Source organism: Pelagerythrobacter marinus, assembly GCF_034375205.1.
Taxonomy (GTDB): domain Bacteria; phylum Pseudomonadota; class Alphaproteobacteria; order Sphingomonadales; family Sphingomonadaceae; genus Pelagerythrobacter; species Pelagerythrobacter marinus.
Genome location: NZ_CP139719.1, coordinates 1,345,103 through 1,457,528, shown reverse-complemented (window position 1 = coordinate 1,457,528; position 112,426 = coordinate 1,345,103). Strand labels below are relative to the sequence as shown.

The following is a 112,426-nucleotide window of genomic DNA, read 5'->3' as shown; positions in this document are numbered from 1 at the left end:
TTCGGCGCAAGCCTACGCCGACGCTCGGCGGGCTCGGGCGCAAGGAGCGGAGCCGGGCGCTACGCGGCGCCATCGTGGCGGATCGCAGGCACCTGGCCGCGCTCGATGGCGCGCAGGTGATACTGGTGGACGACGTGCTGACGAGCGGAGCGACCAGCGATGCCTGCGTCGCCGCCCTCCGGCGCGCGGGGGCCGCCAAAGTGAAGATCGCCTGCTGCGCGCGGGTGATCGACGGACAATCGCCGGCCGCGACGGGAAGGGCAGTGCCGCATAACGAAACGCCCGAAGCCGAAGCTCCGGGCGCCACGTGACGAAAATCATTGGATCCGCCCTAAGGCTGGTGACCATACCCCCCAGTCGGCCACGCGGGATCCGATCCCTCAACGTTGATGGGGGCGCCATCGCCGACTGGCGGGCTGCGTCCCCTTTCCCCCTGAACCCGGCGCTCTTGCGGCACCGAAAGATCGGTGGGCATTCCTTGCGGAGTGCAAGTGTTTCTTCCCACCTCGCGCCCGTTCATCAAAGCGTCATGTGCCGGGCGTGTCGATTTTGAACAGTCGCTGTGGTTATCGTGCAACAAACCGGCTAACCGCGGCCGCGAAATTGTTCAGGTGATAATGTTATGAGCGACAAGTTCGAACCGAAGTTCGATGTGGCCGGCCTCCTGACGGCAGTCGTCGTCGACGTGTCCGACAACAGCGTGCGCATGGTCGCCTTCATGGATCGCGAGGCGCTGGAACGTACGCGGGAAACCGGGCTCGCCCATTTCCATTCGCGCTCGCGCGGGGCCCTGTGGCTGAAGGGCGAGACCTCGGGCAATACCCTGGCGGTGGAGGAGATCCTCGTCGATTGCGACCAAGACGCGGTGGTCCTGCGCTGCACGCCGCGCGGGCCGACTTGCCACACCGGTGCCGAAAGCTGTTTCTATCGCCGGCTCGAGGGCGACCGGCTCGTCGCGCAAGGCGATTGACGTTTACGTAAAGGGTATTATTCTGGCGGCATGTCAGATCCCGCTCGCAAGCTTCCCGAACAGCATTCCGGCGCCCACCTCGACCGGCCGGACAAGCATGCGCGCGAGCAGTACACGATCTCCGACCTGACGGCGGAGTTCGACTGCACGGCCCGCGCGCTCCGTTTCTACGAGGACGAGGGGTTGATCGCCCCGCGGCGCGTCGGCCTCTCGCGCGTCTATTCCAAGCGCGACCGCGCGCGGCTCGCCTGGATCATGCGCGCCAAGAACGTCGGTTTCTCGCTGTCCGAGATCCGCGAGATGATCGACCTCTACGACCTTGGCGACGGCCGTGTCGAACAGCGCCGCGTCACGATAGAGAAATGCCGCGCCCACGTGGCCAAGCTCAAGCGGCAGAAGGCCGACATCGATTCCTCGATCAAGGAACTGTCGGCTTTCATCAAGCTGGTCGAATCGATCGATTCCGACTGACCCGAATTCCTTCAGGATAGATTCCATGCCCGTTTACACCGCCCCCACCCGCGACACCCGCTTCGTGGTGAACGAAGTTCTCGACCTGGCAGGCTATGCCAAGCTGCCCGGGTTCGAAAGCGCCACGCCCGACATGATCGACACCGTCATCAACGAGGCGGGCAAGTTCTGTTCGGAAGTTCTCGCCCCCCTGAACCAGCCCGGTGACGAGCACGGTTGCACCCGGCACGACGACGGATCGGTCACGACCCCGCCGGGGTTCAAGCAAGCGTTCGAGCAGTTCCGCGAAGCGGGCTGGGGCACGATCTCCGCGCCGGAGGAATTCGGCGGGCAGGGCATGCCGCATGTCCTCGGCTTCGTGATCGAGGAGTTCATTTCTTCCGCCAACCAGGCTTTCGGCATGTATCCGGGCCTCACCAACGGCGCGGTCTCGGCCCTGCTGGCGAAGGGCTCGGCCGAGCAGAAGGCGAAATACGTTCCCAAGATGATCGCCAACGAGTGGCTCGGGACGATGAACCTTACCGAGCCGCAGTGCGGCACCGACCTGGGCCTGATCCGGACGAAGGCGGAACCGCAGGACGACGGCAGCTATGCCATCACCGGGACGAAGATCTTCATCTCGGCCGGCGAACACGACCTGACCGAACAGATCATCCACCTCGTGCTGGCCAAGACCCCCGGCGCGCCCGATTCGACCAAGGGCATCTCGCTCTTCGTGGTCCCCAAGGTGCTCGTCAACGAGGACGGATCGCTGGGCGAGCGCAACGGCGTGAGCTGCGGGTCGATCGAACACAAGATGGGCATCCACGGCAATTCCACCTGCGTGCTGAACTACGACGGCGCGAAAGGGTGGATGGTCGGCGAGGAGAACAAGGGCCTCGCCGCGATGTTCATCATGATGAACGCGGCCCGCCTCGGCGTCGGCATCCAGGGCTTCAGCCAGGCGGAGGCGGCCTACCAGAATGCCGTCGCCTATGCGCTCGACCGGCGGCAGGGCCGCGCGCTGACCGGCCCGGCAGAGCCGGAAGAAAAGGCCGATCCGATCATCGTTCATCCCGACGTGCGGCGAATGCTGATGGACGCCAAGGCCTTTACCGAGGGCTTCCGTGCGCTGGCCCTGTGGGGCGCGCTGCTGGTCGATCTCTCGCACAAGGCGGAGAGCGAGGCCGAGCGGGCCGAGGCGGACATGCTGCTGGGCCTGATGACCCCGGTGATCAAGGGCTACGGCACCGACAAGGGGTTCGAAACCGCCGTCAACATGCAGCAGGTCTTCGGCGGGCACGGCTACATCAAGGAATGGGGCATGGAGCAGTTCGTGCGCGATGCCCGCATCACCCAGATCTACGAGGGCACGAACGGCATCCAGGCGATGGACCTGTGCGGGCGCAAGCTGGCCCAGAACGGCGGGGCCGCGGTCCAGGCGTTCTTCAAGCTGGTGGGCGAAGAAGCCGCGGCGGCCCGGGAAGACGAGGCGCTGGCCCCGATCGCCCAGGCGCTGGAGAAGGCGCTGGGCGAGCAGCAGGCGGCGACGATGTGGTTCATGCAGAACGCGATGCAGAACCCCAACAACCTGGGCGCCGGGGCGCACCACTACATGCACATCATGGGCATCGTCACGCTCGGCCTGATGTGGCTGCGCATGGCGAAAGTGGCGCAGGCGAAGCTGGCCGAAGGGGCCGGCGACAAGGCGTTCTACGAGGCCAAGCTGGTCACCGCGCGTTACTATGCCGAGCGCTTCATGCCCGACGCGGGCGCCCTGCGGCGCAAGCTGGAAGCCGGCAGCGAGGCGATGATGGCCCTGGGCGAAGGCGCCTTCGAAACCGCCGCCTGAGCGGCACGATCGCAGGCTGGCGGCGCTATTCGAGCACTTCGTCGAGGAGGCTCTTCAGCGCCGCCCAGCTCTGCCGGTCTGCGCTGGCATCGTAGGCGACAACGGGGTTCCCGGGCGGCGGATCGGGATTGGTGAAGCCGTGGCTGACCCCGGCGTAGCTGTGGAAGTGCCAGTTGGCGCCGGCACGATCCATTTCCTCCCAGAAAGCGCGGACATGCGCGCGCGGCACGAGGCTGTCGGCATCGCCGTGGCAGACGAGGATGCGGGCCTTGATCGCGCCCGGCCGCGCCGGGGCATCGGTTTCGAGCAGGCCGTGGAAGCTCGCCGCCAGCACCAGGTCCGCCCCGTCGCGGGCGAGTTCGAGCACGGCCTGTCCGCCGAGGCAGAAGCCGATCGCGGCCATGGGAAGGCCGGGCGCCTCGGCGCGAAGTGCGCCAAGCGCGGCACGCAGCCGGCCGCGCCACTTCCCCGTGTCGGCGCGCAGCGCATCGGCCCATTCGAAGGCGACCGGCCCGTCGGGCATCCGGCCGTAGAAGTCGGCAACCAGAACGAGATAGCCCGACTCGGCCAGCAACCGCGCCTTGGCCATGACCGCGGGTGTGACGTTGGCGATCGTGGGGAACACGGCGATCGTGGCCCGGGGCTGCGCCACCGGCCGAAGGAGATGGCCGGTCAGGGCAAGCTCGCCGTCGCGATAATCCAGCTTATCCGGCTCGATCATCGTCAGGCCTCCGTCGCTGTCAGCGCGCTATGCCGGTCGGGATAGGCGCGCCGCAGGATTTCCAGCGCCCGCGCCGTTTCCGCCCGATCGGGCACTTCGCTGGCATCGCCATAGCCGAAATCCTCGTTCGGCCCGTAAGACTGGATGACCACCCCGTCGCGCCGCGAAATCGCGTTGGCGCCGCCGTGGTAGAGCGAATAGCGGGCATTGCGCTGGGGGACGAGCCACCCGATCTGCCCGCGCACCGGCACCATCGCAGCATCGTCCCAGATTGCCCTGGCGCCGTATCCCATGCAGTTGACGATCACCGGCTCGGCAAGAGAAAGCACTGCGGCACGGTCGGGAAACGACCGGCGGATCATCCGGCCGCCGCGCAGCAGGAACGTCTGCGCCAGGCGATCGGCATAGCCGGCGACGTTGAACACCATTCCCTGCCCGCCCGAGGCGGCGCGCGGCGCGAAAGGGTTTTCGGCACCGGTCAGCTTTCGCCACGGCAGGTCGAGATCGCGCACCCGGCGGTGGAGGTGCAGGAAATCGTGCTGCGCACGCGGCGATGGTCCGTCGCCTCCGCCGCCGGCCACGTCGAACTGCGGCATGTACTCGACCGGCTCGCCGGCGAGGCCGACGAAACGCTGGTGCGCGGCATGGGCCTGCCGGGCCCATTGCTCCCATCGTTCGGCGAAGCCGGCCGGCGCCGCGCCCTCCAGCGCGATCCGGCTGCTGGGCGACCAGACCCCCGTTGCCCGGGCGGAGCGGGTTTCGGCCGGAAACTCGTCGGCGTAGATCGTGACCCGGGCACCGGTTTCGACCAGGCGCAGGGCGCTGGTCAGCCCGATGACACCGGCGCCGATCACGGCGAACGACGCCGCGCCCGAAGCGCGGGCGAGGGCGGCCGCCTCGGCCGCGCAGCCCCAGCTCAGCGACCATCCCGCGCCGCCGTGGCCGTAATTGTGAACGACCAGCTTTTCGCCCAGACGCTCCGCCTCGAGGCGCGGCCCCGCGGGGCGGAAGGGGCGCAGGCAGACGGTGATCTTCATCAGCCGGTCGAGATCCAGCTTCAGCGCGGGCAGGCGCGTGGCGGCCGGCGGGGCAGCAGGCGCCAGGCCGGCCCCGGCGCACCCCGCGAGGAAAGCCGACCCGGCGCCGGCGAGCACGGTGCGCCGCTGGAATTCCATCCGGGTCCTCCCTCGATCTCGTGTCGGAAGGCGCGCTGCGCCGGGTACGATTATTCCTCCGGCAGGAAGTCGGGCACGGAGAGATAGCGCTCCCCCGTGTCGTAGTTGAAGCCGAGCACGCGCGCGCCGCTGTCGAGTTCGTCAAGCTTGCTGGCAATGGCGGCCAGCGTGGCACCACTGGAAATGCCGACCAGCAGCCCTTCCTCGCGCGCGCACCGGCGGGCCATGTCCTTGGCCTGTTCGGCGGTGACCTGGATCGCGCCGTCGATCGCCTGGGTGTGCAGGTTACCCGGGATGAAACCCGCGCCGATGCCCTGGATCGGGTGCGGACCCGGTTGGCCGCCGGAGATGACCGGCGAAAGCTCCGGTTCCACCGCGTAGGCCTTCATCGCGCTCCACTGGCGCTTCAGTTCCTCGGCACAACCGGTCAGGTGCCCGCCGGTGCCGACGCCGGTGATGAGGACATCGACCGGGCTGTCGTGGAAATCGTCGAGGATTTCCTTCGCCGTCGTGGCGACGTGGACTTTCCAGTTCGCCTCGTTGTCGAACTGGCTCGGGATCCAGGCCCCGTCGGTTTCGGCCGCGAGCTCGCTTGCGCGTTCGATTGCGCCCTTCATGCCCTTTTCCTTGGGCGTGAGATCGAAGGTCGCGCCATAGGCCAGCATCAGCCGGCGCCGTTCCACGCTCATGCTCTCGGGCATGACGAGGACCAGCTTGTAGCCCTTGACCGCGGCGACCATGGCCAGCCCGATGCCGGTGTTGCCGCTGGTCGGTTCGATGATCGTGCCGCCCGGTTTCAGCGCGCCCGACCTCTCCGCGTCCTCGACCATGGCGAGCGCGATGCGGTCCTTGATCGACCCGCCCGGGTTGGCACGCTCGCTCTTCACCCAGACCTCGTGATCGGGGAACAGGCGGGAGAGGCGGATATGCGGCGTTCCGCCGATCGTTTCGAGGACGTTTGCGGCTTTCATGGGACAGGCTCCTGCAGCTTCTGTTCGGGGATATGATCGTCCAATTCCCGAGGCGGGTCAAAGGTCCGCGTCGTGCGCAGCACCGGAAAGATGCGCGCCCACAAGGCGACGGTCGCGATGGCGCCGATCCCCCCGCTGACGACAGCCAGCACCGGGCCGATCAGCCAGGCGAGCGTGCCGGAGAAGAAATCGCCGAACTCGTTCGAGGCCGAAATCGTCAGCAGCGACACGGAAGAGACGCGGCCACGCTTGTCGTCGGGCGTGTGCAACTGGATCAGCGACTGGCGGATATAGACGGAGAACATGTCCGCCGCGCCGACGATGAACAGCATGGCGAGGCTGAGCGGCATCCACGTCGAGAGGCCGAAGACGACGGTGGCGAGGCCGAAGACCGCCACGGCCCAGAGCATCTTGGGCCCGACGTCGGTCTTCAGCGGTCGGAATGAGAACCACAGTGCGGTCAGCGCCGCCCCCGTCGCCGGGGCCATGGCCAGCTGGGCAAGCCCGGTTTCGCCGACCTGGAGGATGTCGCGGGCATAGACCGGGAAGAGCGCGGTCGCCCCGGCGAGGAAGACGGCGAACAGGTCCAGCGTGATCGCGCCCAGGACCATCTTGTTGCGCACGACGTAGCGCAGGCCGTCCACCATCTGCCCGATCGGCCGCGCCGCCCCCGGGATCGGCGGCTGCGGCACCTTTCCGATCAACGACAGCGCGCCGATGGACACCGCGAGCAGGGCGCTCGCCGCGAGGTACGGCAGGGCCGGCATGATGGCGTAGAAATAGCCCCCGATCGCGGGGCCGACGATCATCCCCGCCTGCCATGCGATCGAGCTCAGCGCGATCGCATTGGGCAGGATCGCCTTCGGGACGAGGTTCGGCGCCAGCGCCGAAAGGGCAGGGCCGTTGAACGCGCGCACGACCCCCAGCACGACGGCAACCGCATAGAGCCAGTGGAGCCGGATCGCATCGTGCCATGTCAGGAAGGCGAGCACGGCCGCGCAGCCGAACTGGAGCAGGATCGTCAGGCGGGCGAGGTCGCGGCGGTCGAAGCGGTCGGCGGCGAGGCCCGAAAACGGCGTCAGCAGGAACAACGGAACGAACTGGAGCAGGCCGATGAGAGCCAGCTGGCCGGAGGCGCCGGCCACGCTCATCCCCCCGTCGCGCGCGATATTGTAGGTCTGCCAGCCGATGATCAGCATCATCGCGTACTGGGCCAGCGTCATCGACAGGCGCGAAACCCAGTAGGCGCGGAAATTGGCAATGCGAAAGGGGGAGGATGGGATCGCTTCGGTCACCCGGGCGGCATGGCACCGGGCGCGCCGCAAGCCAAGCAATCAGATCGACCCGGTCGAAAAGCGATGCTTGAAGGCGCCCTCAGGGCCGCCGCAGGCGCGGGTTCTTCTGCATCTGTTCGACCAGGCGGGTGAAATCGTCCACCCGGATGATCCGTTCGAACTGGAAGCCCGCGCGCGTGTCCCGGGTCCAGATGACATAGGCCTCGATCAGGCCGATCACCGGCAGGCGAACCATCAGCCGGTCGCCCCGCGAAAGATCGCTGGCATTGTCCACCATGAAGCCATGGGCCGAGATATTGCTGATGTGCAGGGGCACGTCGCCGCGAACATGGTGTTCGGCGATAATGTCGTGATCGACGGGATGGCGCGCGGCGCGGCGCTGGTCGGTAACGCTCAGATTGGCTCCGGCTGACACGAACGGCAACTCTCTTCATCGGTGGAGGGGCATTCCTCCTACCGGTCAATGACTGACAATTGGTAAAATCGCGGCCTCGCGAAAATGCCCGAAAAGCCCGATTTTTCGCGGCTTCAGCGGGTTACCAAGCCGTGCTTCTTCTTGCCCAGGCTGAGGCGCATTTCCCGGCCCGCATCGGGCAGGAGCAGGTGCCCGGGGTCGCTCACGGCCTCGCCGTCGAGCCGCACCGCGCCCTCGGCGATCTTGCGCTTCGCCTCGCCGTTCGAAGCGGTGAAGCCGATGGCGGTCAGGGCGGCCGCGGCTCGCATTCCTTCCTCGCCGACCGACAGCGTGGGCAGGTCCTCGCCCGCTCCGCCGGCGAAGGTCGCCGCGGCGGTCGCCTCGGCCGCGCGGGCCGCATCTTCGCCGCGGACGAGCGCGGTCACGGCATTGGCCAGCACGACCTTGGCCGCGTTGATCTCGTTTCCTTCCAGCGCTTCGAGTCGGGAGATCTCGTCGAGCGGGAGATCGGTGAAGAGCCGCAGGAACCGGCCCACGTCGCGGTCGTCGACATTGCGCCAGTACTGCCAGAAATCGTAGGACGGCAGCTGCGCCTCGTTCAGCCAGACCGCGCCATTGGCGGTCTTGCCCATCTTCGCGCCGTCGGCGGTCGTCAGCAGCGGCGTGGTCACGCCGAACAGCTCGATGCCGTCCATCCGGCGGCCCAGTTCGACGCCGTTGACGATATTGCCCCACTGGTCGCTGCCGCCCATCTGCAGCCGCGCGCCCATTTCCTGCGCCAGGTGACGGAAATCGTACCCTTGCAGGATCATGTAGTTGAATTCGAGGAAGGTCATCGGCTGCTCGCGCTCGAGGCGCAGGCGAACCGAATCGAATGTCAGCATGCGGTTCACGGTGAAATGCGTGCCGACCTTCTGCAGCATCTCGATATAGCCGAGCTCGCCGAGCCAGTCCTGGTTGTCCACCAGGACCGCGTCGGTCGGGCCGTCGCCGAAAACCAGCAGCCGCTCGAACACCGAACGGATGCCGGCGATGTTGGCGGCGATCGTCTCGTCGTCCAGCATCTTGCGGCTCTCGTCCCGGCCGGTGGGATCGCCGATCCGGGTCGTCCCGCCGCCCATCAGCACGATCGGCTTGTGCCCGGTCTGCTGCAGGCGGCGCAGCATCATGATCTGGACCAGGCTGCCGACGTGGAGCGAAGGGGCGGTGGCATCGAAACCGATATAGCCGGGCACGACCTGTCGCGCCGCCAGGGCATCCAGCCCTGCCGCGTCGGTCATCTGGTGGACATATCCGCGCTCGTCGAGCAGGCGCAGCAGATCGGATTCGTATGTCGTCGTCATCAATGCCCTCGAATGCGGGGCGGCGCCTAGCACGAGGATTCCCGCTTGCAAACGCATCAACTGGTCGCCCATCCCGATCATCCGCCGCTGGGCGTCACACGGGTGGAGGCGCGGGTTCTCGGTTCCGACGCCGAATGGCTGCGGTTGCGCTGGCGGATCGAGGGGATCGGCAAGCTGGTGGTGCCGCCTTTCGCCGGCCGCGGACGGGCCGACGAGCTCTGGCGCACGACGTGCTTCGAGCTGTTCCTGAAGCCGGGTGACGGCCCCGCCTATTGCGAGATCAACCTCTCGCCCTCCGAACGCTGGGCCGCCTACGATTTCACCGATTATCGCGACGGCATGGTCGAGCGCCCGTTCCCGCGCGAGCCGGACTGCACGATGCGCATGGGCAGCGCGATGGCCATTTTCGATGCGACGGTGCCGCGGAACGGGTTGCCCGCGGGCGAATGCGCGATGGGGCTCAGCGCGGTTCTGGAGGAGGCAGGCGGGACGCGCAGCTACTGGGCGCTCGCCCATCCCGAACGGGGGCCGGACTTCCATCATCGGGCTTGCTTCGCCGCACGGCTTGAGGCACCCGCCGGGCCATGAAATTCGGCATCGATCGGCTGCTCGCCGACCCGGAACTGAGGAAACCGCTCGAAGGAAGGCGGGTCGCCCTCGTCGCGCACCCCGCGTCGGTCACGCGCGACCTCGGACACAGCCTCGACGCCCTGGCCGCGGCCGGCATCGGCCTGGCGAGCGCCTTCGGCCCCCAGCATGGCCTGAAGGGCGACAAGCAGGACAACATGGTCGAAACGGCCGACGAGGTGGATCCTCGCCTGCAAATTCCGGTCTTCAGCCTCTATGGAGAGGTCCGCCGGCCGACCGACGCGATGATGGCCAGCGCGGACGTGTTCCTGTTCGACCTCCAGGACCTGGGCTGCCGGATCTACACTTTCGTCACGACGCTGCTCTACCTGCTCGAGGAGGCGGCCCGGCACGGGAAGACGGTCTGGGTGCTCGATCGCCCCAACCCGGCGGGCCGGCCGGTCGAAGGGACCATGCTCGTCCCCGGGCAGGAAAGCTTCGTCGGGGCGGCACCGATGCCCATGCGGCACGGGTTGACGCTGGGCGAGATGGGGCACTGGTTCGTCCGCCACTTCGGCCTTGACGTCGATTACCGCGTCATCGGGATGGAAGGCTGGGAGCCGTCCGGGCCCGGACACGGGTGGCCGACGGACCGCATCTGGATCAACCCGAGCCCCAACGCCGCGAACGTCAACATGGCCCGCGCCTATGCCGGCACCGTCATGCTGGAAGGCACGACGCTGAGCGAGGGTCGCGGCACGACCCGGCCGCTGGAGGTGCTGTTCGGCGCGCCCGATCTCGACGCCGGCGCCGTGCGGGCTGAGATGGAGCGCCTCGCGCCGGAGTGGCTGGCCGGTTGCGGCTTGCGCGAATGCTGGTTCGAGCCGACGTTCCACAAGCACGCAGGCAAGCTCTGCAATGCCCTGATGATCCATGCCGAGGGCCCGTTCTACGGCCACGATCGCTTTCGGCCGTGGCGGCTCCAGGCGCTCGCCTTCAAGGCGATCCGCAATCTCGTGCCCGACTATCCGCTCTGGCGCGATTTCGCCTACGAGTATGAGCTCGACCGGCTTGCGATCGATGTCATCAACGGCGGCCCCAGCCTCCGCACCTGGGTCGACGACCCCGAAGCGACCCCCGGCGACCTCGACCAGCTCGCTTCCGCCGACGAGCAACGCTGGCGCGACCAATGCGCCGAGGTCCTGCTTTACCGATGAGCGCGATAGAGAAACCGAATCCGGCATTTGATGAAGCCGAAGCCGACCGGCGACTTTCGGTCGACCAGCGTGACATCGTCGCGACATTGGCCAAGGCCGATAATCGCATGCGGGCGCGGGATTATCGCGCCGCCAATGCCTATTACGGGCAGGTAGGACGCCTGGCGCAAGAGGGTGGAACGATCGCTCGAACGGAGCTTCTGCGCGCGCGAGATGCAACGATCTGGTTGGCGGACTATTTTCGGCAAGCGATCGTCGACGGATTGGCATCGCGTGGCATTACAGCGACCACGATGCACCCGCGGTTCGCGAAATCCCTTGCGATCATGTTCGGCGAGCAGGCGCGAGACCCGGTTTATCAGCGGTTTCCGCAGATGCCGAACTCTTATTTCTATCCGGATTTGCCGTATCTCTGCTTTTCGGATCCGTCGGCGCACGGATGGACCGCCCCGATTGAAGCGGGTTTCCCCGACATCCTGGAGGAGGCGGAGGAGCTTCTGAAGAATTCGGAGTTCGCCCCCCACGTTCGAGACGCAACCGATCGTCCCCAGGGCGACGTGCACGGCCTCGTGAACGATCCGAGGTGGAGCACATGGGATCTCACGGCAATGGGGGCCCCGGTGCCCGAGCGGACTGGCCTTTGTCCTCGCACGTTCGAACTGATAGATCGGAATGCGCCTTTATGCCGGATTCCGAGCCGGGCGCCGACAATCATGTTCTCGCTACTGCGTGGCGGCGCCCGAATCCCGCCGCATACCGGGATGATGAACGCACGGATCATCTGCCATCTGCCCCTTATCGTCCCAGGCAGCGGCGCGCTCCGCGTCGGCGACCACGTTCGGGAGTGGCAGCCCGGGCGTCTTCTGATGTTCGACGATACGGTGGAGCATGAAGCGTGGAATCACTCTTCGGATAACCGGCTGGTCCTGATTTTCGACGTTTGGCGTGACGAGATCGAGCAAGTTGAGCGCGAGCAGATCTGTGCACTGTTCGAGACGGTGGATGAAAGCCAGCCAGACAGCTGAATTCTGCGGAACCGATTTTTCGATTCCTCCCGCTACCACTTGACCTGAACCGCCGAGTAGGGGACCACTGCGCTCCGCGACGGGCATACCCGCGCTTTAGGAGAGGGGTCGATCACGATGGCGACGGCGGCGAGGGACGGCACGGCGCAGCGTTCGGTGCGGGCAACGCTCTGGATTCTGCTGGTCGTCTATATTTTCAATTTCATCGATCGCCAGATCGTGAACATCCTGGCCGAACCCATCGCCCTGGATCTGGACCTCAGCGACACGCAGATCGGGCTGATGACCGGGCTCGCCTTCGCGCTGTTCTACACCGCGCTAGGCCTGCCGATCGCGCGGTACGCCGATCGCCCCACTACCAACAGGCCGCGGCTGATCGCTGTCGCCCTGGCCACCTGGTCGGCAATGACGGCGCTGTGCGGACTGGCGCAGAACTTCGTCCAGCTGCTGCTCGCCCGGATCGGCGTCGGGGTGGGGGAGGCCGGGTGCACGCCGCCGGCCCATTCGCTGATCAGCGACATCGTGCCGCCCGAACGGCGCAGCTCGGCGCTGGCTTTCTACGCTCTGGGCATTCCGATCGGGACCCTGCTCGGCATGATGATCGGCGGGTTCCTGGCGGACTGGGTCGGCTGGCGGCGTGCCTTCCTGATCGTGGGCCTGCCGGGCATTGCGCTGGCACTGGTGGTTCACTTCGTTCTTCGCGATCCGCGGACCCGCCTTGCCGGCGCGTCCGATTCGGCGGCGCCGGCTGCACAGAACGAGATGTCGCTATGGAAGGCGGTCCGCTCGGTCATGGGCTCGCGCGCCTTCGTCCTGCTTCTTGCAGCCGGATCGACGGCATCGTTTCTCGCTTACGGCAAGGTCACCTGGACGACGATCTTCTTCCAGCGCACCCACGAGCTGACCCCGGGCGAGGTTGGCTTCTGGTTCGGCGTGGTCAACGGGGCGGCCGGTATCTTCGGCACCTGGCTGGGCGGATGGATTGCCGACCGGTTCGGGGCGAAGCGTCGCCGACACGTCCTGTCCGCGCCCGCCATCGGCATGGCCGTGGCCGCCCCGGTGGCGTTCCTCGCCTATCAGGCGACCAACTGGCAGGTGGCGCTGGCCCTGCTGATCGTGCCCACCGTGTGCAACTCGCTCTACTACGGCCCCACCTATTCGGCCGCGCAGGGGCTGGTGCCGCTGCGCGCGCGGGCGATCGCGGCGGCGCTGGTCCTGTTCTTCCAGAATCTGATCGGCCTGGGCCTGGGGCCCCTGTTCTTCGGCATGCTGTCGGACCTGCTTCAGCCCGGATTTGGGGAGGAAAGCGTGCGCTACGTGCTCTACGGCGCGGCCTTTCTCGGCCTTGTCCCGGCGTTCTTCTTCTGGCGCTGCAGCCTGAGGCTCGACGAAGAACTCGACCGGAAGGGCTAGCGCGGATCGGCCGGCCTGACCGGCTGCACCAGGCTGACGAGGACGAAGCTGATCAGCATCAGCAGGTACCAGCTGCCCAGCTTGGCCAGGCCGACCATCTCCCACCCGTCTTCCTGCCCGGGGTAGTGCCAGGCATTGGCGAACGTGGCGATGTTCTCCGCGAACCAGATGAACAGTGCGACCAGCGCGAATCCAACCAACAGCGGCATCCAGCGGTGGACCTGCCAGTTGCGGAAATGGACCCGGGTGCGCCAGAACAACACGCCGGTCATGGCGAAGAGCGCATAGCGCAGGTCCACCGTCCAGTGATGGGCAAAGAAATTGATGTATATGCCTGCGGCGAGCAGCCAGGTCGCCCAGCGCGGGGGATAGTGGCTGAACCGGAAATCGAAGATCCGCCAGACCCGGGCGATGTAGCTGCCGACTGCAGCGTACATGAAGCCGGAAAAGAGGGGCACGGCGCCGATGTGGAGCAGGCTTTCTTCCGGGTAGATCCACGATCCGGCGGCCGTCTTGAACAGTTCCATTACCGTGCCGACGACGTGGAAGATCAGGATCACGGAGGCTTCGCGCAGCGTCTCCAGCCGGAACGCGAGCAGCGCCAGCTGGATCGCCAGCGCGGCCAGCGTCAGGAAATCGTATCGATGAAGCGCGGCATCGGCGGGATAGAGGAAATGGGTCGCCAGAAGCAGGGCGAGGAGGAGCGCGCCGAACAGGCATGCCCAGGCCTGCTTGAAACCGAAAAGCAGGAACTCGTAGGCCCAGAGCTTCCACCCGGTGCCCGGATCGAAGCTCTCGAGACGGCGGCGGACCGCCTCGAACCGGGTGTGTTTCAAGCGCCTAGCCCTGCTTGCGGCTCAACTCGCGCATGGCATCGTCCAGCCCGTCGAGCGTGAGCGGGTACATGCGATCGTTGAGCAGTTGCCGCATGAGCTTGGTGGACTGCGAATAGCCCCACTGCTTCTCGGGAACGGGGTTGAGCCAGACGGTCGCGGGATAGGTGTTCGTCACCCGCTGCATCCAGGTGGCGCCCGATTCCTCGTTCATGTGCTCCACGCTGCCGCCGGGATGGGTGATCTCGTACGGGCTCATCGCGGCATCGCCGACGAAGATGACCTTGTAATCGTGGCCGTACTTGTGGAGCACGTCCCAGGTCTTCGTGCGCTCCTGCCAGCGCCGGCGGTTGTCCTTCCACACGCCTTCGTAAAGGCAGTTGTGGAAATAGAAGAACTCCAGGTTCTTGAATTCGGTCGTCGCGGCGCTGAACAGCTCCTCGCACAGCTTGATGAACGGGTCCATCGAGCCGCCGACGTCGAGAAACAGCAGCAGTTTCACCGCGTTGTGCCGTTCGGGCCGCATCTGGATGTCGAGCCAGCCCTGCTTGGCGGTGCCTTCGATCGTGGCGTCGAGATCGAGCTCGTCGGCGGCCCCTTCGCGCGCGAAGCGGCGCAGGCGGCGCAGCGCCATCTTGATGTTGCGCGTACCGAGTTCCCGGGTGTTGTCGAGGTTGCGGAACTCGCGCTTGTCCCACACCTTGATCGCGCGCTTGTGCCGGCTTTCGCCGCCGACCCGCACGCCTTCCGGGTTGTAGCCCGAATTGCCGAACGGCGACGTGCCGCCGGTGCCGATCCACTTGTTGCCGCCCTGGTGGCGTTTTTCCTGCTCCTCGAGCCGCTTCTTCAGCGTCTCCATGATCTCGTCCCAGTCGCCCAGCGACTTGATCTTTTCCATCTCCTCGGGCGTCAGGAACTTCTCGGCCACGGCCTTCAGCCATTCTTCGGGCACGTCCGCGGGGTTGGTTCCGTAGTCGGTGAGAATACCTTTGAAGACTTTCTGGAAGACCTGGTCGAAGCGATCGAGGAGGCCTTCGTCTTTTACGAAAGTCGCGCGTGTGAGGTAGTAGAACGCCTCGGGCGTCTGCTCGATCACGTCGCGGTCGAGCGCTTCGAGCAGGGTCAGGTGTTCCTTGAAGCTGGCGGGGATCCCCGCGGCCCGCAGTTCGTCGACGAAATTGAAGAACATGGCGCCGGTTCCTACCCCCTTCGCGGGCCGACCGCCAGCGTGACGTTACGGCAAGTTTCCCGCCCGGCTTAAACCTTCGCTAACCACGACCGTTTAGTTGCCCGATGATTATCCTTCGGGGGGAAGCGCATTGATGGAAAACGCCAGGTTCGACGCCGAGGAACGGGAGCCGATCGACCGGATCCCCGACAGCTGCGGCGAAGTGACCGTCGGCTGCACCGACGTCGCGGGGATCGTGCAGGCGGTGATCGAATCGTCCGAGACGCTGCGCGCCGAGCACACCGCCCTGCGCGGCACGGTGGAGGAGCTGGAGGCCGACCAGCGCAAGGTTTCCCAGGCCAGCGACGAGGCGCGGATGCTGTCCGAGCGGGCGATCGACCGCCTAGGGCAGGGGACCGACCTGATCCAGTCCTCGCTCGGCCAGATCAGCGACCTGCTCGAACTCGTCGCCACGCTGACCCAGCACGTCACCGGCTTCGCCGCGGCGATGGACCAGGTGCGCCGCTGTTCGCAGGACATCGAGCAGATCGCCGAGACGACCAATATCCTCGCCCTCAACGCCACGATCGAGGCCATGCGCGCCGGAGACGCGGGGCGGACCTTTGCCGTCGTCGCGAACGAGGTGAAGAGCCTGGCCGGCGACACGCGCCGCGCGACCGAGGAGATCGCCCGCACCGTCGATGCCCTGGGGGGCGAGGCCAATTCGGTCATCGCCCAGATCGAGAGCGGGGCCGAGGCGAGCAAGGAGGCCAAGGCGTCGGTCTTCCGGATCGAGCAGACCATCCAGGGCGTCGCCGAACTGGTCGAGGAGGTCGATCGCCACAACGACGAGATCGCCCGCGCGACCGGCACGATCAGCGGCCATGTCGGCCGGGTCCAGCAAGTGCTCGACAGCTTCGACGCCGCCGCGCTGGAGAACGAGAGCAAGCTGCAGAGCGCCCATTCGCGGATGGGCGAGCTGGAGATGACCGCGAGCGAGATGTTCGATTCGATCGTCAAGTCCGGGCTGTCGCCGCAGGACAGCGCGATGGTCGAGAAAGCGCAGGAGAACGCGCGCGAGGCCGAACGCCTGGTGGAACAGGCGATCGCCGCCGGCGAGATCACGCCGGACCAGGTGTTCGACCGCGACTACGTCGAGATCGAGGGCAGCAATCCGCCGCGGTTCCGCACCGCCCTGATGGACTGGGCCCATGCCCACTGGCGGCCGCTGCTCGACCGGGTGGCGGAAGCCGACCCGGCGGTCCTCGCCAGCGCCTGCACCGACATGAACGGCTATCTGCCCACCCACCTGACCAGGCATTCGCAGGAACCGACCGGCGATCTCGCGCACGATACCGATTCGTGCCGCAACGGGCGGATCATACTCGATCCGATCGACCGCAAGGCGAAGCGCAGCAGCGCGCCCTACATGATGGCCGTCTACCGCCAGGAAGGCGACGGGAAGACCTATCGCGTCGTGCGCAACGTCTACGTGCCGATCCACGTCGGCGGGCGCCGCTGGGGCGATTTCGAGCTGGCCTATACTTTCGGCTGACAGGCCCGCCGGGAAGGTTCCGGCGGGTCCGGGCGGCTACTGCTGACGCCGCGCCATGAAGGCGAGGCGTTCGAACAGCATCACGTCCTGTTCGTTCTTCAGCAGGGCGCCGTGCAGCGGCGGGATCGCGCTGTTGGGATTGGCATCCTGCAGCACCTCCAGCGGCATGTCCTCGTTGAGAAGGAGCTTGAGCCAGTCGAGCAGCTCGCTGGTCGAAGGCTTCTTCTTCAGGCCGGGGACCTCGCGGATCTCGTAGAAGACTTCCATCGCCTTGGTCACCAGGGCTTTCTGGATGCCGGGGAAGTGGACCTCGATGATCTCGCGCATCGTCTCGCGGTCGGGGAACTTGATGTAGTGGAAGAAACACCGGCGCAGGAACGCGTCGGGCAGTTCCTTTTCATTGTTCGAGGTGATGACCACGATCGGGCGTTCCTTCGCCTCGATCCGTTCCTGCGTCTCGTAGACGTCGAAGCTCATCCGGTCGAGTTCCTGCAGCAGGTCGTTCGGGAACTCGATATCGGCCTTGTCGATCTCGTCGATCAGCAGGACGGGAAGCTTCTCGGAGGTGAAGGCTTCCCACAGCTTGCCCTTCTTGATGTAGTTGCGGATGTCGTGGACCCGCTCGTCCCCCAGCTGCCCGTCGCGCAGGCGGGCGACGGCGTCGTATTCGTAAAGGCCCTGGTGCGCCTTGGTCGTCGATTTCACGTTCCATTCGATCAGCGGGGCGTCGATCGCCTTGGCGATCTCGTGCGCCAGGACGGTCTTGCCGGTCCCCGGCTCGCCCTTCACCAGAAGGGGGCGGCGCAGGGTGACCGCGGCGTCGACCGCGACCTTCAGGTCGTCCGTGGCGATATAGGAGCTGGTGCCTTCGAAGCGCTGTGTCATCCGGTTTCCTCGTGCAACTTTACGTGCGCGTTAAGCGGTGCGGCACGCGAGTGCAAGACCGGTCGGGCCGGAACCCGCGCGTTTCAGCCGGCCGGCGAAGCGGGTCCGGACGCGTCGCGGCCGAGCGAGAGGACCCGCTGCGCGATCAGTTCCAGCGCGCTCGTTTCCACCGGCGCGGCGGGATCGTTCCAGCCCAGCGTCAGGATGCGCCACTCCCCGTCATCGCCCTGGAGCAGCCAGGTGAGGTTGAGGACGCCCGGCTCCGACCCGCCCTTGTACCCGGCATAGCGCCAGTCCGCCCGGCGGATGTCGGGCATCGACGGGTTCACCGCCATGATCGCGCGCGCGGTCGGATCGTCGAGCGCGGCGATCCGGTCCAGCAGGCGGGCGAGGTCGCGCCCGCTGGCGAACCATTCGAGGCTGTCGATCGCGGTCGGCGCGGTGAAGGTCGGCTTCACGATCCGTTCGGGATCGCCGGCGATCTCGGTCGCGAAGGCATCGAGCATCCGTTCCTGTTCCTCCTCGCTCGCGCGGGCATAGGCGAGGCCGTGCTCGATATCGCCCTTGAGGCCGAACAGCTCGAGCGTGGTGAGGAAGGGCAGGGTGCGCTCCGGCGCCGCGTGGCCGCTGGCGCGCAGTTCCGCGGCGATGGCATCGCGCCCGACCACGGCGACCAGCTGGTCGGTCGCGGTATTGTCGCTGATCGAGATCATCAGAGTCGCCAGCGTGTGGATCGTCACCGGCGCGCCTTCGGGCCAGGCCTGCGCGATCCCGCTGGGCAGCGATCGCCGGTCGAGCCGGACGACCTCGTCCCACGCGCGCTCCCCGCGTTCGACCTGGCGCGCCAGCGCCGAAAGGACATAGAGCTTGAAGGTCGAACCGATCGCCATCTGCGTATCGGCATTGACCGCCATGATCGGTTCCGCCCCGTCGCCCAGCGGCGCGTAATAGAGGCTGGTCGTGCCCGGCAGCGCGGCGAGGTCGGCGACGATCCTGTCGGCGCCATCGTCGAGCGGGTCGAACTGGTTGAGCAGGAGGCCGGCGACCTTGCCCTGCGCGTCGATCTGCATCGGGCCGGAGCCGATCGCGCGTTCGAACCGCAGCGCGATCGTGGCCGAGGCGGGGCCGGTGGCGGTGACCGCTTCCACGCCTTGCAGCGCCCCGAACTGGGCGACGAGGCGCTGCATCAGCTGCGCCAGCTGTTCGTCGGGCACGGCGGCGCGGAAGGAAGGCGCGAAGACGTCCGCCGCGGGTCGTTCCTGCCGCAGGACCGCGACCACGCCTTCGGCCGCTGCCTCCAGCGGGCCGGCGGCCTGCGCCTCGGGCGGTGCGGGTTGCGTGGGCGGGGCGGAAGCCTGGGCAAGCAGCGGGGCGGGCAGGGCCGCGACGGCGACCAGGGGCGCAAGGGCCAGGGGCAAGAGCTTCATCGGTATCTCCTCAGTCGTGGGGCGGGCGGGGTGCCGCGCGATCGTTGCTGACTCCGGCGGCCGATCCGGCGGCCGAATCGAGTGCCTCGATCTCGCGTGCCAGTTCGCGCGCCGCGCGGCGGTTGAGCCAGGCGATCCCGGCAAAGACCCCGGCGATCAGCGCGAGCGGCCCGGCCGCCGCGAGCGACGCGACGATCCAGCCTTCGGCGCGCGCGATCGGCAGGACCGATCCCACCGTCACCAGGGCAAGGCCGGGGACGAGCGGGGCAAGGTACCAGCGGGGTACGCTGGCCAGGGCATCGCGCTGGTGGACCAGCTGCGCGCGCAAGTGGCTGCGACAATCGACCTCGGGCCGGTGGGGCAGGTTGCCGGCGCGGTAATAGAGGCCGCACAGCACCACGACCATGCCGACGATCCCGGCCAGCCAGCCCGCGGCGAGGACGATCTCGCCCGCGCGGGCGGTAAGCCACGCGGTCCAGGCGAAGACCGGGATCACCAGCGCGCCGGCGGCATATTCGGTCAGGTTGCGGCGGCGAACCCGGCGTTCGAAGCGCGTGCGCCGGTCGGCCAGCGCGTCGCCGGGGGTGAAGCGGGCCGACGCGCCTTCGGCGGCCCATTGATCGAAAAGGGTGCGGGTCATCGGCTCGGTTCCACTTCGGGGTGTTCGAATGCGGCCGCGATCAGGCTCTTCACCCGGTGCACGCGCACTTGCGCGGCGCCGACGCTCAGGCCGGTGATCTCGGCGATCTCGCTGCCGCTCTGGCCTTCCAGCCACAACACGATGACCTGGGCGTCGAGCGGGGGCAGGCGGCGGACCAGTTCGCGCACGCGTTCGATCGCGAGGTTCTCGGCCGCCTGACGCTCGGCGTCGCCGGCCTCGGGCAGGCTCTCGATCGCGTCGAGCGGCACCGGCTCCGGCCGGCGGCTCGCCGCCGCGACGTGGTCTGCCGCGACGTTGTGCGCGACGCGATACGTCCAGGTCTTGAGCGAACAGCGCCCGTCGAAACGCGCGAAGCTGTGCCACAGCTCGGCATGGATATCCTGCTCCAGGTCGCGCGCCTTCTCGCGATCGCGCTCGAACGCGCGGGCGAGGCGGGCGATCGCGGGTGCGAAAAGCTCGCCGGCCCGGGCGTAGAGAGTGTGCTGATCGCTGGACATGCCCCCTTAGTCCTGCCCCGGGCGAAAAGCTTACACGAAAGCGCGGAAAATTTCCCACCGCTCCGGCAAGCCGCTAGGTTGCCGGGCGGTAAAGCCGCTTGCCGTGTGACTGCTGTCGGGGCTGCAGGGGCCCCGTCATGCCGGCCGCATATCGAGGGCCGATTCAGGAAGGGAACGCCATGCCGACCGAAAAGATCGCCGTCACCACCGCCGCCGGGCACGAACTGTCGGGTTCGCTCGAGCTGCCGACCGGCCTCGTGCGGGGGGCGGCGCTGTTCGCGCACTGTTTCACCTGCACCAGCCAGAGCAAGGCGGCGATCGCGGTCGCCCGCGCCCTCGCGCGCGAGGGGATCGCCTGCCTGCGCTTCGACTTCACCGGGCTGGGCGGCAGCGGGGGCGAATTCGGCCGGGCGGGCTTTGCCACCGACGTGGAGGACCTCGTGGCTGCCGGGCAATACCTGGCGGACCGGTTCGGGGACAAGATCCTGCTGGTCGGGCACAGCCTGGGCGGGGCGGCGGTGCTGGCGGCGGCCGACGATCTCGGCTTCGACCGGGTGGCCGCGGTGGCGACGATCGGCGCCCCGTCGGACGTGCCGCACGTTCTGCGCCGGATCGAGGGCGACCTCGACGCGGTCCGCGCGGGGAAGACGGCAACCGTCTCGATCGGCGGGCGGCCGTTTGAACTGAGCCGCGAGTTCCTCGACCGGGTGGAGGCGATCGATCTCCTGGGCGAAGTCGCCCGGCTTCGCGTGCCGGTGCTGTTCCTCCATTCGCCGACCGACGACCTCGTCGGGGTGGAGAACGCCAGCGCCCTGTTCCAGGCCGCGCTCCATCCCAAGAGCTTCGTCAGCCTGGCGGGGGCCGATCACCTCCTGCTCGACGCCCGCGATGCGGAGTTCGCCGCGACCGTCATTGCCGGGTGGAGCACGCGATACCTCCCGCTGCGCGACGACTGGCCGATGCCCGAAGAAGGGGTCGTGGTGCGAAGCGGCCATGGCAAGTTCGGCACCGAAGTGCATACGCGCGCCCACCGCTTCGTGGCCGACGAACCGCGCAGCTACGGCGGCGACGACAGCGGCCCGACGCCCTACGACCTGCTCCTCGCCGCGCTCGGCACCTGCACCGCGATGACGATGCGCCTCTACGCCGATCGCAAGGGCTGGCCGCTGGAGGGGGCGACGATCCACCTCTCGCACGAGCGCGATCACGAGGAAGACTGCGAACACGCGCTCGATGGCGAGGACGGGCAGATCCAGGCGCTGCACCGCCGGATCGCGGTGCGCGGGCCGCTGGACGACGACCAGCGCCGCCGGATCGTGGCGATTGCCGACAAGTGCCCGGTCCACCGCACGCTGGAGGGGCACCTGCACATCCACACCCGGGCGGAGGACTGACCGGGACCCCTCGCGCACGGCCGCCGGTGCGCGCGATCAGGCGTCGATCATCTCGCGGTCGAACTCCCCGGCGCGGTTCTGGATGAAGTTGAACCGGTGTTCCGGGTTGCGCCCCATCAGCTGGTCCACCAGTTCCTTAACCGCGTGCCGCTGCTCGTGCTCGGCCGGCAGGGTGATGCGCACGAGGCTGCGGGTTTCGGGGTTCATCGTGGTTTCGCGCAGCTGCTGCGGGTTCATCTCGCCCAGGCCCTTGAAACGGGCGACATCGACCTTGCGGCCCTTGAACACCGTCGCCTCCAGCTCCGCCCGGTGCGCGTCGTCGCGGGCATAGGCGCTCTCCTTCCCGGCGGTCAGGCGGTAGAGCGGGGGCTGGGCGAGGAACAGGTGCCCGCGGCGCACGACCTCGGGCATTTCCTGGAAGAAGAACGTCATCAGCAGCGTCGCGATATGCGCGCCGTCGACGTCGGCGTCGGTCATGATCACGATCCGGTCGTAGCGCAGGCTTTCCGGGTCGCAGTCTTTCCGGGTGCCGCAGCCCAGCGCCAGGACGAGATCGGCGATCTCGCTGTTCGCGCGGATCTTGTCGGCGCTGGCGGAGGCGACGTTGAGGATCTTGCCGCGGATCGGCAGGATCGCCTGGGTCTTGCGGTCGCGCGCCTGCTTGGCGCTGCCGCCGGCGCTGTCGCCCTCGACGATGAACAGCTCGGTCTCGCCCGCGCCTTCGCCGCTGCAATCGGTCAGCTTGCCGGGCAGGCGCAGCTTCTTGGCGTTGGTCGCGGTCTTGCGCTTGACCTCTCGTTCCTGCTTGCGCCGCAGGCGCTCGTCCATCCGTTCCATGACCTGCCCGAGCAGGGCCTTGCCGCGTTCCATGTTGTCGGCGAGGAAATGGTCGAAGTGGTCGCGAACCGCGTTTTCCACCAGGCGCGCGGCCTCGGGCGAGGTCAGGCGGTCCTTGGTCTGGCTCTGGAACTGGGGATCGCGGATGAAGACGCTGAGCATGATCTCCGCCCCGGTGACCACGTCGTCGGCGGTGATGTCCTTCGCCTTCTTCTGGCCGGTGAGGTCGCCGAACGCGCGCAGCCCCTTGGTCAGCGCCGCGCGCAGGCCCTGTTCGTGCGTTCCGCCGTCGGGCGTGGGCACGGTGTTGCAGTACCAGCTGGTCGAGCCGTCGGACCACAGCGGCCAGGCGATCGCCCATTCGACCCGCCCCTGTTCATCGGGAAAGTCCTGCGTCCCCGAGAAAGGGCTGCTGGTCACGCACTCGCGGTCGCCGACCTGTTCGGCCAGGTGATCGGCGAGGCCGCCGGGGAACTTGAACACCGCCTCTGCCGGAACGTCCTCGCTCGCCAGGGCGGCCGCGCATTTCCAGCGGATTTCCACCCCGGCGTAGAGATAGGCCTTCGACCGGGCGAGCTTGAACAGGCGCCGCGGGCTGAACTGCCGCTCGCCGAAGATCTCGCTGTCGGGGGTGAAGGCGACGCTCGTGCCGCGCCGGTTGGGCGCCGCGCCCAGTTCCTCCAGCCCGCCGAGGGTCGCCCCGCGCGCGAATTCCTGGGCATAGAGCTTGCGCTCGCGCGCGACCTCGACCCGCGTGTGGCTGGAAAGCGCGTTGACCACCGAGACCCCGACGCCGTGCAGGCCGCCGCTGGTCGCATAGGCCTTGCCCGAGAACTTGCCGCCCGAATGGAGGGTGGAGAGGATCACCTCGAGCGTGGACTTGCCGGGGAACTTGGGATGTTCGGCCACCGGGATGCCGCGCCCGTTGTCGGTGATCGTCAGCCGGTTGCCTTCCTCCAGCGAAACCTCGATCCGCGAGGCATGGCCGGCCACGGCCTCGTCCATCGCGTTGTCGAGGACTTCGGCGGCCAGGTGGTGCAGCGCGCGATCGTCGGTGCCGCCGATATACATCCCGGGCCGCCGGCGCACCGGCTCCAGCCCCTCGAGCACCTCGATCGAGGAAGCGTCGTAATCGCCGCCCGTGGCGGCCGGGTTTTCGAACAGGTCTTCGGACATGGTCTGTCTATTGCGCCGGGCAGGGGCGCCGCTCAAGCCGTTCGGCGCGGTTATCCGACGCTCTCTTGCGGGTCAGCCGGCGGCACGAGGCCGCCGGTCGTTCGCGAATCACGCGGCGCGATGCCGCCCGCGCTTCAGAAACCACTCGGCGCGGGCGAGACGATGACGACCTGCCCGTCGCGGATCTCGCGCACTTCCATCGCGCGTTCGATCACCCCGTCGCGGCCGAACCGGAACGGCCCGTCGAGGCCGAGGAAGCCGCTGTCCTCGCGCAGTTGCGAGACCGGGAAGGGGCGTCCGACGCGCCAGTCCTGCGCGACCCGCAGCGCCAGCAGGACACTGTCGTAGCCGAGGGTGGAAATGCGATAGGGCTGCGCGCCGAAGCGGTTGCGATAGCTGTCGGAAAAACGCTTGAACCGCGCGTCCGACACGGCGGCGAACAGGGCCCCGCGCAGGGCCGCCGCACGGGTAACCGCGCTTTCGCCGCTCCACAGCTCGGTGCCGATGATCTGGGTCGCGCCGGTGCCGCGCGGCCGCAGCTCGCCCGCGGCCTGGGTCGCCAGGCGCGCGCCGTCGGCGATCAGCACCGTGTCGAACCCGCCTTCCTGCTTCAGCCGCTGGGCCGCGCTGACGATCGAGGTATTGCCGCGGGTATAGCGCTGCGTCGCCACCAGCTGCCCGCCCGAATCGCGCACCGCGCTGGAGAAGGCGAGTTCCGCGCGGCGGCCGTATTCGCCGTCGGGCACGATCGCGGCGAAGCGTTCGGAGCCGCGATCGCGGGCATAGCTGACGCTGCGCGCGATCGACTGGTCGGGGATGTGACCCATCAGGAACACGTCGGGCCCGGCCACGGCGGTATCGTTGGAGAAGGAGATCAGCGGCACGTCGGCGGGCCGCGCCTCCGCCAGGACGGTCGGCACGTTGTCGCCCATCAGCGGGCCCAGGATCAGCCGGTTGCCGTCGGCGATCGCGCGCCGGGCCGCCTCGCGCGCGCCGCGCGCGGTGTCGTAGGTCGTGATCCGCAGGTTGTCGGCACTGGTATCGAGCAGGGCCATCGTCGTCGCGTTGGCGATCGACTGGCCGACCGCGCCGTTATCGCCCGACATCGGCACCAGCAGGGCGACGCGGTGCCGCGTCTCGTCGCTGGGCAGGCCCGAGGGGCCGGGATCGGGGGCGGGGGCCGGTTCGGGCGCCGGGCGGCTTGCCGGCCCCTTGGGAATGATCTGGCACCCGGCCAGGACGGCACTCGCCCCGGCGACAACCAGCATTCGCCGTGTCAGTTTCCAACGCTTCATGCTTGCGGCTCCCCGTCGTCGTGTTCATGGATGCGGGAGTGGCCCACCAACCTCTCCGACCCGGTCTCTATATAGTCGCGACCCCGATTGGCAATCTCGGCGACATCACCGTGCGGGCAGCCGAGACGCTGGCGCGCTGCGACGCGGTCGCGTGCGAGGATACGCGGGTGACCGGCAAGCTGATGAAGCACCTCGGCCTGTCGAAACCGCTGCGGCGTTACGACGACCACGCCGGCGCGGCGGAGCGCGAGCGACTGGTGGCGGACATGCACGATCAGGCGATCGCGCTGGTCAGCGACGCGGGCACCCCGCTCGTCTCCGATCCCGGCTATCGCCTCGTGCGCGCGGCCCGGGCGGCGGGCATCGCGGTCACCGCCCTGCCGGGGGCCTGCGCGGCGATCGCGGGGCTGACCCTGTCGGGCCTGCCCAACGACCGGTTCCTGTTCGCCGGGTTCCTGCCCAACAAGGACAAGGCCCGGCGCGAGGCGCTGGAGGCCGTCGCCGGCATCGACGCGACGGCGATCTTCTACGAAACGGCGCCGCGCCTCGTGAAATCGCTCGACGCGATCGCTGCGATCCTGCCCGGGCGCGAAGTCTCGGTCGCGCGCGAGCTGACCAAGCTGCACGAGGAATGCCGCACGGGCAGCGCGCCGGATCTCGCCCGGCATTATGCCGCCCATCCGCCGAAGGGCGAGATCGTCCTGCTGATCGGCCCCGGCGCGGCCGGCCCGCCGCCGGGGCAGGACATCGACGCCCTGCTGCGCGAGGCGCTGGCTTCGGCCAAGCCTTCGCAGGCCGCGGCGCAAGTGGCGCGGGCGACCGGGCAGGACCGCAAGGCGCTTTACGCCCGGGCGCTGGAACTGCGCGGGACATGAAGCGCCAGCGCGCCGAACGGCAGGGCCGGGCGGGCGAAGGGCGGGCCGCGCTGTGGATGCAGTTGCAGGGCTGGCGCGTTCTCGACCGCCGGCGCCGGACCCCGCTGGGGGAAATCGACCTCGTCTGCCGGCGCGGCAATGTGATCGCCTTCGTCGAGGTCAAGTGGCGGGCGCGGGCGGCCGAGCTGGACCACGCGATCGACGAGTTCCGCCTGGCCCGCGTCGCCGCCGCGGCCGAGGCGGTCGCGCACGAATACGCGAACGGGGGCGAGGACCTGCGGATCGACGTGATCCTCCTTGCGCCCGGGGCGATCCCCCGCCACATCGTCAACGCCTGGCAGCCCTGACGCCGATACCGACCGAAAGAGAACCCCCAATGCCCTTACGCGTCGCCATCCAGATGGACCCGATCGAAAGCGTGCGGATCGCGGGCGATTCCTCGTTCGCGCTGATGCTTTCCGCCCAGGCGCGCGGCCATCGCCTGTGGCACTACGACGTCGCGACCCTGGCCTGGGAGGACGACCGGGTCACCGCCTGGGCGCGCGAGGTCTCGGTCCAGCGGGTGGAGGGCGACCATTTCCGCTGGCTGGGGGAGCGGGAGAGGATCGACCTCGGGCGCGACATCGACGTCGTCCTCATGCGGCAGGACCCGCCGTTCCACCTCGGCTATATCAGCGCCGCCCTGCTGCTCGACCGGCTGCGCGGCGAAACGCTGGTGGTCAACGACCCGCGCGAAGTGGTCAACGCGCCGGAAAAGATGTTCGTGCTCGATTACGCGCGGTTCATGCCGCCGACGCTGATCGCGCGCGAACTGGCCGACATTCGCGATTTCCACCGCCGCCACGGCGCGGTCGTGGTCAAGCCGCTGCACGGCAACGGCGGCAAAGCGATCTTCCGGATCGACGCCGACGGGACCAACCTTTCCGCGCTGGCGGAAGTGTTCAACCAGACCTGGCCCGAACCGCACATGGTGCAGCCCTTCCTGCCCGAGGTGGCAGAGGGCGACAAGCGGATCGTGCTGATCGACGGCGCGTTCGCCGGGGCGATCAACCGCTTCCCGGGCGAAGGCGAATTTCGTTCCAACCTCGCCCAGGGCGGCCATGCCGAAGCGGCCGAACTGACCGCGCGGGAAGAGGAGATCTGCGCCGCGATGGGGCCCGAGCTCAAGCGGCGGGGCCTCGTCTTCGTCGGGATCGACGTGATCGGCGGCAAGTGGCTGACAGAGATCAACGTCACCAGCCCCACGGGGATCGTCGCGATCGACGCGTTCAACGGCACCGACAGCGGCGCGCGGATCTGGGACGCGATCGAGGCGCGCCACGCGGCGCTCTGACCCCGGCAGCCCGCAGCCCCATGCACGAGATCATCATCGAGGCGATAGCGCGCGGCGGCTATCTCGGCATCGCGGTGCTGATGGCGCTGGAGAACATCTTTCCCCCGGTGCCATCCGAAGTGATCATGGGCATCGGCGGCGTGCTGGTGGAGCGCGGGGAAATGGCGTTCTGGCCGCTGATGCTGGCCGGAACGATCGGTTCGACCGCGGGCAACTACGCCTGGTTCTGGCTCGGCGATCGCTGGGGCTACCGGCGGCTGCGCCCGTTCATCGACCGCTGGGGGCGCTGGCTGACGCTCGACTGGGAACATGTCGAGGGGGCCTCGCGCTTCTTCCGCCGGCACGGGCAGTGGGTCGTGCTGATCCTGCGCTGCACGCCGGTGTTCCGCACGATGATCTCGCTGCCGGCGGGGCTGGCGCACATGAACGTCTGGCGCTTCCTCGCCTTCACTTTCGTCGGCGCGGGGGCGTGGAACGCGCTGCTCGTCATCGGCGGGGCGGCGCTTGCGCGCTACCTCGAAGGGTACGAGCATGTCTTCGGCTGGATCGTGCTCGGCCTCGTCGGGGTGACGCTGGCGGCTTATTTCTGGCGGGTCGCGACCTGGACCCCGCGCGAACGCGGCGAGGACTGACCCCGGCGGTCAGTCGCCCGGCTCCTCCCGCTCGCGCGGGTGGGCGGCGCGATAGGTGTCGAGCAGGGTCGCCGCATCGACCCTGGTGTAGATCTGGGTCGAGCCCAGGCTGGCATGGCCCAGAAGCTCCTGCAGCGAACGCAGGTCCGCCCCGGCGCCGAGCAGGTGGGTGGCGAAGGAATGGCGCAGGGCATGGGGGGTGGCGCTGGCCGGCAGCCCCAGCGCGGTGCGCGCGCGGGCGACCGCTTTCTGGACCATGCCCGGGTTGAGCGGGCCGCCGCGCGCCCCGCGGAACAGGGCCTGGTCTTCCGCCGCGGGCCAGGGGCACAGGCGCGCATATTCATCCACCGCCGCGCGCACGACCGGCAGGATCGGGACGACGCGCTGCTTGCCGCCCTTGCCGGTCACGGTCAGCGTGTCGCCCAGCGGCAGGTCGCCGCCCCGCAGCGAAAGCGCCTCCGCGATCCGCAGGCCCGCGCCGTAGAGGAGAAGGAGGACCGCGCGGTCGCGCGCGCCGATCCATTCCTCGGCCGCGTCGGCCGCGACCAGGTCGGCCAGCCCGCTCGCGTCGTCGGGCGTGACCGGGCGCGGCAGGCCCTTGCGCAGGCGCGGCCCGAGCAGGCGCGGCGCGGCGGCATCGGCCCGGCCCGCGCGCTCGCGGGCGAAGGCGACGAAGGCCTTGAGCGCGGACAGCTCGCGCGCGGTGGAGGCGTTCGAAAGCCCGTCTGCCCGGCGCCGGGCGAGCTGCTCGCGCAGGCCGGGCGCCTCGATCGCCGCGACGGCCGGCCACTGCGCGCAACCGGTGGCGGCGAGCAGGCGCTGCGCGGCGGCGAGGTAGGCGCGCACCGTGTGCGGCGAGCGGCGCCGGCCCTGCTCCAGGTGGTCGCGCCACTCTGCCAGCAGGTCGGGCGCGCTCATGCCGCGACCAGCCCGGGATGGACCAGTTCGCCCAGGATCGCGTCGAGCACCGGCATCCCGCGCGCGGTGACGCGCAGGCGATCTCCCTCGCGCCGCAGGAAGCCGAGCCGCGCAAGCATTTCCTGCCGCTCCGCGTCCACCAGGCGCCCGGGCGGAATGGCGAAGCGGCGGGCGAGGGCGGGCAGGTCCACCCCCTCGCTCAACCGCAGGCCCATCAGCAGCGCCTCGGCCGCGGCGGTCGGCGGGGACAGCGCGCTCTCTTCCGCGATCCCGTGCTCCTGGCGGGCGACCGCGGCGAGCCAGTTCTCGGGCTTGCGGTGCCGCTGGGTCGCGACGCCGCCGCGCCGCCCGTGCGCGCCGGGGCCGATCCCGCAGTAATCGCGATAGCGCCAGTAGGTCAGGTTATGCCGGCTTTCCTCCCCCGGCCGCGCGTGGTTGCTGATCTCGTAAGCCGGCAGCCCGGCGGCGGCGGTCATCGCGCGGGTCAGTTCGAACAGCTCGGCCGCCGGATCGTCTTCCAGCGGCGCGAAGCGGCCGAGCCTGACGTCGGTGGCGAAGCGCGTATTGGGCTCGATCGTCAGCTGGTACAGCGAGAGGTGCCCGGTCCCCAGCGCCAGCGCGCGGGCCAGCTCGCCCTCCCACGCCGAGGGCTGCTGGCCGGGGCGCGCATAGATCAGGTCGAAGCTGACGCGGGCGAACTGGCGCTGCGCCACTGCGAGCGCGCGCAGCCCCTCGTCGGCATCGTGCAGCCGCCCGAGGAACCGCAGCGCCGCGTCGTCGAGCGCCTGGAGACCGAGCGAGACGCGGTTGATCCCCGCTTGCGCGAGCCCGCCGAAAGCCGCCGCCTCGACCGAGGACGGATTGGCCTCCAGCGTGATCTCGATCCCCTCGGCAAAGCCCCAGAGGCGCTCCGCCTCCGCCAGCAGGGCCGCGACGAGGGCGGGCGGCATCAGCGAGGGGGTGCCGCCGCCGAAGAAGATCGAGCCCAGGGGCTCCCCGCCCGCGAGCGCGGCCTCGTGCCGCATGTCGGCGACCAGCGCCTCCTGCCAGGCGGCGTGATCGACCGCGTCGCGCACGTGGCTGTTGAAGTCGCAATAGGGGCACTTCTTCAGGCAGAAGGGCCAGTGGATGTAGAGTGCGCGTGCCACGAGGCATCCCTAGCATGGCCGGCCCGGCGGCGAAACGCGCCCCCGGGCGAGGGCGGCGCGCCCGTCAGCCGGCGCCGAACTGTTCCGCGACGAGTTTCGCGAAAGCATCGGCCCGGTGGCTGATCCGGTGCTTTTCCGCCGGGTCGAGCTCGGCGAAAGTCCGGTCGCGGCCCTCGGGCACGAAGACCGGGTCGTAGCCGAAGCCGCATTCGCCCCGCGGCGGCCAGGCGAGCGTGCCGGCGACGCTGCCTTCGTAAACCGCCTGTTCGCCGTCGGGCCAGGCGAGCGCGAGCACGCAGTGGAAGGCCGCCGCGCGCGAGACGTCGGGCCCCTCGGCCGCGAGCAGCCCCTCGACCTTGCCCATGGCCATGTACCAGTCGCGCCCCGGCTCGCCTTCGAACCACTGCCGTTCGGCCCAGTCCGCGGTATAGACCCCGGGCCGCCCGCCCAGCGCCGCGACGGCGAGGCCGCTGTCGTCCGCGAGCGCGACGATCCCCGATGCCTCGGCCGCGGCGCGCGCCTTGAGCAGGGCGTTCTCGACGAATGTCTGGCCGGTTTCCGCCGGCTCGGGCAGCCCCAGCGATCCCGCGCCGATGCAGGAAACGCCATGGGGTTCGAGCAGCGCGCCGATTTCCTTCAGCTTGCCGGCGTTGTGCGTGGCGATGACGAGCGAGCCGGCACCGATGCGGCGGGTCATTTCTTCACCGCCTCGCGCTGCGCCTCGAAGATCCGGTCGCAACCGATCCGCGCGAGGCGGAGCAGGCGCAGCAGGCCTTCCTCGTCGTAAGTCGCGCCTTCCGCGGTCGCCTGGACTTCGGCGATCTGCCCGCCGGAGATGAGCACGAAGTTGGCATCGGCATCGGCGGCGCTGTCCTCGTCGTAATCGAGATCGAGCACCGGCGTCTGCTGGTGGATGCCGCAGCTGATCGCCGCGACCTGGGCCTGGATCGGGTCTTCGGCCAGCTCGCCGCTTTCGATCAGGCCGTCGATCGCCAGGCGCAGCGCGACCCATGCGCCGGAGATCGCCGCGGTCCGCGTGCCGCCGTCGGCCTGGATGACGTCGCAATCGAGCGTGATCTGCCGCTCGCCCAGCTTGCCGAGATCGACCACCGCGCGCAGCGACCGGCCGATCAGCCGCTGGATTTCCTGGGTCCGGCCGCTCTGCTTGCCTTTCGCCGCCTCGCGCTGGCCGCGGGTATGCGTGGCGCGCGGCAGCATCGAGTATTCGCCGGTGACCCAGCCTTCGCCCTTGCCGCGCAGCCACGGCGGGATGCGTTCCTCGACGCTGGCGGTGCACAGCACGCGCGTGTCGCCGAAACCGATCAGGCACGAGCCTTCGGCATGGCGGGTGAACCCGGTTTCGATGGTGATGGCGCGCATTTCGTCGGGCGCGCGGCCAGAAGGACGCATGGGATTGTCTCCGTTCTCTCGGGGCCTTGCACCGGGGCATGTCCGGGTGCCGGGGGCCGTTCTTGCCGATCGCGCTAGATGAAAAGCCCATGCTTCGACAAGCGGCGCGCGATGGGAAATTGAGATTGCCCGGCGAATTGCCTAATTTCCCCGGCATGGCACCACCCGTCACCGAACTGACCGATCGCGCCCGGGCCATCTTCCGGCTGGTCGTGGAAGGCTATCTCGACAGCGGGCAGCCGGTGGGCTCCAAGACGCTCGCCGGGGAACAGGGCCTCAACCTGTCGCCTGCCTCGATCCGCTCGGTCCTGGCGGACCTCGAATCGCTGGGGCTGCTGGCCGCGCCGCATACGAGCGCCGGCCGGATGCCGACCGAGAGCGGGCTGCGCCTGTTCGTGGACGGCATGATGCAGGTGGCCGAGCCGAGCCGGGCCGAGCGCAAGGAGATCGAGCGGCGACTGTCCGAACCCGGCCCGATCGAGCAGGCGCTGGAACAGACCAGCGCGATCCTGTCCGACATCTCGGGCGCGGCGGGCATGGTCATGGTGCCCCGGCTCGAGCCGCGACTGGCGCAGTTCAACCTGGTCAACCTGGGGCAGGGCCGGGTCCTCGCGGTGCTGGTGGGCGAGGACGGCGCGATCGAGAACCGCGTGATCGAGCTGGGCGAAGGGGCCGCGCCGCAGATGCTCGAACAGGCCAGCAACTACATCACCGCGCGGCTGGCCGGGCGCACCCTGGCAGAGGCGGTCGCCGCGATGCGGGCCGAGATCGCCTCCGGCAAGTCGGAGCTGGACGAGGCCAGCAGCAGCCTGGTCGAACGCGGGCTGGCGGTGTGGAGCGAGGATGCCGCGCAGCGGCCGGTCCTGATCGTGCGCGGCCAGGCCCGGCTGCTGGACGAAGCGGCGCTATCCGATCTCGACCGCGTGCGCTCGCTGCTCGACGACCTGGAGAACAAGCAGTCGGTGGCCGACCTGCTCGAAAGCGCGCGCGAGGCGGAAGCGACGCGGATCTTCATCGGCAGCGAAAATCGCCTCTTCGCGCTCAGCGGCTCGTCGGTCATCGCCTCCCCCTATCGCGACCGCGAAGGGCGCGTGGTCGGCGTGCTGGGGGTGATCGGCCCCACTCGGTTGAATTACGCCCGGGTCGTCCCCATGGTGGACTTCACCGCCCGTTCCCTGGGCAAACTCATCGGGTAGATACGAGAAAACATGAGCGACAACGATACTCGCAAGAACGGCGAGCCGGCCCGCGACGAGGCCGTGGAAAAGGAACTGGAAGGCGTTCCCGAGGAATTTCTGAACGACGCCGGCGAGGCAGAAGGCGACGGCGACGACAAGGGCGATGCCGGCGATGCCGGTGATGCCGGCGACCTGAACGAAGCGCTCGCCGCGCTGCGGGCCGACCTCGATGCCGCTAAGCAGGATGTTCTCTACGCCCGGGCCGATACGCAGAACGTGCGCCGCCGGCTGGAAAAGGACGTGCAGGACGCGCGCAATTACGCCGCGACCGGCTTTGCGCGCGATATCCTCTCGGTCGCGGACAACCTTTCCCGCGCGCTCGACCACGTCCCGGCCGGCCTGCGCGAGGACGAGCAGGCCCGCCGCTTCGTCGAGGGGATCGAGGCGACGATGCGCGAGATCGAGAAAGTCTTCGCCCAGCACGGGATTACCCGGATCGCCGCGACCGGGATGCCGCTGGACCCCAATGTCCACCAGGCGATGATGGAAGTCCCGGCCGAAGACGGGCAGGAGCCGGGGACGATCGTGCAGGAGCTGCAATCGGGCTACATGATCAAGGATCGCCTGCTGCGCCCCGCCATGGTCAGCGTGGCCAAGTAGATGGCCGGACGGCGGGGAGGGGGCCCGGCGCGGGCGGTTCGCACGATCCTGGCCGCGGCCGTCCTGGCCCTGGCCGTCACCGCGGCCCCGCCGCTCGCCGCCCGGGACAGCGCCGACAGCCAGCTCGCCGCGCTGGCCGATGCCTATTACGAGTACCAGCTCGCCGAACACCGGCAGGTGGAACAGCCCAACGGCAGCATCGCGCCCGGCCCGCGGCTGTGGTCGGTCACGCCGGAGGCGCAGCGCGCGCGGGCGGACAAGGCGCGCGAGTTCCTCGCCCGGCTCGAGAGGCTCGACCGCGAGGCGCTCGGCCCGCAGGCACGGATCGACGCCGCCGTCCTGCACACCCTGCTGCAGCACGAGATCGGCGATGCGCGCTTTCGCGAATGGGAAATGCCGTTCGACAGCGATTCGAGTTTCTGGAGCTATCTCGCGCCGCGCAGCGGCTTCGCCACGGTCGAGGAATACGAACGCTACATCGGCCGGATGCGCGACATCCCGCGCTATTTCGACGAGCACATGGCCAATGCCCGCGCCGGGCTGGAGCGGGGCTTCAGCGTTCCGCGCGTGACGCTGGAGGGGCGCGACGCCTCGATCGCACCGAACGTGGTGGACGATCCCGAGGACAGCCCGTTCTGGACCGCGTTCGAACGGATGCCGGCGCGCATCCCGGCCGAAGAGGCCGCCCGGCTGAAGGCCGAGGGGCGCGCCGCGATCGCCGGCAGCGTGACCCCGGCCTATGCCCGGCTGCTCGCCTTCTTCCGCGACGAGTACCTGCCGCGTACGCGCACGTCGCTGGCGGCCAGCGAAATGCCCGACGGGCCGGCCTATTACCAGCAGCAGATCGCGCAGTACACGACGCTCGACCTCACGGCCCCGCAGATCCACGAGATCGGCCTGGCCGAAGTCGCGCGGATCACCGCCGAGATGGAGGCCGTGCGCGAAGAGGCCGGCTTCGAGGGGGCGCTGGAAGACTTCATCGCCTTCCTGCGCAGCGATCCGCGCTTCGTCGCCGACGACGCGGACGAGCTGATGGGCGTTTCGGCCTATGTCGCCAAGCGCGTGGACGGCGTGATCGCCGACTATTTCGGGTTCCTGCCGCGCCACCGGTTCACGATCCGCCCGGTGCCCGACGCGATCGCGCCGTTCTACACCGCCGGGCGCGGGGGGCTGGATGCGTGCATGATGAACACGTACGACCTGCCTTCGCGCCCGCTCTACAACATCCCGGCCCTGACGCTGCACGAATGCATCCCGGGGCACAGTTTCCAGGCCGGCGTCGCGCTGGAGCAGGAAGATGCCCCGCGCTTCCGGCGCCAGACCTACTTTTCCGGCTTCGGCGAGGGCTGGGGCCTCTACGTCGAGTACCTGGGCGAGGAAATGGGCATCTACCGCACGCCCTACGAACGGTTCGGGCGCCTCAGCTACGAGATGTGGCGCGCCGCGAGGCTGGTGATCGACACCGGCATCCACCACTACGGCTGGAGCCGCGAACGGGCGATCGACTACCTCGCCGGGCACACGGCCCTGTCGCGGCACGAGGTCGAGACCGAGGTCGATCGCTACATCAGCTGGCCCGGCCAGGCGCTCGCCTACAAGCTGGGCGAGATGACGATGCGGCGGGTGCGCGCGAAGGCCGAAGACGCGCTGGGCGATCGGTTCGACATTCGCAAGTTCCACGATGTCGTGCTCTCGCTCGGCTCGGTTCCGCTGCCCGTGCTGGAGGAACGGATCGACCGTTTCATCGCCGATGGCGGCCAGGGGCTGCCCGGCGTCGCTTACGACTGAGCCGGCGGCAGGCCGGAACCTCGGCCCGCGCGATCCGTAGCGTTACCGACAGGGATGCAACGGAGACATGCCATGAAAACCAAGATGCTTCTCGCGCCGGCGCTGCTGGCCACTTCGCTCGGCCTCGGCGGCTGTGCGGACAACTACGCGGTGGAAGGCGCGGGCCTGGGCGCCGCGGCCGGGGCCGCCGCCGCCGCGATCACCGGCGAAGACTTCGAGACTTACGCCATTGCCGGGGCGGCGATCGGCGGGATTGCCGGCTATTTCAAGGACAAGGATAACGACTGCGACGGCTGGTACGAACGCAACGGCCGCTATCTCGACGACGATTGCCGCCACGACGACCGCTATCGCGACTATTTCTAGGCGCCGCGAGACAGGCGAGGAAAGGGGCCGCTCCCTTGCCGGGGGCGGCCCCTTCTTCGTGCGCGGTGTCGAAGCGCGTCAGACCGTCTGCGCGCGGTTCTCGTCGCGGTGCTTCTTCAGGTAGCGCATGAACGGCGTGCCGCCCGTGCCAACGTCGGGATCGTTGCCCGCGATCGATCCGGCCTGCTTGTTGATGTAGCTGGCCGCATATTCGAGGTGTCGGGTGCGGAACCGCGCCGACTGCTCGAGGCAGGCGTTGAACGCGTCCTTCAGCGCCCGGTTGCCCGAGGCGGAGACGAAATCGCGCAAGCTCGATTGCGCGGCCAGGTCCTCGATGAAGCGGCGATGGGCGACCGGGCGATAGTGGTGCAGTTCGTCGAGGAAGCTCTTGAGCGGATCGTCCGAGTGGCCGACCTGGAACAGCGCGTCCATCGACGGGACGATGCTCGACTGCGAGCCGGTCTGGCCGCGGAAGGCCTGGGGCCGGTCGCCGAAGCGCTCGATCCCCTGGTAGACGAGCCCGCCGTCCAGCGCCGGGTTGTTCGCCCAGCCATGGATATAGGGCCGCACCCGGTGGAAATAGACGTAGGGATCGCAGCGTTCGGGCATCCGCGCGAAATGGCCGTAGATCCGTTCCCACGCGGCGTCCATTTCGGCCAGGAGGCGGATCGCCTCGTCCTCGTCGCCCTGCCGGGCCACGGCGACGAGCCGCGCGGCGTTGTCGAGCAGGACGCCGGCCTCCGCCTCGATCGCGACGTGGACCAGGACGAACCAGTTCTCGTCCGCCCCGCCGTAGAAGTTCTGGAACATCGCGATATTGTCGAGATCGACCGGACCGGACTTGTCGACCCGGTACCAGTTGTCGAGGACGTAGGAGGAATAGGGCAGCAGCGGGGCCTGCCCCAGGCGGTCCGCGATCGCCACGATCGGCCGCGAGAGGTTCGCGGGCAGGTGGGCGGGCGGCTCCGCCTCTCCCCAGACGTAGGCCTGGACGAGGAAGGAATAGTGCACCATCGCGGTGCGGACCTCTTCCTCCGGCGCCGCGCGCGCCCAGTCCTCCAGCCCCGGATCGGGCAGGGCGTCCAGCCAGTGCCGGATGCGGCCGGTGGTCAGCAGCGCGGAAAGCTGGCCGGCGGCTTCGAGCACCGGGGCGAACTGGCCGGGGAGGGCGATCGAATCGATCTCGTAATGCGAAAGGAAGCCGCGCTCGCGCGACATTCCGTAGTCCTTTAGCTCCATGATTGAACCTGCATGCCGGGCGCGGGTTGGGCCGCCCGGTCATGCGGTCAAGTGGTATCGGTTGAAACCGTTTCTCTCAAGAGGCGCCGGGAAAGCGGACGAGCAGGTCGTAGGCGGCGGCGTCGCCGACGCCGGCCAGGCGCACCCCGTTGCGCAGCCAGAAGGCGTGCTTGACGATTTCGGCCTGCTGTTCGATCCCGTAACGTTCCAGCGGCCACCCGGGCTTGAGGCTGTAGTCGTAGCGGGCCCAGGGCATCCGCCGGAATACCAGCCACCAGCTGCCATTGCGCTGGGCCTGCCAGACATGGACCATCTCGTGGATGAAGAGGCCCTGGCGCAGAACCGGTTCGCGCGCGAAATCGTCGCAGTAGGCATCGCCCCGCGGGTGGAAATGCAGGTGCCCGCGCGGCGCCATCGTCACCCGGCGGGGCTGAAAGGGGAAGAACTTGCGCCGCCTGATCGTGACCCGGGCATAGTCGATCGCGTCGCCGAACACGCTGCGCGCGAGGGCGATCTCGCCCGGGGTCAGCGGCCGCTCCCCACCGGCCGGGCAGCGCGGTGCGGGTGGAGATTCGGCCCGGGATGCAGCCCGCGCCTCGCTCAGCGCTCTTCCCCGGGGCCGCGGATCTCCGCCTCGAACGTGGTCTTGTCGCCGCCCGAAACGATCAGCGTCACCTCGGTCGTTCCGCCGGGCTGAAGCTCGGGCGAGACGTCGGTCGCCATGACGTGCTTGCCGCCCGGCTCGAACTTGACCTCGGTCCCCTTGGTCAGGACCAGCGGCAGCATTTCCTGCATCTGCACCTGGCGGTTCCATTCGCCGTATTCGTGGAGCGACGCGCTGCCGGCCCCTTCGACGTGGGCCCGGTTGAGCGCGACGTTGCGATCGCCGTCGTAGGACAAGTCGAAATAGACCGCCGCCGGGTTGCCCTCCACCGGGGGCAGGACCATGCGCGCATTGGTGACCGTCAGGCCCGGCACCCCCTCGGGCGCGGTTTCGGCCTGTTCGTCGGCGCCGTCGCCGCAGGCGGCCAGGCCCAGGGTGGCGCACGAAAGGAACGCGGCGGCAAGGATCGGTGATTTCACGGTCGTTTCTCCCCTCCGGAACATATCCCGAAGCTAGCCGTGCCGCTCCCTTGTGCCAACCGAAACCGCACCTATATCGCCCTCGTAATCGAGCCGCCGAGCTGCTTTGCCGGTTACCGGGAAGCACATTGCGCGGCGTCCAACGTGTAGAAAGTGGAATAGGGAAACCATGGCGAAAGTAATCGGTATCGACCTCGGCACGACGAACAGCTGCGTTGCCGTAATGGACGGGGACAAGCCCAAGGTCATCGAAAACTCCGAAGGCGCGCGCACGACGCCGTCGATCGTGGCCTTCACCAAGGACAACGAACGGCTGATCGGCCAGCCCGCCAAGCGCCAGGCCGTGACCAATCCCGACAACACGCTGTTCGCCATCAAGCGCCTGATCGGGCGCCGTTTCGACGACCCGATGACCAAGAAGGACATGGAGCTCGTCCCCTACGACATCGTCAAGGGCAAGAACGGCGACGCCTGGGTCGAGGCCGGCGGCGAGGACTATTCCCCCAGCCAGGTTTCCGCCTTCATCCTGCAGAAGATGAAGGAAACCGCCGAAAGCTATCTCGGCGAAACCGTTTCGCAGGCGGTCATCACCGTTCCCGCATACTTCAATGACGCGCAGCGCCAGGCGACCAAGGACGCCGGCCAGATCGCCGGGCTCGAGGTGCTTCGCATCATCAACGAGCCGACCGCGGCCGCGCTTGCCTATGGTCTCGACAAGGACGACGGCAAGACGATCGCCGTCTACGACCTCGGCGGCGGCACGTTCGACGTCTCGATCCTCGAAATCGGCGACGGCGTGTTCGAGGTGAAGTCCACCAACGGCGACACGTTCCTGGGCGGTGAAGACTTCGACAGCGCGATCGTCGAATATCTCGCGGACCAGTTCGAGAAGAAAGAGAACATGGACCTGCGCAAGGACAAGCTTGCGCTCCAGCGGCTGAAGGAAGCCGCGGAAAAGGCCAAGATCGAGCTGTCGTCCAGCCAGCAGACCGAAGTGAACCTGCCGTTCATCACCGCCCGCATGGAAGGCGGCTCCAGCACCCCGCTGCACCTGGTCGAAACGATCACCCGCAGCAAGCTGGAACAGCTGGTCGGCGACCTGATCAAGCGGACGCTGGAACCGTGCAAGAAGGCCCTGGCCGACGCGGGCGTCGAGAAGGGCGGCGTCGACGAGGTGATCCTGGTCGGCGGCATGACCCGGATGCCCAAGGTGCGCGAAGTGGTCGAGGAATTCTTCGGCAAGAAGCCGCACACCGGCGTCAATCCCGATGAAGTCGTCGCCATGGGCGCGGCGATCCAGGCCGGCGTGCTCCAGGGCGATGTCAAGGATGTCCTCCTGCTCGACGTGACCCCGCTCTCGCTCGGCATCGAAACGCTGGGCGGGGTGTTCACCCGCATGATCGATCGCAACACGACGATCCCGACCAAGAAGACGCAGACCTACTCGACCGCGGAAGACAACCAGAACGCGGTGACCATCCGCGTCTTCCAGGGCGAGCGCGAGATGGCCGCGGACAACAAGATGCTGGGCCAGTTCGACCTCGTCGGCATTCCCCCGGCGCCGCGCGGCGTACCGCAGATCGAGGTGACGTTCGACATCGACGCCAACGGCATCGTCAACGTTTCCGCGAAGGACAAGGGCACCGGCAAGGAGCAGCAGATCCGCATTCAGGCTTCCGGCGGCCTCAGCGAAAGCGACATCGACCAGATGGTGCAGGACGCGGAAAAGTTCGCCGAGGAAGACAAGAAGCGGCGCGAGGGGGCCGAGGCCCGCAACCAGGCCGACAGCCTGGTCCACGCGACGCAGAAGCAGCTCGACGAGCACGGCGACAAGATCAGCGCCGACCTGAAGGGCCAGGTCGAGACCGCGCTTGCCGAAACGAAGACCGCGCTGGAAGGCGACGACATCGAGGCGATCGGCAGCAAGGCCCAGGCCCTGACCGACCTGGCGATGAAGATGGGCCAGGAAATCTACAGCCAGGAGCAGGCCTCCGCCTCGGCGGGGGCGACGGAAGGCGACGGCGCGGCGGGCGAGAGCGGCCCCGACGAGGAAGTCGTCGATGCCGAGTTCTCCGAAGTCGACGAAGACAAGAAGGACTGAGACGTCCGGTGAAGAAACAGGCCGCCGCCGGAGCGCACCGCCCCGGCGGCGGCTAGTTTCTTGAAGGACGGGGATATCATGTCGGCAACCGAAATCGATTTCTACGAGCTGCTCGGGGTCAGCCGCGACGCGGACGGGGCGACGATCAAGTCCGCCTATCGCAAGCTGGCGATGAAGTATCACCCGGATCGCAACGCCGGGTGCAAGGAGAACGAGGCCAAGTTCAAGGCGATCAGCGCGGCCTACGACTGCCTGAAGGACCCGCAGAAACGCGCCGCCTACGACCGTTATGGCCATGCCGCCTTCCAGCAGGGCATGGGCGGCGGCGGGGGCCATCCGGGCACCGACTTCGCCGACCTGGGCGATATCTTCGAAACGATTTTCGGCAGCGCATTCGGCGGTGCCGGCGGGCGCCAGCAGGCGCGCCGCGGGGCCGACTTGCGCTACGACATGGAAATCGGGCTGGAAGAGGCCTTCCACGGCACGACCAGCCAGATCGAGATCGAGGTTTCGCAGAACTGCGAGACCTGCCACGGATCGGGCGCGACGCCGGGCACCAGCACGCGCGGGTGCAACTTGTGCAACGGATACGGCAAGGTCCGCGCCAAGCAGGGCTTCTTCGTGGTGGAGCGGCCGTGCCCCAATTGCCACGGCCGGGGCGAAGTCCTCGTCAGCCCGTGCCGCGATTGCGGCGGGGAAGGGCGGATCGACCGGCCGCAGGCGATCGACGTGGAGATCCCGCCGGGCGTCGATACCGGCACCCGCATCCGCCTTTCGGGCAAGGGCGAGGCCGGGCCGCGCGGCGCGCCGCCGGGCGATCTCTATATCTTCGTCCACGTCCGCCGGCACGAAGTGTTCGAGCGCGAGGGCACGACCCTGCTCAGCCGCGTCCCGGTCAGCTTCACCACCGCCGCGCTGGGCGGCAAGGTCGATATCCCCGATCTCTCGGGCGAGACGAACACGGTGGAAATCCCCGCGGGCATCCAGTCGGGCCGCCAGCTGCGCGTGCGCGGTGCCGGGATGCCGGTGCTCCAGGGCCGCGGGCGGGGCGACCTGGTGGTCGAGATCATGGTCGAGACGCCGACCCTCCTGACCAGGGAACAGCGCGCGATCCTCGAACAGTTCCGCGAGACCGAAACCGGCGACGAATGCCCGGAAAGCCGGGGCTTCTTCGAAAAGCTGAAAAGCGCGTTCGGCGCCTGATCAGCCGGCGCCGAGCACTTCGGTGCGAATCCTGTCGAGCAGCCCAGGGTCCGCCCGGAGGCGCTCGCGTTCCTCGTCGAGGATGGCGAGGAACAGCTTGCGCTTGAACGCGGCCGGGTCCGGCCCCTCGGGATCGCCCACGGTCGAGCACACGAGGTCGATCATCCGCTCCGCCCCGTGCAGGCGGCCCCAGAGATAGTCGTTCTCGCGATAGGCGCGGCTGAAGAAGGCGCCGAAATTGTAGAACTCGATTCCCCGCAGCGTGGCCCGCGTGCCCCCTTCGCGGATCGAGCGGGCATCGTCGGGGCTGATCCGGTCCACCTTGATCGGGTCGAACTCGGTCAGCGCATCCTCGCGCACCAGCGGCAGGGTGGCGACGTCGTAGAACGGGAAGCCCAGGTACGTCAGCAGCATCAGCCGCCGCAGGTTGCGCGGCATCCGCTCGAGCGCCTCGGCCAGCATCCGTTCGGCCGTCTCGTCTACCCCGGGCAGCAGGCGGCGCTGGCCGAGCGTGTCGATCACGTCCAGCGGATCCTCCATCACCCGCGCGGCGACGGCGGGGAAATCGTCGCCCAGTCCCGCCACGCCCTCGCGGTCGAAATAGAGCGCGAGGATGGCGTAGATCGCGTCGCGCGCCTCCTCCACCGCGGCATCGGGGATTTCGGGATCGGCCTCCCACTCGCGCGAGAGGCGCCGGGCGAGCAGGCGCAGGCGGCGTACGCGAAAGCCGACGTCGTGCGCGCGGAAGAAGGCGATCGCCTCCTCGCTCGCCCCGCCCGAGGGCGAGGAAAGCCGCTCCAGCCCTCGCTCCGCCAGCGCCGCGCGCAGGCGCAGCACGATCGGCCGGGCGTCGGGCAGGTCCAGCCCCGGGGCGGCCTCGAACACCAGCTCGGCCAGCTCCTCCACGATCGCGGTGAACTTGGCCTGGGCGTAGGACTGGAAGGCGTAGCCGGCCCGTTCCGCCGCCGCCTGCTGGGCCTTGGCGCGCCAGGCGTGGAGGCGGCGCGGGGTCGGCCGGTCGAGGAACAGCGTCATCCCGAACAGCTTCTCCACCGCCGCCTCGACGTCCGGGCGCAAGGCCGCGATCATCGCCTGCCGGCGCTGCGCCTCGTGCGTCTGCCGCTCGAGGATTTCCAGGTTGTCGCGGATCGGCTGCTCGCGCGGGATGGTCGAGAGCGAGCCGAGGATGACGCCGAAGAACCCGACCGGCTCGTCCTCTTCCTCCGCCGCCGCCTGCGAGCGGTCGGGGCGCGGGTCGATATAGACGAAGCGCCGGTCCACCTCGCGCTGCGCCGGGCGGCCGCGCAGGGCCTCGATCGCCGCCTCGAACGGCTTGTTGACCAGCACCGATCCGTCGATCAGCGAAACATTCTCGACCGATCCCTGCTGGACGTGGGCGGGCATCACGTGGCCCAGGAACGCGCCGCGCCCGGACCAGCCGGCCCCCCGTTCCTCGGCAAGACGGTCGATCTCCTCCAGGCGCAGCGGGGGGAAGGCACCGGGAAAGCTGGCGGTGGCGCGGGCGGCGAACGTCAGCTCCAGCGGATCGGCCAGGTCGGTGCCGCCGGTGCGCGGGCTGCGCGCGGAAAAGGCGATCGGCAGGCGGTGTTCGCTTTCTTCGACCACCGGCGGGCTGTTCAGCCGCAGCAGTTCCAGGTGGCCGCGGAAGTCGGTCGCGGTGACCATCAGGTCGATCGGGTGGTTGGGCGGCAGCAGCGGCTGCGCCACCGGCCCTTCGGCCATGGCGCGGAAAGCGTCGTAGAGCAGGCGCGAGAAGCCGATGCCGGAGAAGGGCGGCGCGAACCAGCGGCCGCGGATGAATTGCGAGACCTTGCGCCGCACCTCCGCCTGGGTTTCGGGCGCCACGCTTTCCGACACCGCGTTGCCCGGGCGCTTCAGCAGCCACCATGCGATCGGCTGGGCCCAGTACTTGGCGAATCGCCAGACCGGCTCCGCCTCCGGGTCCACCAGGCGCTCGACATCGGCGGTCGAGAGCCACAGCTCGGTCAGCGGCTCGAGCGACTGGCCCGAATGGATCGCCTGGGCGAGGAAGACCGCGTTGATCCCGCCCGCGCTGGCCCCGGCCAGGATATCGGGCAGGACGCGCAGCTTCAGGCCATTGCGCGATCCGATGTCCTGCAACAGCTCGCGATAGACGCCCTGGACCCCGCCGGCCGGGGCATCGCCGACGTGATAGGCGCGGCTGGCGCTGGCGAGCTTCCAGATTTCCTTCGTCACGCCGTGCATGTAGACGGCAAGGCTGACCCCGCCGTAGCAGACGAGCGCGATCCTCAGTTCCTTCTGCCGCATGGCCCGCCTTGTGCCGGGCGCGTGCCGGCTTGGCAATTGCGTTCCGCAAATGTTCTGTTTACGGAGCGGGGATGGCGAAGACCAAGAAACGTTACGTGTGCCAGGCCTGCGGCTCGGTTTCGCACCGGTGGCAGGGGCAGTGCCCCGATTGCGCCGAATGGAACACACTGGTCGAGGATGTCCCGGCCACGGTCTTCTCGCAGAAGCACGACTTGTCGAGCGGCGGACGCCGGGTGGCCTTCGAACCGCTCGACGCGCCGGGCGAGGCGCTGCGCCGGCGCACGACCGGGCTGGCCGAGTTCGACCGCGCCCTGGGCGGCGGCCTGGTGCCCGGTTCCGCCATCCTGATGGGCGGCGATCCGGGCATCGGCAAGTCCACCCTGCTGCTCCAGGCGGCCGCGCGGATCGCCGCTGCCGGGGCGGAGGCGGTCTACGTCAGCGGGGAGGAAGCCGCCGGGCAGGTGCGCCTGCGCGCCGCGCGCCTGGGGCTGGCCGACGCGCCGATCAAGCTCGCCGCCGCGACTTCGGTGCGCGATATCCTGACGACGTTGAACGGCATGGCCGCGCCCGCGCTGCTGGTGATCGATTCGATCCAGACGATGTATTCGGACACGATCGAAGGGGCGCCGGGCACGGTCAGCCAGGTCCGCGGCTGCGCGTTCGAACTGATCCGCTATGCCAAGGAGAACGGCGTCGCGCTGGTCCTGGTGGGGCACGTGACCAAGGACGGCAACATCGCCGGCCCGCGCGTGCTGGAGCACATGGTGGACGTGGTGATGAGCTTCGAAGGCGAACGCAGCCACCAGTACCGCATCCTGCGCAGCCTGAAGAACCGCTTCGGCCCGGTGGACGAGATCGGCGTCTTCGCCATGGCGGGGCAGGGGCTGGAGGAAGTGGCCAACCCCTCGATGCTGTTCCTTTCCGGCCGCGACGAGCCGCTTGCCGGCAGTTCGGTCTTCCCCGCGCTGGAAGGGACGCGGCCGGTCCTGGTCGAGGTCCAGGCGCTGATCGTGCGGTTGCAGAGCGGCGCGACCCCGCGGCGCGCGGTGGTCGGGTGGGACAGCGGGCGCCTGGCCATGCTCCTCGCCGTGCTGGAGGCGCGCTGCGGGCTGAACTTCAGCTCGGCAGAGGTCTATCTCAACATCGCGGGCGGATACCGCCTGACCGATCCGGCGGCCGACCTCGCCGTTGCCGCGGCGCTCGTTTCGGCGCTGGCGGACCGGCCGCTGCCGGCGCGCAGCGTGTGGTTCGGCGAAGTCTCGCTGGCAGGCGAAGTCCGCCCCGTCGCGCATTCGGCCGTGCGCCTGCGCGAGGCGGCGAAGCTCGGGTTCAGTTCCAGTTTCGGCCCGCACGACGATACCGCCGCGGGCGCGCACGACGGGGTTGATTACCGGGCGATCGGGCAACTCGCCAATCTCGTTGACCGGATCGCGGCAACCCCCTAATTTTGCACCCTCCATGACCGTCTTCGACATCATCGTCCTGGTTATCGTCGCGGTCGCCGCGATCGGCGGCTTCATGCGCGGTTTCGTGCAGGAAATCCTGTCGCTGGCGGCGTGGGTCCTGGCGGTTTTCGCCATTCGCGCGCTGCATACGCCGCTCTACCAGGCGATAGAGCCTTATGTCGGGAGCGAGACGGGAGCGGCCGTGCTTGCCTTCACGCTGCTTCTGCTGATCCCCTATGCCGCGATGAAGCTGATCGCAGGGCGTGCGGGCCAGGCCTCGCGCAGCTCGATCCTCGGCCCGATCGACCGCGTGCTGGGCTTCGGCTTCGGCGCGATCAAGGGGGCGATCATCGTGGTCCTCGCCTTCTCGCTCCTCGTGCTCGGCTACGACACGATCTGGGGCGTCGCCGGGCGGCCCGACTGGATCAGCACGGCGCGCACCTACCCGGTGGTCAACGCGGCCAGCGATGCCCTGGTCGAAATCGTCCACGAAAGGCGGCAGGCGATCCGCACGGCGATCGAAGCCGGCGAATGACGCAAGGCGCCGCCGCGCGGCTCTACACCCCCGAACTCCTCGGCCTCGCCGTGGAACTGGCCGATTACCCGCTGGACGCGGGCTTCCCCTGGCAGGGGGAGGCCGTTTCGCGGACCTGCGGCAGCACGCTGGCGATCGGCTTCGACCGGGCGGCGGACGGCACGGTCGCGCGGCTCGGGATGCGCGTTTCGGCCTGCGCGGTGGGCCAGGCGGCCGCGGCGATCTTCGCGCGCGAGGGCGTGGGCAGCGACGAAACCGCCATCGTCGAAGCGGGACGCGCGGTCGAGGCATGGCTGGCCGGCGGCACGCCGCCCGCCTGGCCGGGGATCGAGCTGCTCGGCCCCGCGCGCGCCCACGCCGCCCGGCACGGCGCCATCCTCCTGCCGTGGAGAGCGGCCGCCAACGCGCTTTCCAAGCCCGCCCGGCGCGATTAAAGCTGCCCGGCCTTGGGAGAGGGGGGAATGCGATGAACGAGAGCCAGCCACCGGCAATGCGCGAGCCGACCGAGAAGGAAATCCGCCTTGTCATCGCCGCTTCGTCGGCCGGCACGGTTTTCGAATGGTACGATTTCTTCATCTACGGCACGCTTGCCGGGCTGATCGGCGCAGCCTTCTTCCCCAGCGGGAACGAAACGTTGCAGCTCCTGCTGGTCTGGGCCGGGTTCGCGGTCGGTTTCGGTTTCCGCCCGCTGGGCGCGATCCTGTTCGGTTTCCTCGGCGACAAGTGGGGGCGCAAGTACACTTTCCTCGTCACCGTCACGCTGATGGGCATTGCCACGGCGGGCGTCGGGATGATCCCCAGCGCCGCCAGCATCGGCATTGCCGCGCCCATCATCGTGATCGGTTTCCGCATCCTCCAGGGCCTGGCGCTGGGCGGTGAATACGGCGGCGCGGCGATCTACGTCGCCGAACACGCCCCGCCCGAGAAACGCGGGTTCTACACCAGCTTCATCCAGGCCAGCGTGGTCGGCGGCTTCGTGCTGTCGATCGCGGTCGTGCTCGCCTGCCGCCTAGTCATCCCGGCGGACGACTTCGCCGACTGGGGCTGGCGCGTGCCCTTCCTGCTGTCGATCGTGCTGCTGGGCATTTCGCTGTGGATGCGCCTGAAGCTCAACGAAAGCCCGGTATTCCAGGCGATGAAGGCGGAAGGCCGGACCGCGGCCAATCCCTTTGCCGAAAGCTTCAGCTACCCGGGCAACAAGAAGCGGATCTTCGTCGCGCTGTTCGGGATCACCGGCGTGCTGACGACGATCTGGTACACGGCCTTCTTCTCCGGCCTGTCGTTCCTGCGCGGGCCGATGCGGATGGAGGAAGGGCTGGTCGAAGTGATCCTCTTCGCCGCCGGCATGATCGCGATGTCGTTCTATATCATCGTGGGCCGCTGGTCCGACCGGGTCGGCCGGAAGAAGCCGATCGTGATCGGCGCCCTGCTGACGTTGGGCCTGCTGTTCCCGATCTTCTGGGGCATGGGGCAACTGGCAAACCCCGGCCTGGCCGCCGCGGCCAAGGCCAGCCCGGTCGTCGTCTCGGGCCCCGAGTGCACGACCGACCCCTTTGCCGAGCTGTTCGACCGCGAACAGACCGATTGCGGCAAAGTGCTCGAAACGCTCACCGCCTCGGGCGTGCGCTACACGGTCGAGCCGGCTTCCTCGCTCTCGCTGACCGTCGCCGGGCAGCCGATCGCGACCCCGCCGCGCTGGTTCGAAGACCCGGTCGCCCGGCGCGACGGGATCATCGCCGCGCTCGAAGGTCACGGGTTCGATTTCAGTCGCCAGTCGCCGCCGCTGCTCAACGTGCTCGGCATTCTCGGCCTGCTCCTCGCGCTCGGCGGGCTCTCGGCGCTCACCTACGGCTCGGTCGCGGCGCTGCTGGCGGAGATGTTCCCGCCGCAGATCCGCTATTCCTCGATGTCGATCCCCTACCACATCGGCGCCGGTTACCTCGGCGGCTTCCTGCCCCTGATCGCGGGGATCATCGTGGCACGCACCGGGGACGTCTATGCCGGCCTCTGGTACACCTGGGCCGTGGTCGCGTTCGGCGTGATCGTCGCCTGGTGGGGCATCCCGGGCGGGCCGCCCAAAGACTTCGAAGCCGATGGCTGACCTTCCGCCGCCGAGCTTGCGGCTGAACCTCGACGAAGGGGCGCTGGCGGCGAACTGGCGCGCGCTGGACGCGCTTTCGGGCGCGGCGCGCGCGGGCGCGGCGGTGAAGGCCGACGGTTACGGCCTCGGCGCGGCGCGGGTCGCGCGCGCGCTGAAAGCGGCCGGGGCGCAGGATTTCTTCGTTGCGCACTGGAGCGAAGCGGCAGAGCTCGAAGGCGCTATCGACATGCGCCGCCTTTCGGTGCTGCATGGCCCCTTGCGGGCCGAAGATGCGGCTTTCGCCCGGGCGCTGGGGGTCAGGCCGGTGATCAATTCGGTGCCGCAGGCCCGGCGCTGGCTCGAAAGCGGCGGCGGGCCGTGCGACCTGATGGTCGATACCGGGATCAACCGCCTGGGCCTTGCGCCCGCCGATCTCGGCGACCCGGCGGTCGCCGCGCTCGAGATCGACGTGCTGATGTCGCACCTCGCCTCGGCGGACGAGGACAGCGCGCTCAACGCGTTGCAGCTGGATCGTTTTCGCGCGGCCTGCGCCGCCGTCCCCGCGCGGCGGCACAGCCTTGCCAACAGCGCGGGGATCGCTTTGGGGGCCGATTACGCCTTCGACCTGACCCGGCCGGGGCTGGCGCTCTACGGCGGGGTTCCGCGGGCAGAGCTGGCCGGGCGCATCCGCCAGGTGGCCCGGCCGCAGGCGGCGATCATACAGGTCCGCATGCTCTCGCCCGGCGAAAGCGTCGGCTACAACGCGACTTTCACCGCGGACCGCCCACTGCGCGCGGGGGTCGTGTCGCTCGGATATGCCGACGGGTTCCTGCGCTGCCGCGGGCAGGGCGCGCTCCACCACCGGGGGGGCGCCCTGCCGCTGCTGGGCAAGGTATCGATGGACATGGTCGTCGTCGATCTTTCCGCCGCGCCGCAGGCGGGGGAGGGGGACTGGCTCGACGTTCCCTTCGACCTGCCGGGCGCGGCAAGCGCCTGCGGCCTGTCGCAATACGAGCTGCTGACCACGCTCGGCCGGCGGCTGCGGGCCTAGCCGGCCCGCACCGATGTTGCGCTGCACATGCTGCACCTGCTAATGCAGCATTCGCGCAGCATTTTCAGGACCTTTCGATGCCGAAAACCCAGGCCAATCCCGACGACCCGATCATCATCAAGAAGTACGCCAACCGGCGCCTCTACAACACCGGCACGTCGAGCTACATCACGCTCGACGACCTTGCCCGGATGACGCGCGAGGACGTGCAGTTCCAGGTCGTCGATGCCAAGTCGGGCGACGACATCACCCATTCGATCCTGACCCAGATCATCATGGAGGAAGAGGCGAGCGGCGAGCAGATGCTGCCGGTCAGCTTCCTGCGCGACCTGATCTCGATGTACGGCAATTCGATGCAGGCGATGATGCCCGGCTATCTCGAGGCCAGCATGGCGAATTTCCGCAAGAACCAGGCCAAGCTGCAGGAGGCCTTTCGCGAAGGGATGGGCAACAGCCCCTTCGCCCGGATCGCGGAGACCAACATGGCGATGATGCGCGCCGCGACCGAGGCGTTCATGCCCGCGCCGCCCACCGCCGATGAAGAGCCCGCGGCCGGGCCGAAGCAGGACACCGAGATCGCCGCCCTGCGCGAACAGATGGCGGCGATGCAGAAAAAGCTGGACGAGCTGGGCAAGTAGCGCGAACGGGCGCCCCATTGCCGAACACTGATTGACGGGAACTGACGTGTCCAAGATCCGCCATGCGCTGAACACCCGGCGCGCCGACGATTTCGCCCAGTGGTACCAGGAAGTGATCGCCGCCGCCGACATGGCCGAGGAATCGGGCGTGCGCGGGTGCATGGTGATCAAGCCCTGGGGCTATGGCATCTGGGAACGGATCCAGCGCCTGCTGGACGACCGGATCAAGGCGACCGGGCACGACAACTGCTATTTCCCGATCTTCATCCCGCTGTCGAACTTCGAGCGGGAGGCCGAGCATGTCGAAGGCTTCGCCAAGGAAATGGCGGTCGTCACCCATCACCGGCTGGTGGCCGACGGCAAGGGCGGCCTGGTCCCCGACCCTGAGGCCAGGCTGGAAGAGCCGCTGGTCGTGCGCCCGACTTCCGAAACGATCATCGGCGATGCCATGGCCCGCTGGGTCCAGTCGTGGCGCGACCTTCCGCTCAAGCTCAACCAGTGGGCCAATGTCGTGCGCTGGGAAATGCGCACCCGCATGTTCCTGCGCACGAGCGAGTTCCTGTGGCAGGAAGGCCATACCGCGCACGAGAATGCCGAGGACGCGAAGGCCCATACCCTGCGGATGCTGGAAGTCTATCGCGCCCATGCCGAAGACGACCTGGCCATGCCCGTCGTCGCCGGGGAGAAGCCCGAGCACGAGCGGTTTCCGGGCGCGGTCGAAACCTGGTCGATCGAGGCGATGATGCAGGACGGCAAGGCCCTGCAGGCGGGCACGAGCCACTATCTCGGCACCAATTTCGCCCAGGCCGCGGGCATTCGCTACCAGGACCGCGAGGGCGGGCAGGAACTGTGCCACACGACGAGCTGGGGCGTTTCCACCCGTCTCGTCGGCGGCATGATCATGACCCACGGCGACGACGACGGGCTGCGCGTCCCGCCGCGGCTGGCCCCGTGGCAGGTGGTGATCCTGCCCATGCTGCGCGACAACGAGGGCGACGCCGCGCTGCTCGACTATTGCGAGGCGCTGCGCTCCGCGCTCGGCGCGCGCGCGGCGCTGGGCGAGCCGGTTCGCGTCCTGCTCGACGACAAGCCGGGCAAGGCCGCCGCCAAGCGGTGGGACTGGGTGCGCAAGGGCGCGCCGATTATCGTCGAGGTCGGCGGGCGCGACATGGAAGGCGGCGTCGTCAGCCTGCTGCGGCGCGACCGGCTGTGGGGCGAAAACGGCAAGCCGGCCTTCGCCGCGCCTTCGCGCGAGGAGGCGGGCGAGACGATCCCGGCCATGCTCGAGGACATCCAGCAGGCCCTGTTCGACGAGGCGCGCGAGCGGCGCGAGGCGAACATCCGGCGCGGCGTCGCCACGCTGGAGGACATGGAAGCGTTCTTCGCCGGTGCCGGGCGCTATCCCGGCTGGGTCGAAGTCCAGTGGGCGCGGCCCACGGGCGCGGAACTCGACGGTGTGGTCGAGCGGCTGAAAGCGCTCAAGCTGACGGTTCGCAACGTTCCGATGGACGGCCCGCCGGTGGACGGCGCCTGCATCTTCACCGGCCGGCCGGCGGTCGAAAGGGTGCTGGTCGGCAAGGCATACTGAGCCGCGCGACCGGTCCGAGGATGACAGCGGCCCCTGCCGTTCCCATATGGGGCCGATGCAGCGAAAGACACAACGACGGACTGCCGGGCTGCCCACGCCCGAACAGATCCTCGAATTCATCCAGACGTCCGACCAGGTCGTGGGCAAGCGCGAGATCGCGAAAGCCTTCGGCCTCAAGGGCCAGGAAAAGATCGCGCTGAAGAAGCGCCTGAAGGACATGGCCGAGGAAGGCCTGATCGACGGCAAGAAGACCGCCTATCACCGGATGGGCGGCGTCCCGCGGGTCACCGTGCTGCGGGTGATGGAGATCGAGGACGGCGAACCGTTCGCGATCCCCGACAGCTGGCAGCCCGACGACGCGACCCCGCCCCCGCGCGTGCGGATCGTCGAAGCGAAGAAGGGCAAGGCGCGCCACGCCGCGCTGAAGGTGGGCGACAGGGTCCTCGCCCGGACCGAGGAGGCGGGCCGGGGCTGGAAAGCCCACGTGATGAAGAAGCTGCCCGCTCGCACCGAGGGCCTGATGGGCGTGGTCGAGATCGACCGCAGCGGGAAGGGCTGGCTGGCGCCGGTCGACAAGCGGGTGCGCAATTCCTCCACCATTTCCGACCTTGGCGGGGCGGAGGAAGGGCAGCTCGTCCTGGCCGAGCCGGCCGGGCGCAGCCCGCGCTCGGGCGTGCGGGTGGTCGAGGTACTGGGCGACCCGCTCGCGCCGAAGAGCTTTTCGCTCATTGCCATTGCGAAACACGGCATACCGCACGTTTTCCCGGAATCGGCGATCGAGGAAGCGAGGCGCGCGGCGAAGCTGCCGCTCAGCGACGACAAGCGCGAGGATCTGCGCCACCTGCCGATCGTCGCGATCGACCCGGCCGACGCTCGCGATCACGATGACGCGATCTGGGCCGAACCCGATGGGGAGGGCGGCTATCGCGCGCTCGTGGCGATCGCCGATGTGAGCTTCTACGTCCGCCCGGGCGGCGAGCTGGACCGCGAGGCGCGCAAGCGCGGCAACTCGGTCTATTTCCCCGACCGGGTCGTGCCCATGCTGCCCGAAGTGCTGAGCGCCGACGTCTGCTCGCTGCGGCAGGACGAGGATCGCGCGGCCATGGCCTGCCACCTTCGCATCTCGCCCGAAGGCAAGGTGACCAGTTGGCGCTTCACCCGGGCGATCGTGCGGATCGCGCACAATATCGCCTACGAAGACGCGCAGGCCGCGATCGACGACGGCGATGCGCCCGCGCACTTGCGCCACTTGTGGGACGCCTGGAAACTGCTGTTCCGGGCCCGCAACGACCGCGATCCGCTGGAGCTGGAACTGCCCGAGCGGCAGGTGCGGCTGGACGAGGAAGGGCGCATCTCCGAAATCGCCGTGCGCGAGCGGCTGGACGCGCACCGCGTGGTGGAAGACTTCATGATTGCCGCCAACGTCGCCGCGGCCAAGGCGCTGGAAAGCAAGACCGCGCCGGTCGTCTATCGCGTGCACGAACCGCCGAGCCGCGAGAAGCTGGTCGCGCTGAAGGAATACCTCGCCACTTTCGGCCGCTCGATGGCGCTGGGCCAGGTCATCACGCCGGGGCTGTTCAACCGGATGCTCAAGGACGTCAGCGACGAGAGCGAGAAGGCGCAAGTGATGGAAGCCGTCCTGCGCACGCAGACCCAGGCTTACTATGGGCCGCAGAACGCCGGCCACTTCGGGCTGGCGCTCGGCTCCTACGCGCATTTCACCTCGCCCATCCGGCGCTATGCCGACCTGCTCGTCCATCGTGCGCTGGTCGATGCCTTCGCGCTCGAACAGCCGCGCCCGGCGGGCGACCTGCCGCCGACCAGCGGCCTTTCCGACCGCGACCGGGCGGACCTGGGCAAAGTGTCCGACGCGATCAGCCAGGCCGAGCGGCGCGCGATGGAGGCCGAACGCGACACGATCGACCGCTATGTCGCGGCCTGGCTTTCCGGCCGGGTGGGCGAGACGTTCGATACCCGCATCACCGGCGTGCAGCCGTTCGGCTTCTTCGCCACGATCGAGGGGCTGGGCGGCGACGGGCTGGTGCCGGTTTCCACCCTGGGGGCCGAGCATTTCGGTTACGACGAGGCCGCGCAGACGCTCGTCGGGTCGGACAGCGGGACGCGATACGCCCCGGGCGACCGCATCCGCCTGCGCCTGGGCGAGGCCAACCCCCTGACCGGGGCGCTGAAGTTCGAACTGCCCGATGGCGAAGGGCAGATCGAACCGCGCGGCGAGCGGCCCGCCCCGCGCCGCAGGAGCCACCCGCGGCAGGGCCGGCGCGGACGGCCCGCCAATATCCGCCACCAGGGGCGCGGCAAGCCTAAGGGGTAGCCGCCCCTTGCGCGAGATCGGCCAGGATCGCGCGCGAGGCCTCGTCCGAAGGGAAGAAGGCCTCGATCGCCAGTTCCGACAGGGTGATGTCCACCGGGCTGCCGAAGACGGTCGTGGTCGATATCAGCGATAGGCGGCCTTGCTGCAGGTCGAGCACGAGCGGTACGGCGATCGCCTGGCCGCTTCCTGCCGGCGCGGGGCCGGCCGTGCGCGGCAGCGGCAGTGCCCGCAGTTCCCGCTCCAGCGCGGCCAGCGCCGGGTCGCCGCTCGCGTCGACCTGCGCCGAAAGGCGCGCGAGGAGATGGGCCCGCCACTCGGCGAAATTGGCAATGCGCGGCGCGATCCCGCCGGGGTGAAGCGCCAGGCGCAGGACGTTGACCGGCGGCGCCAGCAGCTCGCTCTCCACGCCGGACAGCAGCGGGGCGAGCGCCGCATTGGCCGCGACGAGGTTCCACGCCCGGTCCACTGCCAGCGCCGGATAGGGCTCGTGCCCGGCGAGCAGGCGCTCGACGATCTCGCGCGCCCCGGCGAGCTGCGGGTCGTCCAGGGGACGCTCGCGATGGGCGGGCGCGAACCCGGCCGCCATCCGCAGGACATTGTGCGCCCGCATCGGCATCGCCAGTTCGCGGGCGAGGCGGTCCACCACCGCCGGGCTGGGCGCGCTGCGGCCGGTTTCGATGAAGCTCAGGTGGCGCTGCGAGATCTCGCTCGCCAGCGCGAGGTCGAGCTGGCTGACTTTCCGCCGCGCGCGCCATTCCTTCAGGATCACGCCGGGGCGCGCCGCCTCGCCGGCGGCATCGGGGTGGGGGAGGGTTGCCTGTTCCATGGTCGCGATCCTAGCCGCCGGGGCCGGGAAAGCCATTACCTGGGGGGTAATCGACCTGCCGCGGCCGCGCTGCGAGGCTGGTCTTCGTCACTTCAACGGAGAAAGACCATGCCGAAAATATCCCTGCGAACCGCCCTCGTCCTCGATGCCGCCAGCTGCGCGCTGTTCTTCGCGCTGTGCGTCGGACTGACCGGCGCCGTGGCCGCCATCCTCGGCCTGCCGGCCGGCCTGGTCGCGATCGCCGGGTGGATCTGCCTGCCGGTGGCCGCGATGCTGGCCGTCCTCGCGATCCGCCCCGTCGCGCCGCTGCTGGGGCTCGTCGCGCTGGGCAACGCCGGCTGGGTCCTGGCGAGCCTGGCGGTCTGGCTGACGCACTTCGGCGCGCTTACCGCCGCCGGCCACGCGGTGATCCTGGCCCAGGCCGTCGCGGTCGAGATCTTCGCGGTGGTGGAATGGCGCGGGTGGAAGAACCTGCGGCACGTGCCGGCGAAGGCTAGCTGAGCTGGTCGATCGCCTCGACCGGCAAGCCGCCGGGAATCACGAACAGCGGGCAGGGCAGGGACCCGGAGTGGGCCGAGAAATGGGTCACCAGCGGTCCCGGCCCGCCTTCCGGCGCCGACCCCAGGACGAGGGCGGCGACCTCGGGGTGTTCGGCCAGGTATTCCTTGATCACCGCCTGCCCTTCGCCCACGCGCACCGCGATCGTGGGCATTCGCCCGCTTTCGGAATAGAGGTTGCCTGCGGCGCTGCTGGCCATGACTTCGGCCCGGTCGCGCGCCTCCTGCTCGATCGTCGCCTGGACGCCGCCGAAGGCGTTGAAGCTCTGCGGCTGGACGAGCGCGAGGATATGGACCGCGCCCCCGGTCGCCTGCGCGCGGCGCGCGGCGAAGCGCAGCGCTTTGCGCGCTTCTTCGGTCTCGTCCATGATCACGAGGTAGACCCGCATCCCGTATCCTCCGCGCCCGGGTATCCGATGAAATCGTATTCCGCGCAAGGACCTTGCCCGCGCGCGCCAAATTGGCCACAGCGGGCCGCGCAAACTCGCGAGGACCCGACGTAAACCATGCCCACCCCGATCAAGATGCCCGCCCTTTCGCCGACGATGGAAGAAGGCACTCTCGCCAAGTGGCTCGTGAAGGAAGGCGATCAGGTCAGTGCCGGCGACATCATGGCCGAGATTGAAACCGACAAGGCGACGATGGAGTTCGAAGCCGTCGACGAAGGCACGATCGTCGCCATCGACGTGCCCGAGGGCACCGAAGGCGTGAAAGTAGGCACCGTGATCGCCACGCTCGCCGGCGAGGACGAGGACCCGGAAGAAACCAGGGCCGCCGCCGGCAGCGATGCCGCGAGCGAAGACACGAACGAAGGCGAAAGCAAGGATGCCGCGCCGGCCGATTCGCCCGCCGGCGCAGACGGCGACGAGGCGCCGGCCAGCGGCAATGGCGGCAATGGCGCTGCCACGTCCGCCCGGCGCGATCCGGCCAAGGCCCCGCCCGTGCCCCGCGCCGATGGCGAGCGGGTGATCGCGTCACCGCTGGCGCGCCGCATTGCCGAGCAGAAGGGGATCGACCTGTCCTCCGTCACCGGCAGCGGGCCCAATGGCCGGATCGTCAAGGCCGACGTCGAACAGGCCGAAAGCGCGGCCCCGGCCGCCGCGGCGCCTTCGGCCGCGCGCGAGGCCCCCGCCCCCGCCGCCCCGCAGCAGCAGGGCGAGTTCGGCGCGCCTTACGAGGAAGTGAAGCTCAACAACGTTCGCAAGGTCATCGCCCGCCGCCTGACCGAGGCGAAGCAGTCGATCCCGCATATCTACCTGACGGTGGACGTGCGGCTCGACGCGCTGCTCAAGCTGCGCGGCGAACTCAACGCCAGCCTCGAGGCGGACGGGGTCAAGCTGTCGGTCAACGATCTGCTGATCAAGGCGCTCGCCCGCGCCCTGCAGCGGGTGCCGCAGTGCAATGTCAGCTTCCAGGGCGACGCGCTGCACCAGTACCAGCGACAGGACATCTCGGTCGCCGTCGCCGCGCCGAGCGGGCTGATCACGCCGATCGTCACCGATGCCGGGCGCAAGGGCCTGGCCCAGATCTCGACCGAGATGAAGGAACTGGCCGGCAAGGCGCGCGAGGGCAAGCTGCAGCCGCACGAATACCAGGGCGGCACCGCTTCGCTGTCGAACCTCGGCATGTTCGGCACCAAGCAGTTCGACGCCGTGATAAACCCGCCGCAGGCGATGATCCTGGCCGTCGGCGCGGGCGAGAAGCGCCCCCATGTGCTCGACGGCGCCCTGGGCGTAGCCACGATGATGACCGCCACCGGCAGCTTCGATCACCGCGCGATCGACGGGGTGGACGGGGCCCAGCTGATGGACGCGTTCCGCCAGCTGGTGGAAAACCCGATGGGATTGCTGGTCTGACGTGGGCCTGCTGCCTGCCATAGCCCTTGCGCTTCAGACGGTCGGCCCTCCCGCGCCGGACGCCGCCCCGGTCAGCAACGTTCGCGTGCCGATGATCGGGCTCGAGGGCCCCGCTTTCGACGCTTGCGGCGGAATTGCCCGCGTCGCCACTTACGATGGAGAGGAGCCGGTGCGCGAGAGGCCCGAGGCCGGCGCGCTGGAAAGCGATACCCTGCCGCACCGCGCGCTCGTGTGGCTATGCGACGCGGAAGGGGAATGGCAGGGGATCGTCTATCCTTCGGGCGAATTCCAGGACCTCGGCGATTGCCGGGTCAGCAGCCCGGTCGCAGAATCGCGGCCCTACGACGGGCCCTGCCGCCACGGCTGGGTCATGGCGGTGAACCTCCAGCTGGTGGCGGGGTAGGGCGATGGCGGAAACGCGCGAGCCGACGATCCGGGTCACGGCCATGCCGGCCGACACCAATCCCTATGGCGGCGTGTTCGGGGGCTGGTTGATGAGCCAGATGGCGCTGGCCGCCGGATCGCTGGCCAGTCGCACCGGGCGCGGCAAGGCGGTGGTCGTTTCGGCGACCGATTTCGCCTTTCCCGGGGCAATGGCGGTCGGCGACGAGCTGTCGGTCTATTGCGAGATCGCCGCCACCGGCACGACGTCGCTGACGATCGCGGCGGAAGCGATCGCGCGCGAACGCAACGGCGAATCGCAGGTGAAGGTGGCGCAGGGCCGGTTCAAGTTCGTCCTGCTCGACGAGAACGACCGCCCGCGCGCGGCCGCCGCACCATCGAAAAGTTTTCACCCGAGGTAGTCCAACGGCGCCCGATTTCATGCTTTCCTACACGGCCATCGCCGCGGCAAGGGACCGGACGCGCCACAATTTTCTGCGAGGCATTTCGACCCATGGCTGACAACAAGTACGACGTCATCGTTCTCGGCTCCGGCCCCGGCGGCTATGTCGCGGCGATCCGGGCGGCCCAGCTGGGCCTGAAGACCGCGATCGTGGAACGCGAGCTGCTGGGCGGCATCTGCCTCAACTGGGGCTGCATCCCGACCAAGGCCCTGCTGCGTTCGGCCGAGATCTTCCACTACATGCAGAACGCCGGCGACTACGGGCTGAAGGCGAAGGAGATCGAGGCCGACCTGGAAGCGGTGGTGAAGCGCAGCCGCGGGGTCGCCAGGCAGCTGAACCAGGGCGTCACCCACCTGATGAAGAAGAACAAGATCGCCGTTCACATGGGCGAGGGCACGCTGACCGGCCCGACCAGCCTGACCGTGAAGGGGGAGAAGGGCGAGGAGAAGCTCACCGCCAGGCATGTCATCGTCGCGACCGGCGCGCGGGCGCGCGACCTGCCTTTCGCCAAGGCCGACGGCAAGCGCATCTGGACCTATCGCCACGCGATGACGCCGCCTGAAATGCCGAAGAAGCTGCTGGTGATCGGCAGCGGCGCGATCGGGATCGAGTTCGCCAGCTTCTACAACGACATGGGCGCCGACGTGACCGTGGTCGAAATGCTCGACCGGATCGTGCCGGTCGAGGACAAGGACGTTTCCGCCTTCCTCGAGAAGTCGCTGGCCAAGCAGGGCATGACGATCATGACCGGGGCCGGGGTGGAAGATATCAAGGTCTCTGCCAAGGGCGTGAAGGCGAAGATCAAGGCGAAGGACGGCACGGTTTCCGAAACCGAGTTCACCCATTGCATCGTCGCCATCGGCATCGTTCCCAACACCGAGAACATCGGGCTGGACAAGCTGGTGGAGATGGACCGCGGGTTCATCCGGATCGATCCGTTCGGCCGCACGAAGTCGAAAGGGCTGTGGGCGATCGGCGACTGCACCCCCGGCCCCTGGCTGGCGCACAAGGCCAGCCACGAAGGCGTCGCCGCGGCCGAGGCGATCGCGCAGGAACTGGGCAACAAGGACGTCCACCCGCACCCGCTCGACCGCAACAATATCCCCGGCTGCACCTACTGCCACCCGCAGATCGCCAGCGTCGGCATGACCGAGGCCGCCGCGCGCGAGGCCGGGCGCGAGGTGAAGGTCGGCACTTTCCCGTTCATCGGCAACGGCAAGGCGATCGCGCTGGGCGAGGCCGAGGGCTTCATCAAGACCGTGTTCGATGCCGCGACCGGCGAACTGCTGGGCGCGCACATGATCGGCGCCGAAGTGACCGAGCTGATCCAGGGCTACACGATCGGCAAGACGCTGGAGACGACCGAAGCCGAACTGATGCAGACGGTCTTCCCGCACCCCACGCTGTCGGAGATGATGCACGAGAGCGTGCTTGGCGCCTACGGCCGCCCGCTGCATATCTAGCGCGATCGCCGGAAGGAGGGCGAGATGACCGATTTCCTTGTTCTCGCCTTCATCATCATGGTCGCCGGGGTCGCGGCGGTGCCGCTGGCGACCCGGTTCGGGCTCGGCTCGGTCCTCGGCTACCTCCTCGCCGGCATGGCGCTCTCGCCGTTGCTCTCGGCCCTGCGCGTGGACGTGGAGGGGCTGCAGGTCTTCGCCGAGTTCGGCGTTGTCATGATGCTGTTCATCGTCGGGCTGGAGCTGGAACCGCGCAAGCTGTGGGACATGCGGCGCCAGCTGCTGGGTCTGGGCGGGGGGCAGGTCGTGGCGACGACGCTGGTTCTCGCCGGCGCGGTCTACCTGGCGGGCGAGGAATGGCGCACGGCGCTGGCCATCGGCATGATCCTCGCGCTCTCCTCCACCGCAATCATCGTCCAGACCCTGACGGAAAAGGGCCTGCTGAAGAGCGAGGGGGGCGAATCGAGTTTCTCGGTCCTCCTGTTCCAGGACGTGGCCGTGATCCCGATCCTCGCGCTCCTGCCGTTCCTCGCGCTGCCGGAAATCGCCGCGACGGCCGGCGCCGCCGCGGGCGAGGCGGCCCACGCCCACGCGGGCATCGACCTGACCGAGGGGATGCCGGTGTGGCTTTCGGGGTTGGTCACCCTGGCCGCGATCGGGGCCGTGGTGCTGATCGGGGCTTACCTGACCCGCCCGGTCTTCCGCTTCATCGCCGCCGCCCAGCTGCGCGAACTGTTCACCGCTGCCGCGCTCGTCTTCGTGATCGGGATCGCCCTGCTGATGACGCTGGTGGGCCTGTCGCCCGCGCTGGGCACTTTCCTCGCCGGCGTCGTGCTGGCGAACAGCGAATACCGCCACGAACTGGAAAGCGACATAGAGCCGTTCAAGGGCCTCCTGCTCGGCCTGTTCTTCATCACCGTGGGGGCGGGAATCGATTTCGCGCTGGCGATCGCGAACTGGGCCACCGTCCTGGGATGGGCCCTGGCCATCATCGCGATCAAGGCCGCGATCCTCGCCATCATCGCCCGCATCGCCGGGCTGCGCCGCCAATCGGCCTGGCTCTTCTCGCTCAGCCTCGCCCAGGCCGGTGAATTCGCCTTCGTCCTGATCAGCTTCGCGGTCGCGAACTTCGTGCTCGACGGCGAGACGGCGGACATGCTGCTGCTGATCGTGGCGCTGACCATGCTGGCGACGCCGCTGCTGTTCATCGCCTACGACAAGCTGATCGCCGCCGCCTATTGCCGGGGCGAACAGCGCGAGGCGGACACGATCGACGAGGACAACCGCATCATCATCGCCGGCCGCGGCCGCGTCGGCGGAATCGTGGACCGGATGCTCGATGCCGCCGGTTACCGGGCGACGGTGATCGATTACGATTCGACCCACCTCGAACACCTGAAGAAATTCGGGGTCAAAAGCTATTTCGGCGACGCCACCCGGCCCGACCTGCTCGCCTCGGCCGGGATTGCCCGGGCGCGGCTGCTGATCGTCGCGCTCGACGAGCGCGAGCAGATCGACAAGCTCGTGCGCTATGCCATCCGCAACTTCCCGCATTTGCACGTGATCGCGCGGGCGATCGATCGCGACCACGTCTATCACCTCTGGGCCATGGGCTGCCGCGACGTGATCCGCGAGACTTACGACGCCGCGCTGCGCATGGGCCGTTCGGCCTACGAGGCGCTGGGCGCCGACCGCCAGGCGGCGATCGCCATGCGCGACGCGTTCGAGGAGATGGATCGCAGCTCGATGCGCGAGGTCGCCGAACTCTATCGCGAGGATGTGCCTGCCTGGGACAACGAGCCGCTCCTCGCCAAGGTCAGGGAGCTGCGCGCCGAGTGGGACCCGAAGCTGCGCGAGATGATGGACGACATCATCGGCCGCGGGCGCTAGTCGGGCGCGCACCGCTCGGCGCGAATTCCTCCCGGCCCGGCGCGCACCGGCGCACCCTTCGCCCGTTTCCGGCGTTCTTCATCCGAAGGAGAGGCCGGATGGAATTCGAGATCGACGACGACCCGCAGGGCGAAACGGGCCTGTGCGAAGGCGACCGGACCGGCGGCGTGCGCGAGGACCACCTGCTGCGGCGGCGCCCGCGCGAGATCGTCAACGATGCCGGCCGGGGCCGCTTCGGTTTCCCGGGCCGCCGTGTGGCGCCGTCCGGCCCAGGCGTTCCAGCGTCCGTTCCTCCCGCCGCCCCGCGAACCACGCATCCAGCACGGCGGTGAACGCGGGCGCGGGTTCGACCGCCTCGAACAGCGTCAGCGACGACCAGAGGCGCATCGTGTCGCAGGGACCGAACAGGCAATAGGGCGGCTTCGCCAGGTGCGGGGCAAGTTCGCCCACGCACCGGCGATAGCGCGCGCCCAGGACCGCGTGTTCGAGATAGGCCGCCGCCTCGTCGATCGAGCGTAAGGCAAATCGCTCGGTCGTCTCGTCGCGGCTCAGCCCGGCGAGGGGCGGGAAGATCGCGTGGGTCCAGTCCGCGTGGCAGGTGCCGCGCCGAAGGCGTTCCACCGCGGTGTCGTAGATGCAGCCCTGCGCCCGCAGGAAACGGCACAGCCCGTGCGGGTCCTGCCCGGTCATGCCCCCGGCTCCGGCGCGCGCAATGGCCCGCCGCGCGCGCGACGGGCAGAACCGTTCCGGGCAGGGGCAGCGGCGAACATGTCTCGGCCCCCGAACGCCTCCAGCCAGCAAATGTAAAGCGTAGTACTACGGCACGGGGCTTAACCCGCACCCGACCCCCGCGCCCTATGGAGGGCCGTGGAGGGTGGGTAACTTGCAATGTTTCAAGGCCTTGAAGCCGATTCGATCGAAGATCTGAACCGGATCATCGACGTCATTCCCAATCCGGTCATCGTGAAGAACCGCGATCACCGGATCGTCCTGCTGAACGAGAGCGCATGCCGGTTCTTCGGCCATTCGCGCGAGGTCGTTCTGGCCTTCACCGATTACGACCTCTTCCCCGATGCCGAGGTCGCGGTGTTCCATGCCGCGGACGACCGCGTCTTCGCGACCGGAGAGCTCGACGAGATCGAGGAACGGATAACCGATGCACGCGGTCGCACGCGTACGGTCGTGACGCGCAAGCAGCGGGTCCGCATCCGCGGCGAGGACCACGTCGTCGCGGTGATTACCGACGTCACCGCCTATCGCGAGGCGGAAGCGCGCAGCCGCTACCTCGCCTTTCACGACGCGCTGACCGGCCTGCCCAACCGCACCCTGCTGAACGAACGGCTCGACCAGATATTGCTGCGGGCGCCGCGCCGCCCCGAACCCGGTGCGCTGATCTACATCGACCTCGACCGCTTCAAGGAAGTGAACGACACTTACGGCCACCAGGCCGGCGACGAGCTGGTCCGGCAGTTCGCCCAGCGGATCGGCGGGCTCGTCCGCGCTTCCGACACCGCCGCCCGGCTGGGGGGTGACGAGTTCGCCATCCTCCTCCACGGCGCAGACCCGGGCTTCAGCCCTGCCGAAGTCTGCCGCCGGATCCTCCTCGCCGCCGAACAGCCTTTCGCGCTGGACGAGGGGCAGGCCTACGTCAGCGCCTCGATCGGGCTGGTCGAATGGAGCGAACCCGTGATCGGCCGGACCGAGCTGCACCAGCGCGCGGACATGGCGCTGTACCAGGCGAAACGCGACGGGCGGGCCTGTTTCCGGGTGTTCAACGCGGCGCTCGACGCGCGGATGCGGCGTCGGCGCAGGCTCGAGGTGGACCTGCGGGCCGCGCTCGCGGCGGGCACGGGCCTCGAACTCGCCTATCAGCCGCTGTTCGCGACCCAGGGCGAACAGCTGGTCGCGTTCGAGGCGCTCGTGCGATGGCAGCATCCCGAGATAGGGTATCTCCAGCCGGCCGACTTCCTCGACGTGGCCGAGGAAAGCGGGCTGATCGTCCCGCTGGGCGAATGGGTGCTGGAAGAAGCCTGCACCAGCCTTCGGGCCACGCCCGACATCTCGCTGGCGGTGAACCTCTCGCCCGCCGAACTGGGCAGCGAACAGTGCGTGCCGCGCATCCTGGCCGTGCTGGAGCGGACGGGCTTCGACCCGGCGCGCCTGCAACTCGAAGTGACCGAGCACACGATCCTCGACCTGCGGTCGGCAGTCGAGCGGCTGCGCGCCTTGAGGGATGCCGGCATCAAGATCGTGCTCGACGATTTCGGCACCGGCTATTCCAGCCTTTCGCACCTCCAGCGGCTGGCGATCGACAAGGTCAAGATCGACCGCTCCTTCGTGCATTTCCTCAACTTCGACGAATCGCGGGCCATTGTCCGGGCGATCGCGCGGCTCGGCCGTTCGCTGGGCGTCTCGGTCACCGCAGAGGGGGTCGAAACCGAAGAACAGCGCACGTTCCTGCGGCGCCTCGGGTGCGAAGAATTGCAGGGATTCCTGCTCTCGCGACCGTTGAGCACGCCCGATGCGATAGCACTGCTGCAATGTCGCTCAGAACAATCCGCATCAATTGGCGGCCTGTCCGCGGCACCGACTTAGGAACATTTTTACCACTCCGCCCATTCTCTCGAAGACCGATAGTAGAGAGAGGACGGTGAGTTTGGCGTGACTGGCAGAGCCGAGCGAACCTATATTGTCGACGACGACGCCGGGATGCGCCGGTCGCTGCGGTTCGTGCTGGTATCGGCCGGCTACGACGCCCGTCCCTTTCTCTCCGGCGAGGACCTCCTCGACGAACTGCCCCACCTCCAGCCGGGGATCGTGCTGCTCGATGTCAGGATGCCCGGGATGGACGGGCTGGAAGTCCTCGCCCGCCTGCACGAGGATGCGAAACGCTTTCCCGTTATCGTGATGACGGGCCACGGCGACGTGCCCACCGCGGTCAAGGCGATGAAGCTGGGCGCCGCCGACTTCCTGGAAAAACCTTTCGTGGACGATGCCCTGCTGCAGGCGCTTGCCCACGTCCGGCAGCGGCTGGCCGCGGACGAGGCCTACGAACGGCGCCGGGCCGAGGCGGAACGCACGGTCGCCGAACTGACCGTGCGCGAGCGCGAGGTCCTGCAAGGCATTGCGGCCTGCTATGCGAACCGGCAGATCGCCGAAACGCTGGGGCTGAGCGTGCGGACGGTCGAATCCTACCGCGCCGACATGACCGAGAAAGTGGGAACGACCGCGGTCGCCGACCTCGTCCGGCTCGCGCTGCTCGTCAACCTGCCTCCGCTGGAGGGGGAGGAGAGCCCGCCGGCGCAGCAGGAACGGTAAAGGCGAAGACCGCGCCGCGCCCTGGCGCGGGTTCGGCCCAGATCCGCCCGCCGTGCGCCTCCACGATCGTCCGGCAGATCGAAAGACCCACGCCCAGGCCGCCGGCCTTGGTCGAAGCGAAGGCCGAGAACAGCCGATCGCTCATTTCCGGGGCAATGCCGCGGCCGGTATCGGAAACGCGCAGGCAGACGTCGCGGCCCGTGCCCTGGGCCTCGATCGCGATCGCTTTTTCGGCGCAGCCGCGCATGGCATCGGCGCTGTTGCGGATCAGGTTGAACAGGACCTGCTGTAACTGCACCGGATCGGCCAGGACCTCCATATCGGGCGGGACGGCAACCGTCAGCGCCACGTCGGCCGCCTGCGACAGGGCAAGCCGCGCGGCTTCCCGGACCGGCTCCGCCAGGCGGACGGGCCGGGTTTCGGCGCTGCCGTGTTCGACCAGTCGCCGCAGCCGCCGAATGATCTCGCCCGCGCGGGTCACCTCGGCGTGCGCCTGGTCGATGCCGGACTGCACGGCCGCGAGGTCCGGTTCGCCCCCGGCCATGATCCGCCCCAGCCCGAGCAGGTAATTGCCCGCGGCGGCGAGCGGCTGGTTGATCTCGTGCGCCAGCGTCGATCCCATCGCTTCCATCGCTTCCATCGCGCTGACGCGTGAGATCTGGACCAGCTGCGCCTGCAGGCGATTGATCCGTTCCTGCGCCTCGATCCGGGGGGTGATGTCGCAGATCGCCCCGATCATCCGCGTCGGCGTGCCGTCGTCGTCGCGCACCAGGTATCCGCGGTCGAACACGATCCCGTGCGACCCGTCGGCCCGCCGGAACCGGTACTGGCGTTCCCAGCGCTGGTCGCCGCTTTCCAGGAAGCGCAGGATGCCGTTCACCACGTCCTCGCGATCGTCGGGATGGATGCGATCGCTCCACCAGTCGAGCGAATTGCCGGGTTTCTCGCCGGTCAGCGAGGCGGAGGAACTGCTCCATTCGATCGTCCCGCGCCGCAGGTCCCATTCCCAGATGGCGTCTTCGGTGGCGAGGGCCGCGAGGCGGAAACGCTCCTCGCTTTCGCGCAGGGCGGCCTCGCTCTTCACCCGCTCGGATATGTCGCGCGATATCGCGATGATCCCGCGGATCTCGCCGTCCCGCTGCCAGGGCACCTTGATCGTCTGGAACGTGCGCGTGCCTTCCGGCGCTGGGAACCGCTCTTCCACCACCAGCCGTTTTCCGCTGGAGATCACTTCGTCGTCCTCGGCCCGGAACCTGCCGGCTTCCTCGGGGAAACGGTCTCCTTCGTGTTCGCCGGGCATCACGCCGAATTGCGATCGCATGCGCTCGTTCGTCAGCACGAACCTGCCCTCGGTGTTCTTGACGAAGATCAGGTCCTCGGCGCTGTCCACCACCGATTGCAGGAGCGTGCGCGTCTCTTCCGCGCGCTGCTGCGCCTCCATTTCCTCGGTGATCTCGCGCGCGACCACGATCGTCGCCGGCTCCTCGGCTTCGCAGTAACGGACGAAGGACACCGCGACCGAACACCAGATCACCTCGCCATCGGGCCGGATATAGCGCTTCTTGATGTAGAAAGGCGTTTCCGTTTCCCGGTGCTTTGCCAGGATCGCCGCGCTCCACGGGATGTCGTCGGGATGGGTGAAGGCCTCCATCGGCAGGCCGTCCAGCTCCTCGCGCGTGCGGCCGAGAATCCGACAGAACTGTTCGTTGCTCACGACCAGCCGGTGGTCTTCGGCATAGTGCATGATGCCGACCCCGGCGTAGCTGAGCACGGTGTCGAGCTCGTTGTAACGCTGCAGCAGGGCCTCCGAGGCGCGCTTGCGCTTGGTCGTGTTGCGGAAGAACACCACGATCATGTCGTGAAACGGCACCGCGTGCACTTCGTACCAGGCGTCGAGCGGGTCGGGGTAATAGGCTTCGAACGTCTCGCTTACCCGGTTCTTCGCGACCCGGCGATAGACTTCCTCGAACGTCGAACCGGCGGTGTCGGGGAAAGAGGTCCAGATGGTCTTGCCCAGCAGGTCCTGGGTATCGAGCTCGTCCTGGGATCGCTCGTTGAAATAGATGAACCGCCAGTCGCGATCGAGCACCAGGACGCAATCGGTCGTCGCCTCGAACAGCGCGATCGGCAGCGCCCCGGCCGCCGTGCCCGTGGTATCGATTCTTCCCGAAAGTGCCGATCCGGCCATGAAGCAGCGATCCCTGCGAGGAAGCTATGGGGCAAGGTGCGCCGTTACGACCCGCATCGGAACGGCCACCATCTCGAACAGGGCAATAGCGAGGAACCCGCACATGACAATCGCGAAGGTCAGCGTCGAAAGCCACTGGAACAACCGCGCGAGATAGCGATGCGGCAGGGCGGCCGGGCGGCTTCGGCCGCTGCGGCGACCGCGCCGCAGCAACGCATGGCGGATGACACGGTCGCACCGGCGATCCCTTGCCACGAGGGCGGCCTTGGCCACCGGGTGCGTGCCGACCATGCCGAAACGGCCGTTCTTGCGCCAGATGACGCGGCCCTCCGTCGCGACGGGGCCGACGCGGATGGTCACCGCCGCGCCCACCGGCGGGGGAATGGCGGTTTCCACCATCATCCCTTTCGACGACACGTTGCGCACGCAGGCGAGGCGCTTGCCGCCGCGATCGTGCAAGGTCGCGGGCAGGGCGACCGCGGACCGCGGCTCGCGCGCCCTGGGGGTGCCGGGGCGGGTACGGGGCCGCGACAATGCGTTCATCGCGGCCCCGTGTGCGGCCCGGCCGGGGTCAGCCGGGCGCACGGCTTCATGCCTCGGTCGACGCATTCGCCGGGCCGAGCGTGGCCAACAGCGTCGATCCTTGCCAAAGCTCGCCGGCAAGCTCGGTCGTCACCGCCTCGCCGTAAGCTTCGGCGCTGTGCAGGTCGCCGCTGATGAACTCGATCGATGCGAGCTTGCGCCCGCGTTTCGGATCCTTGAAGACCAGTTTGTATTTCAATGTTTTTCCACCCTCCGTGCTCGGCTCTCTTCGAGCTCTTCGCGCCAGCCCGGGTGAGGAGAGTGACTCTTGCGCCCGCCTCCCGATCCCCCCTGCCGGCCTAGCCAGAGCGATCTTTCCGGAAGGCGAAGCTGAAAACCGTAGTCCTACGGTCAAACAGGCAGCGCCCCCGCCTTTCAGGGGAGGAGGGGCCTGGCGAGCACCGCGCCGAGATAGAGCCCACCCCCGAACACGAGGTGCGATGCAACGCTTTTCGCACGGGCCACGGCAGGGCGCGGCGCGCGCGACGCCGCCATGCCGAGGCCGAGCGCAGGCTGGAGCACGAGGAACGGCGCAGCGACCGTCGCGACGCCGAAGGCGAGGGCGGCCCCCGGCGAGGGCGCGCGCGCCCATTCACGCCCTGCCGCGGCCAGGAGCAACGCGGCGAACGCCACGCCGATCGCATAGTGGAGCAGCCAGCCCACCTGCCGCTCGCCACGGCGGGCAGGGGCCTTCGCGATCCCGTCGTGCACGAACCTGCCGGCCGGCATGGCCAGCACCCAGCGACCGACAAGGGCATAGTCCAGCGGGACCAGGCCGAGCAGATGCCTCGCCCCCAGGGCCCAGAGATCCATGACGAGCGTGGCGGTAACGCCCACCACGAGAATCCACGCGAACTCGGCCATTGTCTGCTCCTCGGGCCCGGTCGCCCTGGCTTGCGGGCGACGATTCGCCTAAGGAATGCCACTTCAAGCCGGCTTGAGGTAAAGGGCAATGCGACCACCCGACATAGCCGAGGTCGCCCGGCACTCGGGCGTCCCGGCATCCACGCTGCGGTACTACGAGGAAAAGGGCGTCATCGAATCGATCGGGCGCCGGGGCGCGCGGCGGATATTCGGGCCCGGGATCTACCAGCAGCTGGCACTCGTCGCGCTGGGGCAGGCGGGCGGCTTCTCGCTCGACGAGATCGCGGAAATGTTCGCCCCCGACGGCCGCCCGCGGATCGAGAGGGCGAAAGTGCAAGCCAGGGCGCGCGAGCTCGAACGGACCATTCGCCGGCTCCAGGCAACGCGCAAGGCCCTGCTCCACGTCGCCGCCTGCCCGGCGCCGAGCCACATGGAGTGCCCGTCCTTCACCCGAATGCTGAAGATCGCCGCCACCGGCCGCCTGAAGAGCGAGCGGCGGTCGCGTGGCCGCTAGCTCTCACCGCCGCGCCGACCGCCGGTTCCGTCGGCTATGTGGCGCCAGAGCCGCTGCGCGACCGGCCGGACAGATTTCGCCCAGCACGAGGCGCAAGTGGCGTGGGAGCGGCGACGCTCGCATGGCTCGCGCCGAGGCGGGGCGCCTGTCGTCCACGGCATGCCCGGCGATCGAATGGAACGCAAATTCAGCCGGACAGGCTAACGGCGCCGGCACTCCCGCGTCAGGTCGTCCACCATGGCGCGGGTGAGGGTCGACAGATCAATCGCCATTTCGGCGAAGTAGCGCGTGCTGGACCCTTCTCTGGTCCTGACCTTGACCTCGAGGGGAACGTCTCTCGCCCGGGCCCGTCCTATCAACCTTCTTATCATGCGGTTGAAGTAAGGAAACGCTGTGGCAACGCCGGTGTCGCTCGTGTCACGATCGAAGAGTGTACCGGAAACCTTGCCGTCGATAAAGAACTGGACTTCGACCTCGCCCCCCTTCCTCAGGGGGATGGAGCCGCGCTTTGTTATGACGACGAAATCGAAGGAGCCATATTTCGGCCTCACTGCACTGCAGACCACGCCAAAGGCCATTTCCCCGTTCTCTGCCATCATGAACGGGCGTTTTCCGCGGTCGTTCCACTCGAGCGGAACAGCCTTTTCTGCTTGGGCGGGCGCGCTGCCCGCCAGGGCTGCGGCGGCTAGACCATAGAACCAGGATCTCACGTTTTTCCCCCCTGTCTGGATCCGGGAGCATAGCTGGAATCTGCCGCAGTTCCACCCGTCCCCTGCGCACATTGTGCCAGCTACGGCTTCTCCGAATGCAGCCATGCGGCAGACGACGTGCGTATGCGACCGCTTACGGTCCAGGCTGGATTCTCTTCCCTATGTTCCCGCATTTTCGATCGGGCGGCGATGGATCGACAGGACAGTGAGGAACGATCTCGGCAGGCAAGCCCGGTGAAACACTGGCTTCTTCCGGAAGCCATCGCAATGCTAGCCGCAGGGGATAAAGCGGTTCCTCTACGATGGCGATGCGCTGATCTGGTTTGAGGGAAGCGCGGCTACCGCCGCTGCTCGTCGCTATCTGCATGGCGATGCGCGTGGCTCGATCGTGGCGGTGACCAATTACCAGGGCACCTCGATTGCCACCAACAGCTACGATGAGTACGGCATCCTCGACAATGCCAGCATTAACAGCAACGACATCGGGGCCAAGGGCCGGGAATGACTATTCCAGAGTGCCGTCTCAAACTGCCGGCACTCTTGAGGATGGACGAAAAGTTGAAATACATGGCTATCGAAACGAGGTCACCGGCGCACTGTTTGATGAAAAGATAAAGCTCCGAGGCAGGCCAAAGTTTTGATTATTTATATATTACAATAAATGGTCAGCTATGTCTATAAACGAAGATAAAATTGTTTCAGCGAAGCGCTCTTTGATTAATGCATTGAGTCGTAGTCCAGAAAATGGGCTGGAACTTTATCAGATATCCCGCGATATCATCTCTAGTGCAATTGGCGCTCGCATCGATTACACCCATGCTAGCTTCAATTCTATCGTTGGTATTGAGAGCGAGTTATCCAGCGACAATGGCGCTGGGCTCGAAGTCCAAGATGTCTTATTCCAAAAATACGCGATCTCTCTTCAGAGAGCCCAATCCGCAATACTTGAACTTCTCAAGAAAAATGGAATTGAAAATAGAGAATAAGTTGGCCTGAGCTCTGCCCGAGAGCGCCGGCCTTATAAGTTGCTCGTTTGCCGAAAGAGGTCGGCTCATTGCATGCGCAACGTCATCTCCGCCCATGCCAGCCCAGTGGGCAGATGGTATTTGTGATGGTAGTGCTCTGCCACCTGAAAACTGGACCATTCGCAGTTAGAGTTTTCCACCGTAGATATCCTTGGCTGGGGAGGGGTGATGTCATGCACCATCAGGATGGCCACGCCCAAACAACTAAATCGGGAGCTCCAGAGAATTATAACATAGGTGTGCTCGCGAATCCCGAAGCACCGATATTTTAGATCGGCGGCTATCACGCGGTCGATTCATCGACAGAACGAACAACAGAAGTGGGGCCCACAATGGGACCGATGCTCATGCTAGTTGATATTCGTAAATTTAATCAATGGATTAAGCCATAATAGTGGCGGACAGGGTGGGATTCGAACCCACGGTGGGCGTGACCCCACGGCGGTTTTCAAGACCGCTGCCTTAAACCACTCGGCCACCTGTCCGCGTTCCCCGCAGCTAGCGTCTGGCGCGCCGCTTGTCATCAGGGCAGCGCGCGCCGGGCCTTCGATCCGGCGCCGGACTGGCCGCAACCGTCGAAAACCGTTTGCGGTTCTCGGCCGAACTGCCAGACTGGCCGCATGACCATACGGACCTTGAGCTTCCTTCTCGCCGCCATCGCCGCCGTCCTGACCCCGCCGCCCGCCGCGGCGCAGGACATGTCGTTCGATGCCTATCTGCAGCTCCTGATCGCCCGTGCGCGGGCCGAAGGGGTCAGCGAGCCGACGATCCAGCGGATGACCCGCGGTCTGGAACCCAGCCAGCGCGTGATCGAACTTGACCGCGCGCAGCCGGGCACGCCGACGCGCAGCGGCTATCCCCGGCTGGCGCCCTATATCGCGCGCCATGTCGATGCGGCGCGGATAAACGGGGGGCGAAGCGCCCATGCCTCCGCGCTCGGGACGATCCGCGCAATCGAGCGCGAATATGGCGTCCCGGGCGAAATCCTGGTCGCGATCTGGGGGCACGAGACGGCCTATGGCCGGGTGACCGGCGGGTTCGACCTGGCGCAGGCGCTCGCGACGCTGGCCTGGGAGGGGCGCCGGCGGGAGCTGTTCTCGGCCGAGTTCGTCGATCTGCTCAAGGTCGCCGACAAGGGCTTCTCCCGCTCGCAGCTCAAGGGCAGTTGGGCCGGGGCCTTCGGCAACCCGCAGTTCCTGCCGAGCGTCTACCTGCGCCTCGCGACCGACGGCGATGCCGACGGGCGGGCCGACATCTTCGGCAACAGCGCGGACACGCTGGCTTCGATCGCCAACTATTTCCGCGACGCGGGCTGGCGGCAGGGGCAGCCGTGGGGCGTGCGCGCCTCGGTTCCGGGCGGGTTCGACTGGAGCGCGGTCGAAAGCCGCATAGTGTCGCCGGTGTGCCACCGCGTGCACGAACGCCACAGCCAGTGGCGCACGGTGGGCGAATGGCGCGCGCTCGGCGTCCAGCCCCAGCGGCCGCTGGCCGAGGACGTGATGGCCTCGCTCTTCCAGCCCGACGGGCCGGGAACGCCGGCCTGGCTCTTAACCACAAATTATAGGGTCATCCTCGAATACAACTGCTCGAACTACTACGCGATGAGTGTGGGGTTGCTTGCAGATGAGATTGCCCGATGATCGTTCAGGCGCGCCGCTCGCGCTGGCGCTAGGCCTGGCCCTGGCCGGCTGCGGCGTTGTCGGCGGCGGCGAACGCCCTGCTGCCACGGCCGCCGCGAACCCGGCCGATGCGGCCAACGGCCCGGCGGCCGACTATCCCGTCGTCCTGGGGGAGCCGTTTACCATCGAGGGGGTCGAACATGTCCCTTCCGATGCGCTCAACCACGACGAGGTCGGCTTCGCGACCGTCGATCGCGAGGCGCAGGCAGGCGTCACCGTCGCCCACAAGACGCTGCCCCTGCCGAGCTATGTCGAGATCACCGCGCTCGATACCGGGCGGACGATCCTCGCACGGGTGGAGCGTCGCGGACCGATGACCAACGCGCGCGTCGTGGCCCTCTCGCCCGATGCCGCGCAGCAGCTCGGGGCTGGGGAGGGTGCTGCCGTGCGCGTGCGGCGGGTCAACCCGCCCGAGGTCCAGCGCGCCGAACTGCGCGCCGGCCGGACCGCGCCCCTGCGGATGGACACGCCGGAAACGCTGCTCGGCGTACTGCGGCGAAAGCTGCCGGCCGCAGGCTCGGCAAGCCTGGCCGACGCGCGCAAGGCGCCGGTGCCGTCCGGCGTTCGCCCTGCCGCGCCGGTTGCCGGCGTCGAAGCGACCCGTCCGCCAGCACGATCGGGCGCCCCTGCCGCCGCCGCTGCGGGTGCCACTGCCGGTTATGCCCTCGCTCCGCTCGACGGGGCACCCGCGACGCGGCCGGAAGAGGCATCGCCGCCGGCCGCGGCAGTGCAGGGCGGTCTCGTCGTGCAGGCCGCCGCCTTTGCCAACCGCGCCAATGCCGATCGCGCGGCCAGGGCGCTGGGCGGCTTCGTCTCGCGCGCAGGGCGGTTCTACCGTGTACGAACCGGGCCGTTCGCGACCCGCGCCCAGGCGGAAGCCGCGCTCGCCAAGGTCCGCGCTGCCGGTTATAGCGACGCGAAAATCTTCTCAGCAGGTTGAACCGCCGGCTTTCGCCCGGCGGGCGGGAGCGCAATTGACCAGGTATCTTCGACATCTCGCCGTCTTGCCGGCGCTCGCCCTCGCCACCGCTTCGCCCGGCGCGGAGGTGGCGCCGGCGGCAGGCGACGAACCTTTTGCCGAGGCGCCGATCGCGCTCCTGCTCGATATGTCGTCCGGCCAGGTCCTGTTCGCGCGCGACGCCGACCGGCGGTTCATGCCCGCTTCCATCACCAAGGTCATGACGCTGTTCCTCGCGTTCGAGATGATCGAGGAAGGCAAGCTTTCGCCCGGCCAGTCCTTCGCGATGAGCGAGCAGGCCCACCGCGACTGGTACGGCCGCGGCTCGCGCATGTTCCTCGAACTGGGCGAAGCGGTGACGGTGGAGACGCTGCTGCTGGGCATCGCCAACGTCTCGGCCAACGACGCCTCGGCCGTTCTCGCCGAGGGGGCCGCCGGATCGGTGGAAGACTGGGTGTCGCTGATGAACGCCAAGGCGCGCGAGATCGGCATGGACGATACCCATTTCGGAACGCCGAACGGTTGGATGGACGAAGGGCGCACGTTCACCACCGCCCACGACCTCGCGCTGCTGGCGCGCGAGATGATCTCGCGTCATCCGCAGCTCTACCGCTATTATCTCGGGCGCGAAGGGCTCGCGCACCGGGGCATCGCACAGGCGAACCACGACCCGATCCGCGGCAAGGTGGAGGGGGCAGACGGGATCAAGACCGGCTTTACCAACCAGGCCGGGTTCGGCTTCCTCGGCAGTGCCGAGCGCGACGGGCGGCGGCTGGTCATGGTCGCGGCGGGGGCCGGCTCCAGTCGCGAGCGGGCGAAAGTCTCGATCGCGCTGATGGAATGGGGTTTTGCGGCGTTCGATACCCGCAACCTCTATGACGCGGGGGCCCATGTCGGCCACGCGCTCGTCCAGGAAGGGGCGCAGCGCACCGTCCCGCTGGTTGCGGCGGCGCCGATCAAGGCGACTTTCCCCAGGGGCGCGGCCGGCACCCCGACCCTGACGATCCGCTACGAGGGGCCGCTCCAGGCGCCGCTCGACGCCGGCGAGCCCGTGGCCGAGCTCGAAATCGCGCTGGGCGACGCGCCGCCCTCGCGCGTTCCTTTGCTCACCGGCGCGGCCGTGCCGCAGGCGAACGAATGGCAGCGGCTGCTCAACGGCCTGGCGAGCCTGTTCCAGTGACGCGGGGCCGCTTCATCGCCTTCGAAGGGGGGGAGGGGACCGGCAAGTCCACCCAGGCCCGGCGCCTCGCCGAATCGCTCGCCGCGCGCGGGATAGACGCCGTGCTGACGCGCGAGCCCGGCGGCACTGTGGGAGCCGAGGCGATCCGCAGTCTCCTGCTATCCCCGCCGGGGGAAGGCTGGGACGCGCCGGCCGAAGCCCTGCTGTTCGCAGCGGCCCGGGCCGACCACGTGGCGCGCCTGATCCGCCCTGCGCTCGCGGCTGGGCAGTGGGTCGTGTGCGATCGCTTCGTCGATTCGAGCCGTGCCTACCAAGGCGGGGCAGGGGGCATCGGCGACGAGGCCGTGCAGCAACTTCACGCGATCGGCAGCGGCGGCCTGCGGCCCGACCTGACGCTGCTGATCGAGGTGCCGGCCGAGGTGGCGGCGGAGCGGATCGCCCGGCGCGACGGTTCGCGCACCGACGCGATCGGGGGGCGCGATGCCGATTACCATGCCCGCGTGGCCGATGCCTTCCGCGCCATCGCGGGCCAGGCCCGCTCCGTCCGGGCGATCGACGGCAATGCCCCGGCCGACGAAGTGCACGACCGCGTGCTGCGCGCGATCGAACCGCTGGTGGAGGATAGCGGCCGATGAGCCTGCTCGGGCACGAAAACGCGTGGCGACAGTGGCGCGAGGCCCTTCGCGGGCAGCGCATGCACCACGCCTGGCTGCTCGCGGGGAAGCGCGGGCTGGGCAAGATGACCTTTGCCCTGGCGGCCGCGCGCGAGCTGTGCGGTGCCGACGCCGGCGATCCCGCCCCGCATCCCGACATCCACGTCCTGACCCGCCAGCCCAAGGACGACAAGGAAGAACGCAAGCGCGACGAAGGCAAGCCGTTCGAAACCCGGCGCAACATCGCCGTCGCGCAGATCCGTGCCATGCAGCAGCGCCTGACGACCCGCCCGACGATGGGCGCGCGCCGGGCAGTGATCATCGACCCGGCCGACGACCTTGAGCCGAGCGCGTCGAACGCCCTGCTGAAAAGCCTGGAGGAGCCCCCTGCCGGGACCTATTTCCTCCTCGTCGCGCACCGGCCGGCAAAGCTCCTGCCGACGATCCGTTCGCGCTGTCGGCTCCTGCGCTTCGCTCCGCTGGACGATCCCGCGCTCGACCGGTGGCTGGCGTCGGAGGCGCCGGAAGCGGACGCGGCGACCCGTGAAGCCGCCGTACGCGCCTCGGGCGGGTCGCCGGGGCTGGCGCTCGATTTCCTCCAGCGCGACCTCGGTCCGCTCGACACGCTGATGGCGCGGATCGTGCGCGAAGGCGACCCGGGCTTTACCTTGCGCGGCCAGCTGGCCGAGGCGGTGGGGGCACGCCCGGACCGCGAGAGGATCGCCGCGATCCTCGACCTCGCGCGCTCGGTGCTGGCTACCGAGATGAACCGGGCCGGCGAAATCGACCGTGGGCGGCGCGTCGGCTGGGCTGCCCTGGTCGATGCCCATTCGCGGCTGGTCCAGCTCGCGGGGCAGGCGCCGACCTACAACTTCGACCCCGGACTGCTGGTGATGGAAATCGGCACCTTGCTCGCCTCCGCGGCGCCCGCTAGCGAGCGGGCCGATGTCTGAACCATTCTATATCACCACCGCGATCAACTATCCCAACGGTCGCCCGCATATCGGCCATGCCTACGAGGCGGTGGCCGCCGACGTCGTCGCACGCTTCCAGCGGGCCATGGGGCGCGAGGTGCGCTTCCAGACCGGGACCGACGAGCACGGCCTGAAAATGGCGCGCAAGGCCGCCGAGCAGGGGCGCACCGCGCGCGATCTTGCCGATGAAATGTCCGGCTATTTCAAGGAAATGGCTGATACATTGAACATTTCCTACGATCGTTTCATCCGCACGTCGGACAGCGACCACCATCGCGCCAGCCAGGCGATCTGGCGCGCGATGGAGGCCAAGGGCGATCTCTACCTCGACCGGTACGAAGGATGGTACTCGGTTCGCGACGAGGCCTATTACGACGAGAAGGAACTGGTCGCGGGGGAGGGGGGCGAAAAGCTCTCTCCGCAGGGCACGCCGGTCGAATGGACGGTGGAGGAAAGCTGGTTCTTCCGCCTTTCCCGCTACCAGGACCGGATCCTCGAACTGCTGCGCAGCCCCGGTTTCTGCGAGCCCGAAAGCCGCCGCAACGAGATGATCGCCTTCGTTTCCGGCGGGTTGAAAGACCTCTCGGTCAGCCGGACGAGCTTCGACTGGGGCGTTCCCGTGCCGGGCAGCGACGGGCATGTCATGTACGTCTGGGTCGATGCGCTGACCAATTACATCACCGGGCTCGGCTACCCCGACGAGACCGATCTCTGGCGCAAGTTCTGGCCGGCGGACCTGCACCTGATCGGCAAGGACATCGTCCGGTTCCATACCGTGTACTGGCCGGCCTTCCTGATGAGCGCGGACTTGCCCCTGCCGCGGCAGGTCTTCGGCCACGGTTTCCTGCTCAACCGCGGGCAGAAGGAATCGAAGTCGCTCGGCAACGTCACCGATCCGCTCGACCTTGCCGCGCGTTTCGGGGTCGATCCGCTGCGCTATTTCTTCCTTCGCGAGATCGCTTTCGGACAGGATGGCAGCTATTCGGCGGAAGCCATCGTCACCCGCTGCAACGCGGAACTGGCCAACAGTTTCGGCAACCTGGCGCAGCGGACCCTGTCGATGATCTTCAAGAACATGGACGGCCGGCTTGCCGCCTGCGCGCTGGATGCGGCCGACGACGCCCTGCTGGCCACGGTGAAAGAGGCATGTGCGGTCGAACTGCCGCGCGAGTTCGGGCGGCTGGCGTTCTCCGCCGGGCTCGAGGCATGGATGCGGGCCGTTTTCGCCTGCAACCAGTACGTTGACGAACAGGCGCCCTGGGCGCTGCGGAAAACCGACCCGGCGCGGATGGAAGCCGTGCTGATGACCCTGCTGCGCTGCGTCCGCGACCTGGCGATCGCCGTGCGCCCGGTCGTGCCGGGCGCGGCGGACGCCCTTCTCGACCAGGTCGGGGCTGCACGCGAAGAGCGCGATTTCGCGGCGATCGGGAACGAGGCGTGGTTCGCCGCGCTGGTGGAAAGCGGGTTCGCGATCGCAAAGCCGGTCGGCGTGTTCCCGCGCCTGGAACTGCCGGAAGGCCCGGAAAGCGACGCTGCCTGATGCTGATCGATAGCCACTGCCACCTCGAATACGACGGCCTGGCCGAACGCCAGGGAGAAGTCCTCGCGCGGGCGCGCGGGGCGGGGGTGGCCGGGTTCCTCAACATCTCGACCCGCCGCAGCGAATGGGATCGCGTGGTCGGCACCGCGCGGCGCGAAGGGGATGTCTGGGCCAGCGTCGGCATTCACCCGCACGAGGCCGACGGCCACCACGACATGGGCGCTGCCGAACTGCGCGAGGCGGCCGAAGGCGCGCGCGTGATCGGGATCGGCGAAACGGGCCTCGATTACTATTACGACAAGTCCGACCGGGCGGTGCAGCAGGACCTGTTCCGAATGCATATCGGCGTGGCGCGGGAAACCGGCCTGCCGGTCATCATCCACACCCGCGATGCAGAGGCCGATACCGCGGCGATCCTTGCCGACGAGATGGCGCGCGGGGCCTTCCCGGCGCTGATCCACTGTTTCACCGCGTCGCGCGACTTCGCCCGGACGGTGCTGGACCTCGGCCTCTCGATCTCCCTGTCGGGTATCGTGACCTTCAAGAACGCGGCTGAACTACAGGAAATCGCGAAGGAATTGCCGCGCGACCGGCTTCTGGTCGAAACCGACAGCCCGTTTCTCGCCCCGGTCCCGCATCGCGGCAAGCCGTGCGAGCCGGCCTTCGTGCGGGACACGGCGCAATTCGTGGCCGACCTGCGCGGCGAGACTCTGGAGGAACTGGGCGAGGCGACGACGGCGAACTTCTTCCGGCTGTTCTCGCGAGCGGCGGCATGAAGTGCATCGTCCTCGGTTCGGGGACATCGACCGGCGTTCCGCGGATCGGCGACGACTGGGGCGACTGCGATCCGGACGAGCCGCGCAACCGCCGCACGCGGGTTTCCATCCTGCTCGAAAGCGCGGAAGGCCGCCGGATCCTCGTCGATACCTCGACCGACTTGCGCCAGCAGCTCCTGGCCAACCGGATCGACGCGATCGACGCGGTGTTCTGGACTCACGATCATGCCGATCACTGCCACGGCATCGACGATCTGCGGGTCCTGCGATACGGGCGAGGCGGCCCGATCCCGGGCTACGCCTCCGGCTTTACCGTCGAACGCCTGCGGCGGCGGTTCGACTATGTCTTTGCCGGGCAGCACGGTTACCCGACGATCGTTTCGCTCGAGTCGCTCGATCGCCTGAGGCTCTGCGCCGGCTTCGCCGTCAACTGGTGCCAGATGCCGCACGGGCCGGCGCAATCGACCGGTTTTCGGTTCGAATGCGACGGAAAATCAGTCGCCTATGCGACGGATTTCAGCGAGATCCGCGACGAGATGGTCGACACCTTCCACGGCGTGGACCTTCTCGTCACCGACTGCCTTCGCCGCGAGCCGCATCCGACGCACGCGCACCTGGCCATGGCGCTCGAACTCGCCGAGCGTTGCCGCGCGCGCCAGACGGTTCTGACCCATCTCGACAAGAGCATGGACTATCGCACGCTGGCGCGCGAGATACCCGACGGCGTAATGGTCGGTTACGACGGGCTGGAGGTGAGACTGTGAGCGAGTTCGACGGTGTCAGGCTGGTCGCGCTGGTCGGTTGGCTGATCCTGGCGGCCAGCGCCTTTGCGTCCTACCGGCTCGACTGGAAGAAGGGCCTGCGCCTGGCGCTCGTCTGGATCGCGATCTTCACCGGGGCCGCGCTGGTGTTCGGCCTGTTGCTGCCGTAGCTCCACGCCTGTCCGCCCATCCCGAACTTTACATAATATATATTATCATTCCTAAATGACTCAGCAAGTTCACCGCCTCCTCGACATCATGGCCACCCTGCGCGACCCCGCGCGGGGATGCGAATGGGATCGCGCGCAGACGTTCGAAACGATCGTTCCGCACACGATCGAGGAAGCCTACGAGGTCGCCGACGCGGTCGAACGCGGCGACCCGGCGGACATTCGCGACGAGCTCGGCGACTTGCTGTTCCAGGTCGTGTTCCAGGCGCGGATCGCCCAGGAAGCCGGCCTCTTCGCGTTCGACGACGTCGCCGCGGCCATCGCCGACAAGCTGGAGGCGCGCCATCCGCACATCTTCGGCGATGCCGACATGCCCGGCGGCATGCGCGAGGAACGCTGGGAAGCGATCAAGGCGCAGGAACGCGCATCGCGCGGGGCGCAGAGCGCGCTCGACGGCGTGGCGGTGGCGCTGCCGGCGCTCTCCCGCGCGGAGAAGCTGCAGAAGCGCGCGGCCCGCGTCGGTTTCGACTGGCCGGACACCGCCGGTCCGCGGGCCAAGGTGGTCGAGGAGCTGGACGAGCTCGAACAGGCCCCGCCCGAGGAACGGCTCGCCGAAGCCGGCGACCTGCTGTTCGCCGCGGTCAACCTCGTGCGCGCGCACGGCCTCTCGGCCGAAGACGCCCTGCGTGCCGCCAACCGGAAGTTCGAACGCCGTTTCCGCGCGATGGAAGACCTGGCCGAAGGCGGCTTCGAAAGCCTGTCGCTGGAAGAGCAGGAGGAGCTCTGGCAGCGCGTCAAGCGCGGCGAAGCGGCTGGCGAAGGCGACTAGTCCGCGAGGCTTTCGAAGCGGCCGAATTCCTTGGGCGTCAGGCGAACGAGCAACCTGCGTCGCGGCCCCTCGCTGCCTTCGGCCTCGACATCCTCCAGCACCTGGCCGTGGGCGTGGAGCCAGGCGATCTTCTGTCCTTCGCCAGCGTCGAGCACGAACTCGTGCACTTTCGCGCCGGCCGTCAGCAGCCGATCGACCCGGGCAAGAAGCGCTTCGACGCCCTCGCCCGTCATGGCCGAGATCGGCACGATCGTGTCCTTGCCCTCGGCCGCCTCGCGCAGCCGCTCGCGGTCGGGCTCGGCCAGGAGATCGAGCTTGTTCCACGCCTCGACGATCGGGATCGTGCTTTCGCCCCCCTCCCCTTCGACAAGGCCCAGTTCGCCGAGCACCGCCAGCACTTGCGCCTTCTGCGCGGCGGCGGCCGGGTTGGCCATGTCGCGCACGTGGACGATGACATCGGCGCCGGTCACTTCTTCCAGCGTGGCGCGGAAAGCCGCGACAAGCTGGGTCGGCAGGTCGGAGATGAATCCGACCGTGTCCGACATGATCGCCTTTTCCACGCCCGGCAGCCGGATCGCCCGCATGGTCGGGTCCAGCGTCGCGAAAAGCAGGTCTTCCGCCATGACAGATTCGCCCGTCAAGCGATTGAAAAGGGTGGATTTTCCTGCGTTGGTATAGCCGACCAGCGCGATCACGGGCCAAGGCGCCCTCCCCCGCCGTTCGCGGTGCAGGGCCCGGGTCTTGCGAACCTGCTCAAGTTCCTTGCGCAGGCGCGCCATGCGCTGGCGGATCATCCGCCGGTCCGCCTCGATCTGCGTCTCGCCAGGGCCGCCGAGGAAGCCGAAACCGCCGCGCTGGCGTTCAAGGTGGGTCCACGACCGGACGAGACGGCTCTGCTGGTAATCGAGATGGGCCAGTTCGACCTGGAGGCGCCCTTCCGCCGTTGCCGCCCGCTCGCCGAAGATCTCGAGGATCAGGCCGGTGCGGTCGATCACCTTGCGCCGCAGCGTTTCCTCCAGGTTGCGTTGCTGGATCGGCGATAGCGCGCCGTCGACCACGACCAGTTCCGCCTCGTGCTGTTCGCAGGCAATCGCGATGTTTTCCACCTGGCCCGCCCCGAACAACGTGCCGGGCCGCACCTGGCGCACGGGCACGATCGTCGCATCGGCGACGACGATGCCGATCGCCAGCGCCAGGCCGCATGCCTCCTCAAGCCGCGCCCCGGGATCGAGGTCGTGCTTCTGCCCACGGATATCGGGGCACACGACGAGGGCCCGCGCCCCGCGCGAGACCTCGCCCAGGAGGTTGTCGTCGAAGCTCAGTCGCCCTCGCCTTCCCAGTCGTCGCTGAGATCGACCGGCGTCGCAGGCTGGATCGTCGAAACCGCGTGCTTGTAGGCGAGCTGCACGTAGCCTTCGCGTTCGAGCAACATGCAGAACAGGTCGTAGGCCGCGATCGCGCCCTGCAGCATCACGCCGTTGACGAGGAACATCGTCACTTGCGCCTCCGCATCGCGCACGCGCGAAAGGAACACGTCCTGCAAGAGGCGCTGCTTCTTGCTCGAATCCTGGCTCGCGAACTGCTTCGCATCCATCGGCTGGGCCGGCATGATGGTGGAGATCGCGTGCTTGTAGACAAGCTGCGACTGCCCGTCGCGGCGCAGCAGGATCGAGAAGTTGTCGAACCAGGTCACGATGCCCTGAAGCTTGACGCCCTTGACGAGAAACATCGTGACCGGCGTCTTGTTCTTGCGCAGGATATTGAGAAACGCGTCCTGCAGGTTGGGCTGGCGTCCCTGTTTCGGCTCCTCGGCCGGCTTGGGCTTGGGACGCGCGGAAAGTGTCTGTCCGCTAGGCATGTCTGCTTCCTTCTTGTTGGCGGCCGCCCTTGCGGTCCGCATTCTGGCGGGCCCTTTCGAGCCCGCCGGATAGTCAACCGATTATGCCGCGCTTGGTGCCCGCGGGCAACGATATTTGATCGCCCCTGCCGCGGGCGCCGGCATCAGCCCTTGCGCTCCGCCGTGCTGCGTTCGCCCATGCCCAGGAGCTTGAGCTTGCGATGAAGGGCCGACCGCTCCATCCCGATGAAGCTCGCCGTCTTCGAGATATTGCCGGAAAAACGGCGGATCTGGATGCTGAGATATTCGCGTTCGAAGGTCTCGCGCGCCTCGCGCAGCGGCACGCCCATCAGCGACGACAGGCCGTTCGCCGCCCCCAGCTTGCCCCCGGTCACCTCGCTCGGCAGCATGTCCGCTTCGACCGTGTGCAGGTCGTCGCGGGGGGACAGGATCACAGTCCGCTCGACCACGTTGCGCAACTGGCGCACGTTGCCCGGCCAGTCGTAAGCCTGGAGCGCGGCCATCGCCTCCTCGGAAATCTCGGGCGCGGGAATGCCCTGTTCGGCCGCGTAGCGGGTGAAGAAATGCTGCGTCAGCGCGGGAATGTCGTCGCGCCGCTCGGCCAGCGACGGGATCGCCACCGGAACCACGTTGAGCCGATAGAACAGGTCCTCGCGAAAGCGGCGATCCTCGATCTCCTGCGCGAGATCGCGCGACGTGGACGACACGACGCGCACGTCCACCCCGATCTGCCGGTTGCCGCCGACCCGCACGAAGCTCTGCTCGGTCAGGACGCGCAGGATCCGGGCCTGGGTGGAAAGCGGCATGTCGGCCACTTCGTCGAGGTAGAGCGTGCCGCCGTCGGCCAGCTCCAGCAAACCGGGGCGCACGAGCTTTCCGTCGGCCTCCTCGCCGAACAGTTCCTGTTCGAACCGCTCGGGCGTGATCCGTGCCGAGTTGACGATCACGAACCCGCCTTCGGCCCGCCCGCTCCAGCTGTGCAGCAGGCGCGCGGCGACTTCCTTGCCCGCGCCTGCCGGGCCGCTGATCAGCACGCGGCTGCCGGTGCCCGCCACGCGCTTGAGCGTCGCGCGGACCTGGTTGATGACCGGGGAGTTGCCGGTGAATTCCTCGCCCCCGGTGAAGCCCTGGCGCAGGCGTGTGTTCTCCCGCCGCAGGCGCTCGGTCTCGGTCGCGCGGGCGACGAGGTGGAGCAGCTTTTCCGCCTCGAACGGCTTCTCGATGAAGTCCATCGCCCCGCGCCCGACCGCCGAAACGGCGGTGTCGATATTGCCGTGACCCGAAAAGATGATCACCGGCAGTTCCGGCTCGCGCTTCTTGATCTCGTCCAGCACCTCGAGCCCGTCCATCGGGCTGCCGTGGAGCCAGACGTCGAGCAGGACCAGGCTGGGGCGGCGCTCGTCGATCGCGGCCAGGGCGGAGCCGCTGTCGCCGGCGGTGCGACATTCGTAGCCCTCGTCGCTGAGCACGCCGGAGACGAGTTCGCGAATGTCGCGTTCGTCGTCCACGACGAGAATCTCGAGGGTCATCGGCAGTTCTCCTTGCAAGCTGTCATTCGGCGGCCTCGCTTCCCTGCGCCCCGGGCTTGCGGGCGAAGCGAAGCGTCACCCGCGTTCCGCCCCCGGCCGTGGTCGCGAAAGCCATTTCCCCCCCGTGTTCCTCGACGATCTTGTTCACGATCGCGAGGCCGAGCCCGGTGCCTTTCTCGCGCGTGGTGACATAGGGTTCGACGATCCGGTCGCGATCCTGCGGCAGGCCGACCCCGTTGTCCTCCACCACGACCGTCACGTCGTCGGCCCCCGGCGCGATCGACACGGCGATCCGGCCGCGAAAATCCGCCTCGGCATCGCGGGCGCGCGCCTCGACCGCCTCGACCGCGTTCTTCAGCACGTTGGTCATCGCCTGCCCGACCTGGTGGCGGTCGCAGGCCAGTGGCACCGGGCCCTGGGTGGCGGAGACGAAGCGGAAATCGATCTCCGGGTGGGCGACTTCCTGCAGGAACAGCGCCTGGCGCACGAGGTCGAGCACGTCCTCCTCGCGGAAGACCGGCTTGGGCAGCCGCGCGAAGGAGGAGAACTCGTCCACCATCTTGCGCAAGTCCCCCACCTGGCGGACGATCGTGCTGGTCAGTTCGTCGAACAGTTCGCCGTCGCTTTCGATCTGCGATCGGTAGCGGCGCTTCAGCCGCTCGGTCGCGAGCTGGATCGGGGTCAGCGGGTTCTTGATCTCGTGCGCGATCCGCCGCGCCACGTCGGACCAGGCCGCCTGCCGCTGGTCGAGCAGCTGGCGGGTGATATCCTCGAACGTGATCACCTTGCCTTCGGAGAAGTCGGCGATCTTGACCGCCAGGGTCAGCAGTTCGCCGCCGACCGTCTGGTTGACGATGCCGCGATCGATCCCGCCCCGCAGGAGGGCCGCGATGGGCGGGGTAAGCGCCTCCAGCGTCAGCCCCACCGGCGGCGGCGAGCCTTCGTCCAGCAGCAGCGCCTGGGCCGATCCGTTCATCAGCAGGACCTGCCCGTCCTGGTCGACCGAGATCACGCCGGCGGTCACCGATTCGAGCACGGTCGCCATGAAGGCGCGGCGGTTTTCCAGCTGGCGATTGGCGGCAACGAGGGCGTCGGTCTGCTTCTCGATCTGGGCCGTCATCCGGTTGAACGCACGGTTGAGCAGGCCGATTTCGTCGGGGCCGGTGCGCCCTTCCACCCGCAGCGCGAAGTTGCCCGCGCCAACCTGGCGCGCCGCGCCGACGAGATCGGTCAACGGCTCCACCTGGCGATCGGCGAAGCGCAGCGCGAACCACACCGCCAGCGCCAGCAGGCCCAGCGAGACGACGAACAGCGCCAGGTTGAACCGCAGCTGGAGCGCCCGGCCCCGCTGGGTCAGCGCGGCGTAGTTGGTCGAGAGGGCATTGGCGCGATCCCACAGGTCGAACGCAAAAGCCTTGGAGTTGCGAGCGTTGTAGAGGAATATCCCGCTCTCGCGATCGATCGCGGCGACCGCCTCGATCCGTTCGGCCTGGCCCTGGACCACGACCGGCTCCTCGCCCCCGATGGCGTCGAAGATCGCCGGGTCTAGCTCGGTCGGATCGTTGTCGGTCATCAGGCCGAACATCGCCGCGGTGCGCAGGCTGCCGTCGGCCACCCGCTGCAGGATCGCCGATTCGTTGATGTTCCGCCCTTCGGCCTGGTAGCGGTAGAAATCCTCGAACCCGCCGTCGGTCAGCGTGCCGCGTTCGAAGTAATAGCGCAGGTCGCCCGCCATCGCGATCGTGTGGTTGGCGACTTCCAGCTGGTTTTCTTCGTAGTAACCGCGCGCGAACTCGTCCGCGTTGCGCATCAGGCCGCGCGAATCGTCCGAGAACCAGAAATCGACCCCGGACTGGAACAGGACGGCGGCGAAAGCGGCGACGAGCAGGGTCGGCACGGCGGCCACGAGCGAGAAGAAGAACACCAGGCGCACGTGGAGGCGCGCGGTGCTGCCCGCGGCCCGGCGCAGTGCGAGACGCCGCCCGAACAGGACGACGAGGGCCATGGCCGGCAGCAGCGTGCCGATCAGCAGGCTCGCCACCTTCCCCGCCGGCACCAGTTGCCCGTCGCCGGGGGCGTTGTTGAAGGTAAGCCAGGTGGTGAGGACCATCGCCGCCAGCGCGAGGGCCGAGGCGATCTCGAGCAGGCGGAAGAAATTTGCGCGGCGCGAGGCGACGACGAAGCGTCGCCACCAGCGCGGACTGCGCCTCGTCAGGGAAAGTGTCGATTCCGCCACAGTTGCAATACTACAACTGCGCTGTTGCGGATTTGCAAGGGGCAATCCGTCCAAGGGAGGAATTTGTCGGACGGGCGGCTATTCGGCGCGCGCGAAGCTGTCGGCGTTGATCTGCAACTCGCCCAGCCGCTTGCGCAAGGTGTTGCGATTGATGCCCAGCAGCTTGGCCGCCCGCAACTGGTTTCCGCCGGTCTGGCCGAGGGCATATTCGAACAACGGCCGCTCGAAGGCGGAGACGGCGCGGTGATAGAGCGTTCCGTGGGCCGGCGCATTGTCAGCCAGCCACGCCGCCAGGGCGGCGCCCAGCGCGTCGTCGCGCCCGCGCATGACCGCTTCCGCCGGGTCGCCAAGTACCGCGGTGACCGTGCCCGCGTCGATCACGTCGTCGCGCGCCATCAGCGCCAGGCGATAGACCGCGTTCTGCAACTCGCGCACGTTGCCCCGCCACGGCTGCTGTTCCAGCAGCGCGAGCGCCGGGCGGTCGATCCGCCGTTCGGGCAGGCCCTCGCGCGCGGCGAGCCCCAGGAAATGCTTGGCCAGCGCCTCGATGTCCTCCACCCGGTCACGCAGCGGCGGCAGCACGATCGGCACGACGTTCAGCCGGTAATAGAGGTCTTCGCGGAACTGCCCCGCCGCGATCATCGGCTTGAGGTCGCGGTTGGTCGCCGCGATGATCCGCACGTCCACCGCGATTTCCTGCCGCCCGCCGACCCGCCGGATGCGGCCGGATTGCAGTGCGCGCAGCAGGCGCGTCTGCGCCTCGATCGGCATGTCGCCGATTTCGTCGAGGAACAGCGTGCCGCCATTGGCCTGTTCGAACTTGCCGATGGCCTGGGCGATCGCGCCGGTAAAGGCGCCCTTCTCGTGCCCGAACAGCTCGCTTTCGATCAGGTCGGCGGGAATGGCGGCGGCGTTGACCGCGACGAAGGGGCCGGACTTGCGATGGCCCAGCTGGTGGATCGCCTCGGCCACCAGTTCCTTGCCGGTGCCCGATTCGCCCAGGACCAGCACGGTCAGGTCGTTGCGCAGGACCCGCGTGATCATGCGGTATACGGCCTGCATCGCCTGGCTGCGGCCGACCAGCGGCAAGCCGTCGCCGGCCTCGGCCTCCTCCCCGCGCTTGTCGCCCGACCCCGCGGCCTGGACGACCGCGCGCACGAGATCGTCGAGGTCGAAGGGCTTGGGAAAGTACTCGAAGGCGCCGGTGTCGCTCGCGCGGACCGCGGTATCGAGCGTGTTCTGCGCCGAAAGGACGATCAGCGGCATCTGCGGGCAGGCCGCCCGCACGCTGTCGATCGAGGCAATGCCGTCGCCGTCGGCCAGCATGACATCGGTCAGCATGACGTCGTAACGGTCCGACGCCAGCGCCCGGTCGCGCGCGGCGATGCTCTCGCACCGGTCCACCGCGAACCCCTCGTCCTCCAGCGCGGAGCGGATCACCGTGGCGATGGAGGCGTCGTCCTCCACCAGCAGGACCTTGCCATTCATGCCGGTTCTCCTTCCTCGCGCGCCAGCGGCAGGTGAATGCGAAAATGGGTCAGGCCCGCGCGCTCGTCGCGTTGGTGGCCGATCCGGCCGTCCATGTCGCGGACCAGCTTCCGCACCAGCGCGAGGCCGAGCCCCTGCCCGCTGGACTTGGACGTCACGAACGGTTCGAACACGTGATCGCGCAGCGACGGATCGACGCCCGGGCCATTGTCGCTGACGGTCACCTCGATCGGCAGGCGGATCGCCCGGCCCAGCTTCAGGTTGGACACCAGCCCGCTGACGAAGCGCGTGCGGATGACGACGCGCGGCTCCTCGCCCCCCGAACAGGCATCGCGCGCATTGGTGACCAGGTTGATCAGCACCTGCTCCAGCGCGTCGCGGCTGGCGAGAACGGGGGGCAGCGACGGGTCGAATTCCTCGACCAGTTCCACCCCGCCGCCGCCCGCCGCGCGAACGGTGGCGATGGCGCTGCGGATCGCCTCGTGCAGGTTGGTCGGTTCGACCGGGTCCGCACGCTCGCTGCCGAGGCGCTGCATCCGGTCGACGAGCCGCGCGATCCGGTCCACCTCCGCGGAGATCATCGCGGCCAGGGGGCGATCCTTCTCGTCCAGCTTGCGCGCCACGAGTTGCCCCGCCCCGCGAATGGCGGCGAGCGGGTTCTTGATCTCGTGCGCGAGGATCGAGGGCGCGCGCAAGGTCGTCTCGTCGCGCCCCTCGTCCCCCAGTTCGCCCTGCCCGACCTCGGAGAAAGTCATGACCCGCCAGCCCGGGTGGGTCGCCAGCGGCGAAACGGTGACATTGACCTGCATCGCCCGCTCGCCGCACCGCATGACCATGCCGCGCACGGTCAGCCGGGCGTCGGCATCGCCCAGCCGGTGCGCGACCCGCTCGTCGTCGAGCCCGATCACGTCGAGCAGCCGCTCCCCCACCAGGCGCCGTGCGCTTCGGTGCAGCAGGTCTTCGGCAGCCGGGTTCGCCTCGCGCACGACCATGTCCGGGTCGAGCAGGAGGACGGCGAAGATCAGTCCGGCGATCTGGGCCCCGGGATCGGGCCGCTCCTCCACCGCGATCACGCCGCGCGGCGGTGGAGGAACGGTTGGTAGAACCGCTCGATCTCGCCAAGGACCTGGTCGGGGTCGTCGATGAAGTTCGCGCGGTTCCGAAACTCGGCCGAACCGTGCATGCCCTTGGTGTACCAGCCCAGGTGCTTGCGCGCGATCTTGGTCCCGACCTCGCGGCCGTAGTGATCGAGCATGGCGCGATAGTGTTCGACCAGAACCGCGTACTGTTCGTCGAAACTCGGGCTGTCGAGCCTCTCGCCGGTGCGCCACCAGTGCATGACCTGGCCCAGCAGCCACGGCTTGCCATAGGCGCCGCGTCCGATCATCACCCCGTCGGCCCCCGATTGCTCGAGCGCGGCGGCGGCATCCTCGATCCCGCAGATGTCGCCGTTGACGATGACGGGGATCGAGACCGCGTCCTTCACCTTGCGGATGAAGGCCCAGTCCGCCTGGCCCTTGTACATCTGGTTACGCGTGCGCCCGTGGACGGTGATCATCTTCACCCCCAGGTCCTGCGCGATGCGCGCCAGTTCGGGCGCGTTCAAGCTCGAATGGTCCCACCCCATGCGCATCTTCACCGTTACCGGCACGGACACGGCCTTGACCGTCGCCTCCATCAGGCGGGTCGCCAGCGGAACCTCGCGCATCAGGGCGGAACCGGCCATGCCGTTGGTGACCTTGCGCACCGGGCAACCGAAATTGATGTCGATGATCTCCGCCCCGCGATCCTGGTTCAGCTTCGCCGCCTCGGCCATCGAGTCCGGGTCGCAGCCGACCAGCTGCATCGACACCGGCTCTTCCACCGGGTCCCAGGCGGCCTTCTGGATCGACTGGCGCGTTTCGCGAATGGCCGCCTGGCTCGCGATCATCTCGGTCACGTTGAGGCCCGAGCCATAGCGTCGCACAAGGGTGCGGAACGGCATGTCGGTCACGCCCGTCATCGGCGCGAGCACGACCGGGCAGTCGATCGTGACGGGGCCGACGTGGATGGGCCTGAGCGGCGGGGGAGCGGGAAGTTCGGTCATGGGTGCTGGTGCCTAAAATTTGGGCAGCGCATAGTGGATTGCCCGCCCCCGTGCAAGGCGCTAGCGCCCACGGCCATGTCGGCCGTCCCGCCCCCGCCCCCGTTTGCCGCAGTCGTCGTCGCCGCGGGCAAGGGGCTGCGCGCAGGCCAGGCGATTCCCAAGCAGTTCGTTCGCTGGCGGGGCAAGCCGGTCGTGCGCCATTCGGTGGAAGCGTTCCTGGCGGCCGGCGCGGCGCCGGTCGTCGTGGTGATTCCGCCGGACGGCGAAGACAGGGCGCGCGATTGCCTGGCGGGGCTGCAGGGATACGCGCTGGTCACCGGGGGCGCGACGCGCCGGCAATCGGTAGCGAACGCGCTGGAACGACTGGCCGGCGCAGCGCCCGACGCCGTGCTGATCCACGACGCCGCCCGCCCCGCCCTTTCGCAGGCCGTCATCGCGCGGCTGCTGGCCGCGCTGCCGGATCATCCCGGTGCGATCCCCGTCCTGCCGGTGGTGGACAGCCTGGCGGAGGCGCAGGGCGACGTCATGGCCGGTTCCGCCGATCGCGAGCGCCTGCGCCGGGTGCAGACCCCCCAGGCGTTCCGCTTCGAGGCGATCCTGGATGCCCATCGCGCGTGGCATGGGGCGCGCGAGGCGGGCGACGATGCGCAGGTCCTGCGCGCCGCCGGCGGAAGCGTCGCCCTGGTGGAAGGAGACGAAGCCCTGGCAAAACTGACCGTGGCGGAGGATTTCATGGATCAAGGCCCGCCGGTTCGAACCGGCCTGGGATTCGACGTCCATCGCCTGGCGGAGGGCGAGGAGCTGTGGCTGGGGGGTGTCCGGATCCCGCATGACAAAGGCCTCGCCGGGCACAGCGACGCCGACGTCGTGCTCCACGCGCTCGTCGACGCGCTTCTCGGCGCGATCGGCCAGGGTGACATCGGGACCCACTTCCCCCCGTCGGACCCGCAATGGAAGGGGGCGCCCTCGTCGCGCTTCGTGGAACACGCGGCGCATCTGGTGGCGGAAGCAGGCATGAGCGTGGGCAACGTCGACCTGACCGTGATCTGCGAAGCGCCCAGGATCGGCCCCTGGCGTGAACCGATGCGCGCGAATATCGCGCGCCTCTTGGCCATTGCGCCCGGGGCGGTTAGCGTCAAGGCAACCACGACCGAACGGCTCGGCCTGACCGGCCGAGGCGAAGGGATCGCGGCCCAGGCCATCGCGACGCTAGTGGCCGCGGCCTGAGCGACAACGCGACCACCGTGCCCGTGCCGGGGCCGCCGGCGGAACGGGCCAGACCGAAAGGAACGATCGTGAACGCTTGCCTGCCCCAGCCTGCCCTCCAACCGGGACGCTGACGATGTCCGACACGCTTCTGCCCGACGATATCGAGGCGCTGGCCCGCCGCGTGATCGAGGAAAACGCCCGGGCCGGGCGCAGCGTGGCCCTGGCCGAAAGCTGCACCGGCGGGCTGGTATCGGCGGCGTTGACCGAAGTGCCCGGCTCCTCGCGCGTGCTCGACCGCGGCTTCGTGACTTACTCGAACGAGGCGAAGCGCGAGATGCTGGGCGTTTCGAGCGAGATCATCGAGACTTTCGGGGCGGTGTCGATCGCCTGCGTCTGGGCCATGGCGCAAGGGGCGGTGGAACGCAGCGGGGCGGACGTCGCCGTCGCCATCAGCGGCGTTGCCGGCCCGAACGGCGGGACCGACCTGAAACCGGTGGGCACGGTCGTCTTCGCCCGCGTCGTGCGCGGGCAGGACGGCGATCCCGAAGGCGAACTGCGCAGCTTCGGCAATGTCGGCCGAGCGGAGATCCGCCGTCAGGCGACGCTGTGCGCGCTGGAACTGCTGCTGCCGTAGAGATCGCGCGCGCGATCCTCGAAGGCGGCGACCATCTTGCGGAACGCGCGGTCGAAGTACTGGCCGGCCAGCGCCTCGAACACGCGGTTCTTGAACGTGAACTGGACTGAGAAATCGATCCGGCTCCCCCCCTCGGGCAAGTCGGTGAAATGCCACTCGTTGTCGAGATCGCGCAGCGGCCCGTCGACGTAGACCACGTCGATCATCTCCGGCCGGCGCTTCGTCACGCGCGAGGTGAAGCTTTCGCGGAAGCTCTTGAAGCCGACGACCATGTCGGCGATCATTTCGTCCTCGCTGTCCGAACGCACGCGGGTGGCAATCACCCAGGGCAGGAACTCCTTGTAGCGGGCGACGTCCGCGACGAGGTCGAACATCTGCTCGGCGCTATAGGGAACGGTGCGGCTTTCGCGGATTCCGGGCATCAGGCCTTCTGCTTGGCCAGTCGCGCTTCGCGCGCGGCTTTCATCTCGGCGAAATCGTCGCCGGCGTGGTAGCTCGAACGGGTCAGCGGGCTCGACGCGACCTGGAGGAAGCCCTTGGCCCGGGCAATCGAACCGAAGGCGGCAAAGGCCTTGGGCGTGACGAAATCCTCCACCCTGGCATGGCGCGGCGTGGGCTGGAGATACTGGCCCATGGTGATGAAATCGACATCGGCGCTGCGCATGTCGTCCATCACCTGGTGCACCTCCAGCCGCTGCTCCCCGAGGCCGAGCATGATGCCCGACTTGGTGAAGATCAGCGGGTCGTGCGCCTTCACTTCTTCCAGCAGGCGCAGCGAGGCGTAATAGCGCGCGCCGGGCCGGATCGTCGGATAGAGGCGCGGAACGGTCTCCAGGTTGTGGTTGAAGACGTCGGGCCCGGCCTCGCAGATCGCCTCGATCGCGGGGCGCATCTTGTTGCGGAAATCCGGGGTCAGGATCTCGATCGTCGTCTCGGGCGTCTCGCGCCGCAGCGCCTTGATCACCTTGACGAACTGCCCCGCCCCGCCGTCGGGCAGGTCGTCGCGGTCGACGCTGGTGATGACGATGTGCTGCAGGCCCATCTTGCCCGCCGCGATGGCGACGTTTTCCGGTTCCATCGGATCGACCATCCGCGGCATCCCGGTCTTGACGTTGCAGAACGCGCAGGCGCGGGTGCAGACGTCGCCCAGGATCATCACCGTGGCGTGCTTCTTGGTCCAGCACTCGCCGATATTGGGGCAGGCCGCTTCCTCGCACACGGTGTTGAGGTTCAGCTCGCGCATCAGCTGGCGCGTTTCGTGATACCCCTTGCTGATCGGGGCCTTGACCCGGATCCAGTCGGGCTTGCGCTGGCGCTCCGGCCGGGGCGCGTCGGGTGCGGGTGCGGCGGAAAGGTCGTTCATGCCGGCCCATCTAGTCCGCGACATGCCGTCTTGCCAGCCCTTTCCCGACAAGGCATTGGGAAGCCCATGAAAAGCTTCGACGACCTTATCGATGGATATCGCAAGTTTCGCAGCGGCGCCTGGATCTCGCAGCGCGAACGCTGGAGCGAACTGGCCGAGGGACAGTCGCCGCAGGTGATGGTCATCGCCTGTTCCGACAGCCGGGTCGATCCCACGCAGATCTTCGACGCCGATCCGGGCGAGATCTTCGTCGTGCGCAACGTCGCCGCGATGGTCCCGCCGTTCGAGACGACCCCGGGGCACCACGGCGTTTCCGCCGCGCTCGAATTCGCGGTCCAGTTCCTGAAGGTGCGCGAAGTCGTCGTCATGGGCCATGGCCTGTGCGGCGGGTGCAAGGCCGCGCTGACGCAGGACCTGCACGGCAACGACCCGGGCCAGGGCGGCTTCGTCGCCAACTGGATATCCATGCTGGACGAAGCCCGCGCCCCGATCGCGGCCAGCCTCGGCACCGAAAGCCGCGAGGCGGAGCGCGCGATGGAACTGGCGGCGGTGAAAGTGAGCCTCGCGAACCTGCGCACGTTCCCCTGCGTGCAGGAAAAGGAAGGGGCCGGCGCGCTGAAGCTGCACGGCGCCTTCTTCGCGATTTCCGACGGCGTGCTGCACCTGCTGGACGAGGATAGCGGAGAGTTCAGCCCGGCCGCCTAAACCGCTTGCGCCCCCGCCCGCGGACGGCCATCTAGTCGCGCATGTCCGACGAGCTACAGCACCGAAATATCGCCCTCCTGATCGATTCCGACAATGCCAGCCCGGCCGGGATCGACCCGGTCCTGACCGTGCTTGCCGAACTGGGCCAGGTGAACATCCGCCGCGCTTACGGCAACTGGCGCAAGCCGGCCCTCAAGAGCTGGGCGGACCTCGTCCACCGTTACGGTATCGAGCCGCAGCAGCAGTTCGACCTGACGCGGGGCAAGAACGCGACCGACATGAAGATGACCATCGACGCGATGGACATGATGTATCGCGGGCGCGTGCATGGTTTCGGCATCATGTCGAGCGACAGCGACTTCATGCCGCTCGCCATGCGCATCCGCCAGGACGGCTATCCCGTCTATGGCTTCGGCAGCGCGAAGACGCCCGAGGGTTTCCGCCAGGCCTGCACGCGCTTCATCGATGTCGACGCGCTGATCCGCGCCGAGAAGGAAGAACGCGCCAATGGCGGCAACGATGGCGGCAAGGGCCCGCTGGACGACGACATGCTGCACCTGCTGTTCGAAGCCTACAACGCCAGCAAGCGCGACCAGAAGGGGTTCGCGAAGCTTTCCGAAGTCGGCCAGCGCGCGGGCAACCGCTCCAGCTTCGACACGCGCAACTACGGCTATGCCCGGTTGATCGACCTGGTCGAGGCGATCCCGAATTTCGCAATCGAACGGCGCGAGAACGACCAGATCTGGATCAAGCGGCTGCGCTGAACGGGGGCCGGCGCCGCGCCGGCTTCCCGCGCCACTCAGGCGCACATCCGATGCAAGAAGGGCGCGAGGACCGAAGTCCCCGCGCCCTTTACCTTATGCAGGGGCGAGACGCTTACTGCGCCGTGGCGCCTGCCGACATCTGCTGCTCGGCATAGATCGACCAGAGATCGGCGATCATCGCGCGCTCGCCCTCGACCTTGTCGAAGTTCGCCTTCGCCTCGGCGTACTGGCCCTGGTCGGCCTGGGCGATGCCGAGACGGATCAGGACGCGCCCGCGATCGACACCGGGCCGCGTCAGCGCCAGTTCGTACATCTCGATCGCTTCGGCGGTATCGCCGAAGTTGAGATACATGTCGCCGGCCGCCGCGGCATCTAGAGCGGTCGCGCCCGAACCGCGCGCATCCTGCGCCAGCTCCGCCACGTCGGCCCGGGCGGGCCCGGCCTGCGCCTGCGCGGTGGCCTTGGCCTCGGTCACCAGGACATCGCCGGGGTTCAGCATGTTGGCCGCCAGGCCTGCTTCGACCACCCGCCCGACTTCGGCCGGCAGGCGGCGGGCGTCGGCAGCGGAGATGTAATCCACGTAGTCGCGTTCCGAACGCAGGCTGCCGGTGCGGTCCGAAAGGCGCATCAGGTCGAGCAGTTCCTGGTCGTCGTATTCGAAGAAGCTGCGCTGGACCGCGATCGCGTCGCCCCAGACGTTCGCCGACGGGTAATGCCGGAGGTAGATCTTGGCGAAATCGGCGGCATGTTCGGCCAGCTGGTTGTTGTAGGCGATGGCGAAGCCGCGCTTGATCCAGTCTTCCTCGACCGTCTGGCCGGCCTCGTGCCGCGTCGAGATCGCCTGCTTCAGCGTCGCGAGCCCGGCGTCGTAGTTTTCCTCGGCGAAGTACGATTCCGCCATCAGGCCCTGCAGGGCCGGGTCGTCGTAGCCGGCGGCTGCCGCTTCCTCGAAGCGCGCGCGCGCCTTGGCGTAGTCTTCCGCGTTATAGGCCAGCTGGCCCGATGCGAAGAGGCTGAGGCCGAGGTTCTCGGCGCCGACCTTGCCGCTTTCGAGCATCATGTCGAGGCCCTGGCGCTGGAGCGCCGTGTCCTTGGCGCGGGTGCCGATCGTGTAGATCGCCTGGCCGGCGACGAACTTGTCGTCTTCCGACTCGACCGCCGCGGTGATCGTGGGAATCTCGGCCTTCAGCGCGGCCGGATCTTCCTGCGCCTCGATCCGCTTGGCCAGCGGCTGGTAGGCTTGGATGAAGCCCTTGGTATAGTTCGGCTTGCCGTTGTCTTTCTTCTTCTGCGCGGCAGCCGGCGCCTCCAGCGCCGTGGCGCCGACAACGCCGCCGGCAACCAGCGCGAGGGCAAGGGCGAAATGCGAACCGATGCGCATGCGGCGCGCGTTCGGGTTGCGGACGAAAGACTGCATCAGGGTATCTCCCATTTGGATGAATTCTGCCATTCAGGCTGAAGAAACGCGTTGCATGCGCGCTAGTGCCGCCTCGAAGCGGCCATTGCAATTCCTTCTAGGGCAAGGCTGCTGAACCGCCATTGAATGGCCCCCGCGCGCAGGCGCGGCGCAAGCCCGTGCGGAAATGTGGAAAAACCGCGCGCCAGACCCCATCTGGGCAGTATCCCGGTGGTGCTGCCCCGCGCTCTCGCCTAGGCTGACCCGCACAAGTTCCAGACCACAGAACGAAAAAGAAAAGAAGTCCGTTGAGCGACGATACCGATACCCTTGCCCCCCCGGCGCCCGCCGGTGACTTCGACCGCGTCGACATCGTCGACGAGATGAAGACGAGCTATCTCGATTACGCGATGAGCGTGATCGTCAGCCGCGCGCTGCCCGACGTGCGCGACGGCCTGAAGCCCGTCCATCGCCGGATCCTGTTCTCCAGCCAGGAAGGCGGGTTCGTCGCCGGCCGGCCCTATCGCAAGAGCGCCAAGATCGTCGGCGACGTGATGGGTAACTACCACCCGCACGGCGACAGCGCGATCTACGAGGCCCTGGCCCGGATGACGCAGAGCTGGTCGATGCGGGTCCCGCTGATCGACGGCCAGGGCAACTTCGGTTCGATGGACCCGGATCCGCCGGCCTCGATGCGGTATACCGAGGCGCGGCTGGCGAAAGTCGCCAACAGCCTGCTGGACGATCTCGACAAGGACACGGTCGATTTCGCCGAGAACTACGACGGTTCGCGGAGCGAGCCGACCGTCCTGCCCGCGCGCTTCCCCAACCTGCTGGTCAACGGCGCAGGCGGGATCGCGGTCGGCATGGCGACCAATATCCCGCCGCACAACCTGGGCGAGGTGATCGACGGCTGCCTGGCCTTCATCGAGAACCCGCGCATCAGCAGCGAGGAACTGTTCGAGATCATCCCGGGGCCCGATTTCCCCACGGCCCCGCTGATCCTTGGCCAGTCGGGCGCCAAGGCGGCCTATACGACCGGGCGCGGATCGATCCTGATGCGGTGCCGCCACACGGTCGAAACCTCGCGCGGGGACCGGCAGGCGATCGTGCTGACCTCGATCCCCTACCAGGTCGGCAAGTCGAACCTGGTCGAGAAGATCGCCGAGGCCGCGAAGGACAAGCGGATCGAGGGCATCGCCGACATCCGCGACGAATCCAGCCGCGAGGGCGTGCGCGTCGTCGTGGACCTGAAGCGCGACGCGACCGCCGAAGTCGTCCTGAACCAGATCTGGCGGCACACGCCGGCCCAGGCGAGCTTCCCGGCCAACATGCTCGCGATTCGCGGCGGCCGGCCCGAAGTGCTCAACCTGCGCGACATCATCCAGGCATTCGTCGCCTTCCGCGAACAGGTCATTACCCGGCGCACGAAGTTCGAGCTGAACAAGGCGCGCGAGCGGGCCCATATCCTGCTCGGCCTGGTGGTCGCGGTGTCCAACCTGGACGAAGTCGTGGCGATCATCCGCGGTTCGTCCAACCCGGCCCAGGCGCGCGAGAAGCTGCTCGCGCGCGAATGGCCGATCGGCGACATCGCGCAGTACATCCGCCTGGTCGAGGCGATCGAGCCCGACGCCGAACAGCGCGGCGGCACCTATCGCCTGTCCGAACGGCAGGTGAAGGCGATTCTCGATCTGCGACTGCACCGCCTGACGGCGCTGGGGCGCGACGAGATCGGCGACGAGCTGAAGGAACTGGCCATCGCGATCGAGGAGTACCTCGCGATCCTGGCCGACCGGCAGAAGCTCTACGCCGTCATGCGCGAGGAGCTGGAGGAGATCCGCGATCTCTACGCCACGCCGCGCCTGTCGGAGATCGCCCCCGCCTGGGACGGGATCGACGACGAGGACCTGATCGAACGCGACGAGATGGTCGTGACGGTCACGCTCGACGGCTATATCAAGCGCACCCCGCTATCGACTTTCCGCGCCCAGGCCCGCGGCGGCAAGGGCCGCGCCGGGATGGCGACCAAGGAAGAAGACGCGGTGATGGACATGTTCGTCACCTCGACGCACAACCCGGTGCTGTTCTTCTCCACCGCGGGCAAGGTCTATCGGCTGAAGGTCTGGAAGCTGCCCGAAGGCGGCCCGGCCACGCGCGGACGGCCGATCGTCAACCTCCTGCCTGCGCTCGACGACGGGGAAACGATCCAGACCGTCCTGCCCTTGCCCGAGGACGAGGATAGCTGGGGCGCGCTGTCGGTCGTCTTCGCCACGGCCCGGGGCAACGTGCGCCGCAACTCGATGGACGCGTTCACCAACATCCCGTCGAACGGCAAGTTCGCGATGAAGTTCGAGGAAGGGAGCGACGACCGGCTGATCGGCGTCGCCCTGCTCGACGCGACCGACGACGTCCTGCTCGCCAGCCGCAACGGCAAGGCGATCCGCTTTGCGGGGGAGGACGTGCGCGAGTTCACCAGCCGCACCTCCACCGGTGTGCGCGGGATGAACCTGAAGGACGGCGACGAGGTCGTCTCGCTTTCGATCCTGCACCGCGTCGGCACCGATGCGGAGGAACGCGAACGGTACCTGCGCTTCGCCCCGTGGAAGGGCGAGCGCGAGGGCGAATGCGAGCTGCCGGCCGAACGGTTCGAGGAACTGGCCGGGAAGGAACAGTTCATCCTGACGGTCTGCGCCAACGGCTACGGCAAGCTTTCTTCCGCCTACGAGTATCGCCGGATCGGTCGCGGCGGCCAGGGCATCCTCAACATCGACAATATCGAGCGTAACGGCCCGGTCGTGGCGAGCTTCAACGCGACCCAGCGCGACCAGCTGATGCTGGTGACCGACCGGGCCAAGCTGATCCGCATCGGGCTCGACAGCCTGCGCGTGATCGGCCGCGGTTCGGCCGGGGTCCGCCTGTTCAAGGTCGCCGAGGGCGAGCACATCGTCAGCGCCGTTCGCCTCGACGAGGAAGAAGCGCCCGAGACCGAGGCCGAGGAAGCGATCGTCGAGGAAATGGCCGCGCGGGGCAGCGTCGAGACGGAACCGAAGACCACGCTGCATTCCGATGACAATCTGGCCGACGACAACCTGGCCGACGACAACCTGGAAGACGGGGCCGAGGGGGAATGACCGCCCCTTCCGCGCCCGGCCGGCCGGGCCGTGCGCGCGGCTAGCGCGTGGCGCGCAAGGTCTGGATCACCCCGGTGGCGATCAGGATCTGGCCGGCGAAATAGGTCGGCCAGATCAGCATGTCGGGCAGCGCGCTGCCGGCCAGCGGGCCGAAACGGGCGAAGATCAGCCAGTCCGACACGACGAACAGGATCGCCCCCGTCCCGACGCGATAGCGCGGAAACCGGCTCATCCAGGCACAGGCGGCCATGCCGCCGAGGGCGAGCGCATAGAGGGCGATGCTGGAACTGCCCGAGACGAGCCAGGACACCAGCGGCGTCGCGACCAGCAGCGCGACGGCCAGGCCCTTCTGGCTCGGCGCCGGATCGGCGCGCAGGTTGCGCAGGTAAAGCGACATGGCCGCGAGGTGCGAGGCGAAGAACGCCGCCCCGCCCCATAGGAAATCGAGCTCGATCAGCATGTCCCCCAGCGCGGCCAGCGCCATGACGAGCGCCAGCAGGCGGGCGTCGCCCCCGCCGTGCCGCGCGAGCGCATAGCCGGCGAGGAACAGGCAGCCCGCCCCCTTCAGCAGGATCAGCCAGAGCCCGCCGATCTGCCAGTCGCTGACGAAGTAGTATAGCGTCGCCGCCGCGATCGCGGCCAGCAGCCAGGGCCTGTGTTCGACCAGTGCCTGCCTTGCCATCGTCCCGTTCACCCCCGAAAACGCCATTCTTGGACTTGAACCCGGGGTGGCGCAACCACTAGGTCACGCGCGCAATGACCCACGATGTCCACATTATCGGCGGCGGCCTGGCGGGAAGCGAAGCGGCCTGGCAACTGGCGCAGCGCGGCTACCGCGTGCGCCTGTCCGAAATGCGCGGAGGCGGCGGCACGACGCCCGCGCACCAGACCGACGGGCTGGCCGAGCTCGTGTGTTCGAACAGCTTCCGCTCCGACGACGACGAGCGCAACGCGGTGGGCCTGCTGCACCACGAGATGCGGCGGCTCGATTCGATCGTCATGCGCGCGGGGGAAAAGGCCCGCGTGCCCGCCGGCTCCGCGATGGCCGTGGACCGCGACGTCTTCTCGGCCGAAGTCGAACGGACGCTGCGCGAACATCCCCGGGTCACGATCGTGCGCGAACGGATCGACGCCCTGCCGGCCGAAGGGCCGACCATCGTCGCCACCGGCCCGCTGACGGCGGAAGCGCTGGCGGGTAGCATCGTGCGCGCGACCGGGCAGGACCGGCTGGCCTTCTTCGACGCGATCGCCCCGATCGTCCACCGCGATTCGATCGACATGGACATCGCCTGGTTCCAGAGCCGCTGGAACAAGGGCGACGGCAAGGACTACATCAACTGCCCGATGACGAAGGAGCAGTACCTGGCCTTCCACCAGGGCCTGCTCGACGGCGAGAAGACCACGTTCAAGGACTGGGAAGCGGACACCCCGTACTTCGAAGGCTGCATGCCGATCGAGGTCATGGCCGCCCGCGGCGTGGACACGCTCCGCTACGGGCCGATGAAACCGGTCGGGCTGGACAACCCGCGCGACACGACGCCCGAGTTCCCGCAGGGGCGCTGGCCCCATGCCGTGGTGCAGCTGCGGCAGGACAACAAGCTCGGCACGTTGTGGAACATGGTCGGCTTCCAGACCAAGCTCAAGCACGGCGCCCAGGTCGAGCTGTTCCGCACGATCCCCGGGCTAGAAAAGGCGGAATTTGCCCGCCTCGGCGGCCTGCACCGAAACACGTTCCTCAACTCGCCGCTGGTCCTCGACCGTCAGCTGCGCCTGCGCGGCGGCGAACACGTCCGTTTCGCCGGCCAGATCACCGGTTGCGAAGGCTACGTCGAAAGTTCCGCGGTCGGCCTCCTCGCCGGGATGATGGCCGCCGCCGAGCTGGCTGGCAGGGGTTGGGCGCCGCCCCCGCGCAGTACGGCCATGGGCGCCCTCCTCGCCCATATTACCGGCGATGCGGAGGCCGAGACGTTCCAGCCGATGAACGTCAACTTCGGCCTGTTCCCGCCGCTTCACGACGTGAAGAAGAAATCGCGCAAGGAAGCCTATACCACCCGCGCCAAGGCCGATTTCGGCAACTGGATGGAAGCGCTCGAACCGCTGCCGGCATAGCGCCGCGCGGGCTGCGCTTCAGCAACGACAGGCCGGCTTCTTGCGCCGTTTCGGCGCGGTCGTGGCGAATTCAGCCGGGGTCAGCTCGCCATTGCCGTCGGCATCGGCGCCCTCGAACCGGCGCGAGGTGGTGACGGCCCATTCCTCGAACGTCAGCAGGTTGTTCCCGTCGACGTCGAGCTTGCGAAAGGCGTCGGTTCGCGTGGACAGCATCTCGGTCCGCGTGATCCTGCGGTCGCGGTTGCGATCGTAGCGGAAGAAACGGCGCTCTTCGCGGGTGAGCTCGGTCGCCTCGGGCGGCTCGGGGCCGATCATGTCGCCCGGATCGATCTCGGGCAGGGCTTCGGCCTCGGGCTCGCCCGTTTCCTCGACCAGCGGCGGAGGGGCGCCCCGCTCGACTTCCGCCCTGCCCTGCCACCAGAACAGGCCCAGCCCGACCAGCGCGAGCGTGGCGATCGCCGAGAGCACGACACGTTGCATGGTTAACCCCCTCTGCCGGGGGCACCATAGCCTAGCGGCCGAACATGCCAAGCCGCATGGCGACGAGGATATCGGCGCGGCCCGCCACCAGCTTGCCCCCGCCCCGTGCCACCGCGCGGCGCCCCAGGCCCGCCAGCACCGCCAGCGGGCGCAGCGCGCGCGGCATCGCGGGCACCGGCCCCGCAGCATCGCGGGCACGTTCGATCGCGCCGGAATGCTCGCGCGGGTCGCTCGCGTTCGCAGCGAAATCGGCCAGGGCCCAGAGGCGGCCCGCGGCCCGTGCATCGTCGGCCGCCGCGCCATGGCCGGCAAGCCGCGCGAGCGCCGCGAAGGCCCCGGCGCGCGCCGCCACGAAAACCTCGAGCGCCGCATCGTCCAGCGGGGGTTCGGCCACGAGCTGTTCCCACCCGTCCACCAGGCCTTTCAGCGCGTCTCCCTCGCCGCTCCACGAAGCGCCGATCGCGTCGAGCACAGGATCGCCGCGCGGCCGGTCCGCAGCGGGCTTGCCCAGCTCGTCGCGCCACCAGGCGAGGCGCATCTGCGCCAGCAGCGGTTCGCTCGCCCGTGCCAGCAGCTCGCCGAGCCGCGCATCGAGCGCGAGCATGGCCGCGGTGGCCGTGCGCCAGCGCGCCGGCGCGTAGTTCACCGCCAGGCGTTGCGGCAGGGGCAGGAGATCGTCGAGCATGGTCGCGCCCGGCGATAGCATCGCGATCCGCCCCCGGCCACGCCCGCGCTCGCCCTGCCCTCATTTGGAGTTTCTTAAGGCTGGCTTCCTAAAGCGATCGACGAGGAAACCACGGAATTCGGCCAGGCTATGATCACGGTTAATCCGCTTCGCGCGCTGGGGCGCGACCGACGGGGCAATACCCTGCCGATCTTTGCTGCCTCGCTGATTCCCCTGATCGCGATCGTCGGCGGCGGCGTCGATGCCAGCCGCGGCTACCTGGCCAAGACCCAGCTGCAGAACGCCTGCGATGCCGGCGTGCTGGCCGGCCGGCGGGCGATGGCCAAGAGCGGCGAGTACGAGACGGGCGAGCGGGCCAAGGCGCGCACGATGTTCAACGCGAACTTCGAATCGGAGATCATCGACGCCGACCTCATCAAGTTCGAGACCGCGGCGGGCAGCGACGGCGACGTCACCGGAACCGCCAGCGCGCGCATCCCGACGGTGCTGATGAAGATCTTCGGCAAGACCGAGCTGTCGTTCTCGGTCGATTGCATGGCCGAACTGCAGATCACCAATTCGGACATCATGTTCGTGCTCGACACGACCGGTTCGATGTCCTCCGATTCCAAGATCGACGGGCTGCGCGACGCGGTGGAGGATTTCCACAAGACGATCGCCTCTTCGGTCAACGACGACGACGTTCGCGTACGCTATGGCTTCGTCCCCTACAGCATGACGGTGAACGCCCGCGACCTGCTGACCAGCGGGGCCATGCCGACGAACTATATCGCCGACACGGCGACCTTCCAGTCGCGGCGGGGCCGTTTCACCGAGGCGGCCTGGCTGCCCAATCGAAGCGAGACGCGGCGCGAGGTCGAAAGCGGCGGGAAACTGTCGCGCAATCGCTGCGACGAGTACCAGGACAATTACGGCAACAACCCCGAGCAATACGGAAGCCCGCCCGGCCGCACCGTGACCGTCCACTATGAGGGCTACGGCCGGGGCCGTAATCCTTGCCGCCGCCTGAAAGAGACGGTGACGGTCGATTCCTACCGCCAGGTCTATGTCAGCGACGGCGACAAGTGGCGCTACGAGGAAGTGGAGCTCGACGTTGCCGACCTGACATCGTTCGGGTCGGTCGAGCTGGCGACCTGGATCTCCGACGATGCCTACGTGCCGACCTCCGGCCTCTACGACCTGCGGACCCTGGCCGAGATGGAGGATACCAGCGGGATCTACACCACGTCCTACACCTGGGGCGGGTGCATCATGGAACGCGACACCGTGGTCGATGCCGACATGGACCCGGTGCCCGACGGCGCCTACGATCTCGACATCAACAGCGCCCCCGACAGCGACGCCACCCGGTGGAAGCCGCACTTCGCGCCGGCGGTCTTCTATCGCAACAACTATTACAACGGCGTCAATTCGAACACGACCATCAGCCACACCTCGAACCGCTGCCCGGCACCGATGCGCCTGTTCCAGGAAGTGGACCTGACGCCGGACGAGGTTCCGGAGTGGCTGGAGGACTACCTCGACGACCTCGATCCGGTCGGCAATACCTACCACGATATCGGCATGATCTGGGGCGGGCGCCTGGCGAGCCCGAGCGGCATCTTCGCATCGACCGTCAACGACGAGCCCGATCGTTCGGTCAGCCGCCACATCATCTTCATGACCGACGGCAAGATGGAGCCGTCCGTCAGCGGCTATTCCGCCTACGGGATCGAGAAGTACGAGAACCGCGTCGCGCCGCGCTACACCGACGGCGACGATCTGGCCGACTATCACGATGCGCGCTTCGTCGCCGCCTGCAACGCGATCAAGGACGAAGGCTACACCGTCTGGGTGATCGGTTTCGGCGCCAGCCTGACCGACGAGATGCGCGCCTGCGCCACCGGGCACCGCGCGTACTTTTCCAGCGACGTCACCGAGCTGCGCGCGACCTTCCGCTACATCGCCTCGCAGGTGGCAGACCTGAGGCTGGGCCAGTGATGCGCGCCGCGTTCGCCAGGCTGCGGCGCGACCGCGAGGGCGTGACGATCATCGAGTTCGCGATCGTCGCGCCGGTCCTGCTGGTGTTCATCTTCGGCATCCTCGACCTGGGGCACGGGCTCTACATGCAGTCCGTCCTGCAGGGCACGGTGCAGAATGCCGGGCGCGACGCGGGCCTGGAAAGCGGGCGCGTCGGCCAGGCGGCGATCGACGCCGACGTCAGGGAACGCATCAAGGCCGTCATGCCCTACCTCGATGACGACGATATCGCGATCGAGCGACAGAACTACGAGACGTTCAGCGACGTGGACGTGCCGGAGGACTTCGACGACACGAACGGCAGCGGCACATACGACGACAACGAGTGCTTCACTGATCGCAACAACAACGGGCAGTGGGACCCGGACGTCGGTGCGGACGGGCTCGGCGGGGCGGACGACGTCGTCCAGTACGAAGTGACGGTGACGTACGACCGACTGCTGCCGTTCTGGCGCATGCTCGACCTTCCCCATCGCGGCGTGGCGCAGGCGACGACCGTGATGCGCAACCAGCCCTTCGGCCAGCAGGCAACCCGGCGTTCGGTGCGGATATGCCCGTGAAGCGCGCCCTCCTCCGCCTCCGCCACCGTTTCGCCGCCCTGGCGCGTGCGCGCGAGGGCGTGGCGCTGATCGAATTCGCCTATTCCCTGCCGATCATGATCACGCTCGGCTTCGGCGGGCTGGAGCTGATCAATTACACCACCGCGCACCTGCGGGTGAACCAGCTCGCGATCTCGCTCGCCGACAACGCGTCGCGCGCGAAACAGGAAGTGGTCGGCGGCAATCCCCGCTTCCGCGAGCTCGATGCCAACGAGTCGATCCGGGCCGCCTATCTCCAGGCCGGCGATCTCGACCTGGAGGCAAACGGCCGCGTGATCCTCTCCAGCCTCGAAGTGAACGGCGATGGCGGCCAGTGGATCCACTGGCAGCGCTGCGGAGGAAGCAAGACCTACCCGTCGAAATACGGGCCTGAAGGGACCGGCAGCGCCGGCACCGGCTTTCCCGGTATGGGCCGCGGCACGCGGCAGGTCCAGGCGGAGGAGAACTTCGCGATCATGTATGCGGAAGTCTTCTACGACTACCAGCCGGTCGTGTTCGGCGATCTCCTGCCCGAAGCGACGATCTACAAGACCGCCGCGATGTACGTGCGCGACGATCGCGACCTTTCGGGCATCTTCAATCCCGACCCCCCGGCCCCCGTCAATCGCTGCTGACGCATCTTTCGATCAAGCTGCTGTTAACCATGTAAATTCGCGATGGGCTTACGCAAATGGGCCTATCGCGAAACCGTGGTAAACCATGTCATCACGAAAGGCGCGCGTGCCCTTCGCCTGCCGCGGCTGGCCCGCGACAGGTCGGGCAACACGCTGGCGATCATCGCCGCGGCGCTGGCGCCGATCCTCGCCATGGTCGGCGGCGGGATCGACATGGGCCGCTCCTACCTCGCGCAGAGCCGGCTGCAGCAGGCCTGCGATGCCGGCGTGCTCGCCGCGCGCAAGCGCCTCGGCTCCCAGGCCGCGGCGACGGGGGAAATCTCCGAAGACGTGGCCGATACCGGGCAGCGTTTCTTCAACATCAATTTCCGCGACGGGTCCTATGGCACCGAGAGCCGCTCGTTCGTGATGACGCTGGAGGAAGACTACGCCATTTCCGGCCTGGCGACGGTCGATGTCCCGACCACGATCATGCAGGTCTTCGGTTTCGCGCGCGTGCCGATCCGCGTGGAATGCCAGGCCCAGATCAACTTCCCCAGCACCGACGTGATGATGGTGCTCGACGTCACCGGATCGATGGGGCGCACCAACCCGGGCGACAGCATGCCGCGGATCGACGTGCTGAAGGAAACGGTGATGTCGTTCCACGCCCAGCTCGACGCCGCGGCGCAGGCGGGCGCCCCGGTCCGATACGGCTTCGTGCCCTACTCCACCAACGTCAACGTCCTCCACCTGCTGAAGGACGAATGGGTGGTGGAAGAATGGGCCTACCAGTCGCGCAAGGCGCGCACCGTCGAGGTCGAGTTCCAGCAGACCCGCTATACCGATGCCGCGCCGGTATCCGGCACGCGGAACGAGACCACCGTCGAAAGCTATCCCGCCGATTTCAACGAGATCAACGGTTATCACTGCTCGTCCCGCCCGGCGAATACCGTGGTGAAGTCGGAGCGGGAGGTAAGCTCGCGCTCGGAAGTCGTCCTCGTTCCGCCGGGCACGCGGACGATCACGACGATCGAGCGGACCCGGAACGGCTCGGCATACGAGGCGCGGCTCACCGGCCGGCAATGCTCGGTCGTGGAGATCGCCTATACCGACTACGTCGACCGCTACGACGAGATCGTCGAACCCGCGCTGCGGAACGAGGAACGCTGGAAATATGCCCAGTACCTGTTCGACGTCAGCGACTGGCGGGCCGAGGCCAATGGCTGCGTGGAGGAACGCAGCACATACGAGATCGACGATTTCGACAATGTCGATCTCGACCGGGCGCTGGACCTCGATATCGACCTCGTGCCCGGAAGCGATCCCCGCCATCGCAACGGCGGCCTCCTGCGCTCGCTCCTGACCTTCGGCGGCGGCTCGGGCGGCGGTGACGACGATGACGACGACGATGACGATGACGACGATGACGAGGGCGACGACGAAGGCGGTTCCACCTCGCTCCGGTTCGATTCGTCGAAGTGGCGGCCGATGTACCCGGAACGGGTCTTCATCCGCGCGATCAACTGGGACGGTTCGGGCGATTTCCAGCAGGAAAGCTCGACCACGACGGCCGACTATGCCTCCCCGGTGGAGCTGAACTCGGCCCCCTGCCCGCCCCCGGCGCGCAAGCTGGCGACGATGTCGGCCGACGAGCTTGGCGCCTATCTCGCCACGCTGCACCCCCAGGGGAATACCTACCACGACATCGGGATGATCTGGGGCGGCCGGCTGATCTCGCCGACCGGCCTGTTCGCCGAAGAGAACGCCGATCGCGGCGGTTCGCAGACGAGCCGGCACCTGATCTTCCTGACCGACGGGGAGACGGCGCCGCTCGACGTCGCCTATTCCAGCTACGGCGTCGAACCGCTCGACGGCCGGCGCTGGACGCCCGGCTCCCCGATGTCGCTGGCCGAGACGATAGAGCAGCGCTTCCTCTTCACCTGCGGCGAAGTGCGCCGGCGCAACATCACCGTCTGGCTGATCGGTTTCGGGACCGAGCTGACCGACGTCATGCGCCAGTGCGCCGGCGAGGGGCACTACTTCGAGGCCGCCGACGCGGCCGAGTTGAACGCGTCGTTCGCGACGATCGCCGACAGCATCAGCGACCTGCGGGTGAGCAAGTGATGCGCCGCCTTCCCCTTCTCCGCGACCGCCGAGGGGCGACGCTGGTCGAGTTCGCGCTCGTCGCGCCGCTGCTCCTCCTGCTGCTGCTCGGCATGTTCGACATGGGGTACAACTACTACATCCAGTCGCAGCTGCAGGGCGCGGTGCAGCAGGCCGCCCGCGACGCGACGATCGAGGGCGCGGCCGGGCAGGAATCGAAGATCGACGCCCGCGTTGCCCGCGCGGTCCGCCAGATCGTGCCGAGCGCGCGGATATCGTTCTCGCGCAAGGCCTACGCCACTTTCTCCGAGGTCGGCCAGCCGGAGGATTTCAGCGACATCGACGGCAACGGCACCTGCAACGACGGCGAACCGTTCGAGGACGCGAACGACAACGGCACCTGGGACCGCGACCGCGGAACCGACGGCTTCGGCGGCGCGCGCGACGCGGTGCTCTACGTCGTCAGCGTCAGCTACAAGCGCGCCTTCGGGGTCACGGCCTTCGTCGGCTTCCCGGACACTTTCACGACCCAGGCGACGACGGTGCTGCGCAACCAGCCCTATTCCGACCAGGTCGTCTCGGCGACGGTGAGACAATGCCTGTGACCCGCGCCCGCACGTTCCTTTCGCGGCTCGCGCGCTCGGTCTCGGGCGCCGCGGTGACCGAGTTCGCGCTGGCCGCGCCGCTACTGATGATGGCGGGCCTCTGGGGCGTGGAATCGGCGCACCGCGCGGTCATGCAGATGCGGCTGAGCCAGGTCGCGATCCTCGTCGCCGACAACGCTTCGCGCGTCGGTGAAAACTCGCTCCTGGGCGAAACGAGGCTGTATGAAAGCGACATCAACGACGTGCTGTACGGCGCGCATGTCCAGGCCGGGCGCAACTTCGATCTCTACACCCACGGGCGGGTGATCCTCTCCAGCCTCGAGGTCGTGCCCGATACCGAGGACCAGCAATATATCCACTGGCAGCGGTGCAAGGGCGAAATGGCCCACCCTTCCAGCTACGGCGAGGAAGGCGACGGGCTGGCGCAGGGGATAACGGGCATGGGGCCGCCGGGGGAGGAGATCATCGCGTTCAAGGGCGAGGCGGTGATGTTCGTCGAAGTCGCCTACGAGTATCAGCCGCTGATCTCGACCGCCTTCACCCACGCCGAGACGCTCCACGCGACCGCGGCCTTCAACGTGCGCGACAACCGCGACCTGACGCAGGTGTACCAGCGCGACCCCGCGCAACCGACCCCGCGCGCGACCTGCGATCTCTACGAAGGCGTGTGACGCCTATCCTGGCATGACACGTCCCATCCATGACCGGACGACTGCCGGCGGCGGCCGCGACGCGGCACACCGCCGGGCACCCGATCAGACGTAGCAGACTTTCTTCACCGCCTCGACGATGCGCTCCGCGTCGATCAGGGCCAGCTTCTCGAGGTTGGCCGCATAGGGCAGCGGCACGTCCTCGTTGCAGACCCGCAGGACCGGCGCGTCGAGATGATCGAAGCCGTCCTCCATGCAGATCGCGATCACTTCCGACGCGATCGAGCAGGTCGGCCAGCCTTCCTCGGCGATGACGAGGCGATTGGTCTTGGCCAGGCTTTCGAGGATCGCGTCCCTGTCCAGCGGGCGCAGGGTGCGAAGGTCGATCACCTCGGCATCGATCCCCTCGTCCGCCAGCTGCTCGGCCGCCTCGAGCGCGAAGCCGACGCCGATCGAATAGCTGACGATCGTCACGTCGGCGCCTTCGCGCATGATCCGGGCCTTGCCGATCGGCAGGACGTGGTCGTCCAGCTCGGGCAGCTCGAACGTGCGGCCATAGACCAGCTCGTTCTCCAGGAAGACGACCGGGTCCTCGCTGCGAATCGCGGCCTTCAGCAGGCCTTTCGCGTCCGAGCTGTCATAGGGCGCGATGACGATCAGCCCGGGGACGCTGGCATACCACGGGCCGTAGTTCTGGCTGTGCTGCGCCGCCACGCGGCTCGCCGCGCCGTTGGGGCCGCGGAAGACCACCGGGCACCGCATCTGGCCGCCGGACATGTAGTTCGTCTTGGCGGCGGAGTTCACGATATGGTCGATCGCCTGCATCGCGAAGTTGAAGGTCATGAACTCGACGATCGGACGCAGTCCGCCCATCGCCGCGCCCGTGCCGATGCCGGCGAAGCCATATTCGGTGATCGGGGTGTCGATCACCCGCTTCGGGCCGAATTCTTCGAGCAGGCCCTGGGTGACCTTGTAGGCGCCCTGGTACTCGGCGACTTCCTCGCCCATGACGAAGACCCGTTCGTCGCGGCGCATTTCTTCCGCCATCGCATCGCGCAGCGCCTCGCGCACGGTGACGCTGGCCATGTTGGTGCCATCGGGAATTTCCGGGTCCGCGCGCGGTTCGCGCCGGGGCCGTTGGGGCGCCGGCTCTGCCGACGCGCCCTCGTCGTCATCGGCCGCGGAGCTTTGTTCCCCTTCATCCGCCGGTTCCGCGGAAGACGCCTCGATATCGCCCACGTCCTCGCCCTCGTCGGCCAGGACCGCGATCACCGTGCCCACTTTCACGTTCTCGGTCCCCTCGGGCACGACGATCTTGCCGACCGTGCCCTCGTCGACCGCCTCGAACTCCATCGTCGCCTTGTCGGTCTCGATCTCGGCCAGGATATCGCCGGAGGAAACCTCGTCGCCCTCCTTGACCAGCCAGCGGGCCAGCGTGCCCTCTTCCATCGTGGGCGAAAGCGCCGGCATCTTCAGTTCGATCGCCATGGCTCAGTACCCCTCCACCAGGACATCGGTGTAGAGTTCGGCCGGCTCCGGCTCCGGCGAATTTTCCGCGAAATCCGCAGCTTCTGCCACGATCTTGCGAATTTCCTTGTCGATCGCCTTCAAGTCGTCCTCGCTCTTGCCCTGCTCGACCAGGGTTTTCTTCAGCCCCTCGATCGGATCCTTGTGCTCGCGAATGTCCTGCACTTCCTCGCGCGTGCGGTATTTCGCCGGGTCGGACATCGAGTGCCCGCGATAGCGATAGGTGTTCAGTTCCATCAGGACCGGGCCCATGCCGTCGCGCACGTGCTTGAAGGCGACTTCGGCCGCGGCGCGCACCTCGAGCACGTCCATCCCGTTCACGTCCATGCCGGGGATGCGGAACGCCGTGCCGCGCCGGTGGAACTCGGTCTCAGCGCTCGAACGGGCGGTGCTGGTGCCCATCGCGTACTGGTTGTTCTCGATCACGAAGACGATCGGCAGCTTCCACAGGCTGGCCATGTTGAACGTCTCGTAGACCTGGCCCTGGTTGGCCGCGCCGTCGCCGAAATAGGCGAGGCACAGGCCGCCGTCCTCGTTGTACTTGTGCGCGAGCGCGAGACCCCCGCCCAGCGCCACCTGGGCGCCGACGATGCCGTGCCCGCCGTAGAATTTGTGCTCGGTGCTGAACATGTGCATCGAGCCGCCCTTGCCCTTGGAGATGCCGGCCTGGCGGCCCGTCAACTCGGCCATGATGACCTTGGGATCGATGCCGTAGGCCAGCATGTGGCCGTGGTCGCGGTAACCGGTGATCACGCTGTCGCGATCGTTGTCGAGCGCGCTCTGCAGGCCGATCGCGACCGCTTCCTGCCCGATATAGAGGTGGCAGAAACCGCCGATCAGGCCGAGGCCGTAGAGCTGCCCGGCCTTTTCCTCGAACCGGCGGATCAGCAGCATCTGGCGATAGAACGCGAGCAGCTCGTCCTCCGAAGCGTCGTAACGCTTCGCCTTCTCGAACGCTTCCTGGAGGCTGTGCAGCGCGAAATCGACGTCTTCCGCCGGGCCTTTGCCTTTGTTGCCGGCGGGCGTTTTGCGGGTCTTGGCGGTTCTGGCCAAATCTCTTTCCTCGGTTGTCGCGATCACCTGGGGAGGCGTGCCGTCTCTCGCGGCATGGCCCGCCCTATAGGCGCAAGCCGATTGCAGGCGCAACGCCCCGGCGACGCCGTGAATACGAAATTTTGCGGGTGCCGCCGTGCGCCGGGGCGGCGCGATTCCGTAAGGGCGGCGCCTATTCGCCGGTTTCGTCGAGGATCAGCACCAGCTCGTCGGGATGGACGACGTTGAAGTTCTGCCGGAGCTGCTCGCCGACGAGGTCGGGATCGGCCTGCGCGGGATCGAGCAGGTCGACCCGGTTCTTCAGCGCGTCCCGCTCCTCCACCAGTTCGGCGATGCGGGCCTGGCGCTGTTCGAGCAGGCGGGCATTCTCCCCCCAGGCGAGCAGCCCGCTGGGCCCGGCAATGGCAAGCGCCATGAGCAGCAGGAGGATCGCGAGGGCCAGCCCCTGCGTCAACTTCTCCCGGGGGAGAGTGATCCTGTGTCCTTCGCGCGTCATGTCGCGACAGAATCACAGTTTGCCCGTGGATTCAAGGCGTTTGTCGCGATTGGCCGCCTGTCCGGACCCGCCCTTGCGCGCGGGCGTCGAATTGGTTACATATGAAACCAATAACCAAGGAGATAGCTTCAGATGCCCGACCTGTTCGACAACCCCGCCGGCCTTGACGGTTTCGAGTTCGTGGAATTCTGCGCACCCGAAAAGGGCGTGCTCGAACCCGTGTTCGAGGCGATGGGCTTCACCCACGTCGCGACCCACCGCAGCAAGGACGTCCAGCTCTGGCGCCAGGGCGGAATCAACCTGATCACCAATTACGAACCGCGCAGTGCCGCGTGGTACTTCGCGCGCGAGCACGGGCCGTCGGCCTGCGGCATGGCCTTCCGCGTGCGCGACGCGGCCAGGGCGTGGGACCACCTGATGGACAAGGGCGCCGAGCCGGTCCACGTCGAGACCGGCCCGATGGAACTCCGCATCCCGGCGATCCGCGGAATCGGCGGGGCCATCCTCTACCTGGTGGACCGGTACGAGAACGAGGACGGCGAAGGCCTTTCGATCTACGACATCGACTTCGAATATCTGCCCGGTGTCGAGAAGCACCCGGCCGGTGCCGGCTTCAAGCTGATCGATCACCTGACCCACAACGTCTACGGCGGGCGGATGAAGTACTGGGCGGACTATTACGAATCGCTCTTCAACTTCCAGGAAATCCGCTATTTCGACATCAAGGGCGAATATACCGGCCTGACCTCGAAGGCGCTGACCGCGCCCGACGGCAAGATCCGCATCCCGCTCAACGAGGAAGGCGATGGCGGCAAGGGCCAGATCGAGGAATACCTGCGCGAGTTCAACGGCGAGGGTATCCAGCACATCGCGCTGATCTGCGACGACCTGATCGCCTGCTGGGACAATCTCAAGAAGCTGGGCGTGCCGTTCATGACCGCCCCGCCCGCGACGTACTACGAGATGCTCGACGAGCGCCTGCCCGGCCACGGCGAGGACGCGAAGGAACTGCAGGCGCGCGGCATACTGCTGGACGGCACGACGGAAGGCGGCCAGCCGCGGCTGCTGCTCCAGATCTTCGCCGAGGCGCAGATCGGGCCGGTGTTCTTCGAGTTCATCCAGCGCAAGGGCGACGAGGGTTTCGGCGAAGGCAACTTCAAGGCCCTGTTCGAGAGCATGGAGCGCGACCAGATCAAGCGCGGCGCGCTGAAGGTCGAGGAGGGCGCGTCCACAGAGGCGGAGCCGGCCGAATGAGCGAGCACCCGATCAGGCTGGGCGGCGTTCACCACGCCGCCTATCGCTGCAAGGACGCGAAAGAGACCGTCGAGTGGTACGAGAAGGTGCTGGGCATGGAATATGTCAGCGCCTTTTCCGAAGACCACGTGCCCTCGACCGGGGAATACGATCCCTACATGCACGTGTTCCTCGACGCCGGGAACGGCAATGTCCTGGCCTTCTTCGAGCTGCCGACGCAGAAGGAAATGGGCCGGGACGAGAACACCCCGGCCTGGGTCCAGCACCTGGCCTTCAAGGTCGGCAGCGAGGAAGAGCTTGTCGCCGCGAAGGATCATATCGAGGGGCTCGGCATCGACGTCCTCGGCCCGACGCATCACGGCATCTTCAAGTCGATCTATTTCTTCGATCCCAACGGGCACCGGGTCGAACTGGCCGCCGATATCGGGACCGACGAGCAATATGCCGAACTGAAGCGCGTGGCGATGCCGATGCTCGACGAATGGAGCCGGACCAAGAAGGCCCCGCGCCACGCCGACTGGCTGCACGAGATCGCCCGCCAGGAGCACGCCTCGCGCTCCTAGGAACGATACCGCGCCCCGGCCCGTTCCCTCTGGAGGCAACAGAGGGAGCATTCATTGAACTACGTGCAGGTGCTGCAG

General features: G+C 68.1%; 109 protein-coding genes and 1 tRNA gene (2 of these 110 cut by a window edge). 63 read left to right on the top strand and 47 right to left on the bottom strand.

Annotation, left to right across the window (positions count from 1 at the left end; translation table 11 throughout):
• The 4 genes from T8T98_RS07050 to T8T98_RS07035 form a co-directional block, all read left to right on the top strand.
• Positions 1-311, top strand: partial view of a ComF family protein gene (locus T8T98_RS07050; protein WP_251105622.1) — the 3' portion only. It extends 502 nt beyond the left edge of the window; the window shows 311 of its 813 coding nt (coding positions 503-813); its start codon lies beyond the left edge, outside the window; it ends in the stop codon at positions 309-311.
• Between the two features lie 311 nt (positions 312-622).
• Positions 623-970 (top strand): phosphoribosyl-AMP cyclohydrolase, encoded by a 348-nt coding sequence (gene hisI, locus T8T98_RS07045; protein WP_251105623.1) that lies wholly within the window; start codon positions 623-625, stop codon positions 968-970.
• A 30-nt stretch (positions 971-1,000) separates the two neighbouring features.
• Positions 1,001-1,441, top strand: a complete 441-nt coding sequence (locus T8T98_RS07040) for a MerR family transcriptional regulator (protein ID WP_160732916.1) — start codon at positions 1,001-1,003, stop codon at positions 1,439-1,441.
• A gap of 25 nt (positions 1,442-1,466) precedes the next feature.
• Positions 1,467-3,272 (top strand): acyl-CoA dehydrogenase C-terminal domain-containing protein, encoded by a 1,806-nt coding sequence (locus tag T8T98_RS07035; protein WP_251105624.1) that lies wholly within the window; start codon positions 1,467-1,469, stop codon positions 3,270-3,272.
• Between the two features lie 25 nt (positions 3,273-3,297).
• Here T8T98_RS07035 and T8T98_RS07030 read toward each other — a convergent pair whose 3' ends face one another.
• The 6 genes from T8T98_RS07030 to tyrS all read right to left on the bottom strand — a co-directional run bounded on the left by T8T98_RS07030 (position 3,298) and on the right by tyrS (position 9,192).
• Positions 3,298-3,993 carry a dienelactone hydrolase family protein gene (locus T8T98_RS07030; RefSeq protein WP_251105625.1) on the bottom strand — a complete coding sequence of 232 codons (696 nt, stop codon included), beginning with the start codon at positions 3,991-3,993 and terminating at the stop codon, positions 3,298-3,300.
• 2 nt (positions 3,994-3,995) lie between these two features.
• A complete protein-coding gene (locus T8T98_RS07025) occupies positions 3,996-5,168 on the bottom strand; it encodes an NAD(P)/FAD-dependent oxidoreductase (protein WP_251105626.1) in 1,173 nt (390 codons plus the stop codon).
• A gap of 50 nt (positions 5,169-5,218) precedes the next feature.
• Complete coding sequence (gene cysK / locus T8T98_RS07020) at positions 5,219-6,139, bottom strand: cysteine synthase A (protein WP_251105627.1); 921 nt, start codon at positions 6,137-6,139, stop codon at positions 5,219-5,221.
• Entirely contained in the window at positions 6,136-7,362 is a 1,227-nt protein-coding gene (locus tag T8T98_RS07015; RefSeq protein WP_251105975.1) for an MFS transporter, read from the bottom strand. Before T8T98_RS07015 ends, cysK begins: the two co-directional genes overlap by 4 nt.
• A gap of 151 nt (positions 7,363-7,513) precedes the next feature.
• Complete coding sequence (locus T8T98_RS07010) at positions 7,514-7,849, bottom strand: PilZ domain-containing protein (RefSeq protein WP_160732910.1); 336 nt, start codon at positions 7,847-7,849, stop codon at positions 7,514-7,516.
• Positions 7,850-7,962: 113 nt separating this feature from the next.
• Entirely contained in the window at positions 7,963-9,192 is a 1,230-nt protein-coding gene (gene tyrS / locus T8T98_RS07005; RefSeq protein WP_251105628.1) for a tyrosine--tRNA ligase, read from the bottom strand.
• Positions 9,193-9,237: 45 nt separating this feature from the next.
• Between tyrS and T8T98_RS07000 the strand changes: the two genes are divergently transcribed.
• The 4 genes from T8T98_RS07000 (at position 9,238) to T8T98_RS06985 (ending at position 13,414) form a co-directional block, all read left to right on the top strand.
• Positions 9,238-9,780 (top strand): DOMON-like domain-containing protein, encoded by a 543-nt coding sequence (locus tag T8T98_RS07000; protein WP_251105629.1) that lies wholly within the window; start codon positions 9,238-9,240, stop codon positions 9,778-9,780.
• Entirely contained in the window at positions 9,777-10,976 is a 1,200-nt protein-coding gene (locus T8T98_RS06995; protein WP_251105630.1) for an exo-beta-N-acetylmuramidase NamZ family protein, read from the top strand. Before T8T98_RS07000 ends, T8T98_RS06995 begins: the two co-directional genes overlap by 4 nt.
• Positions 10,973-12,001, top strand: coding sequence for an aspartyl/asparaginyl beta-hydroxylase domain-containing protein (locus tag T8T98_RS06990; RefSeq protein ID WP_251105631.1), 1,029 nt, complete (start codon positions 10,973-10,975; stop codon positions 11,999-12,001). Before T8T98_RS06995 ends, T8T98_RS06990 begins: the two co-directional genes overlap by 4 nt.
• A gap of 117 nt (positions 12,002-12,118) precedes the next feature.
• Positions 12,119-13,414 (top strand): spinster family MFS transporter, encoded by a 1,296-nt coding sequence (locus T8T98_RS06985; RefSeq protein WP_251105632.1) that lies wholly within the window; start codon positions 12,119-12,121, stop codon positions 13,412-13,414.
• On the opposite strand, the gene T8T98_RS06980 is transcribed toward T8T98_RS06985, so the two are convergent.
• Together T8T98_RS06980 and T8T98_RS06975 are read right to left on the bottom strand one after the other, a co-directional pair.
• Entirely contained in the window at positions 13,411-14,250 is an 840-nt protein-coding gene (locus T8T98_RS06980) for a DUF817 domain-containing protein (RefSeq protein WP_251105633.1), read from the bottom strand. The genes T8T98_RS06985 and T8T98_RS06980 overlap by 4 nt on opposite strands.
• Positions 14,251-14,254: 4 nt before the next feature.
• Positions 14,255-15,436 (bottom strand): vWA domain-containing protein, encoded by a 1,182-nt coding sequence (locus tag T8T98_RS06975; RefSeq protein ID WP_251105634.1) that lies wholly within the window; start codon positions 15,434-15,436, stop codon positions 14,255-14,257.
• 133 nt (positions 15,437-15,569) lie between these two features.
• Between T8T98_RS06975 and T8T98_RS06970 the strand changes: the two genes are divergently transcribed.
• Positions 15,570-16,970, top strand: a complete 1,401-nt coding sequence (locus T8T98_RS06970) for a methyl-accepting chemotaxis protein (RefSeq protein WP_251105635.1) — start codon at positions 15,570-15,572, stop codon at positions 16,968-16,970.
• 36 nt (positions 16,971-17,006) lie between these two features.
• On the opposite strand, the gene T8T98_RS06965 is transcribed toward T8T98_RS06970, so the two are convergent.
• From T8T98_RS06965 to T8T98_RS06950, 4 genes are all read right to left on the bottom strand, one after another.
• On the bottom strand, positions 17,007-17,855 hold the full coding sequence (locus T8T98_RS06965; protein WP_160732901.1) for an AAA family ATPase: 849 nt from the start codon (positions 17,853-17,855) through the stop codon (positions 17,007-17,009).
• Between the two features lie 83 nt (positions 17,856-17,938).
• Positions 17,939-19,282, bottom strand: a complete 1,344-nt coding sequence (locus tag T8T98_RS06960; RefSeq protein ID WP_251105636.1) for a class A beta-lactamase-related serine hydrolase — start codon at positions 19,280-19,282, stop codon at positions 17,939-17,941.
• Between the two features lie 10 nt (positions 19,283-19,292).
• Entirely contained in the window at positions 19,293-19,922 is a 630-nt protein-coding gene (locus T8T98_RS06955) for a hypothetical protein (RefSeq protein WP_251105637.1), read from the bottom strand.
• Positions 19,919-20,440 carry an RNA polymerase sigma factor gene (locus T8T98_RS06950; protein ID WP_251105638.1) on the bottom strand — a complete coding sequence of 174 codons (522 nt, stop codon included), beginning with the start codon at positions 20,438-20,440 and terminating at the stop codon, positions 19,919-19,921. Before T8T98_RS06950 ends, T8T98_RS06955 begins: the two co-directional genes overlap by 4 nt.
• Positions 20,441-20,619: 179 nt before the next feature.
• Here T8T98_RS06950 and T8T98_RS06945 point away from each other — a divergent pair, with 179 nt between their 5' ends.
• A complete protein-coding gene (locus tag T8T98_RS06945; protein ID WP_251105639.1) occupies positions 20,620-21,834 on the top strand; it encodes a bifunctional alpha/beta hydrolase/OsmC family protein in 1,215 nt (404 codons plus the stop codon).
• A 36-nt stretch (positions 21,835-21,870) separates the two neighbouring features.
• Here the strand turns inward: T8T98_RS06945 and parE are convergent, their stop codons facing one another.
• Positions 21,871-23,847: a DNA topoisomerase IV subunit B gene (parE, locus tag T8T98_RS06940; protein WP_251105640.1), complete on the bottom strand. Its 1,977-nt coding sequence runs from the start codon at positions 23,845-23,847 to the stop codon at positions 21,871-21,873.
• 134 nt (positions 23,848-23,981) lie between these two features.
• Entirely contained in the window at positions 23,982-25,142 is a 1,161-nt protein-coding gene (locus tag T8T98_RS06935) for a penicillin-binding protein activator (protein WP_160732895.1), read from the bottom strand.
• 38 nt (positions 25,143-25,180) lie between these two features.
• On the opposite strand from T8T98_RS06935, the gene rsmI reads away from it, so the two are divergent.
• From rsmI to T8T98_RS06915, 4 genes are read left to right on the top strand one after another with little or no spacing between them, the layout of a single operon-like run.
• Positions 25,181-26,017 carry a 16S rRNA (cytidine(1402)-2'-O)-methyltransferase gene (gene rsmI / locus T8T98_RS06930; protein WP_251105641.1) on the top strand — a complete coding sequence of 279 codons (837 nt, stop codon included), beginning with the start codon at positions 25,181-25,183 and terminating at the stop codon, positions 26,015-26,017.
• The gene (locus T8T98_RS06925) at positions 26,014-26,364 is read left to right on the top strand and encodes a YraN family protein (RefSeq protein ID WP_160732893.1); all 351 of its coding nucleotides are present in this window, start codon (positions 26,014-26,016) and stop codon (positions 26,362-26,364) included. The genes rsmI and T8T98_RS06925 overlap by 4 nt, the downstream gene beginning before the upstream one ends.
• A gap of 29 nt (positions 26,365-26,393) precedes the next feature.
• A complete protein-coding gene (gene gshB / locus T8T98_RS06920) occupies positions 26,394-27,350 on the top strand; it encodes a glutathione synthase (RefSeq protein WP_160732892.1) in 957 nt (318 codons plus the stop codon).
• 20 nt (positions 27,351-27,370) lie between these two features.
• Positions 27,371-27,982, top strand: a complete 612-nt coding sequence (locus T8T98_RS06915; protein ID WP_251105642.1) for a DedA family protein — start codon at positions 27,371-27,373, stop codon at positions 27,980-27,982.
• A 9-nt stretch (positions 27,983-27,991) separates the two neighbouring features.
• Here the strand turns inward: T8T98_RS06915 and T8T98_RS06910 are convergent, their stop codons facing one another.
• The 4 genes from T8T98_RS06910 to rph form a co-directional block, all read right to left on the bottom strand.
• Positions 27,992-28,900, bottom strand: coding sequence for a tyrosine recombinase XerC (locus T8T98_RS06910; protein WP_251105643.1), 909 nt, complete (start codon positions 28,898-28,900; stop codon positions 27,992-27,994).
• On the bottom strand, positions 28,897-30,048 hold the full coding sequence (gene hemW / locus T8T98_RS06905; protein ID WP_251105644.1) for a radical SAM family heme chaperone HemW: 1,152 nt from the start codon (positions 30,046-30,048) through the stop codon (positions 28,897-28,899). Before hemW ends, T8T98_RS06910 begins: the two co-directional genes overlap by 4 nt.
• 64 nt (positions 30,049-30,112) lie before the next feature.
• Positions 30,113-30,745 carry an RdgB/HAM1 family non-canonical purine NTP pyrophosphatase gene (gene rdgB / locus T8T98_RS06900; RefSeq protein WP_160732888.1) on the bottom strand — a complete coding sequence of 211 codons (633 nt, stop codon included), beginning with the start codon at positions 30,743-30,745 and terminating at the stop codon, positions 30,113-30,115.
• Positions 30,742-31,458, bottom strand: a complete 717-nt coding sequence (gene rph, locus T8T98_RS06895) for a ribonuclease PH (protein WP_251105645.1) — start codon at positions 31,456-31,458, stop codon at positions 30,742-30,744. The genes rdgB and rph overlap by 4 nt, the downstream gene beginning before the upstream one ends.
• Positions 31,459-31,613: 155 nt before the next feature.
• Here rph and hrcA point away from each other — a divergent pair, with 155 nt between their 5' ends.
• From hrcA to T8T98_RS06875, 4 genes are all read left to right on the top strand, one after another.
• Positions 31,614-32,654 carry a heat-inducible transcriptional repressor HrcA gene (hrcA, locus tag T8T98_RS06890; protein WP_160732886.1) on the top strand — a complete coding sequence of 347 codons (1,041 nt, stop codon included), beginning with the start codon at positions 31,614-31,616 and terminating at the stop codon, positions 32,652-32,654.
• 12 nt (positions 32,655-32,666) lie between these two features.
• The gene (gene grpE / locus T8T98_RS06885) at positions 32,667-33,296 is read left to right on the top strand and encodes a nucleotide exchange factor GrpE (RefSeq protein WP_251105646.1); all 630 of its coding nucleotides are present in this window, start codon (positions 32,667-32,669) and stop codon (positions 33,294-33,296) included.
• Positions 33,297-35,084, top strand: a complete 1,788-nt coding sequence (locus T8T98_RS06880) for a DUF885 domain-containing protein (RefSeq protein ID WP_251105647.1) — start codon at positions 33,297-33,299, stop codon at positions 35,082-35,084.
• 72 nt (positions 35,085-35,156) lie between these two features.
• Positions 35,157-35,450: a glycine zipper domain-containing protein gene (locus T8T98_RS06875; RefSeq protein WP_160732883.1), complete on the top strand. Its 294-nt coding sequence runs from the start codon at positions 35,157-35,159 to the stop codon at positions 35,448-35,450.
• A 78-nt stretch (positions 35,451-35,528) separates the two neighbouring features.
• On the opposite strand, the gene T8T98_RS06870 is transcribed toward T8T98_RS06875, so the two are convergent.
• From T8T98_RS06870 to T8T98_RS06860, 3 genes are all read right to left on the bottom strand, one after another.
• A complete protein-coding gene (locus tag T8T98_RS06870) occupies positions 35,529-36,668 on the bottom strand; it encodes a PrnB family protein (RefSeq protein WP_322295881.1) in 1,140 nt (379 codons plus the stop codon).
• A gap of 97 nt (positions 36,669-36,765) precedes the next feature.
• Positions 36,766-37,185 (bottom strand): vgr related protein, encoded by a 420-nt coding sequence (locus T8T98_RS06865; RefSeq protein WP_251105649.1) that lies wholly within the window; start codon positions 37,183-37,185, stop codon positions 36,766-36,768.
• Between the two features lie 104 nt (positions 37,186-37,289).
• Entirely contained in the window at positions 37,290-37,772 is a 483-nt protein-coding gene (locus T8T98_RS06860) for a copper chaperone PCu(A)C (RefSeq protein WP_251105650.1), read from the bottom strand.
• 169 nt (positions 37,773-37,941) lie between these two features.
• On the opposite strand from T8T98_RS06860, the gene dnaK reads away from it, so the two are divergent.
• Together dnaK and dnaJ are read left to right on the top strand one after the other, a co-directional pair.
• On the top strand, positions 37,942-39,873 hold the full coding sequence (gene dnaK, locus T8T98_RS06855; protein WP_251105651.1) for a molecular chaperone DnaK: 1,932 nt from the start codon (positions 37,942-37,944) through the stop codon (positions 39,871-39,873).
• A 78-nt stretch (positions 39,874-39,951) separates the two neighbouring features.
• On the top strand, positions 39,952-41,076 hold the full coding sequence (gene dnaJ / locus T8T98_RS06850) for a molecular chaperone DnaJ (RefSeq protein ID WP_322295880.1): 1,125 nt from the start codon (positions 39,952-39,954) through the stop codon (positions 41,074-41,076).
• Here the strand turns inward: dnaJ and T8T98_RS06845 are convergent, their stop codons facing one another.
• The gene (locus tag T8T98_RS06845) at positions 41,077-43,386 is read right to left on the bottom strand and encodes a patatin-like protein (RefSeq protein WP_322295879.1); all 2,310 of its coding nucleotides are present in this window, start codon (positions 43,384-43,386) and stop codon (positions 41,077-41,079) included. It lies immediately after the preceding gene.
• A gap of 71 nt (positions 43,387-43,457) precedes the next feature.
• Between T8T98_RS06845 and radA the strand changes: the two genes are divergently transcribed.
• The 8 genes from radA (at position 43,458) to rnr (ending at position 53,055) form a co-directional block, all read left to right on the top strand.
• A complete protein-coding gene (gene radA, locus T8T98_RS06840) occupies positions 43,458-44,831 on the top strand; it encodes a DNA repair protein RadA (RefSeq protein WP_160732877.1) in 1,374 nt (457 codons plus the stop codon).
• 13 nt (positions 44,832-44,844) lie between these two features.
• Complete coding sequence (locus T8T98_RS06835) at positions 44,845-45,366, top strand: CvpA family protein (RefSeq protein WP_251105654.1); 522 nt, start codon at positions 44,845-44,847, stop codon at positions 45,364-45,366.
• Positions 45,363-45,800, top strand: coding sequence for an iron-sulfur cluster assembly scaffold protein (locus tag T8T98_RS06830; RefSeq protein ID WP_251105655.1), 438 nt, complete (start codon positions 45,363-45,365; stop codon positions 45,798-45,800). Before T8T98_RS06835 ends, T8T98_RS06830 begins: the two co-directional genes overlap by 4 nt.
• 32 nt (positions 45,801-45,832) lie before the next feature.
• A complete protein-coding gene (locus T8T98_RS06825) occupies positions 45,833-47,467 on the top strand; it encodes an MFS transporter (RefSeq protein ID WP_251105656.1) in 1,635 nt (544 codons plus the stop codon).
• A complete protein-coding gene (gene alr / locus T8T98_RS06820) occupies positions 47,460-48,497 on the top strand; it encodes an alanine racemase (protein WP_251105657.1) in 1,038 nt (345 codons plus the stop codon). Before T8T98_RS06825 ends, alr begins: the two co-directional genes overlap by 8 nt.
• A 77-nt stretch (positions 48,498-48,574) precedes the next feature.
• The gene (gene phaR / locus T8T98_RS06815) at positions 48,575-49,135 is read left to right on the top strand and encodes a polyhydroxyalkanoate synthesis repressor PhaR (RefSeq protein ID WP_251105658.1); all 561 of its coding nucleotides are present in this window, start codon (positions 48,575-48,577) and stop codon (positions 49,133-49,135) included.
• Positions 49,136-49,181: 46 nt separating this feature from the next.
• Positions 49,182-50,723, top strand: coding sequence for a proline--tRNA ligase (proS, locus tag T8T98_RS06810; RefSeq protein ID WP_251105659.1), 1,542 nt, complete (start codon positions 49,182-49,184; stop codon positions 50,721-50,723).
• 55 nt (positions 50,724-50,778) lie between these two features.
• Entirely contained in the window at positions 50,779-53,055 is a 2,277-nt protein-coding gene (rnr, locus tag T8T98_RS06805; protein WP_251105660.1) for a ribonuclease R, read from the top strand.
• Here rnr and T8T98_RS06800 read toward each other — a convergent pair.
• A complete protein-coding gene (locus T8T98_RS06800; protein ID WP_251105661.1) occupies positions 53,045-53,881 on the bottom strand; it encodes a helix-turn-helix domain-containing protein in 837 nt (278 codons plus the stop codon). The genes rnr and T8T98_RS06800 overlap by 11 nt on opposite strands.
• 108 nt (positions 53,882-53,989) lie before the next feature.
• Between T8T98_RS06800 and T8T98_RS06795 the strand changes: the two genes are divergently transcribed.
• Positions 53,990-54,382 carry a hypothetical protein gene (locus T8T98_RS06795; protein WP_251105662.1) on the top strand — a complete coding sequence of 131 codons (393 nt, stop codon included), beginning with the start codon at positions 53,990-53,992 and terminating at the stop codon, positions 54,380-54,382.
• Here the strand turns inward: T8T98_RS06795 and T8T98_RS06790 are convergent.
• Positions 54,375-54,827, bottom strand: coding sequence for a universal stress protein (locus T8T98_RS06790; RefSeq protein WP_160732868.1), 453 nt, complete (start codon positions 54,825-54,827; stop codon positions 54,375-54,377). The genes T8T98_RS06795 and T8T98_RS06790 overlap by 8 nt on opposite strands.
• 117 nt (positions 54,828-54,944) lie before the next feature.
• Between T8T98_RS06790 and T8T98_RS06785 the strand changes: the two genes are divergently transcribed.
• The 5 genes from T8T98_RS06785 to T8T98_RS06765 all read left to right on the top strand — a co-directional run bounded on the left by T8T98_RS06785 (position 54,945) and on the right by T8T98_RS06765 (position 60,489).
• Positions 54,945-56,294, top strand: a complete 1,350-nt coding sequence (locus T8T98_RS06785; protein WP_251105663.1) for a pyruvate dehydrogenase complex dihydrolipoamide acetyltransferase — start codon at positions 54,945-54,947, stop codon at positions 56,292-56,294.
• Between the two features lie 91 nt (positions 56,295-56,385).
• Positions 56,386-56,697 carry a hypothetical protein gene (locus T8T98_RS06780; protein WP_251105664.1) on the top strand — a complete coding sequence of 104 codons (312 nt, stop codon included), beginning with the start codon at positions 56,386-56,388 and terminating at the stop codon, positions 56,695-56,697.
• A gap of 4 nt (positions 56,698-56,701) precedes the next feature.
• Entirely contained in the window at positions 56,702-57,097 is a 396-nt protein-coding gene (locus T8T98_RS06775; protein ID WP_251105665.1) for an acyl-CoA thioesterase, read from the top strand.
• A 92-nt stretch (positions 57,098-57,189) separates the two neighbouring features.
• On the top strand, positions 57,190-58,602 hold the full coding sequence (lpdA, locus tag T8T98_RS06770) for a dihydrolipoyl dehydrogenase (protein WP_251105666.1): 1,413 nt from the start codon (positions 57,190-57,192) through the stop codon (positions 58,600-58,602).
• 24 nt (positions 58,603-58,626) lie between these two features.
• On the top strand, positions 58,627-60,489 hold the full coding sequence (locus tag T8T98_RS06765; protein WP_251105667.1) for a cation:proton antiporter domain-containing protein: 1,863 nt from the start codon (positions 58,627-58,629) through the stop codon (positions 60,487-60,489).
• A gap of 210 nt (positions 60,490-60,699) precedes the next feature.
• Here the strand turns inward: T8T98_RS06765 and T8T98_RS06760 are convergent, their stop codons facing one another.
• Positions 60,700-61,179: a DUF1810 domain-containing protein gene (locus T8T98_RS06760; protein WP_251105668.1), complete on the bottom strand. Its 480-nt coding sequence runs from the start codon at positions 61,177-61,179 to the stop codon at positions 60,700-60,702.
• A gap of 198 nt (positions 61,180-61,377) precedes the next feature.
• On the opposite strand from T8T98_RS06760, the gene T8T98_RS06755 reads away from it, so the two are divergent.
• Positions 61,378-63,084, top strand: coding sequence for a putative bifunctional diguanylate cyclase/phosphodiesterase (locus T8T98_RS06755; protein ID WP_251105669.1), 1,707 nt, complete (start codon positions 61,378-61,380; stop codon positions 63,082-63,084).
• 66 nt (positions 63,085-63,150) lie between these two features.
• Positions 63,151-63,807: a response regulator transcription factor gene (locus T8T98_RS06750; protein WP_322295878.1), complete on the top strand. Its 657-nt coding sequence runs from the start codon at positions 63,151-63,153 to the stop codon at positions 63,805-63,807.
• Here the strand turns inward: T8T98_RS06750 and T8T98_RS06745 are convergent.
• The 4 genes from T8T98_RS06745 to T8T98_RS06730 form a co-directional block, all read right to left on the bottom strand.
• Positions 63,752-65,995 carry a PAS domain S-box protein gene (locus tag T8T98_RS06745; protein WP_322295877.1) on the bottom strand — a complete coding sequence of 748 codons (2,244 nt, stop codon included), beginning with the start codon at positions 65,993-65,995 and terminating at the stop codon, positions 63,752-63,754. The genes T8T98_RS06750 and T8T98_RS06745 overlap by 56 nt on opposite strands.
• A gap of 24 nt (positions 65,996-66,019) precedes the next feature.
• Positions 66,020-66,538: a PilZ domain-containing protein gene (locus T8T98_RS06740; RefSeq protein ID WP_251105671.1), complete on the bottom strand. Its 519-nt coding sequence runs from the start codon at positions 66,536-66,538 to the stop codon at positions 66,020-66,022.
• A 46-nt stretch (positions 66,539-66,584) separates the two neighbouring features.
• Positions 66,585-66,776 (bottom strand): hypothetical protein, encoded by a 192-nt coding sequence (locus T8T98_RS06735; protein WP_160732859.1) that lies wholly within the window; start codon positions 66,774-66,776, stop codon positions 66,585-66,587.
• A gap of 176 nt (positions 66,777-66,952) precedes the next feature.
• Positions 66,953-67,441: a DUF2938 family protein gene (locus tag T8T98_RS06730; protein ID WP_251105672.1), complete on the bottom strand. Its 489-nt coding sequence runs from the start codon at positions 67,439-67,441 to the stop codon at positions 66,953-66,955.
• A gap of 88 nt (positions 67,442-67,529) precedes the next feature.
• Between T8T98_RS06730 and T8T98_RS06725 the strand changes: the two genes are divergently transcribed.
• Positions 67,530-67,955 carry a helix-turn-helix domain-containing protein gene (locus T8T98_RS06725; RefSeq protein ID WP_251105673.1) on the top strand — a complete coding sequence of 142 codons (426 nt, stop codon included), beginning with the start codon at positions 67,530-67,532 and terminating at the stop codon, positions 67,953-67,955.
• A 200-nt stretch (positions 67,956-68,155) separates the two neighbouring features.
• Here the strand turns inward: T8T98_RS06725 and T8T98_RS06720 are convergent, their stop codons facing one another.
• Positions 68,156-68,770 (bottom strand): hypothetical protein, encoded by a 615-nt coding sequence (locus T8T98_RS06720; RefSeq protein WP_251105674.1) that lies wholly within the window; start codon positions 68,768-68,770, stop codon positions 68,156-68,158.
• A 566-nt stretch (positions 68,771-69,336) separates the two neighbouring features.
• Here T8T98_RS06720 and T8T98_RS06715 point away from each other — a divergent pair.
• Positions 69,337-69,651, top strand: a complete 315-nt coding sequence (locus T8T98_RS06715) for a hypothetical protein (protein ID WP_251105675.1) — start codon at positions 69,337-69,339, stop codon at positions 69,649-69,651.
• Positions 69,652-70,085: 434 nt separating this feature from the next.
• Here the strand turns inward: T8T98_RS06715 and T8T98_RS06710 are convergent.
• A tRNA-Ser gene (locus T8T98_RS06710) sits at positions 70,086-70,175 on the bottom strand.
• 135 nt (positions 70,176-70,310) lie between these two features.
• On the opposite strand from T8T98_RS06710, the gene T8T98_RS06705 reads away from it, so the two are divergent.
• The 10 genes from T8T98_RS06705 to mazG all read left to right on the top strand — a co-directional run bounded on the left by T8T98_RS06705 (position 70,311) and on the right by mazG (position 79,210).
• Positions 70,311-71,330, top strand: a complete 1,020-nt coding sequence (locus tag T8T98_RS06705) for a lytic murein transglycosylase (protein ID WP_251105676.1) — start codon at positions 70,311-70,313, stop codon at positions 71,328-71,330.
• Positions 71,314-72,309: an SPOR domain-containing protein gene (locus tag T8T98_RS06700; RefSeq protein WP_251105677.1), complete on the top strand. Its 996-nt coding sequence runs from the start codon at positions 71,314-71,316 to the stop codon at positions 72,307-72,309. The genes T8T98_RS06705 and T8T98_RS06700 overlap by 17 nt, the downstream gene beginning before the upstream one ends.
• Before the next feature lie 64 nt (positions 72,310-72,373).
• Positions 72,374-73,507, top strand: coding sequence for a D-alanyl-D-alanine carboxypeptidase family protein (locus T8T98_RS06695; RefSeq protein WP_251105678.1), 1,134 nt, complete (start codon positions 72,374-72,376; stop codon positions 73,505-73,507).
• Entirely contained in the window at positions 73,504-74,142 is a 639-nt protein-coding gene (tmk, locus tag T8T98_RS06690; RefSeq protein ID WP_160732851.1) for a dTMP kinase, read from the top strand. Before T8T98_RS06695 ends, tmk begins: the two co-directional genes overlap by 4 nt.
• A complete protein-coding gene (locus T8T98_RS06685) occupies positions 74,139-75,113 on the top strand; it encodes a DNA polymerase III subunit (RefSeq protein WP_251105679.1) in 975 nt (324 codons plus the stop codon). The genes tmk and T8T98_RS06685 overlap by 4 nt, the downstream gene beginning before the upstream one ends.
• Positions 75,106-76,674 (top strand): methionine--tRNA ligase, encoded by a 1,569-nt coding sequence (metG, locus tag T8T98_RS06680; RefSeq protein WP_251105680.1) that lies wholly within the window; start codon positions 75,106-75,108, stop codon positions 76,672-76,674. Before T8T98_RS06685 ends, metG begins: the two co-directional genes overlap by 8 nt.
• Positions 76,674-77,450 carry a TatD family hydrolase gene (locus T8T98_RS06675; RefSeq protein ID WP_251105681.1) on the top strand — a complete coding sequence of 259 codons (777 nt, stop codon included), beginning with the start codon at positions 76,674-76,676 and terminating at the stop codon, positions 77,448-77,450. Before metG ends, T8T98_RS06675 begins: the two co-directional genes overlap by 1 nt.
• On the top strand, positions 77,447-78,214 hold the full coding sequence (locus T8T98_RS06670; protein ID WP_322295876.1) for an MBL fold metallo-hydrolase: 768 nt from the start codon (positions 77,447-77,449) through the stop codon (positions 78,212-78,214). Before T8T98_RS06675 ends, T8T98_RS06670 begins: the two co-directional genes overlap by 4 nt.
• The gene (locus tag T8T98_RS06665; RefSeq protein WP_251105683.1) at positions 78,211-78,381 is read left to right on the top strand and encodes a hypothetical protein; all 171 of its coding nucleotides are present in this window, start codon (positions 78,211-78,213) and stop codon (positions 78,379-78,381) included. Before T8T98_RS06670 ends, T8T98_RS06665 begins: the two co-directional genes overlap by 4 nt.
• Positions 78,382-78,436: 55 nt before the next feature.
• Entirely contained in the window at positions 78,437-79,210 is a 774-nt protein-coding gene (gene mazG / locus T8T98_RS06660) for a nucleoside triphosphate pyrophosphohydrolase (RefSeq protein ID WP_251105684.1), read from the top strand.
• On the opposite strand, the gene hflX is transcribed toward mazG, so the two are convergent.
• From hflX to dusB, 7 genes are all read right to left on the bottom strand, one after another.
• Positions 79,207-80,511 (bottom strand): GTPase HflX, encoded by a 1,305-nt coding sequence (hflX, locus tag T8T98_RS06655; RefSeq protein ID WP_456107229.1) that lies wholly within the window; start codon positions 80,509-80,511, stop codon positions 79,207-79,209. The genes mazG and hflX overlap by 4 nt on opposite strands.
• Before the next feature lie 17 nt (positions 80,512-80,528).
• A complete protein-coding gene (gene hfq / locus T8T98_RS06650) occupies positions 80,529-81,068 on the bottom strand; it encodes an RNA chaperone Hfq (protein ID WP_160732845.1) in 540 nt (179 codons plus the stop codon).
• A 143-nt stretch (positions 81,069-81,211) separates the two neighbouring features.
• A complete protein-coding gene (ntrX, locus tag T8T98_RS06645; RefSeq protein ID WP_251105686.1) occupies positions 81,212-82,597 on the bottom strand; it encodes a nitrogen assimilation response regulator NtrX in 1,386 nt (461 codons plus the stop codon).
• Between the two features lie 22 nt (positions 82,598-82,619).
• Positions 82,620-84,833: a sensor histidine kinase gene (locus T8T98_RS06640; protein ID WP_251105687.1), complete on the bottom strand. Its 2,214-nt coding sequence runs from the start codon at positions 84,831-84,833 to the stop codon at positions 82,620-82,622.
• 78 nt (positions 84,834-84,911) lie between these two features.
• The gene (locus tag T8T98_RS06635) at positions 84,912-86,321 is read right to left on the bottom strand and encodes a sigma-54-dependent transcriptional regulator (RefSeq protein WP_251105688.1); all 1,410 of its coding nucleotides are present in this window, start codon (positions 86,319-86,321) and stop codon (positions 84,912-84,914) included.
• Entirely contained in the window at positions 86,318-87,394 is a 1,077-nt protein-coding gene (locus tag T8T98_RS06630) for a two-component system sensor histidine kinase NtrB (protein WP_322295875.1), read from the bottom strand. Before T8T98_RS06630 ends, T8T98_RS06635 begins: the two co-directional genes overlap by 4 nt.
• Positions 87,391-88,407: a tRNA dihydrouridine synthase DusB gene (gene dusB / locus T8T98_RS06625; RefSeq protein WP_251105689.1), complete on the bottom strand. Its 1,017-nt coding sequence runs from the start codon at positions 88,405-88,407 to the stop codon at positions 87,391-87,393. Before dusB ends, T8T98_RS06630 begins: the two co-directional genes overlap by 4 nt.
• Positions 88,408-88,482: 75 nt before the next feature.
• Here dusB and T8T98_RS06620 point away from each other — a divergent pair, with 75 nt between their 5' ends.
• Together T8T98_RS06620 and T8T98_RS06615 are read left to right on the top strand one after the other, a co-directional pair.
• A complete protein-coding gene (locus T8T98_RS06620) occupies positions 88,483-89,634 on the top strand; it encodes a bifunctional 2-C-methyl-D-erythritol 4-phosphate cytidylyltransferase/2-C-methyl-D-erythritol 2,4-cyclodiphosphate synthase (RefSeq protein ID WP_251105690.1) in 1,152 nt (383 codons plus the stop codon).
• Between the two features lie 115 nt (positions 89,635-89,749).
• The gene (locus T8T98_RS06615; protein WP_322295874.1) at positions 89,750-90,250 is read left to right on the top strand and encodes a CinA family protein; all 501 of its coding nucleotides are present in this window, start codon (positions 89,750-89,752) and stop codon (positions 90,248-90,250) included.
• On the opposite strand, the gene T8T98_RS06610 is transcribed toward T8T98_RS06615, so the two are convergent.
• Positions 90,211-90,672 carry a type II toxin-antitoxin system RatA family toxin gene (locus tag T8T98_RS06610; protein ID WP_160732838.1) on the bottom strand — a complete coding sequence of 154 codons (462 nt, stop codon included), beginning with the start codon at positions 90,670-90,672 and terminating at the stop codon, positions 90,211-90,213. The two genes, T8T98_RS06615 and T8T98_RS06610, sit on opposite strands and share 40 nt — an antisense overlap.
• Positions 90,672-91,613: a lipoyl synthase gene (lipA, locus tag T8T98_RS06605; RefSeq protein WP_251105692.1), complete on the bottom strand. Its 942-nt coding sequence runs from the start codon at positions 91,611-91,613 to the stop codon at positions 90,672-90,674. Before lipA ends, T8T98_RS06610 begins: the two co-directional genes overlap by 1 nt.
• 66 nt (positions 91,614-91,679) lie before the next feature.
• On the opposite strand from lipA, the gene T8T98_RS06600 reads away from it, so the two are divergent.
• Entirely contained in the window at positions 91,680-92,318 is a 639-nt protein-coding gene (locus tag T8T98_RS06600) for a carbonic anhydrase (RefSeq protein ID WP_160732836.1), read from the top strand.
• Positions 92,319-92,359: 41 nt separating this feature from the next.
• Positions 92,360-93,082: an NYN domain-containing protein gene (locus T8T98_RS06595; RefSeq protein WP_251105693.1), complete on the top strand. Its 723-nt coding sequence runs from the start codon at positions 92,360-92,362 to the stop codon at positions 93,080-93,082.
• Between the two features lie 112 nt (positions 93,083-93,194).
• On the opposite strand, the gene T8T98_RS06590 is transcribed toward T8T98_RS06595, so the two are convergent.
• Entirely contained in the window at positions 93,195-94,532 is a 1,338-nt protein-coding gene (locus tag T8T98_RS06590) for a hypothetical protein (RefSeq protein ID WP_322295873.1), read from the bottom strand.
• Between the two features lie 254 nt (positions 94,533-94,786).
• Between T8T98_RS06590 and gyrA the strand changes: the two genes are divergently transcribed.
• A complete protein-coding gene (gene gyrA, locus T8T98_RS06585) occupies positions 94,787-97,609 on the top strand; it encodes a DNA gyrase subunit A (RefSeq protein ID WP_251105695.1) in 2,823 nt (940 codons plus the stop codon).
• A 40-nt stretch (positions 97,610-97,649) separates the two neighbouring features.
• On the opposite strand, the gene T8T98_RS06580 is transcribed toward gyrA, so the two are convergent.
• On the bottom strand, positions 97,650-98,318 hold the full coding sequence (locus T8T98_RS06580) for a lysoplasmalogenase family protein (RefSeq protein WP_251105696.1): 669 nt from the start codon (positions 98,316-98,318) through the stop codon (positions 97,650-97,652).
• 47 nt (positions 98,319-98,365) lie between these two features.
• On the opposite strand from T8T98_RS06580, the gene trmFO reads away from it, so the two are divergent.
• A complete protein-coding gene (gene trmFO, locus T8T98_RS06575) occupies positions 98,366-99,718 on the top strand; it encodes a methylenetetrahydrofolate--tRNA-(uracil(54)-C(5))-methyltransferase (FADH(2)-oxidizing) TrmFO (RefSeq protein WP_251105697.1) in 1,353 nt (450 codons plus the stop codon).
• Between the two features lie 18 nt (positions 99,719-99,736).
• Here the strand turns inward: trmFO and T8T98_RS06570 are convergent, their stop codons facing one another.
• The gene (locus tag T8T98_RS06570) at positions 99,737-100,198 is read right to left on the bottom strand and encodes an EF-hand domain-containing protein (protein ID WP_251105698.1); all 462 of its coding nucleotides are present in this window, start codon (positions 100,196-100,198) and stop codon (positions 99,737-99,739) included.
• 31 nt (positions 100,199-100,229) lie between these two features.
• Positions 100,230-100,904, bottom strand: coding sequence for a squalene/phytoene synthase family protein (locus T8T98_RS06565; RefSeq protein WP_251105699.1), 675 nt, complete (start codon positions 100,902-100,904; stop codon positions 100,230-100,232).
• Between the two features lie 108 nt (positions 100,905-101,012).
• Here T8T98_RS06565 and T8T98_RS06560 point away from each other — a divergent pair, with 108 nt between their 5' ends.
• From T8T98_RS06560 to T8T98_RS06535, 6 genes are read left to right on the top strand one after another with little or no spacing between them, the layout of a single operon-like run.
• Positions 101,013-102,863, top strand: coding sequence for a TadE/TadG family protein (locus T8T98_RS06560; RefSeq protein ID WP_251105700.1), 1,851 nt, complete (start codon positions 101,013-101,015; stop codon positions 102,861-102,863).
• Positions 102,863-103,462 (top strand): TadE/TadG family type IV pilus assembly protein, encoded by a 600-nt coding sequence (locus tag T8T98_RS06555; protein ID WP_251105701.1) that lies wholly within the window; start codon positions 102,863-102,865, stop codon positions 103,460-103,462. The genes T8T98_RS06560 and T8T98_RS06555 overlap by 1 nt, the downstream gene beginning before the upstream one ends.
• On the top strand, positions 103,459-104,115 hold the full coding sequence (locus tag T8T98_RS06550; RefSeq protein WP_251105702.1) for a TadE/TadG family type IV pilus assembly protein: 657 nt from the start codon (positions 103,459-103,461) through the stop codon (positions 104,113-104,115). Before T8T98_RS06555 ends, T8T98_RS06550 begins: the two co-directional genes overlap by 4 nt.
• 42 nt (positions 104,116-104,157) lie before the next feature.
• The gene (locus T8T98_RS06545) at positions 104,158-106,221 is read left to right on the top strand and encodes a TadE/TadG family protein (protein WP_322295872.1); all 2,064 of its coding nucleotides are present in this window, start codon (positions 104,158-104,160) and stop codon (positions 106,219-106,221) included.
• Positions 106,221-106,805, top strand: coding sequence for a TadE family protein (locus T8T98_RS06540; protein WP_251105704.1), 585 nt, complete (start codon positions 106,221-106,223; stop codon positions 106,803-106,805). Before T8T98_RS06545 ends, T8T98_RS06540 begins: the two co-directional genes overlap by 1 nt.
• Positions 106,796-107,476: a TadE/TadG family type IV pilus assembly protein gene (locus T8T98_RS06535; protein ID WP_251105705.1), complete on the top strand. Its 681-nt coding sequence runs from the start codon at positions 106,796-106,798 to the stop codon at positions 107,474-107,476. The genes T8T98_RS06540 and T8T98_RS06535 overlap by 10 nt, the downstream gene beginning before the upstream one ends.
• A gap of 84 nt (positions 107,477-107,560) precedes the next feature.
• Here T8T98_RS06535 and T8T98_RS06530 read toward each other — a convergent pair whose 3' ends face one another.
• The 3 genes from T8T98_RS06530 to T8T98_RS06520 all read right to left on the bottom strand — a co-directional run bounded on the left by T8T98_RS06530 (position 107,561) and on the right by T8T98_RS06520 (position 110,531).
• Positions 107,561-108,943 carry a pyruvate dehydrogenase complex E1 component subunit beta gene (locus T8T98_RS06530; protein WP_251105706.1) on the bottom strand — a complete coding sequence of 461 codons (1,383 nt, stop codon included), beginning with the start codon at positions 108,941-108,943 and terminating at the stop codon, positions 107,561-107,563.
• 3 nt (positions 108,944-108,946) lie between these two features.
• Positions 108,947-110,035: a pyruvate dehydrogenase (acetyl-transferring) E1 component subunit alpha gene (pdhA, locus tag T8T98_RS06525; protein WP_251105707.1), complete on the bottom strand. Its 1,089-nt coding sequence runs from the start codon at positions 110,033-110,035 to the stop codon at positions 108,947-108,949.
• A gap of 172 nt (positions 110,036-110,207) precedes the next feature.
• On the bottom strand, positions 110,208-110,531 hold the full coding sequence (locus tag T8T98_RS06520) for an FtsB family cell division protein (RefSeq protein ID WP_251105708.1): 324 nt from the start codon (positions 110,529-110,531) through the stop codon (positions 110,208-110,210).
• 132 nt (positions 110,532-110,663) lie between these two features.
• On the opposite strand from T8T98_RS06520, the gene hppD reads away from it, so the two are divergent.
• The 3 genes from hppD to T8T98_RS06505 all read left to right on the top strand — a co-directional run.
• Entirely contained in the window at positions 110,664-111,785 is a 1,122-nt protein-coding gene (hppD, locus tag T8T98_RS06515; RefSeq protein WP_251105709.1) for a 4-hydroxyphenylpyruvate dioxygenase, read from the top strand.
• Positions 111,782-112,348, top strand: coding sequence for a VOC family protein (locus T8T98_RS06510; RefSeq protein WP_160732818.1), 567 nt, complete (start codon positions 111,782-111,784; stop codon positions 112,346-112,348). The genes hppD and T8T98_RS06510 overlap by 4 nt, the downstream gene beginning before the upstream one ends.
• 63 nt (positions 112,349-112,411) lie before the next feature.
• On the top strand, positions 112,412-112,426 hold the beginning of the coding sequence (locus T8T98_RS06505) for a mechanosensitive ion channel family protein (protein ID WP_322295902.1). It continues 849 nt past the right edge of the window; only the first 15 of its 864 coding nucleotides appear in the window; the start codon lies at positions 112,412-112,414; the stop codon falls past the right edge of the window.

Bases quoted from the DNA above. Each gene is read 5' to 3' on its own strand.
- T8T98_RS06975 (WP_251105634.1), bottom strand. From the start codon at position 15,436: ATGTTCTTCAATTTCGTCGACGAACTGCGGGCCGCGGGGATCCCCGCC.
- dnaJ (WP_322295880.1), top strand. From the start codon at position 39,952: ATGTCGGCAACCGAAATCGATTTCTACGAGCTGCTCGGGGTCAGCCGC.
- gshB (WP_160732892.1), top strand. From the start codon at position 26,394: ATGCCCTTACGCGTCGCCATCCAGATGGACCCGATCGAAAGCGTGCGG.
- T8T98_RS07040 (WP_160732916.1), top strand. From the start codon at position 1,001: ATGTCAGATCCCGCTCGCAAGCTTCCCGAACAGCATTCCGGCGCCCAC.
- T8T98_RS06760 (WP_251105668.1), bottom strand. From the start codon at position 61,179: ATGACCGGGCAGGACCCGCACGGGCTGTGCCGTTTCCTGCGGGCGCAG.
- T8T98_RS07035 (WP_251105624.1), top strand. From the start codon at position 1,467: ATGCCCGTTTACACCGCCCCCACCCGCGACACCCGCTTCGTGGTGAAC.
- mazG (WP_251105684.1), top strand. From the start codon at position 78,437: ATGACTCAGCAAGTTCACCGCCTCCTCGACATCATGGCCACCCTGCGC.
- T8T98_RS06590 (WP_322295873.1), bottom strand. From the start codon at position 94,532: ATGGCAGAATTCATCCAAATGGGAGATACCCTGATGCAGTCTTTCGTC.
- radA (WP_160732877.1), top strand. From the start codon at position 43,458: ATGGCGAAGACCAAGAAACGTTACGTGTGCCAGGCCTGCGGCTCGGTT.
- T8T98_RS06950 (WP_251105638.1), bottom strand. From the start codon at position 20,440: ATGTCCAGCGATCAGCACACTCTCTACGCCCGGGCCGGCGAGCTTTTC.
- lipA (WP_251105692.1), bottom strand. From the start codon at position 91,613: ATGAACGACCTTTCCGCCGCACCCGCACCCGACGCGCCCCGGCCGGAG.
- T8T98_RS06520 (WP_251105708.1), bottom strand. From the start codon at position 110,531: ATGACGCGCGAAGGACACAGGATCACTCTCCCCCGGGAGAAGTTGACG.
- hisI (WP_251105623.1), top strand. From the start codon at position 623: ATGAGCGACAAGTTCGAACCGAAGTTCGATGTGGCCGGCCTCCTGACG.
- T8T98_RS06635 (WP_251105688.1), bottom strand. From the start codon at position 86,321: ATGAATGGCAAGGTCCTGCTGGTGGAGGACGACGCCTCCATCGCCACG.
- T8T98_RS06705 (WP_251105676.1), top strand. From the start codon at position 70,311: ATGACCATACGGACCTTGAGCTTCCTTCTCGCCGCCATCGCCGCCGTC.
- T8T98_RS06510 (WP_160732818.1), top strand. From the start codon at position 111,782: ATGAGCGAGCACCCGATCAGGCTGGGCGGCGTTCACCACGCCGCCTAT.
- hrcA (WP_160732886.1), top strand. From the start codon at position 31,614: ATGGCACCACCCGTCACCGAACTGACCGATCGCGCCCGGGCCATCTTC.
- T8T98_RS06780 (WP_251105664.1), top strand. From the start codon at position 56,386: ATGATCGGGCTCGAGGGCCCCGCTTTCGACGCTTGCGGCGGAATTGCC.
- T8T98_RS06845 (WP_322295879.1), bottom strand. From the start codon at position 43,386: ATGCGGCAGAAGGAACTGAGGATCGCGCTCGTCTGCTACGGCGGGGTC.
- T8T98_RS06565 (WP_251105699.1), bottom strand. From the start codon at position 100,904: ATGCTATCGCCGGGCGCGACCATGCTCGACGATCTCCTGCCCCTGCCG.
- T8T98_RS07025 (WP_251105626.1), bottom strand. From the start codon at position 5,168: ATGGAATTCCAGCGGCGCACCGTGCTCGCCGGCGCCGGGTCGGCTTTC.
- T8T98_RS06955 (WP_251105637.1), bottom strand. From the start codon at position 19,922: ATGACCCGCACCCTTTTCGATCAATGGGCCGCCGAAGGCGCGTCGGCC.
- T8T98_RS06715 (WP_251105675.1), top strand. From the start codon at position 69,337: ATGTCTATAAACGAAGATAAAATTGTTTCAGCGAAGCGCTCTTTGATT.
- ntrX (WP_251105686.1), bottom strand. From the start codon at position 82,597: ATGACCCTCGAGATTCTCGTCGTGGACGACGAACGCGACATTCGCGAA.
- T8T98_RS06560 (WP_251105700.1), top strand. From the start codon at position 101,013: ATGATCACGGTTAATCCGCTTCGCGCGCTGGGGCGCGACCGACGGGGC.
- T8T98_RS06725 (WP_251105673.1), top strand. From the start codon at position 67,530: ATGCGACCACCCGACATAGCCGAGGTCGCCCGGCACTCGGGCGTCCCG.
- T8T98_RS06915 (WP_251105642.1), top strand. From the start codon at position 27,371: ATGCACGAGATCATCATCGAGGCGATAGCGCGCGGCGGCTATCTCGGC.
- T8T98_RS06935 (WP_160732895.1), bottom strand. From the start codon at position 25,142: ATGAAGCGTTGGAAACTGACACGGCGAATGCTGGTTGTCGCCGGGGCG.
- parE (WP_251105640.1), bottom strand. From the start codon at position 23,847: ATGTCCGAAGACCTGTTCGAAAACCCGGCCGCCACGGGCGGCGATTAC.
- T8T98_RS06570 (WP_251105698.1), bottom strand. From the start codon at position 100,198: ATGCAACGTGTCGTGCTCTCGGCGATCGCCACGCTCGCGCTGGTCGGG.
- T8T98_RS06785 (WP_251105663.1), top strand. From the start codon at position 54,945: ATGCCCACCCCGATCAAGATGCCCGCCCTTTCGCCGACGATGGAAGAA.
- rph (WP_251105645.1), bottom strand. From the start codon at position 31,458: ATGCGTCCTTCTGGCCGCGCGCCCGACGAAATGCGCGCCATCACCATC.
- T8T98_RS06615 (WP_322295874.1), top strand. From the start codon at position 89,750: ATGTCCGACACGCTTCTGCCCGACGATATCGAGGCGCTGGCCCGCCGC.
- T8T98_RS06945 (WP_251105639.1), top strand. From the start codon at position 20,620: ATGCCGACCGAAAAGATCGCCGTCACCACCGCCGCCGGGCACGAACTG.
- T8T98_RS06755 (WP_251105669.1), top strand. From the start codon at position 61,378: ATGTTTCAAGGCCTTGAAGCCGATTCGATCGAAGATCTGAACCGGATC.
- T8T98_RS07030 (WP_251105625.1), bottom strand. From the start codon at position 3,993: ATGATCGAGCCGGATAAGCTGGATTATCGCGACGGCGAGCTTGCCCTG.
- T8T98_RS06595 (WP_251105693.1), top strand. From the start codon at position 92,360: ATGTCCGACGAGCTACAGCACCGAAATATCGCCCTCCTGATCGATTCC.
- T8T98_RS06580 (WP_251105696.1), bottom strand. From the start codon at position 98,318: ATGGCGTTTTCGGGGGTGAACGGGACGATGGCAAGGCAGGCACTGGTC.
- T8T98_RS06870 (WP_322295881.1), bottom strand. From the start codon at position 36,668: ATGTCGCGCGAGCGCGGCTTCCTTTCGCATTACGAGATCGATTCGATC.
- T8T98_RS06970 (WP_251105635.1), top strand. From the start codon at position 15,570: ATGGAAAACGCCAGGTTCGACGCCGAGGAACGGGAGCCGATCGACCGG.
- hfq (WP_160732845.1), bottom strand. From the start codon at position 81,068: ATGCCTAGCGGACAGACACTTTCCGCGCGTCCCAAGCCCAAGCCGGCC.
- rdgB (WP_160732888.1), bottom strand. From the start codon at position 30,745: ATGACCCGCCGCATCGGTGCCGGCTCGCTCGTCATCGCCACGCACAAC.
- alr (WP_251105657.1), top strand. From the start codon at position 47,460: ATGGCTGACCTTCCGCCGCCGAGCTTGCGGCTGAACCTCGACGAAGGG.
- T8T98_RS06555 (WP_251105701.1), top strand. From the start codon at position 102,863: ATGCGCGCCGCGTTCGCCAGGCTGCGGCGCGACCGCGAGGGCGTGACG.
- trmFO (WP_251105697.1), top strand. From the start codon at position 98,366: ATGACCCACGATGTCCACATTATCGGCGGCGGCCTGGCGGGAAGCGAA.
- tyrS (WP_251105628.1), bottom strand. From the start codon at position 9,192: ATGACGACGACATACGAATCCGATCTGCTGCGCCTGCTCGACGAGCGC.
- T8T98_RS06540 (WP_251105704.1), top strand. From the start codon at position 106,221: ATGCGCCGCCTTCCCCTTCTCCGCGACCGCCGAGGGGCGACGCTGGTC.
- T8T98_RS06730 (WP_251105672.1), bottom strand. From the start codon at position 67,441: ATGGCCGAGTTCGCGTGGATTCTCGTGGTGGGCGTTACCGCCACGCTC.
- T8T98_RS06670 (WP_322295876.1), top strand. From the start codon at position 77,447: ATGAAGTGCATCGTCCTCGGTTCGGGGACATCGACCGGCGTTCCGCGG.
- T8T98_RS06985 (WP_251105632.1), top strand. From the start codon at position 12,119: ATGGCGACGGCGGCGAGGGACGGCACGGCGCAGCGTTCGGTGCGGGCA.
- T8T98_RS06775 (WP_251105665.1), top strand. From the start codon at position 56,702: ATGGCGGAAACGCGCGAGCCGACGATCCGGGTCACGGCCATGCCGGCC.
- T8T98_RS06960 (WP_251105636.1), bottom strand. From the start codon at position 19,282: ATGAAGCTCTTGCCCCTGGCCCTTGCGCCCCTGGTCGCCGTCGCGGCC.
- T8T98_RS06925 (WP_160732893.1), top strand. From the start codon at position 26,014: ATGAAGCGCCAGCGCGCCGAACGGCAGGGCCGGGCGGGCGAAGGGCGG.
- T8T98_RS06745 (WP_322295877.1), bottom strand. From the start codon at position 65,995: ATGGCCGGATCGGCACTTTCGGGAAGAATCGATACCACGGGCACGGCG.
- T8T98_RS06880 (WP_251105647.1), top strand. From the start codon at position 33,297: ATGGCCGGACGGCGGGGAGGGGGCCCGGCGCGGGCGGTTCGCACGATC.
- T8T98_RS06910 (WP_251105643.1), bottom strand. From the start codon at position 28,900: ATGAGCGCGCCCGACCTGCTGGCAGAGTGGCGCGACCACCTGGAGCAG.
- T8T98_RS06800 (WP_251105661.1), bottom strand. From the start codon at position 53,881: ATGGAACAGGCAACCCTCCCCCACCCCGATGCCGCCGGCGAGGCGGCG.
- T8T98_RS06790 (WP_160732868.1), bottom strand. From the start codon at position 54,827: ATGCGGGTCTACCTCGTGATCATGGACGAGACCGAAGAAGCGCGCAAA.
- T8T98_RS06995 (WP_251105630.1), top strand. From the start codon at position 9,777: ATGAAATTCGGCATCGATCGGCTGCTCGCCGACCCGGAACTGAGGAAA.
- T8T98_RS06990 (WP_251105631.1), top strand. From the start codon at position 10,973: ATGAGCGCGATAGAGAAACCGAATCCGGCATTTGATGAAGCCGAAGCC.
- T8T98_RS06685 (WP_251105679.1), top strand. From the start codon at position 74,139: ATGAGCCTGCTCGGGCACGAAAACGCGTGGCGACAGTGGCGCGAGGCC.
- T8T98_RS06740 (WP_251105671.1), bottom strand. From the start codon at position 66,538: ATGAACGCATTGTCGCGGCCCCGTACCCGCCCCGGCACCCCCAGGGCG.
- T8T98_RS06675 (WP_251105681.1), top strand. From the start codon at position 76,674: ATGCTGATCGATAGCCACTGCCACCTCGAATACGACGGCCTGGCCGAA.
- grpE (WP_251105646.1), top strand. From the start codon at position 32,667: ATGAGCGACAACGATACTCGCAAGAACGGCGAGCCGGCCCGCGACGAG.
- T8T98_RS06535 (WP_251105705.1), top strand. From the start codon at position 106,796: ATGCCTGTGACCCGCGCCCGCACGTTCCTTTCGCGGCTCGCGCGCTCG.
- T8T98_RS06765 (WP_251105667.1), top strand. From the start codon at position 58,627: ATGACCGATTTCCTTGTTCTCGCCTTCATCATCATGGTCGCCGGGGTC.
- phaR (WP_251105658.1), top strand. From the start codon at position 48,575: ATGCCGAAAACCCAGGCCAATCCCGACGACCCGATCATCATCAAGAAG.
- T8T98_RS06545 (WP_322295872.1), top strand. From the start codon at position 104,158: ATGGGCTTACGCAAATGGGCCTATCGCGAAACCGTGGTAAACCATGTC.
- T8T98_RS06830 (WP_251105655.1), top strand. From the start codon at position 45,363: ATGACGCAAGGCGCCGCCGCGCGGCTCTACACCCCCGAACTCCTCGGC.
- T8T98_RS06965 (WP_160732901.1), bottom strand. From the start codon at position 17,855: ATGACACAGCGCTTCGAAGGCACCAGCTCCTATATCGCCACGGACGAC.
- T8T98_RS06620 (WP_251105690.1), top strand. From the start codon at position 88,483: ATGTCGGCCGTCCCGCCCCCGCCCCCGTTTGCCGCAGTCGTCGTCGCC.
- T8T98_RS07015 (WP_251105975.1), bottom strand. From the start codon at position 7,362: ATGACGCTGGCCCAGTACGCGATGATGCTGATCATCGGCTGGCAGACC.
- T8T98_RS06600 (WP_160732836.1), top strand. From the start codon at position 91,680: ATGAAAAGCTTCGACGACCTTATCGATGGATATCGCAAGTTTCGCAGC.
- metG (WP_251105680.1), top strand. From the start codon at position 75,106: ATGTCTGAACCATTCTATATCACCACCGCGATCAACTATCCCAACGGT.
- T8T98_RS06875 (WP_160732883.1), top strand. From the start codon at position 35,157: ATGAAAACCAAGATGCTTCTCGCGCCGGCGCTGCTGGCCACTTCGCTC.
- lpdA (WP_251105666.1), top strand. From the start codon at position 57,190: ATGGCTGACAACAAGTACGACGTCATCGTTCTCGGCTCCGGCCCCGGC.
- T8T98_RS06530 (WP_251105706.1), bottom strand. From the start codon at position 108,943: ATGGCGATCGAACTGAAGATGCCGGCGCTTTCGCCCACGATGGAAGAG.
- dnaK (WP_251105651.1), top strand. From the start codon at position 37,942: ATGGCGAAAGTAATCGGTATCGACCTCGGCACGACGAACAGCTGCGTT.
- T8T98_RS06835 (WP_251105654.1), top strand. From the start codon at position 44,845: ATGACCGTCTTCGACATCATCGTCCTGGTTATCGTCGCGGTCGCCGCG.
- hppD (WP_251105709.1), top strand. From the start codon at position 110,664: ATGCCCGACCTGTTCGACAACCCCGCCGGCCTTGACGGTTTCGAGTTC.
- T8T98_RS06720 (WP_251105674.1), bottom strand. From the start codon at position 68,770: ATGGCTGCATTCGGAGAAGCCGTAGCTGGCACAATGTGCGCAGGGGAC.
- T8T98_RS06825 (WP_251105656.1), top strand. From the start codon at position 45,833: ATGAACGAGAGCCAGCCACCGGCAATGCGCGAGCCGACCGAGAAGGAA.
- cysK (WP_251105627.1), bottom strand. From the start codon at position 6,139: ATGAAAGCCGCAAACGTCCTCGAAACGATCGGCGGAACGCCGCATATC.
- T8T98_RS06795 (WP_251105662.1), top strand. From the start codon at position 53,990: ATGCCGAAAATATCCCTGCGAACCGCCCTCGTCCTCGATGCCGCCAGC.
- rnr (WP_251105660.1), top strand. From the start codon at position 50,779: ATGCAGCGAAAGACACAACGACGGACTGCCGGGCTGCCCACGCCCGAA.
- T8T98_RS06700 (WP_251105677.1), top strand. From the start codon at position 71,314: ATGAGATTGCCCGATGATCGTTCAGGCGCGCCGCTCGCGCTGGCGCTA.
- dusB (WP_251105689.1), bottom strand. From the start codon at position 88,407: ATGACCGAACTTCCCGCTCCCCCGCCGCTCAGGCCCATCCACGTCGGC.
- T8T98_RS06610 (WP_160732838.1), bottom strand. From the start codon at position 90,672: ATGCCCGGAATCCGCGAAAGCCGCACCGTTCCCTATAGCGCCGAGCAG.